This window comes from Citreicella sp. C3M06, from assembly GCF_018860705.1.
GTDB lineage: Bacteria > Pseudomonadota > Alphaproteobacteria > Rhodobacterales > Rhodobacteraceae > Salipiger.
Genome location: NZ_JAHKQA010000056.1, coordinates 1 through 113,373 on the forward strand (window position 1 = coordinate 1; position 113,373 = coordinate 113,373).

102 protein-coding genes, 1 other RNA gene and 2 pseudogenes (1 of these 105 only partly in view) are annotated in these 113,373 nt (G+C 65.6%); 53 read left to right on the forward strand and 52 right to left on the reverse strand.

All coding sequences use genetic code 11. The features are described 5' to 3' along the window. Positions 1–69 precede the first annotated feature (69 nt). The 5 genes and pseudogenes from KO516_RS12710 to KO516_RS24770 form a co-directional block, all read right to left on the reverse strand. Positions 70–153, reverse strand: a pseudogene (locus KO516_RS12710) (IS5/IS1182 family transposase); the annotation flags it as partial. Positions 154–220: 67 nt separating this feature from the next. After that, positions 221–910: a DUF2270 domain-containing protein gene (locus tag KO516_RS12715; protein WP_216004164.1), complete on the reverse strand. Its 690-nt coding sequence runs from the start codon at positions 908–910 to the stop codon at positions 221–223. Positions 911–1,100: 190 nt separating this feature from the next. After that, positions 1,101–2,048, reverse strand: coding sequence for a LysR family transcriptional regulator (locus KO516_RS12720; protein ID WP_216004165.1), 948 nt, complete (start codon positions 2,046–2,048; stop codon positions 1,101–1,103). Positions 2,049–2,118: 70 nt separating this feature from the next. Next, on the reverse strand, positions 2,119–6,900 hold the full coding sequence (locus tag KO516_RS12725; RefSeq protein ID WP_216004166.1) for a translocation/assembly module TamB domain-containing protein: 4,782 nt from the start codon (positions 6,898–6,900) through the stop codon (positions 2,119–2,121). After that, the gene (locus KO516_RS24770; RefSeq protein ID WP_371742083.1) at positions 6,897–8,723 is read right to left on the reverse strand and encodes an autotransporter assembly complex family protein; all 1,827 of its coding nucleotides are present in this window, start codon (positions 8,721–8,723) and stop codon (positions 6,897–6,899) included. Before KO516_RS24770 ends, KO516_RS12725 begins: the two co-directional genes overlap by 4 nt. A gap of 493 nt (positions 8,724–9,216) precedes the next feature. Between KO516_RS24770 and KO516_RS12735 the strand changes: the two genes are divergently transcribed. Then, positions 9,217–10,110 carry an NAD(P)-dependent oxidoreductase gene (locus KO516_RS12735; protein ID WP_216004167.1) on the forward strand — a complete coding sequence of 298 codons (894 nt, stop codon included), beginning with the start codon at positions 9,217–9,219 and terminating at the stop codon, positions 10,108–10,110. A gap of 1 nt (position 10,111) precedes the next feature. Here the strand turns inward: KO516_RS12735 and KO516_RS12740 are convergent, their stop codons facing one another. Beyond that, on the reverse strand, positions 10,112–11,860 hold the full coding sequence (locus tag KO516_RS12740; RefSeq protein ID WP_216004168.1) for a DNA polymerase III subunit gamma/tau: 1,749 nt from the start codon (positions 11,858–11,860) through the stop codon (positions 10,112–10,114). Between the two features lie 334 nt (positions 11,861–12,194). Between KO516_RS12740 and KO516_RS12745 the strand changes: the two genes are divergently transcribed. Together KO516_RS12745 and KO516_RS12750 are read left to right on the forward strand one after the other, a co-directional pair. Then, positions 12,195–12,707 (forward strand): protein-tyrosine phosphatase family protein, encoded by a 513-nt coding sequence (locus KO516_RS12745; protein WP_216004169.1) that lies wholly within the window; start codon positions 12,195–12,197, stop codon positions 12,705–12,707. A gap of 97 nt (positions 12,708–12,804) precedes the next feature. Continuing rightward, on the forward strand, positions 12,805–13,032 hold the full coding sequence (locus tag KO516_RS12750; protein WP_216004170.1) for a hypothetical protein: 228 nt from the start codon (positions 12,805–12,807) through the stop codon (positions 13,030–13,032). Positions 13,033–13,251: 219 nt separating this feature from the next. Here KO516_RS12750 and KO516_RS12755 read toward each other — a convergent pair whose 3' ends face one another. Further along, positions 13,252–14,580: an extracellular solute-binding protein gene (locus tag KO516_RS12755; RefSeq protein ID WP_216004171.1), complete on the reverse strand. Its 1,329-nt coding sequence runs from the start codon at positions 14,578–14,580 to the stop codon at positions 13,252–13,254. Positions 14,581–14,713: 133 nt separating this feature from the next. On the opposite strand from KO516_RS12755, the gene KO516_RS12760 reads away from it, so the two are divergent. Beyond that, positions 14,714–16,954, forward strand: coding sequence for an ATP-binding protein (locus tag KO516_RS12760; protein ID WP_216004172.1), 2,241 nt, complete (start codon positions 14,714–14,716; stop codon positions 16,952–16,954). A gap of 41 nt (positions 16,955–16,995) precedes the next feature. Here KO516_RS12760 and ffs read toward each other — a convergent pair. Both ffs and KO516_RS12770 read right to left on the reverse strand, forming a co-directional pair. After that, positions 16,996–17,094, reverse strand: an RNA gene (ffs, locus tag KO516_RS12765) — signal recognition particle sRNA small type. Positions 17,095–17,328: 234 nt separating this feature from the next. Then, positions 17,329–17,475, reverse strand: coding sequence for a hypothetical protein (locus KO516_RS12770; protein WP_216004173.1), 147 nt, complete (start codon positions 17,473–17,475; stop codon positions 17,329–17,331). 547 nt (positions 17,476–18,022) lie between these two features. Between KO516_RS12770 and nudC the strand changes: the two genes are divergently transcribed. Together nudC and KO516_RS12780 are read left to right on the forward strand one after the other, a co-directional pair. Further along, a complete protein-coding gene (gene nudC, locus KO516_RS12775) occupies positions 18,023–18,985 on the forward strand; it encodes an NAD(+) diphosphatase (protein WP_216004174.1) in 963 nt (320 codons plus the stop codon). A gap of 59 nt (positions 18,986–19,044) precedes the next feature. Beyond that, positions 19,045–19,521 (forward strand): SRPBCC family protein, encoded by a 477-nt coding sequence (locus KO516_RS12780; RefSeq protein ID WP_216004175.1) that lies wholly within the window; start codon positions 19,045–19,047, stop codon positions 19,519–19,521. Here KO516_RS12780 and KO516_RS12785 read toward each other — a convergent pair. From KO516_RS12785 to KO516_RS12835, 11 genes and pseudogenes are all read right to left on the reverse strand, one after another. After that, the gene (locus KO516_RS12785) at positions 19,505–20,140 is read right to left on the reverse strand and encodes an ATP-binding cassette domain-containing protein (RefSeq protein ID WP_216004176.1); all 636 of its coding nucleotides are present in this window, start codon (positions 20,138–20,140) and stop codon (positions 19,505–19,507) included. The genes KO516_RS12780 and KO516_RS12785 overlap by 17 nt on opposite strands. Further along, a complete protein-coding gene (locus KO516_RS12790; RefSeq protein ID WP_216004177.1) occupies positions 20,133–21,857 on the reverse strand; it encodes an ABC transporter permease subunit in 1,725 nt (574 codons plus the stop codon). Before KO516_RS12790 ends, KO516_RS12785 begins: the two co-directional genes overlap by 8 nt. After that, on the reverse strand, positions 21,803–23,005 hold the full coding sequence (locus KO516_RS12795; protein ID WP_216004178.1) for an ABC transporter substrate-binding protein: 1,203 nt from the start codon (positions 23,003–23,005) through the stop codon (positions 21,803–21,805). The genes KO516_RS12790 and KO516_RS12795 overlap by 55 nt, the downstream gene beginning before the upstream one ends. Before the next feature lie 505 nt (positions 23,006–23,510). Beyond that, positions 23,511–24,176, reverse strand: a complete 666-nt coding sequence (gph, locus tag KO516_RS12800; protein WP_216004179.1) for a phosphoglycolate phosphatase — start codon at positions 24,174–24,176, stop codon at positions 23,511–23,513. Between the two features lie 23 nt (positions 24,177–24,199). Further along, entirely contained in the window at positions 24,200–24,754 is a 555-nt protein-coding gene (locus KO516_RS12805) for a thioredoxin family protein (RefSeq protein ID WP_216004180.1), read from the reverse strand. A gap of 3 nt (positions 24,755–24,757) precedes the next feature. Further along, positions 24,758–25,459: a ribulose-phosphate 3-epimerase gene (rpe, locus tag KO516_RS12810; RefSeq protein ID WP_216004181.1), complete on the reverse strand. Its 702-nt coding sequence runs from the start codon at positions 25,457–25,459 to the stop codon at positions 24,758–24,760. 71 nt (positions 25,460–25,530) lie between these two features. Then, a pseudogene (locus tag KO516_RS24775) lies at positions 25,531–25,653 on the reverse strand (CbbX protein); the annotation flags it as partial. A gap of 264 nt (positions 25,654–25,917) precedes the next feature. After that, positions 25,918–27,231 (reverse strand): TRAP transporter large permease subunit, encoded by a 1,314-nt coding sequence (locus KO516_RS12820; protein ID WP_216004182.1) that lies wholly within the window; start codon positions 27,229–27,231, stop codon positions 25,918–25,920. 1 nt (position 27,232) lies between these two features. Next, positions 27,233–27,754, reverse strand: a complete 522-nt coding sequence (locus tag KO516_RS12825; RefSeq protein ID WP_216004183.1) for a TRAP transporter small permease — start codon at positions 27,752–27,754, stop codon at positions 27,233–27,235. 102 nt (positions 27,755–27,856) lie between these two features. Further along, entirely contained in the window at positions 27,857–28,828 is a 972-nt protein-coding gene (locus tag KO516_RS12830) for a TRAP transporter substrate-binding protein (RefSeq protein ID WP_216004184.1), read from the reverse strand. A gap of 45 nt (positions 28,829–28,873) precedes the next feature. After that, on the reverse strand, positions 28,874–30,115 hold the full coding sequence (locus KO516_RS12835) for an FAD-binding oxidoreductase (RefSeq protein ID WP_216004315.1): 1,242 nt from the start codon (positions 30,113–30,115) through the stop codon (positions 28,874–28,876). Positions 30,116–30,284: 169 nt separating this feature from the next. On the opposite strand from KO516_RS12835, the gene KO516_RS12840 reads away from it, so the two are divergent. After that, positions 30,285–30,977 (forward strand): fumarylacetoacetate hydrolase family protein, encoded by a 693-nt coding sequence (locus KO516_RS12840; RefSeq protein ID WP_216004185.1) that lies wholly within the window; start codon positions 30,285–30,287, stop codon positions 30,975–30,977. Continuing rightward, positions 30,974–31,447, forward strand: a complete 474-nt coding sequence (locus KO516_RS12845; protein WP_216004186.1) for a CYTH domain-containing protein — start codon at positions 30,974–30,976, stop codon at positions 31,445–31,447. Before KO516_RS12840 ends, KO516_RS12845 begins: the two co-directional genes overlap by 4 nt. Here the strand turns inward: KO516_RS12845 and KO516_RS12850 are convergent. After that, complete coding sequence (locus tag KO516_RS12850) at positions 31,444–34,836, reverse strand: calcium-binding protein (protein WP_216004187.1); 3,393 nt, start codon at positions 34,834–34,836, stop codon at positions 31,444–31,446. The genes KO516_RS12845 and KO516_RS12850 overlap by 4 nt on opposite strands. A gap of 307 nt (positions 34,837–35,143) precedes the next feature. Here KO516_RS12850 and KO516_RS12855 point away from each other — a divergent pair, with 307 nt between their 5' ends. The 3 genes from KO516_RS12855 to KO516_RS12865 are packed head-to-tail and all read left to right on the forward strand — an operon-like array spanning position 35,144 to position 36,810. After that, positions 35,144–36,427, forward strand: a complete 1,284-nt coding sequence (locus KO516_RS12855) for an FAD-binding oxidoreductase (RefSeq protein WP_216004188.1) — start codon at positions 35,144–35,146, stop codon at positions 36,425–36,427. 49 nt (positions 36,428–36,476) lie between these two features. Next, positions 36,477–36,674: a hypothetical protein gene (locus tag KO516_RS12860; protein ID WP_216004189.1), complete on the forward strand. Its 198-nt coding sequence runs from the start codon at positions 36,477–36,479 to the stop codon at positions 36,672–36,674. Continuing rightward, on the forward strand, positions 36,652–36,810 hold the full coding sequence (locus KO516_RS12865; RefSeq protein ID WP_216004190.1) for a hypothetical protein: 159 nt from the start codon (positions 36,652–36,654) through the stop codon (positions 36,808–36,810). The genes KO516_RS12860 and KO516_RS12865 overlap by 23 nt, the downstream gene beginning before the upstream one ends. On the opposite strand, the gene KO516_RS12870 is transcribed toward KO516_RS12865, so the two are convergent. Further along, entirely contained in the window at positions 36,785–37,321 is a 537-nt protein-coding gene (locus KO516_RS12870) for a cytochrome b (RefSeq protein WP_216004191.1), read from the reverse strand. The two genes, KO516_RS12865 and KO516_RS12870, sit on opposite strands and share 26 nt — an antisense overlap. A gap of 190 nt (positions 37,322–37,511) precedes the next feature. Between KO516_RS12870 and KO516_RS12875 the strand changes: the two genes are divergently transcribed. From KO516_RS12875 to KO516_RS12910, 8 genes are all read left to right on the forward strand, one after another. Then, a complete protein-coding gene (locus tag KO516_RS12875) occupies positions 37,512–38,162 on the forward strand; it encodes a CDP-alcohol phosphatidyltransferase family protein (RefSeq protein ID WP_252737584.1) in 651 nt (216 codons plus the stop codon). After that, positions 38,159–39,727, forward strand: coding sequence for an LTA synthase family protein (locus KO516_RS12880; protein ID WP_216004193.1), 1,569 nt, complete (start codon positions 38,159–38,161; stop codon positions 39,725–39,727). Before KO516_RS12875 ends, KO516_RS12880 begins: the two co-directional genes overlap by 4 nt. Beyond that, positions 39,724–40,620 carry a lysylphosphatidylglycerol synthase transmembrane domain-containing protein gene (locus KO516_RS12885; protein WP_216004194.1) on the forward strand — a complete coding sequence of 299 codons (897 nt, stop codon included), beginning with the start codon at positions 39,724–39,726 and terminating at the stop codon, positions 40,618–40,620. The genes KO516_RS12880 and KO516_RS12885 overlap by 4 nt, the downstream gene beginning before the upstream one ends. Beyond that, the gene (locus KO516_RS12890) at positions 40,617–41,594 is read left to right on the forward strand and encodes an ABC transporter substrate-binding protein (protein ID WP_216004195.1); all 978 of its coding nucleotides are present in this window, start codon (positions 40,617–40,619) and stop codon (positions 41,592–41,594) included. Before KO516_RS12885 ends, KO516_RS12890 begins: the two co-directional genes overlap by 4 nt. A gap of 2 nt (positions 41,595–41,596) precedes the next feature. Next, a complete protein-coding gene (locus KO516_RS12895; RefSeq protein ID WP_216004196.1) occupies positions 41,597–42,343 on the forward strand; it encodes an ABC transporter ATP-binding protein in 747 nt (248 codons plus the stop codon). Beyond that, entirely contained in the window at positions 42,340–43,866 is a 1,527-nt protein-coding gene (locus KO516_RS12900; RefSeq protein ID WP_216004197.1) for an ABC transporter permease, read from the forward strand. The genes KO516_RS12895 and KO516_RS12900 overlap by 4 nt, the downstream gene beginning before the upstream one ends. Then, positions 43,863–44,915: a glycosyltransferase family 4 protein gene (locus KO516_RS12905; RefSeq protein WP_216004198.1), complete on the forward strand. Its 1,053-nt coding sequence runs from the start codon at positions 43,863–43,865 to the stop codon at positions 44,913–44,915. The genes KO516_RS12900 and KO516_RS12905 overlap by 4 nt, the downstream gene beginning before the upstream one ends. A gap of 117 nt (positions 44,916–45,032) precedes the next feature. Next, positions 45,033–45,401, forward strand: coding sequence for a response regulator (locus KO516_RS12910; RefSeq protein WP_216004199.1), 369 nt, complete (start codon positions 45,033–45,035; stop codon positions 45,399–45,401). Position 45,402: 1 nt separating this feature from the next. On the opposite strand, the gene KO516_RS12915 is transcribed toward KO516_RS12910, so the two are convergent. The 5 genes from KO516_RS12915 to choX form a co-directional block, all read right to left on the reverse strand. Next, positions 45,403–45,696 carry a MarR family transcriptional regulator gene (locus tag KO516_RS12915; protein WP_216004200.1) on the reverse strand — a complete coding sequence of 98 codons (294 nt, stop codon included), beginning with the start codon at positions 45,694–45,696 and terminating at the stop codon, positions 45,403–45,405. Between the two features lie 337 nt (positions 45,697–46,033). Next, positions 46,034–47,809: a PQQ-dependent methanol/ethanol family dehydrogenase gene (locus tag KO516_RS12920; protein ID WP_216004201.1), complete on the reverse strand. Its 1,776-nt coding sequence runs from the start codon at positions 47,807–47,809 to the stop codon at positions 46,034–46,036. Positions 47,810–48,567: 758 nt separating this feature from the next. Continuing rightward, positions 48,568–49,599 carry a choline ABC transporter ATP-binding protein gene (gene choV, locus KO516_RS12925; RefSeq protein ID WP_216004202.1) on the reverse strand — a complete coding sequence of 344 codons (1,032 nt, stop codon included), beginning with the start codon at positions 49,597–49,599 and terminating at the stop codon, positions 48,568–48,570. Beyond that, entirely contained in the window at positions 49,596–50,432 is an 837-nt protein-coding gene (gene choW / locus KO516_RS12930; protein ID WP_216004203.1) for a choline ABC transporter permease subunit, read from the reverse strand. The genes choV and choW overlap by 4 nt, the downstream gene beginning before the upstream one ends. A gap of 112 nt (positions 50,433–50,544) precedes the next feature. Next, the gene (gene choX, locus KO516_RS12935; RefSeq protein WP_216004204.1) at positions 50,545–51,456 is read right to left on the reverse strand and encodes a choline ABC transporter substrate-binding protein; all 912 of its coding nucleotides are present in this window, start codon (positions 51,454–51,456) and stop codon (positions 50,545–50,547) included. A 103-nt stretch (positions 51,457–51,559) separates the two neighbouring features. On the opposite strand from choX, the gene betI reads away from it, so the two are divergent. The 7 genes from betI (at position 51,560) to KO516_RS12970 (ending at position 60,950) form a co-directional block, all read left to right on the forward strand. Then, positions 51,560–52,132 (forward strand): transcriptional regulator BetI, encoded by a 573-nt coding sequence (betI, locus tag KO516_RS12940; RefSeq protein WP_216004205.1) that lies wholly within the window; start codon positions 51,560–51,562, stop codon positions 52,130–52,132. After that, on the forward strand, positions 52,129–53,634 hold the full coding sequence (betC, locus tag KO516_RS12945; protein ID WP_216004206.1) for a choline-sulfatase: 1,506 nt from the start codon (positions 52,129–52,131) through the stop codon (positions 53,632–53,634). The genes betI and betC overlap by 4 nt, the downstream gene beginning before the upstream one ends. Positions 53,635–53,642: 8 nt before the next feature. After that, the gene (betB, locus tag KO516_RS12950) at positions 53,643–55,100 is read left to right on the forward strand and encodes a betaine-aldehyde dehydrogenase (RefSeq protein ID WP_216004207.1); all 1,458 of its coding nucleotides are present in this window, start codon (positions 53,643–53,645) and stop codon (positions 55,098–55,100) included. Further along, positions 55,100–56,758 (forward strand): choline dehydrogenase, encoded by a 1,659-nt coding sequence (gene betA, locus KO516_RS12955; RefSeq protein WP_216004208.1) that lies wholly within the window; start codon positions 55,100–55,102, stop codon positions 56,756–56,758. Before betB ends, betA begins: the two co-directional genes overlap by 1 nt. Before the next feature lie 64 nt (positions 56,759–56,822). Next, positions 56,823–59,162 (forward strand): cache domain-containing protein, encoded by a 2,340-nt coding sequence (locus KO516_RS12960; protein ID WP_216004209.1) that lies wholly within the window; start codon positions 56,823–56,825, stop codon positions 59,160–59,162. 83 nt (positions 59,163–59,245) lie between these two features. After that, on the forward strand, positions 59,246–59,875 hold the full coding sequence (locus tag KO516_RS12965; RefSeq protein WP_216004210.1) for a response regulator transcription factor: 630 nt from the start codon (positions 59,246–59,248) through the stop codon (positions 59,873–59,875). A gap of 97 nt (positions 59,876–59,972) precedes the next feature. Then, positions 59,973–60,950 (forward strand): glutathione S-transferase family protein, encoded by a 978-nt coding sequence (locus tag KO516_RS12970; protein ID WP_216004211.1) that lies wholly within the window; start codon positions 59,973–59,975, stop codon positions 60,948–60,950. Between the two features lies 1 nt (position 60,951). Here the strand turns inward: KO516_RS12970 and KO516_RS12975 are convergent, their stop codons facing one another. Then, complete coding sequence (locus KO516_RS12975; protein ID WP_216004212.1) at positions 60,952–61,317, reverse strand: response regulator; 366 nt, start codon at positions 61,315–61,317, stop codon at positions 60,952–60,954. Between the two features lie 178 nt (positions 61,318–61,495). On the opposite strand from KO516_RS12975, the gene KO516_RS12980 reads away from it, so the two are divergent. Both KO516_RS12980 and KO516_RS12985 read left to right on the forward strand, forming a co-directional pair. Then, positions 61,496–62,677, forward strand: a complete 1,182-nt coding sequence (locus tag KO516_RS12980) for a lytic murein transglycosylase (RefSeq protein WP_216004213.1) — start codon at positions 61,496–61,498, stop codon at positions 62,675–62,677. A gap of 39 nt (positions 62,678–62,716) precedes the next feature. Further along, complete coding sequence (locus KO516_RS12985) at positions 62,717–63,115, forward strand: hypothetical protein (RefSeq protein WP_216004214.1); 399 nt, start codon at positions 62,717–62,719, stop codon at positions 63,113–63,115. On the opposite strand, the gene ade is transcribed toward KO516_RS12985, so the two are convergent. The 5 genes from ade to clpS all read right to left on the reverse strand — a co-directional run bounded on the left by ade (position 63,116) and on the right by clpS (position 68,128). After that, positions 63,116–64,813 carry an adenine deaminase gene (ade, locus tag KO516_RS12990; protein WP_216004215.1) on the reverse strand — a complete coding sequence of 566 codons (1,698 nt, stop codon included), beginning with the start codon at positions 64,811–64,813 and terminating at the stop codon, positions 63,116–63,118. It abuts the gene before it with no gap. A 171-nt stretch (positions 64,814–64,984) separates the two neighbouring features. Next, a complete protein-coding gene (gene hemF / locus KO516_RS12995; RefSeq protein ID WP_216004216.1) occupies positions 64,985–65,875 on the reverse strand; it encodes an oxygen-dependent coproporphyrinogen oxidase in 891 nt (296 codons plus the stop codon). Between the two features lie 51 nt (positions 65,876–65,926). Next, entirely contained in the window at positions 65,927–66,721 is a 795-nt protein-coding gene (locus tag KO516_RS13000; RefSeq protein ID WP_216004217.1) for an SDR family NAD(P)-dependent oxidoreductase, read from the reverse strand. Between the two features lie 44 nt (positions 66,722–66,765). Beyond that, positions 66,766–67,743 carry a class I SAM-dependent methyltransferase gene (locus KO516_RS13005; protein ID WP_216004218.1) on the reverse strand — a complete coding sequence of 326 codons (978 nt, stop codon included), beginning with the start codon at positions 67,741–67,743 and terminating at the stop codon, positions 66,766–66,768. A 22-nt stretch (positions 67,744–67,765) separates the two neighbouring features. Beyond that, entirely contained in the window at positions 67,766–68,128 is a 363-nt protein-coding gene (gene clpS / locus KO516_RS13010) for an ATP-dependent Clp protease adapter ClpS (RefSeq protein ID WP_216004219.1), read from the reverse strand. A gap of 123 nt (positions 68,129–68,251) precedes the next feature. On the opposite strand from clpS, the gene KO516_RS13015 reads away from it, so the two are divergent. The 3 genes from KO516_RS13015 (at position 68,252) to KO516_RS13025 (ending at position 71,180) form a co-directional block, all read left to right on the forward strand. Beyond that, positions 68,252–68,959 (forward strand): HAD family hydrolase, encoded by a 708-nt coding sequence (locus KO516_RS13015; RefSeq protein ID WP_216004220.1) that lies wholly within the window; start codon positions 68,252–68,254, stop codon positions 68,957–68,959. Positions 68,960–69,255: 296 nt separating this feature from the next. Next, the gene (locus KO516_RS13020) at positions 69,256–70,689 is read left to right on the forward strand and encodes a D-alanyl-D-alanine carboxypeptidase family protein (RefSeq protein WP_371742084.1); all 1,434 of its coding nucleotides are present in this window, start codon (positions 69,256–69,258) and stop codon (positions 70,687–70,689) included. 146 nt (positions 70,690–70,835) lie between these two features. Beyond that, positions 70,836–71,180: a hypothetical protein gene (locus KO516_RS13025; protein ID WP_216004222.1), complete on the forward strand. Its 345-nt coding sequence runs from the start codon at positions 70,836–70,838 to the stop codon at positions 71,178–71,180. Between the two features lie 3 nt (positions 71,181–71,183). On the opposite strand, the gene KO516_RS13030 is transcribed toward KO516_RS13025, so the two are convergent. After that, positions 71,184–72,308, reverse strand: a complete 1,125-nt coding sequence (locus KO516_RS13030; protein ID WP_216004223.1) for an enolase C-terminal domain-like protein — start codon at positions 72,306–72,308, stop codon at positions 71,184–71,186. A gap of 4 nt (positions 72,309–72,312) precedes the next feature. Then, positions 72,313–74,007 carry a thiamine pyrophosphate-binding protein gene (locus KO516_RS13035; protein ID WP_216004224.1) on the reverse strand — a complete coding sequence of 565 codons (1,695 nt, stop codon included), beginning with the start codon at positions 74,005–74,007 and terminating at the stop codon, positions 72,313–72,315. A 66-nt stretch (positions 74,008–74,073) separates the two neighbouring features. Between KO516_RS13035 and KO516_RS13040 the strand changes: the two genes are divergently transcribed. After that, positions 74,074–74,745, forward strand: a complete 672-nt coding sequence (locus KO516_RS13040; protein WP_216004225.1) for a GntR family transcriptional regulator — start codon at positions 74,074–74,076, stop codon at positions 74,743–74,745. Between the two features lie 77 nt (positions 74,746–74,822). Continuing rightward, positions 74,823–75,158, forward strand: coding sequence for a carboxymuconolactone decarboxylase family protein (locus tag KO516_RS13045; protein WP_216004226.1), 336 nt, complete (start codon positions 74,823–74,825; stop codon positions 75,156–75,158). A gap of 99 nt (positions 75,159–75,257) precedes the next feature. On the opposite strand, the gene pheT is transcribed toward KO516_RS13045, so the two are convergent. Beyond that, positions 75,258–77,654: a phenylalanine--tRNA ligase subunit beta gene (gene pheT, locus KO516_RS13050; RefSeq protein ID WP_216004227.1), complete on the reverse strand. Its 2,397-nt coding sequence runs from the start codon at positions 77,652–77,654 to the stop codon at positions 75,258–75,260. Here pheT and KO516_RS13055 point away from each other — a divergent pair. Then, on the forward strand, positions 77,644–78,183 hold the full coding sequence (locus KO516_RS13055) for a hypothetical protein (RefSeq protein ID WP_216004228.1): 540 nt from the start codon (positions 77,644–77,646) through the stop codon (positions 78,181–78,183). The genes pheT and KO516_RS13055 overlap by 11 nt on opposite strands. Here KO516_RS13055 and KO516_RS13060 read toward each other — a convergent pair. The 3 genes from KO516_RS13060 to KO516_RS13070 form a co-directional block, all read right to left on the reverse strand. Beyond that, a complete protein-coding gene (locus KO516_RS13060) occupies positions 78,149–79,024 on the reverse strand; it encodes an MBL fold metallo-hydrolase (RefSeq protein WP_216004229.1) in 876 nt (291 codons plus the stop codon). The genes KO516_RS13055 and KO516_RS13060 overlap by 35 nt on opposite strands. Before the next feature lie 149 nt (positions 79,025–79,173). Beyond that, entirely contained in the window at positions 79,174–82,311 is a 3,138-nt protein-coding gene (locus tag KO516_RS13065; protein ID WP_216004230.1) for an efflux RND transporter permease subunit, read from the reverse strand. Between the two features lie 43 nt (positions 82,312–82,354). Next, positions 82,355–83,503, reverse strand: a complete 1,149-nt coding sequence (locus KO516_RS13070) for an efflux RND transporter periplasmic adaptor subunit (protein ID WP_216004231.1) — start codon at positions 83,501–83,503, stop codon at positions 82,355–82,357. A gap of 140 nt (positions 83,504–83,643) precedes the next feature. On the opposite strand from KO516_RS13070, the gene KO516_RS13075 reads away from it, so the two are divergent. The 3 genes from KO516_RS13075 (at position 83,644) to KO516_RS13085 (ending at position 86,174) form a co-directional block, all read left to right on the forward strand. Beyond that, positions 83,644–84,312, forward strand: coding sequence for a TetR/AcrR family transcriptional regulator (locus KO516_RS13075; protein WP_371742085.1), 669 nt, complete (start codon positions 83,644–83,646; stop codon positions 84,310–84,312). A 198-nt stretch (positions 84,313–84,510) separates the two neighbouring features. Continuing rightward, the gene (locus KO516_RS13080; RefSeq protein ID WP_216004233.1) at positions 84,511–85,419 is read left to right on the forward strand and encodes a sulfite exporter TauE/SafE family protein; all 909 of its coding nucleotides are present in this window, start codon (positions 84,511–84,513) and stop codon (positions 85,417–85,419) included. Next, positions 85,416–86,174, forward strand: coding sequence for a TIGR02186 family protein (locus KO516_RS13085; protein ID WP_216004234.1), 759 nt, complete (start codon positions 85,416–85,418; stop codon positions 86,172–86,174). The genes KO516_RS13080 and KO516_RS13085 overlap by 4 nt, the downstream gene beginning before the upstream one ends. A gap of 103 nt (positions 86,175–86,277) precedes the next feature. Here the strand turns inward: KO516_RS13085 and KO516_RS13090 are convergent, their stop codons facing one another. Then, a complete protein-coding gene (locus KO516_RS13090) occupies positions 86,278–86,781 on the reverse strand; it encodes a GNAT family N-acetyltransferase (RefSeq protein ID WP_216004235.1) in 504 nt (167 codons plus the stop codon). Positions 86,782–86,914: 133 nt separating this feature from the next. Between KO516_RS13090 and KO516_RS13095 the strand changes: the two genes are divergently transcribed. Beyond that, positions 86,915–87,358: a DUF2383 domain-containing protein gene (locus KO516_RS13095; protein ID WP_216004236.1), complete on the forward strand. Its 444-nt coding sequence runs from the start codon at positions 86,915–86,917 to the stop codon at positions 87,356–87,358. A 12-nt stretch (positions 87,359–87,370) separates the two neighbouring features. Here KO516_RS13095 and KO516_RS13100 read toward each other — a convergent pair whose 3' ends face one another. Beyond that, positions 87,371–88,072: a response regulator transcription factor gene (locus KO516_RS13100; protein ID WP_216004237.1), complete on the reverse strand. Its 702-nt coding sequence runs from the start codon at positions 88,070–88,072 to the stop codon at positions 87,371–87,373. Further along, on the reverse strand, positions 88,069–89,940 hold the full coding sequence (locus KO516_RS13105) for a PAS-domain containing protein (RefSeq protein ID WP_216004238.1): 1,872 nt from the start codon (positions 89,938–89,940) through the stop codon (positions 88,069–88,071). Before KO516_RS13105 ends, KO516_RS13100 begins: the two co-directional genes overlap by 4 nt. 287 nt (positions 89,941–90,227) lie before the next feature. Between KO516_RS13105 and KO516_RS13110 the strand changes: the two genes are divergently transcribed. The 9 genes from KO516_RS13110 (at position 90,228) to KO516_RS13150 (ending at position 99,682) form a co-directional block, all read left to right on the forward strand. Then, a complete protein-coding gene (locus tag KO516_RS13110) occupies positions 90,228–92,192 on the forward strand; it encodes an AMP-binding protein (protein WP_216004316.1) in 1,965 nt (654 codons plus the stop codon). A gap of 244 nt (positions 92,193–92,436) precedes the next feature. Further along, on the forward strand, positions 92,437–93,192 hold the full coding sequence (locus KO516_RS13115; RefSeq protein ID WP_216004317.1) for an ABC transporter ATP-binding protein: 756 nt from the start codon (positions 92,437–92,439) through the stop codon (positions 93,190–93,192). Between the two features lie 22 nt (positions 93,193–93,214). Next, the gene (locus KO516_RS13120; RefSeq protein ID WP_216004239.1) at positions 93,215–94,168 is read left to right on the forward strand and encodes a branched-chain amino acid ABC transporter permease; all 954 of its coding nucleotides are present in this window, start codon (positions 93,215–93,217) and stop codon (positions 94,166–94,168) included. A 73-nt stretch (positions 94,169–94,241) separates the two neighbouring features. Next, entirely contained in the window at positions 94,242–94,490 is a 249-nt protein-coding gene (locus tag KO516_RS13125; RefSeq protein WP_216004240.1) for a hypothetical protein, read from the forward strand. Between the two features lie 93 nt (positions 94,491–94,583). Further along, positions 94,584–95,660: a branched-chain amino acid ABC transporter permease gene (locus KO516_RS13130; RefSeq protein WP_216004241.1), complete on the forward strand. Its 1,077-nt coding sequence runs from the start codon at positions 94,584–94,586 to the stop codon at positions 95,658–95,660. 37 nt (positions 95,661–95,697) lie between these two features. Continuing rightward, a complete protein-coding gene (locus tag KO516_RS13135; RefSeq protein WP_252737585.1) occupies positions 95,698–96,993 on the forward strand; it encodes an ABC transporter substrate-binding protein in 1,296 nt (431 codons plus the stop codon). A 60-nt stretch (positions 96,994–97,053) separates the two neighbouring features. After that, positions 97,054–97,875: an ABC transporter ATP-binding protein gene (locus tag KO516_RS13140; protein ID WP_216004242.1), complete on the forward strand. Its 822-nt coding sequence runs from the start codon at positions 97,054–97,056 to the stop codon at positions 97,873–97,875. 9 nt (positions 97,876–97,884) lie between these two features. Next, a complete protein-coding gene (thpR, locus tag KO516_RS13145; protein ID WP_216004243.1) occupies positions 97,885–98,424 on the forward strand; it encodes an RNA 2',3'-cyclic phosphodiesterase in 540 nt (179 codons plus the stop codon). Positions 98,425–98,461: 37 nt separating this feature from the next. Next, complete coding sequence (locus tag KO516_RS13150; protein ID WP_216004244.1) at positions 98,462–99,682, forward strand: phenylacetate--CoA ligase family protein; 1,221 nt, start codon at positions 98,462–98,464, stop codon at positions 99,680–99,682. Here the strand turns inward: KO516_RS13150 and KO516_RS13155 are convergent. From KO516_RS13155 to KO516_RS13175, 5 genes are all read right to left on the reverse strand, one after another. Further along, a complete protein-coding gene (locus KO516_RS13155; protein ID WP_216004245.1) occupies positions 99,673–100,662 on the reverse strand; it encodes an acyltransferase family protein in 990 nt (329 codons plus the stop codon). The genes KO516_RS13150 and KO516_RS13155 overlap by 10 nt on opposite strands. A gap of 84 nt (positions 100,663–100,746) precedes the next feature. After that, the gene (gene arsC, locus KO516_RS13160) at positions 100,747–101,085 is read right to left on the reverse strand and encodes an arsenate reductase (glutaredoxin) (RefSeq protein ID WP_216004246.1); all 339 of its coding nucleotides are present in this window, start codon (positions 101,083–101,085) and stop codon (positions 100,747–100,749) included. Then, a complete protein-coding gene (locus KO516_RS13165) occupies positions 101,082–102,140 on the reverse strand; it encodes a quinone-dependent dihydroorotate dehydrogenase (RefSeq protein ID WP_216004247.1) in 1,059 nt (352 codons plus the stop codon). Before KO516_RS13165 ends, arsC begins: the two co-directional genes overlap by 4 nt. Next, entirely contained in the window at positions 102,137–102,475 is a 339-nt protein-coding gene (locus tag KO516_RS13170; protein WP_216004248.1) for a DUF952 domain-containing protein, read from the reverse strand. The genes KO516_RS13165 and KO516_RS13170 overlap by 4 nt, the downstream gene beginning before the upstream one ends. Positions 102,476–102,531: 56 nt before the next feature. Further along, positions 102,532–102,762: a hypothetical protein gene (locus KO516_RS13175; RefSeq protein ID WP_216004249.1), complete on the reverse strand. Its 231-nt coding sequence runs from the start codon at positions 102,760–102,762 to the stop codon at positions 102,532–102,534. A 110-nt stretch (positions 102,763–102,872) separates the two neighbouring features. Here KO516_RS13175 and KO516_RS13180 point away from each other — a divergent pair, with 110 nt between their 5' ends. The 4 genes from KO516_RS13180 to KO516_RS13195 all read left to right on the forward strand — a co-directional run bounded on the left by KO516_RS13180 (position 102,873) and on the right by KO516_RS13195 (position 106,554). Further along, complete coding sequence (locus KO516_RS13180) at positions 102,873–103,442, forward strand: TetR/AcrR family transcriptional regulator (protein ID WP_216004250.1); 570 nt, start codon at positions 102,873–102,875, stop codon at positions 103,440–103,442. A gap of 120 nt (positions 103,443–103,562) precedes the next feature. Further along, positions 103,563–105,122, forward strand: coding sequence for a bifunctional UDP-sugar hydrolase/5'-nucleotidase (locus tag KO516_RS13185; RefSeq protein ID WP_216004251.1), 1,560 nt, complete (start codon positions 103,563–103,565; stop codon positions 105,120–105,122). Between the two features lie 84 nt (positions 105,123–105,206). Next, positions 105,207–106,025: a 3-oxoadipate enol-lactonase gene (gene pcaD, locus KO516_RS13190; RefSeq protein ID WP_216004252.1), complete on the forward strand. Its 819-nt coding sequence runs from the start codon at positions 105,207–105,209 to the stop codon at positions 106,023–106,025. Positions 106,026–106,263: 238 nt separating this feature from the next. After that, a complete protein-coding gene (locus KO516_RS13195) occupies positions 106,264–106,554 on the forward strand; it encodes a metalloregulator ArsR/SmtB family transcription factor (RefSeq protein ID WP_216004319.1) in 291 nt (96 codons plus the stop codon). On the opposite strand, the gene KO516_RS13200 is transcribed toward KO516_RS13195, so the two are convergent. The 4 genes from KO516_RS13200 to KO516_RS13215 form a co-directional block, all read right to left on the reverse strand. Then, positions 106,555–108,435: an acyl-CoA synthetase gene (locus KO516_RS13200; RefSeq protein ID WP_216004253.1), complete on the reverse strand. Its 1,881-nt coding sequence runs from the start codon at positions 108,433–108,435 to the stop codon at positions 106,555–106,557. 129 nt (positions 108,436–108,564) lie between these two features. Beyond that, a complete protein-coding gene (locus KO516_RS13205) occupies positions 108,565–109,785 on the reverse strand; it encodes a bifunctional 2-polyprenyl-6-hydroxyphenol methylase/3-demethylubiquinol 3-O-methyltransferase UbiG (RefSeq protein WP_216004254.1) in 1,221 nt (406 codons plus the stop codon). Between the two features lie 59 nt (positions 109,786–109,844). Continuing rightward, positions 109,845–110,147, reverse strand: a complete 303-nt coding sequence (locus KO516_RS13210) for a DUF1992 domain-containing protein (protein ID WP_216004255.1) — start codon at positions 110,145–110,147, stop codon at positions 109,845–109,847. A gap of 253 nt (positions 110,148–110,400) precedes the next feature. Then, positions 110,401–110,829: a peptidylprolyl isomerase gene (locus KO516_RS13215; RefSeq protein ID WP_216004256.1), complete on the reverse strand. Its 429-nt coding sequence runs from the start codon at positions 110,827–110,829 to the stop codon at positions 110,401–110,403. A 162-nt stretch (positions 110,830–110,991) separates the two neighbouring features. On the opposite strand from KO516_RS13215, the gene KO516_RS13220 reads away from it, so the two are divergent. Further along, positions 110,992–111,663: a haloacid dehalogenase type II gene (locus tag KO516_RS13220; protein WP_216004257.1), complete on the forward strand. Its 672-nt coding sequence runs from the start codon at positions 110,992–110,994 to the stop codon at positions 111,661–111,663. Further along, positions 111,663–112,484 carry an alpha/beta fold hydrolase gene (locus KO516_RS13225; protein WP_216004258.1) on the forward strand — a complete coding sequence of 274 codons (822 nt, stop codon included), beginning with the start codon at positions 111,663–111,665 and terminating at the stop codon, positions 112,482–112,484. Before KO516_RS13220 ends, KO516_RS13225 begins: the two co-directional genes overlap by 1 nt. 144 nt (positions 112,485–112,628) lie before the next feature. On the opposite strand, the gene truB is transcribed toward KO516_RS13225, so the two are convergent. Continuing rightward, on the reverse strand, positions 112,629–113,373 hold the 3' portion of the coding sequence (truB, locus tag KO516_RS13230) for a tRNA pseudouridine(55) synthase TruB (RefSeq protein ID WP_216004259.1). The gene runs 170 nt beyond the window's last position; the window shows 745 of its 915 coding nt (coding positions 171–915); its start codon lies off the right edge, out of view; it ends in the stop codon at positions 112,629–112,631.

Genomic DNA, 113,373 nt, shown 5'->3' on the forward strand with positions numbered 1-113,373 from the left:
ATAATCCCGCTCAGAACCCGCCTGTCATCCCTCTCGGGAGATTTCTAGGCAATGCCCTGCCGGGCAGTGAACGCGAGGTTTGCCATGAGGCTTGGGGAAGAAATTGGCCAAGCATGCCATCTGCGCGTCGGTCAGCCAGTAGAGAGTGCCCATGTCACAGCTGCGTCTTCGAAGCCGACAATCATGCCGTCCGCACAAAATCAACGCATCCTGGCCTTAGTCAGCCCATGCTGCTGCCACTGTTCCGCTCTCCGCGCAATGCTCGTCCGCGGTCGTGAACATAGCTCCACAATGCTATCGCGACCAAACTGAAAATGTAAAGAAGACCCAAGGCGACCACGATTTCTCCGGATATTGGCCCGACAGATGCTCTTTCCATGACTTCCGAAACGGAAATCGCGGGTTCAGGATGCACAATGATTTTTCCCATATAGGCAAGCGCCTGGATCAATAATATCCAGAGATAGGTGTTCCTGACCCTGCGCCCTACCGAGATTATCAGGCTGACGTGGTATTTCGGCCGCCAGTAATCTTCTGCCAGTGTTTTCTGCCAGTTTTCTTCCAGATGCAAATCCCCGCCGTCCAGCATTGGGGCGTAGAAATGGGTCTCTATCCAGCGACAGCGTGCGCGCCAGACATTGAAAAAGCGATACCTGCGTGCTTCGACCATCAGAAAGAACAGAAGCAACACGCCGACGAGAACAAGTGGCAGTGCAGAGGCCGTGGGCGCTGCAAAGGTGATCGACAGGGCGATCCCCAACGTCACCACCGACCAATTTGTCGTGGTATCCAGACGCGTTCGCCAGATCGTCGAGCGGTAGACCTCGGCCCGGTAAAGGTGTGCCAATGCCCCGATTTCGGCGGCGTTAAGATCCTTGCGTTTCTTGTCGTCCGTATCCGGGCCCATCATGCATTCCTTGTCCGATCAGCTAGATTAGACACGGCGATGTTTTCCGGTCAACGACAGCGGCCGGAGCGTTCAGCTGTCCGCCCACTTCTTCAGGGGCCGTTCTGACGGGAAGGTCTTTGCTGCGGGTGAACAATATCCGCACAGCGGCCAGTCATGAGGCGCAGCCGGATCTAGCAGGGCAGGCAGTGCCTTACCGCACCCGTTTGGGGTCGAGGATCGGCGGCTCCATCCCCGGGATATAGCTGTTGGAGATCAGCGTCCGGCAATGGTCCATGAAGGTGCTGACCAGTCGCGTTGGTTCTTGGCGTGCGGCGCGCAGCAGCCCCAGCCGCATCGGCTTGTGATCTCCGGCGATGCGCAGGCGCCGCACCGCGCGCCCGTCCAGCGCCGTTGTCGATTTGGGGCGGATGTTGGCGATGGAATAGCCGAAGCGGTTCGCCACCATGGTCCGGATCACCTCTTGTTGCTGCAGCCGCCCGGCGATCTTTGGCGTCAGCCCCATGCGGGCGAACAGCGCAAGGAAGTAATCGCGCGAGATTGGCAGATCGAGCAGGATGAGGTTCTGTTCGGCCAGTTCCTGCAGCGTCACGGCGGTTTCCTGCGCCAGCGGATCGCTCTCGCCGACCAGCGCATAGGGCGGCAGCTCGGCCAGCGGGATGAAGTCGTAATCATCCGGAAGTTGCAGATCGTAGCTGAGCGCAACGTCCAGCTCGGCGCGATGCAGATCGTTCAGCAGCTTTTCATGGTCGGCCACCTGCGGCAGCACCCGCACGCCGGGATAATCGGTGGCAAAGCTGTGCGCCACCTCGGGCAGCACCATCGGTGCAAAGGTCACAAGGCAGCCCAGAGACAGCGTGCCGCGCACCATTTCGGTGGCCTCGGATGCGGTGTGATACAGCTTTTGCGCCTGATCCATCAGCTGTTTCGCTTCGATCAGCAAGTCGCGCCCGGTGCGGGTCAGCGACAGGCCCTGCGCGTGGCGGCGCAGGAACAGTTGCGCGCCCAGTTCGGTTTCCAGCTGCGAGATGGCGGTGGAAATCGACGGCTGCGAGATGTTGATGCGCTCGGCGGCAAGCGTGATCGACCCCGCCTCGGCAGTGGCAATGAAATACTCGATCTGTCTCAGGGTGTAGCGCATGACGTCTAGTTCCGCCTTTGCCGCGCCTTTGGCAAGAGCGGGCGGCCCACAACGGGCCGCCCGACTGAAATCAATAGTCTTTTTCGTAGTAGATGCCTACGCCGCTGTCACCGGCGGAGGTGACAGAGGCCTTGGCCTTGAGATTGCGCTTGAGCTGGATGTTCAGGTTCACCGCGGTCTCGCCCGAGCTTTTGACCTCGACATCGGTGTAGATCTGATCGGTGATATACTTGCCAAGGCTGAGCGCCGCGTTGCCATCGGAATCGGTGGTCACGTCCAGATCATCCAGCCCGAAACCCTTGCGCAGGTTGCCGACGATGCCATCGCCGCCCTTGCCCGCAAGCGTGTTGACCGCCGAGGCGATCTGCAAGGCCTGAAAGGCGCTCAACTCGCCGACGTTGCGCCCGAACAGCAGTAGCGCCAGCACTTCCTCCTCGGGCCGGGAGGGGCTGGAGGAAAAGCTGACCTCGGGCGAGGTCGCCTCGCCGCTGACCGCGATGGTGATCTCGGTGTCGTCGCGCTGGGTGGTCGCCTCGACGTCGAGGGACGGGATGAAATCGCCGGTCATGGTCAGCGTTGCCGTGTCGAGCGTCAGCCGTTGGCCAAGGATGTCCAGCCGTCCGCGGATCAGCTCGAAGCGGCCTTCGGGCACGATATCGGTGGTGGTCCCGCGCAGCACAAGTCTGCCGCCGAGCTCCGCATCCAGCCCGCGACCGCGGACAAAGATCTGCCCCGGTGCCCGGATCGTCAGGTTCAGCGGCAGCACGTAGCCGGCGCCGCCGCTGTCCTGACTGTCCTGATCCAGCAGCCCGGCGCGATCGCGGGTTGCGCGCACATCGGCGGGTTCGGCGATATGCGTGAGGGTGAAATCGCGGCTGCCCGGCCCAAGGCCGGTTTCCGGAATGCGGATTTCGGCCTCGTCGATCAGGATGTCTCCGCCGATCGACGGGCCGGTCAGCAAGGGCCCCTGCACGGTGACGGTGCCGCCCGCAGTGGCCTGATACAGCCTGCGGTCCTCGAGCAGCAGGTTCTGCAACTGCACTGCAAGATCCGCCTGATAGGGCGCTGTCAGCCCGATGGTGCCGGTGGTGCGAATGGTGCCGCGTGACGACAGGCTTGCGTCCAGCGCCAGATCGACCCGATTGCCACCAAGCTGCGCATCGAGGTTGAGCCCGTTCAGCGACAGGGCAGGGCCGGGAAGCACCATTTCCGCGCCGCGCACCGTCACGTTGCCCGACAGCGACGATACCGCCAGCGGGCCGTTCAGCGACAGGTTCAGCTGGGCCGTGCCGTTCAGCAGGTTCGGCTCGATGAAGGTATTGGCAAGGTTCAGCGGCGCAGCGCCGTCGATGTTCAGGTTCGCCGTGGCGAAATCGCGCGCAAGGTTGCCCGCGATGCGCGCCTGCGTGCCCCCCGGTGCGGTGATCTGCGCGTTGACGTTGTAAGGCCCCGAGCCGTCGGAGCTCAGCGTGCCCTGCGCCGTGGCGCGGCCCGGAAGCTGCGGCACGATGACGCCAAGATTGGCCAACGCAACGTTATAGGACAGTTCGCTGCCGCCCTGCGCATCGAGGCTGCCCGAAGCGCTGGCAGTGATCTGCCCGGTGCTGACGTCAAGCTGGCTGACGGTGATGGTGCCAGCCTCGTCGCGGCTGGCCTTGATCACCGCGCGGCCAGTGCCGCCGATCAGCGCGTCAGCGGTGGGGATGCCAAGCCCAAGCCCCTGCGTGGTCAGAGTACCATCGGCGCCAAATGCGCCGCTCGCCGGGGTAAAGCTGCCGGTGCCGTCAAAACTCAGCGATCCGCGCAGGTTCATCCCCACCAGAGGCGCGAGATCCGACAGGCTGTCTGCCCCCGCCGTGCCGTCAAAGCTGATCGTGCCGACGCCGCCATCGGCGGTCTTGGTCGCCGTGACGCTGCCTTGCGCCCGCGTCTGGCCGGGCCCGGCGGCGGTGAAATCAAGAAGGTAGGCATCGGCGCTTTCGGTCAGGGTGCCGGTGGCAGTGGCGCTGCCCGGCGTGCCGGGGGCGGCCAGCGACAGATCGGGCAGGGTCAGATCGAAGCTGGCGCGCGACGATCCGGTCGCGATGGTGCCCTCGGCGGTGAGCTGGATGCCCGGCCCGTCGACGCGGGCCGCGTTGATGACGATGCCGCTGTCATCGCGCAGCACATCCACGTTTGCCGTGGTGCGGCCCGCCAGCAGCCCGTCGATCTGCGCAATGCCGACCACAAGGTCTTGTGTCACCAAGTCGCCTTTGGCGTCAAAGAAGCCGTTGCTCAGCGTATAGCTGCCGGTGCCGTCAAAGCTCAGCCCGCCGCCAAGCGTGCGCCCGGCGATGTCCGAGAACGCAGCCAGTTGCCGCGCGTTGGCAGTGCCGTCAAAGGCAACGCGGGCGATGGAGCCATCCGCCGCCTTGTCTGCCGTGACGGTGCCGTCGATGCGGGTGTCTCCGGGTCCGGCGGCGGTCAGGTCGAGCGTATAGGTGCCGGCGTCTTCGACCAGCGTGCCTTGCGCCGTCAAGCTGCCCGACGCGCCCGGCGCGACCAGCGACAGATCGGGCAGTGCGATATCGAAACTGGCGCGGCTGTCGCCGGTCAGAAACGTGCCCGAGGCGTTGGCGGTGAGGCCGGGGCCATTGACGCGCCCGTCGTTGATCACGATGCCATCGGCGTTGCGGACAACATCGACCTGCGCGCGGGTGGTACCTTGCAGCAGACCGTCGAGCTGATCGATGCCGACCTTTAGGTCCTGCGTGACCAGCGCGCCCTTGGCATCGAAATAGCCGGTATCCAGCGTGTAACTGCCGGTGCCCTCGAAGTTCAGCGCTCCGGCCAGCTCGCGCTGCGCCAGCGCCGCAAAGGCCGACAGGTCGCTGGCGTTGAGTGTGCCGGTAAAGCCGCCGCCCGCGATGCTGCCGTCTGTTGCCTTAGCAGCGGTCAGCACGCCGTCCAGCGTCAGGCCACCGGGGCCGCGCGCCGTCAGATCCAGCGCATAGGCCGCTTCGCCCTCTTGAAGTGTGCCATTGGCGGTCAGCCCGCCGGTTGCGCCGGGCTGAATCAGCGACAGGTCGGGCAGGGCGATATCGAATTGCGCGGTGCTTTGCCCGGTGACAAGCCGCCCCGAAGCGTCCAGCGTGAGCGCCTGACCGTCGATCTTTGCTTCGCTGATCGACAGGCCGGATTCGTTGCGCGCCGCCGAGACATTGACGCTGACCTCGCCAGTCATCAGCCCGTCAAGCTGCGCAGTGCCGGTGATCAGGTCGGTTGTGGTGCCTTGCGCGCTCAGGGCGAACCGGCCCGAGACCGGCTCGTAATCGCCCTTGATCGCCAGATCGGCCGCGCCGCCCAAGCTGCGCCCGGCCAGCCCGGAAAACCGGTCCAGCCCGGCAACCCGCGCTTGCAGGTCGGGTGAAATGGTCGGGTCTTGCCCTTGCACGAGCCCGTCAAAGCCGATGGCACCGGCGATGTTCACGCCCGCGCCCGACAGGTCGATGTTCGACAGGGTCAGGGGCGATCCCTGTTGCCAAGCGACATCGAGAGTGCCGGTCAGTTCGCTGCCAGCGGCCTGCGCCAGCGAGGCATCGGTGAAGTCCAGCCCGGCAACGGTCATGTCCAGCGTGCCCGCAATCTGCGCCGGTTGGGTGTCGGGCGACAAGGTTCCGGTCACGTCGATACGCGCCTGCGCTATGGTCATGTCGGGGCGCGCGACGCCGCTTGCCAGCACGTTCAGCACCAGCCCGTCGCTTTGCGCGCGATCATAGCTCAGCGTCAGCGTTGCCTCGTTGAGCTGCGTGTCAGCCGAGGTGAAGGGCAGCGTCACCGGTTGCCCGTTCTCCGAGCCGATGCGCCCGGACAGGTCCAGAAGCTCTGGCCAGCCATCGGCGCCGATGCGGGCGCGCCCGTTCAGTGCCGCCTGCGCCGTGGTCAGCCGCAGCGTGCCAAGATCCAGCGCGCCCGTCGGTTCCATCGTGCCATTGGCCGCCAGCGCCTGCTGCTCGCCAAGAAAGGCGCGCTGCTCTTCGGGAAGGAAGGGGCGCAGATCGCCTGACAGGTCGGCGGCAAAGGCGCGCCCGCCATCATTGGTGCCTTGCAAGGTGACCTGTCCGCTCAGTCGGTCGATGCCGTCGGAGGCCAGCGCGATGTCGGCGTTGAAATCGTCGAGCGGGCCATTGCCTTCGATCTGAAGGTTCAACGCCGGTGCGCCCGGCAGGCCAAGCTTTGTCGCCAGCAGCCCGCCCGGCGCCTCGTCGAGCGTGACGTCGATGGTCAGCTCTTCGGTGGCGTTGGCATAGCTGCCGGAGAGCTGAAGGGCATCGGATTTCTCGTCGGTGCGTAGCAGGTTCAACTCGACGGTGCCGTCACCGTCGGCAAGCTGCGCCGAGCCGTCGATCCGCGCGCTCAGCGGCTCGCCGATCACCGGCGCGCCAAGTTCCAGCGAGGCAATGGCGAAGGTGCCGATGTTCACCGAGACCGGCAGATCGGGCAGGGAAAACGCGGTTCCCGAGGCTTCGGGCGCGGGGGCGGCGTTGCTTGCCGGAAGACGATCGAGCGCGAGGCGCTCTGCCGACAGCTCGTTGACCTCGACGCGCCCGCGCAGCAGCGCCGTGCGCGACCAGTCGAGCGTGGCGTTTTCCAGCGTCAGCCAGACGCCCTGATCGTCGGCGATGGTCATCCGCTCAAGCGTCGCCTGCGAGCTGAGCGCGCCGCGAAAGCCGCTGACGCTGACCGCCATGCCATCCGATGACAGCGCGTTTTCGATCAGACGTTCCAGAGCGGTGCCGCCGTCGTCATCCTGCGCGGCCGCGGGCAGTGACAGACAGAAGAGCAGCGGAAGAAGGAGAAGGAGCCGTTTCAAAATGCCTGACCTATGCCGATGTAAAGTTGCACACCGTTGCCGGTGTCGCCCGATGTCGGCCCGGCCACGTCGACGCGCAGCGGCCCGATGCCAGTTTTGTAGCGCAGCCCGAGGCCCGCGCCCGAATGCCAGTTGCCATCGCTGCCCGGAGCCGAATCGGCCCCGATGAAGCCCGCGTCGGCAAAGGCCACCACCTGAAAGCTTTCGCCGATGTCCTGACGCAATTCGCCGGACAGACCCAGAAAACTGCGCCCGCCGGTTTCGTCGCCATCGCCCAGATCGACGGTCAGAGACTGGTAGGGCTGGCCACGCACCGATCCGGCGCCGCCGGAGTAAAACAGGTATTCCGGCTGTGTATCTTCAAGCGGCGAAGCGAGGACCGAGCCCAGCTGCAACCGCCCTGCCAGCACGGTGCCCTTGTCGGCGCCAAAGCCGTAATAGCCGCGCATGTCGGAATACAGCCGCGCGCCGTCGCCCGCCCCGGTCAGGTTCACGAAAGGCGTCAGGTCGGTGTCGATGTACCAGCCTGATTTCGGATCGAGATCATTGTCGCGCTTGTCCCAGGTCAGCGTGGTTGGCAAAGTGAACAGCAGGAAGTCGCGGTAGCCCAGATCGTCGTCGACCTCGGAATAGCGCAGCCCGATGCCAAGCGAGCCGGACAGCTCGTCGCTGAAGCGCCGCGAGACGCCGGTGGACAGCTCGATGCTGTTGGACAGGTAGGTCGGCTCGTTCTCGGAGGAGAGGGCCAACTGGAAATAGGCGGTGGTGTCCGGATCCCAGACGGCCACGGCGGCGGGGACTTCAAGCCGCGCCGTCAGGCTGGCGTCGATCTGGTCGGTCTCGCCCGAAATGTCAGAGACCTCGGCATCGATGCGGAACTGTTCCGCCCCGCCAAGTGCGTTGCGGTGCAGCCAGTAGGTCTCCAGCGACAGCCCTTCGAGCGAGGAGACCTCGGCGCCAAAGCCAAGGCGGCGGGGTTTGGCATCGCTGACGCTCAGCAGCATGTCGAGCGATCCGTCGGCGTTGGGGGTTTCCGCCTCGCGTAGGGTGACGGTGCTGAAGGCGCCGGTCTCTGTCAGGCGGCGCACCGCATCGTCGACCTCGTCGGGGTCAAAGACCTCTCCGGTCGGGATGCCCGCGATGCGGCGGCGCGCTGCGCTGCGCACGCTGCTGTCGTTGACGTTCTGCAGCGCGCCGAAGGTCAGGCGCGGGCCGGGCGCCACGCCCATCGCCACGTCGAGCGTCGAATCGCGGTGATCGGCGGTGACGGATTCCTGCGCGATCTCGGCCTTGGCATGGCCGACCTGACGCCATGCCTCGATGCTGGCGTCGGCGGCGTCGCCCACCACGCTCGCCGCAGCGGTCTCGCCGCTGGCAAAGCCACCGGGAAGGGTGGTTTCCGGTGCCAGCGGGGCGATGTCGGCGCGGCCAAAGGTGAACTGGGGGCCTTGCCTGACCTCGACCCGAACGGTGCCAACCGTGTCGGGCGTTTCCAGCAGAGGAATGCCGGACGCCTCGCGCCCGTCAAGGGTGATGCTGATCACCCCGCCGTAATAGCCCGCGTCATACAGCGTTTCCGTCAGAATGCCGTAATCCGACAGGGCGGCGGCAAGGATATCCTGCCCGGACACCCTGTCTTCGCCTTCGGCAGCGGCAAGGGCCGAATAGGCCTTGATCTGTGATCGCAGGTTTTCGCTCATGCCGGGCGTGTCGAAATCAAGGTCGTCGAGCGCCGCGACCGGTCCCGAAACAAGCGCGAGGGTGAGGCCGAGAGCGGCGGTCTGGGGGATGCCCTTGCAGGCATGGCGGCGCCAGGAGGTCACTGTTAATCGTCCTTTATAGGGCCTGGAAGGCACGATGCGCCGGGCAGGGCGCAGGAGTAACCTAGGGCAGGGTTGTCGGGCTGACCAGCGTGTCGCAGGGATTCCACCAGAGCGGGGTTGAAGTGCTGCGCCAGCGTCGCATCCTCGTCACAGCATTACCGTGATCGTGCGGGGCTTGTCTGGCGCGGGCGCTGGGCCTATCCCGGTTGCGGGGCCTGTGGCCTTGCAAGACAGCGGCGACCGGGTTTGGAGACGACATGCGAAAGACGATCGTGATCGGCGGCGGCAAGTTTGCATTGGCGCCGTCTGCGGTGGCCGCTGGGCGGCATATTGAGGCGCAGTTCGGGCGCGGGGAGCGGCAAGGCTGCGGCCCTCGGCCCGCCTCTGTGCTTGACGGGCGGGCGGCGGATATCAGGCCGGGCCGCCAGACCGCGTGGCCCGCCGGGATGATTGCGCATCGGGCCTTGATGCGCTGCGAACAAAGAGAGCGTGCATGACCATTTACGTCACCGGAAGCTCGGGCGTTCTGGGGTTCGAAATCCTGTCGCATCTGCATGGCGCGGGTTTTGATGCGATGGGAGTCGCGCGGCGACCGCTGCCGCGCAGCGGGCGGGGGCTGCGGCAGATTTCGACCCCCGAAGTGCTGACCGCCGGCTGGATGCCGCGCCCGAGGGGCGAGACCATCGTGCATTGCGCCGGGCTGCCCAGCCCGCGGGTGCATTTCAACGATTTCGCCGAACTGTCGCGCCGCGAGATCGAACCGCAGCTGCGGTTCGCCGAAAAGCTGCTGGCCAAGGGTTGGCGGGGGCACATGGTCTACCTGTCCTCGGCCGGGGTGTACGGCGACACCGACCAGCTGCCGATCACCGAAGACGCGCCATTGGCGGCGAAAAGCTGGTACGCCCTGCAGAAGATGGCGGTGGAACAGGGGCTGTCGTTTCTGGCGCAGCGCTATGGCTTCCGGCTGACCATCCTGCGGGTGGCGAATGTCTATGGTGCCGAAACCGCGGGGCCGAGCTTTGGCGTGGTGACGATTCTGCTCGACGCGCTGCGCAGCGGCAAACCGTTCCGCCTGTTCGGCGGCGGCACGTCGCTGCGCGACTATATCCACGTGTCGGATTTCTGCGCGCTGGTCGAGCGCTGCTGCACGGTGCAGATTCCCGGGCCGGTCACGGTGCTGAACGTGGGCACCGGGGTTGGCACATCGCTGGCCGATCTGGCGGAACTGCTGCCGCGCGTGGCGGGCGGCAGCCTCGATCTGCACCACGAGCCGCAAGCGGGCGAGGTCGGCTCCAGCGTGCTCGACATTTCGCGCGCGCGGGCGCTGCTGCAATGGGCGCCGCGCGTGACGCTAGAAGACGGGCTGCGCCATATGGTGGGCGCTTAGGTCAGTCTTCCTCGAAGGGGTCCCATTCGTCTTCGACCTCGGGCAAGGCCTCGGCGACCGCCTCTTGCTGGATCGCCTCGGGGGTGCGCACTGCGAGGATTTCGGCTTCGGGGAACACTGCCAGCGCCGCCATCACCAGCGGGTGCGCGGCGGCCTTGGCCTTCAGCGCCAGCTCTTCGGCGTGGTCTTTTTCATAGACCGTCGGGGTGTCGCAGCCATTGACCAGCGTCACCGCCCAGCGGTTGCCTGTCCAGCGTTGCAGCGCGGCGCCAAGACGCTGGGACAGATCGGCGGGCGCACCGTCGGACGGGGTGAATTCGATCCGTCCGGGTTGGTAGGCGGCAAGACGCACATGCCGTTCGACCTGCGCCAACAGCAGCCCGTCGCGGTTGACGCGGATCAACTCGATCACATGCTCGAAACTGGGATAACGCGCCAGCGCCTGATCGGCGGCCAGCGCCCGCACGGCGTTGCCATGCTGCGCGACGGGGCCGGTGGGCGCGGCATGGGTCGGCATCGGCGCGCCCATTGCACTGGTCCCGGCGGGGGCCTGCGCATAGCCGCCCCCCGAGGGCGGCGGCGGGGGCGGGGTATCGGACAGCTTGCGGATCAGCTCTTCGGGAGAGGGCAGTTCCGAGACATGGGTCATGCGGATCACTGCCATCTCGGCGGCCATCATGGCGTTGGGGGCCTGCGCCACCTCGTCCAGCGCCTTGAGCAGCATCTGCCACATCCGCGTCAGCGCCCGCATGCCAAGGTTCGCCGCCAGCGCAAGGCCACGGGTGCGTTCATCGGGGCCGATGGTGGGGTCTTCGGCGGCGTCCGGCGTGATCTTGACCACCGAGATCCAATGGGTCAGCTCGGCCAGATCCCGCAGCACCGCCAGCGGATCGGCGCCATCGGCATATTGCTCGGACAGCTCTGTCAGTGCACCGGCGGCATCGCCGCGCATGATCTTTTCGAACAGGTCCATGACCCGGCCCCGGTCGGCAAGGCCGAGCATGGCGCGCACCTGATCCGCGCCGGTCTCGCCGGCGCCATGGCTGATCGCCTGATCCAGCAACGAGGTGGCATCGCGGGCCGAGCCTTCGGCGGCGCGGGTGATCAGCGCCAGCGCGTCATCGGTGATCTCGGCGGTTTCGCCATCGGCGATCCTGCGCAGCAGCGCGATCATCACCTCTGGTTCGATGCGGCGCAGATCGAAACGCTGGCAGCGCGACAGCACCGTCACCGGAACCTTGCGGATCTCGGTGGTGGCAAAGATGAATTTCACATGCGCGGGCGGCTCTTCGAGCGTCTTGAGCAGCGCGTTGAACGCGTTGGTCGTCAGCATGTGCACTTCGTCGATGATGTAGATCTTGTAGCGCGCACTGGCCGCTCGGTAATGCACGGAATCGATGATCTCGCGGATGTCGCCGACGCCAGTGTTGGAGGCGGCGTCCATCTCGATCACGTCGACATGGCGGCCTTCCATGATTGCCTTGCAATGCTCGCATTTTCCGCAGGGTTCGGTGGTCGGCCCGCCGGTGCCATCGGGGCCGATGCAGTTCATGCCCTTGGCGATGATGCGCGCCGTGGTGGTCTTGCCGGTGCCCCGGATGCCGGTCATGATGAAGGCCTGCGCGATGCGCCCGGCCTTGAAGGCGTTCTTGAGCGTGCGCACCATCGCGTCCTGCCCGACGAGATCGGCAAAAGTCTCGGGGCGGTACTTGCGGGCGAGAACCTGATACTTGGGCGATTGCTCGGACATCGGGGGCCTTTCGGGCATCTGGACCCGAACAAGGTATGCGCCGCGGGGCCAGAGGTAAACCGGCTGCCGCGCGAATCCGGCTGAACACTTCCGGCGGTCGCGTCTTGTGGCCGGGACGGATCATTCCGGCGTAACATTCGGGGCCGACGGGCCGGTTCCATTGCCCGCCCGACGGCTGGGCCTTTCCGAAGGGTGATCCTTTGCCGCGCGGCAGGGGTCGCAATCGCACGGCTTTCCCAACGGCAGCCTGGGCCCGCGCAAAAGCTGGTTCGCAAAGGGCTGCGAATCGGGCAGCATCGGCGCATGTGACCCCTTCAACGCCAAGAGCCTGTGAATGACGATTCTCCACGCGCTTCCGGTTGCCGGGGGCATCCTCGCAATTTCGGCGATCCCCGGCGCGGATGGTGATCTGGCCGGAGACCTGAGCCATCTGGCCGATTGGCGGCCTTCGGTGGTGATCTCTCTGGTGACCGTTGCCGAGTTCGAGGCGCTTGGCGCCGGGCGTCTTGCCAGTTTTGTCGCCGATCATGGCGCGCGCTGGGAGCATCTTCCGGTCGTGGATTTCGGCACGCCGGATGCTGCGTTCGAACGGCGCTGGGCGGTGCTGAGCCGGGCGATCCTGAAGGCTCTGGCAGGGGGCGGACGGGTGCTGGTGCATTGCCGGGGCGGGTGCGGTCGCTCGGGCATGCTCGCCTTGCGGCTGATGATCGAGGCAGGCGAGGCCCCCGATGACGCGCTGGCGCGGCTGCGCGCGGTACGGCCCTGCGCGGTCGAGACCGCGGCGCAGTTGCGCTGGGCGGTCTCTGTCCGCCGCGATGCCGCGCGGTTTCTGCGCCACGAAGATTGAGCGCCCGCGCAAAGCGATCCCTGCCGGACATCGGATCACCTTCAGGACAATGTCTCTTGCGAAAGCCAGTGTCGATAGGCGCGCGCCCAGCCTTAGGATGAAGCGGCGATGCGGCCTCGTATGCGGGTGGGTTGGCCTGCGCTGGATCGACAGGCAGCTTCTGGCCGGGCTGCATCCGGCCTTCACTCGGTGTCTGCGCCAGCGCGAAGAGCTTGAGCGGTCGACCCAAGATCACGGCACCTTCGCCAATGCGGCATCGCAGGATCTGACGGTGCCGTTTCGTGCCATCCGCAACACTGCGGGCTGGGTTGAAGAGGATCTTTAGGGCAGAGGTGATCAAGATATTTCTATTTATTCCATAGCGATGGGGTGTGGTTTCATCGGGGGTAAAGCCTGCTTAATACCTTGTTGGCCCATTCTCTCATCAGTGGCATCAAGGAGCGATCCATGCAGGTCTCTGCACGACCTTGTCGATAGGGTGCGAGATGCCGCCGGGGGCGATCTTCAAGACGGGCTCCATGCGCCGGCCGGCACCGTCGCAGGTTCAGACCTGCGGGTATGTGGCGCGCAAGGCGTGCCAGCGGGCGCGCTGTTGCTCTGGTGACACCCGTTCCGTGATGCTGTCCCACCGATCTGCCACGTTGCGCAATGCGGTTGCAGGGTCGACATGCCCTTCAAGGGTGCGCAGCAGCCACATGGTCAGGCTGTCCCAGTATTCCTGACGCCGCCCGATGTAGAGATCCGGGATCGGGCGCGCCATGGCCTTGCGATGCTCTTTCAGGAAGGACGCGCCGTAGACGTCGATGATGCGAGGATCATCGTAATGTTCAGGGCGGAACGGATCGAAATAGCCATCGACAGCGGCGACGGCGTCTGCCGACGGCCCTTTCGAGACGGCGAAGTCGCAGAACCCGTAGGCAAGGGCCGGCGCGTTGCAATGCCGGGCGACGACATAGCTCCAGCCCCAGTTGAAATAGGAGAGTGCGCCGGCTTCTCCCCCCGGCAAGGGGCCATTTGCGACGCGCCCGCGCATCTTCGCCCCGATCTGGTGCAACGCCTTCTGCGTGCCGCCCCAGCCGATATCGGCGTAGATATCGCCGCGGTCGTACCTCTTCCAGTTGTCGAACATGCCCAGCTCGGCCCCGGTCTGATGCTGACTGGCCGCAATCATCGCTTCCAGCGCGCCAACCCCCGCATCGTTTGCAACGTCGGCGCGACAGTCGTCATCGAAAGGCATTCCTCCACGCGCATGAAGTCGCGCCCACCATTCCCACGCCGCATAAGACGCGGTCCGGTACAGACAGCCGCCGAACCGCCCCTGTTCCGGGCGATGGAAGAACGCCATCTGACGGTCAAGCTCTTCCCAAGTCTGCGGAATCGCAAGCGGCGTTCCGGTGGTGTCCGCATAGTGCGCGCCGTGCTGGGGATCTTCGAGCATGTCGCGGTTGTAGAACATCAGATAGACGTCACCATCGGTCTGAAACCCCCACAGACGATCATCGAAGCGGTCTCCGATCCCGCCGGGAGACGAGATCCCCTGTTCGGCGGCAAAGTGATCCAAGGGCAGGATCGCGCCAGCCTCGGACAGGTCGGGGATGCCGAAGGTCGCCGGCAGCGCGACGTCTATCCCAAGATCCGGCAGCATTGCCTCGAGCATGAGGGTGGCATTGATATCGTCAAGATCCGACACGATCATCTCGACCTTGCAGCCATGGGCCGCCTCGAAATTGTCGATCACGGACCGGACATTGGCCTGCGAGCCGTCGGGCACCAGCACCCGTAGCGCCCGTCCGAGCCCCGCCGCCAGCCCCCCGAGCGGTGACGCCTGCGCCGGGGCAAACCCACCCGCCAGCGCGCCGGCGGTGAGTTGCATCACTTTGCGTCGATTGAACACCGCGCTCTCCCAATCGCCTTCAATTCGCAGGATGGGCGGGGAATCTTTAGATCGATTTAACAGCTTGCCCGATATTCCGGTCGCAACGGTTGCAAACGGAACGATCGACGAGATGCCCAGTCACACGCGACATTCCCTGCTCTGGAATCTGCGGATCCTGATGCTGGTTGTGCTTGCGGTGAGCCTGCTGTCCTTCTGGGCCAAGAGCCATTATCTCAGAAAAACCGAAGTGAGCGCACTGGAACTGTCGCTGAAGACCGACAGCATGATCTGGGTGGCGCGTCAGATGCCAGAGCTGGTGTCGGGCTACGCGACGTTGCGCGATCAGGTCGGCGTAGCTCCGAGCTTGGAAGCGCTTGACGCTTTGACGCTGCGGCTCGGAATCCTGCACAGACGGGCGACGATCCTGTCGATCCCGAACGCAGATGCGCTCGAAGAAATTATGACTGAAAACATAGTTTTACGGCGCGGGTATCTGGAAAAATCCGCGCAGCTTGCCCAAATGACCGACGCTGTATCCAGACGTCTTGAAACCATGACATGGCACCTGGAAACCCGCGAGGCGGATGTCGGCGGCATGCTGACCCGTCTGCGGGAAAACGGTGCCGACGACACGCTCCCGGGCGAGCGCGTTGATGAACTTCTGGCGATTTCGAAACTGATCACCTCGATCAGCAGCTTGCGGCGGCTTGTGGTGAATATCCCTCATCTCGGCCTCGAAGAGGCCTACACGACCAAGCTGCAACTGGTGCGCGAGGTCAGCACCATATCGAACGAGCTGACAAAGATACGCCCTTCGGCACGTCGCACGGCGTTGGTTGCGGATGTCATCGCCTTCAAGGAAACCATGATCGCGCAAGGCGGCGTCTTTCCCTTGATCAAGCAGATGACGCAGGCCCATAGCACCCATCTTGCCAGCGAGGCAAAGGCAACCGAACAACTCGACGCGCTTGTGGCGGTGACCGAAGACGGTACGCTGGGCGTTGTCGGCGAGCTTCAGGCCCTCGCGCTCGAGAACCGGTCGATGACGCAGGCCATGCGCCGGGTCGATTTCTTCATGACGATCTTTATCTGGGTGTTCGGCATCGCCATCTTCTGGCGTTTGATCGAGCGGAACCTGTTCCTGCGTCTTGAGCGGCTCATCTCGCGGCTTGGCGCCATGACACGGGGGGATTACAGCCGTCCGTCGCCCCCATCGGCGGCGGATGAGGTCGGGGTGCTGGAAACCGCCGTCGAGACCCTGCGTATCACGACGCGCGAACTTGCAATGACCCATGCCACGCTTGACACGATCCTGGAAAACGCGCCGAGCGGGATTGTGACCATGGATTCCGATGGGCTGATCACGAGGGTGAACAGGGTCATGGAAGACACGCTTGGGGTGCCGCGAGACAAGCTGCTGGGCCAGAACGCCGAGAAACTGCTGTCCACCATCACTTCGCCAGAGCAGCGCTTGATGCTGCCGGTGGCCATCGACGCGCCGCTGGTTCGTGATCTGGCGATCCGGCACGCCGATGGCCGGACGGTGCACACCGAAATTGTCGTCCGCCGCATCGAGGCCGAGGCCAAGAGCGGCGTCATTGCGGTGTGCCACGATGTGTCGGAGCGCAAGGAGGCCGAGACCCGCCTGCGCGCCGCTCACGCCGAACTGCAACGTTCGAACAAGGATCTAGATAGCTTCGCCTATGCGGCGTCGCACGATCTGAAGGCGCCGCTGCGGGCGATCGAGAACATTCTGGGATGGGTCGAAGAGGATCTGGAGGGCTATATCGCCGGGGAAACGGCCAGCAACTTCAAAATGATGCGCGGACGGATGGACCGGATGAAACGCCTTCTCGACGATCTTCTCGACTATTCGCGGATCGGCCGCGATGACATCGGGTCCGAGATTGTGCCCGGCGCCGAACTGGTCGCCGAGATCGTCGGCCTGTGTGACATCCCCCCCGGCTTCAAGGTCGAGACCAGCGATGGTCTGAAAGCGCTTCCGGTGCAGGTGATGCCGCTCAAGAACGTGCTGCTGAACCTTGTCTCGAATGCCGTCAAGCATCATGACCGCGCGCAAGGCAAGATCCGTATCTCGGCAGAGGAGCTCGGCGATCTGCTGCTGTTCGAGGTGGCGGATGACGGGCCGGGCATCCCGGCCGAGTTCCACGAAAGGGTGTTGAGAATGTTCGAAACGCTGAAACCGCGCGATCAGGTGGAAGGCAGCGGCATCGGGCTGGCCATGGTCAAGCGGCACGTCGAGCTGCGCGGCGGGCATCTCGAGATCCGCTCGGGGGCAGGGCGCGGCACAGCCTTCAGGTTCACATGGCCACGCGCCGGCGTGGTACATCCGAGGCGTCAGGCGGGCTGACCCGACGAACGTCAGGGTAAGGGGTCGAAAATCAGTGTGCTAGGTGAGAGGCTGGACAACGACCCAAGCGGGGCTCGTTACGGCTGCTTCCTTCCGGACCTGACCGGGTTGGCGAGGTGCCTGCCCGCGCCAACCTCTCAAGAGGTCATCTAAGGGCCGTGGGCGGGATTCGCAAGCCCTTCGTCCAAAGCGTCCCAAGGCGAAATACGATAAACCGGCAAGCCTTCGCCTTTCCAGCCCGCCTCGGCCTGCGTAAATCCATGCATCGTTGCGGCATGGCCACGCACAGCCGCGCCGTTTGCAACAGCAACGTGGTGCCGGGCAGCGGGATCAGATGCCGGTTGTGGTCTGCCTCGGGGGCTCTGGTGCCTTGTTCAACGCATGGCAGCGCGGGTGATGTCTCGTCCTTCGAACACGATGGTGTGGCGGCGACCGGGGGCGACGGTGGCGCTGCCAAAGATCGTCCCGGTGATCTGGTTTGCATCTGTGGTAAGCAGTTTGCCGTTGCTGTCGTATGTCATCGGACGCGGTCGGCCGATTTCGGAGCGGAGCCTGTCGATTGCGTCGATTTTTAGCTCGGGACACCGGGGGTGAGCAACGCCGCATCCTGCGCGCCGGGACCCATCAGATTGACGCTGCCCGCCGGGGGCTCAGGCCAGTCGTTCAGCGGCGGGCCGCGGGTCTACACCGCCCGCACTGTGTTGCCCCAGCAACTTCACGGATAGACATGCACCCATGATCCGCAGATGGGCCGACAACCTAGCGCGAAAGCGGAAAAGGGCCGAAGCGCATCAGCGCCACCCCGGCGCCGAACCCGGAAAAGATGGAGCGGCGGGTCAGGGTCTGTGGGGGACGCCGTGTCATCGACTGCTGCGTTTTCGAAATGACGGCTCTGGTGCGGGTCGCCGCATCTCATCCTCAGCCCAATAGATGACCCTGACCGGAACAGCCCGAGCGATCGCATGGCCAAACGTAAAATACTGTCGTGAACCCTATTTGCCTTGGGATTGCGCATCGTTGCAGAATGCTGTCAGGTCCCGCCTGACCAGAAATGGTGGGGGAAAGAGGATGAAAGACGCAGAAACGGTGACGTTCGGAGGATCGGGGCTGGACCGCGCGGCGGCGATTCGCCGGGATGTGCCAGCCCTGGCGGCGTATGCGCAGGATCCGGCCAGCCGCTGCATCGTGGTCTGGCGGGGCAAGATCCTTGTCGCCGGGGATGACGCGCGCGGCGTGGTGCGCCTGCCGATGGATCACCCGATGCTGGCGCAAACCTCTGGCCCGCAGATCTTTCTGGGCTTCGAGGGGGGCGCATTGTTCGCGCGCGACCTGTCGGGCTGGGAGCCGGACGCGGATGTGCCGCAGGTCTCGGGCTTTACCGACCAGAGCGAACAGCATCACCCGACCTGCACGCAGGGCGAGCGTTTTGCCGAGCCGCGCGCCATGCTGATGCAGCTGACGCCCCGCGACGCCGAGGTTGCCGCCACCGCCCGCGCGCTGTTTGCATGGCACGAGAGCCACGGCTTTTGCGCCCGCTGCGGCGCGGCCTCCGAGCCGGTGATGGCAGGCTGGCAGCGCACTTGCCCGGCCTGCGGCACACATCATTTCCCGCGCACCGATCCGGTGGTGATCATGTTGATCACGCGGGGCAATTCCTGCCTGCTCGGGCGGTCTCCGGGCTGGCCCGAGGCGATGTATTCCTGCCTTGCCGGCTTCATCGAGCCGGGAGAGACGGTGGAGGCCGCGGTGCGCCGCGAGACCTTCGAGGAAACCGGCATTCGCGTTGACGCCGTGCGCTATCTGGCCAGCCAGCCCTGGCCATTCCCGGCCTCGCTGATGATCGGCTGCCATGGCGTGGCCGAACCGGGCGAGATCACCATCGACCCTGACGAGATCGAGGCCGCCCGCTGGATCAGCCGCGAGGATCTTGCGCGTGCCTTTGCCGGCGAGGATCCGACGTTGTTTCCCGCCCGCAAGGGATCCATTGCGCATTTCCTGCTGCGCGGTTGGCTGGCGGACCGGCTTGACTGAGTGGACATCCGCGCCCCGTGCGGGCACTGCTATGAAGACTGGACAGCACGAGGACCGACATGGATTTCTCCACCCGCGAAGATATCGAGGCGCCGCTGGATCGCGTGTTTGCGCTTGCGTCGAATTTCGAACAGCTCGAACGGCAGGTGATGCGGCACGGGGTCGAGGTGACGCGACTGACGCCCGATGACGTCGCGCCGACCCCTAAGGGCGGGAAATCGTGGCTGGCGAGCTTTCGCTTTCGTGGCAAGGCCCGGTCGGCGCAGGTCGATCTGACTCGCTATGATCCGCCGAACACGATGGTCTACACCACCACAGCAGGCGGGCTGAGAACGCTGACGACGGTTGAGTTCGTCGCGCTGTCGCGCACGCGTACCCGGATCGGTATCAGCGTCGAGCTTCAGCCTCAGACGCTTTCGGCGCGGCTTCTGGTGCAGTCGCTGAAGCTGGCGCGCGGCACCATCGAGAAGCGTTTCAAGGTTGCGATTTCCAACTACGCCACCGAGATCGAAAAACGGTTCAAGCGTCAGGCCTGACCAGCGTCAGCACCGGGCCCTCAGCGGCGCGGGCATCCTCGCTGTCGTGGGTGACCAGCAAGACCGGCAGTTTCGCGGCGCGGGCTCGGGTGAACACCATGTCGCGCACTTGCGCCCGCAATTCGGTGTCGAGCCGCGAGAACGGCTCGTCCAGCAGCAGCGCGCGCGGCTGCGACAGCAGCACCCGCATCAGCGCCACGCGCGCCTTTTGCCCGCCCGACAGGGTGGCGGGGTCGCGATCCGAAAACCCGGGCAGCCCGATGCTGTCCAGCGCCTCGGCTACGCGCTGCTTGCGGTTGCCGCCGCGGGGCAGGCCAAAGGCAAGATTGCCGCCGACCGACAGATGCGGAAACAGCAGCGCGTCCTGAAACAGGATGCCGATGTGGCGGCGCTCCGGGGGCAGGGCGGTGATGTCAGCCCTGCCCAGCAGGATGCCCCCGTCGAGCGTGAAGCCTTTGGGCAGCATCCCGATGATTGCCGCAAGCAGCGTCGACTTGCCGATGCCCGACGGCCCCATGACCGAAAACACCTCGCCGGGCGCGATGGTTGCATCGATCCGCAGCATTTCGCGCCCGTTTTGCGCGATGCGAAGATGGTCCAGATGCAGAGTGTCAGCCATGTCGCATCTCCCGGCGATTGCGGAACACCAGCGCCGGGATCGCCAGCGCCAGAACAAAGGGCAGGAAGGCGGCGGCGGTCTGCGCCAGCGCGGTGACGCCGATCAGGCGGCGCTGGCCTCCGGCGGCGAGGGCGACCGCCTCGGTGGTCAGCGTCGGCACGCGGCCTGCGCCCAGCAACAGCGTTGGCAGGTATTGCCCGACCGACACGGCGCAGCCGACCGCCGTTGCCGTCAGCACCGGGCGCAGCAGCATCGGCAGGCGCACGCGCCAGAACACCCGCGCCGTCGAAGCGCCAAGCGCTCGCGCCACCGCCGCCTGCCTTGGGTCGAATCCGCGCCATGGGTCGGACAGCGACAAGAAGACATAGGGCAGCACAAACACCACATGCGCCGCGATCACCGCGCCCCGGGTGCCGTCGATGCCGCTGATCAGGGCGAGCACCTGCAAGCCGGGCAGAAAGGCGATCTGCGGGATGATCAGGGGCAGGTACAGCAGCGCCAGCGCGCGGGCGCCGGGAACAAGGCCGAACCGGCATTCCGCTTCGAGACTGGCCAGTGTCAGCGCCAGTGCGATGGCGGTGGCGGCGCCGGCGATCACGGCGGTTTCAGCGGCGGGGCCCAGCGGAGCATGTTGCCAACCCTGCGCGGTGAAACTGCTCGGCATCAGCGCCGGAAAGCCCCAGAACCCGGCCACCGACCACAGCGCCAGCAGCCCCAGCCCGGCAAACAGCGCCCCGGCGCCAAGCACCCCGGTGCCAAGCGCAATCGCGCGCGGCGCTGCGTCTCGGCGACCGCGACAGCCCGCCGTTAGCCAGCCCTGCGCCAGCCGCCGGGTGATGTTTTCGCCGAGCCGCCACAGCCCCAGCGCGCCAAGGGTCAGCGCCAGCAGCAGCAGCGCCCCGGCGGCGGCGCGCAGCCGCAGCGCCAGATCGGGGTCGCTCATCCAGCGCAGCACCTGCACCGCAAGCGTCGGCGGCGCGCCCGGCCCAAGGATCATCGCCACGTCGACGACGCTCATGGAATAGGCCAGCACGGCGTAGACCGGCAGGCGGATCTGCGGATAAAGCCGGGGCAGCACGGTTTTGGCCCAGCCCATCATCCGCCCGTAGCCCAACGTGCGCGCGGTGGCGAGCGCCTCGCCGGGGCGCAGCGCGGGCAGGGCGGCAAGGCTCATCAACAGCAGGAACGGCAGCTCCTTGAGCACCAGCCCGGCGATCAGCGCCAACCCGGCGTGATCCTGCAGGATCAGCACGTCGGGCGGGCGCTCCCAGCCTGCAAGGGGGGCGATCAGCCGGGAAATCCAGCCCGACGGGGCAATCAGGAAGGCAAGGCCAAAGGCCGCCGCGGCATGGGGCAGCGACAACAGCGGTGCCAGCGCCCGTTCCAGCCAGACGAAGGCCCGCGTGCCATGCCATGCGGCGCAGATCGCAAAGCACAGCGCCAGCGCCAGCAGCGTCGAGACAAGGCCCGTCCACAGGCTCAGCCCGGCGGCGCGGGGCAAACCGGGCCAGGCCAGCAGGTCCGAGACCGGGCCAAACCCCGGCTGATGCGCGCCAAGCGCTGGCATCACGCCGATGGCGGGCAGCAGCGTGCCCGCAAGCCCTGCAGCGACAGGGCCGAGCAGCATCACGAGGGTCAGCGACGGGGCAGCGCGCAGCAGGCTCACCGGGTGGTGCCGTAACGCGCTGTCCAGTCCCGTTCGAGAGCAACCGTCCATGAGCTGTGCGGCTCGGGCAGCGGGGTGCCAAGCTGTTGCGAAGACAGCGTTTCGGGGCCGACACTGGCCGCCTTGAACGGTTCGCGCTGGGCGGGGCTCAGCCGCTCGAGGTCCAGCACGGTGCCAAGGCCCCAGACGGCGGGGTCGGCCATGCGGGCCTGCGCCTCGGGCGAGAGCAGGATGTCGGCAACCACCATCGCCCCGGCCTTGGCGTTGGCATTGAACGGAATCGCGACAAAGCTGGCATTGCCAAGCGTGCCGCCGTCGTGGATGTGGCTGCGCACGGTTGGTGGCAATTGCCCGGCCGCAATGGCGTTGGCGGCGGCGTTGGGATTGAAATCGAAGCCGATGTCGATCTCGTTGTCGGCCATCAGCTGCACCATGCGCGCCGCGTTCTGCGGATAGGCGCGCCCCTGCCGCCACAGCAGCGGCGTCAGCGCGTCGAGATAGGCCCAGAGCGGCGCGGTGACGGCATCGTAATCGGCTTCAGACACAGGGCGTTGCAGCGCCTCGGGATCGCTGCCCAGCTCGATCAGCGCCTGTTTCAGAAAGGTCGGCCCAAGGAAATCGGGCGGCTGCGGAAAGGTAAAGCGCCCCGGATTCTGCTCGGCCCAGTCCAGCAGCGCCTGCATGGAGCGTGGCGGCTCGGGCAGGCGGGCGCTGTCGTGAAAGAACACCAGCTGCGCAAGGCCCCACGGGCTTTCCATGCCCTCGGTGGGCACGGTGAAATCTGCGCTCAGCGCCGGGTTCCGCGGATCGGTGAGCGCCCGGTTCGGCAGCGCCTCGGCCCACGGGCCGAACAACAGGCCCTGCTCTTTCATCGCGGCAAAGTTCGCGCCGTTCAGCCAGATCAGGTCGATGCCGCCGTCCGTGGTCTTCCCGGCGCTCTTTTCGGCAAGCACGCGGCTGACCGCCTCGGAGGTGTCCGACAGCTTGACATGTTCCAGCGTCACGCCCTCTGCGGCGGCCTGCGTCGCGATCCAGTCGATCAGCCCGTTCACGGCCTCCGAGCCGCCCCATGCGTTCCAATAGACGGTCTCGCCCTGCGCCTCGGCCTTTACTGCGGGCCAGTCCGTCGGGTCCGGGTCGGCGGCGGCGGGCAGGGCAGTCAGGGCGGCAAGCGCAATGGCAAGGGTCCGTTTGTACATCTTGGGGTCTTCCTGTGCTTGCAGTCTGGCGGTTATGGCAAGGGCGTGGCGCAATGGTCAACAGGCAGGGCGGGCCTGCGCGGGGACACATTTTGGTTATACGAACCAAGTGAGCAGAATGTTTCATGTGAGACGGTCGATACGTCCCTGGTGCCTGTGTTCGCGTTTCGGCCCCAGCGCAGGGCCTGCGCCGCTTTGGCGCCCGTCGCGCCCACCGGGTCGCTGGCAGGCGGCAAAATTTGCTGTGTCAGGCGGGCAGGGGGCAGGTACAACGCTCTGCGCGGGTGGCCGGGTCGCGACTGCCATGGCCGAAAACACTGTTCAGGCAATGACGCGCGCATCTACGCCCGGGAAGGAGCGCGATCTTTATACTGCAAGGGTCTTGATCTGTTGGCCGGTTGCGCGGCGTGACGCGCGGCAACCTGTCGAAGGCCGCGTTGGCGGCCATGCGCCTCGTGGGCCAAGGCCAGCGCGGCGTTGTCACCGATGATCCGCGCCCGCAGCGTCAGGCCGAGACCTCGGCGAAATGGCGGTGCACGATCTCGGGCAGTCGATCCCAGTGATCAAAGGCATAGGCGGGTGGCAGCTCTGCCAGCGCGGTCTTGCGATAGCCCTCGGTGTACAGCGCGATGGGCATCGCTGCCGCCTGCGCCGTCTCGGCATCCACTTCGCTGTCACCGACATAGAGCGCGCAATCCGCCCCAAGCGCCCGCAGCACATGGGTCAGCGGTGCCGGGTCTGGCTTGCGCTGCGGCAGGGTGTCGCCGCTTGCGACCTGCACGAAATAGCGATCCAGCCCGAAATGGCGCAGCGCGATGCGGGTCGGCGCCTCGGGCTTGTTGGTGCACAGCCCCATAGTGTAGCCCATCGCTTCGAGCCGTGCCAGCGCATCAATCACGCCGGGATAGAGCACGGTGTTCTTCGGCTCGCCCTCGTAATGCTGCATGAACCTTGCCAGCAGGCGGGCATGTTCGCTTGCATCATCGCCAAGGCCCACCGCCTCCATCACCCGCGAAATCAGCACGCCCGCGCCCTTGCCGATGAACCCGCGCAGCTGCCCGAAGCTGATTTCGGGCAGGCCTTCCTCTGTCAGCACCCGGTTGGTGGCAATGTGCAGATCTGGCGCGCTGTCGATCAGCGTGCCGTCAAGGTCGAAGATCACGGCTTTCATGTCGGTCCTTTCCGGGGCAGGAGTCAGCCCGCCTTCCACTTGATCGAACAGCCCATCGCCGGAAACTGTTCCCGAGGCCCGTGCCCGGTCTCGGCCACCTGTTTCATCGCCTCGTACAGCTCGCGTCGGGGCTCTGCGAGGCCTGCCTGAGGCTGCGGCCCCTCCAGTCGGCCCCGGTATTGCAACCCTCCCGAGGCGTCGAAGCCGAAGAAATCCGGTGTGCAGGCGGCCCCGTAGGCGCGCGCCACGCCTTGGCTTTCGTCAAAGAGATAGGGGAAGGCAAAGCCGCGCTCGGTGGCCAAGGCCTTCATCTGCGCAAACCCGTCCTGCGGATATGCCTCGGCATCATTGGCGCTGATCGCCACCACGCCGATGCCAAGCGCCGTCAGCTCTGCCGCATCGCGGATGATCCGGTCCAGCGCCTTCAGCACATAGGGGCAGTGGTTGCAGATAAACATCACCAGCGTGCCCTTCGGCCCGGCGATGTCCTCATAGCGATACCTCCGCCCGTCGACCCCCGGCAAGGCAAAGCCGGGGGCTTTCCAGCCAAATTTGCAGACGGGCGGAGCGCCGACCATGGCTCAGGCCGCCTGCGTCCGCCCGCCCTCGGCGGCGGCACGGATGGCGCGGATATTGGCGCCGTAGACGTCGGGGGTATCGACAGAGCCGCCCTTGAACACCGCCGAGCCCGCAACCAGAACATCCGCCCCGGCCGCCACTACCAGCGGTGCGGTCTCGGGGGTCACGCCGCCGTCGATCTGGATGTGGATTTCGCGATCACCGATCATCTGGCGCACCTTGCGGGTCTTCTCGACGCCCGAATGGATGAACTTCTGCCCGCCGAAACCGGGGTTCACCGTCATGATCAGCACCATGTCGCACAGATCGAGAATATCCGCGCAAGCCTCGGCCGGGGTGCCGGGGTTGAGCACGACGCCCGCCTTGATTCCCTGCGCCTTGATCGCCTGAAGCGTGCGGTGAATATGCGGCCCGGCCTCGATATGGGCGGTGATCATGTCGGCGCCCGCCTCGGCATAGGCTTCGATATATTGATCCACCGGCGAGATCATCAGATGCACATCCATGAAGGTCTTCACATGCGGGCGGAAGGCTTTGACGGCGGGCGGGCCAAAGGTCAGGTTCGGCACGAAATGCCCGTCCATGACATCGACATGCACCCAATCGGCGCCCTGCGCCTCGATGGCGCGGATCTCGGCGCCGAAATTGGCAAAATCGGCGGACAGGATCGACGGGGCGATCTTGATCGAACGGTCAAAGCTCATGCGCTGGTCTCCTTGGTCGCGCGATCCACGTCCCGCTTTCGGGCAAAGACGCGGCTGGGGCGGATGCCCGCCTAGGTGATGGTGCCGAGCGCGGCCGGTGACCCGGTCGCAATCTCGATCAGCCGGTTGGCCTGCCGCAAACGCGCCCGGTCAGGCGCGTTGCGAACCCAGCGCGCATCGGCAGGATGCGGCTGCGCACGGCGATATACCCGCTCTTCGCACGGCTGCCACCCTCGTCAAAGGGATATTTCTGCGCATCCAGCACGATCCGGGCAATCCGTCCGGGCCCCGGGGATCGGTGTGATCGGAAACTGCGATGTGCTGCGCAAGCCGGGCTGGGGGGATATCCTTGCGCCACTGGTTCCTGCGGCTTGCGGGGGATGCGCCGCTGGCCGGGGCACAGCAGATGGTTCGCAGGCGCCCCGGGGTGCCGCGTTCGGCCCCCCGAGGCATGGCGTTCAGCCGCCGGGGCCCTTGCGGATGTTGTCGGGCAGCCATGTGGCAAGTTCGGGGAAGAAGATCAGCACGAACACCATCACCACCATGATCAGGAACATCGGGATCGCCGCGCGCGCGATGAAGTTCATCTCGTGCCCGGTCATGCCCTGTAGCACAAAAAGGTTGAACCCGATGGGGGGGGTGATCTGCGCCATCTCGACCACCACGACGATGAAGATGCCGAACCAGATCAGGTCGATGCCCTGCGCGCGGATCATCGGTTCGACCACCGCCATGGTCAGCACGACCGAGCTGATGCCATCAAGGAAACAGCCCAGCACGATGTAGAACACCAGCAGCGCCATGATCAGCTGGAACCGCGACAGATCCCAGCTGGCGATCAGGTCGGCCAGCCCGCGCGGAATGCCGGTAAAGCCCATCGACAGCGACAGGAACGACGCCCCCGCAAGGATCAGCGCGATCATCGCACTGGTGCGCACCGCGCCCATCAGGCTTTCGCTGAAGGTGCCCCAGCTCAGCGAGCCCTGCGCCGCCGCAAGCATCAGCGAGCCGATCACGCCAAAGGCAGCGGCCTCGGTCGCGGTGGCGATGCCAAGGTACATCGAGCCGATCACCACGATGATCAGGCAGATCACCGGGATCAGGAAGCGCGAGTTCTTCAGCTTGTCGAGCAGGGTCATGTGCGGCTCGGGGATCGGGTCGAAATCCTTGGCGACGAACGACATGATCGCCACATAGCCCATGAACATCAGCGCCAGCACGAGGCCGGGCAGAACGCCCGCCATGAACAGCTTGGTGACGCTTTCGTTGATGGTCACGCCATAGACGATCAGCGTCAGCGACGGCGGGATCATCAGCCCCAGCGTCGCCGCCCCGGCAAGGGTGCCGATCACCATGTGTTCGGGATAGTTGCGCTTGCGCAGTTCGGGGATCGACATCTTGCCGACCGTGGTCAGCGTGGCCGCCGACGAGCCAGACACCGCCGCGAACACCGTGCAGCCGACGATGTTGGTATGGACAAGGCCACCCGGCAGGCGCGCCATCCATGGCGAGAGCCCCTTGAACATGTCTTCGGACAGGCGGGTTCGGTACAATATCTCGCCCATCCAGATGAACAGGGGCAGGGCGGTCAGCGTCCAGCTGGACGACGACGCCCAGACCTTGGTGATCATGGCATCGCCAGCGGGGCGCGCGGTGAACAATTCCATGCCCACATAGGCCACGCCCATCAGCGCAAGGCCGACCCAGACGCCAGAGCCAAGCAGCAGGAACAGGACAAACAGAAAGAGCGCGATCGGGATCAGCTGTTCCACGTCATTCTCCCTGACTCTGGTCGACAAGATCGGTGACGATGCCGTGCGATCCGGTAAAGATCAGCCGGATCAGGTGATCCCAGAAGGCGATGGCCAGCAGCACGCAGCCAATCGACATCGACAGTTGCGGAATCCATGTCGGGGTGGCGTCCAGCCCCTGCGACAGCTCGTTCCAGCGCCACGAGATATGGTTGCCGCGAATGGCATACCACGCGAACCACGTGGCGATGGCGGTGCCGATGCCAAAACAGAACACCTCGCCCCACCAGCGGTGCCGCCCAAGCGCGCTCAGCAGCAGCGAGACGCGGATATGCGCACCATGGTTCAGCGCATAGGCAAAGGCGAAAAACGATGCCGCCGCCATGCAGTACCCGGCATAGTCGGTTGCGCCGGGAAAGACGTGGCCGGTCCAGCGCGCCAGCATTTGCAGCACGATGATCGCGAGGATCGCTATCAAAAAGAACGATGCGATGATTCCGCCGATCAGGTAGAGCGTGTCGAGCACGCGGCGAAGAGGTCTCATGAGGTCTTTCCGGGTATGACAAGGCTTTCCGGCAGCGCAGAGGGTGTGCCGGGATCTGGCGGATCAAAGGGAAAGGGCGGGCCCGAAGACCCGCCCGCCGACTTATTCGCCCTTGTAGGCGTCGATGATCGCCTTGCCCTCATCGCCCGCTTTGGCGAGCCATTCCTCGGTCATCACCGCGCCCATTTCCTTGAGCTGGCCCATCAGGTGATCGGAGGCGCGCTCGACGGTCATGCCGTTTTTCTTCAGCTCGTTGAGGGTGAAGGCAGTATAGGCTTCGGATTTGGCAAGCCCGTCGGCGGCGGCGGTTGCCCCGCACTCGGTGATCACCGCCTGCGTCGCCTCGTCGAGATCGTTCCACGCATCGAGGTTCACGAAGATCGCGTTGCGCGGCAGCCACGCGTCGACCTCGTAGAAATGCGACAGGTGTTCCCAGACCTTGCGGTCATAGCCCGTCGCGCCGGACGAGATAAAGGATTCCGCCACGCCGGTCGCCAGCGCCTGGCTCAGCTCGGCCGCTTCGACCTGCACCGGCAGCGCGCCGGTCAGCTCGGCCATCTTGGCGGTGGCAGCGGAATAAGAGCGGAACTTGACGCCCTTCATGCCCTCGATGTCGGTCAGCTCCTTGTTCATGTACAGGCCCTGCGGCGGCCACGGAACCGAGTAGACATAATGCAGATTGTCTTCGGCCAGCGCGTCGGCGACATAGGGTTCGGCGATCGACCAAAGCATTTCGTGCTCGTCGAAGGAGGACACGAGGAAGGGGATCGAATCCACGCCATAGAGCGGGTTCTCGTTTTCATGCGCCGACATCAGGCGCTCGCCGATCATCGCCTGACCGGTCATCACCGCGCGCTTGATCTCGGCGCCGCCAAACAGCGAACCCGAGGGATGGGTGACGATTTCCAGCGCGCCATCGGTGCCCGTGGTCACGCAGGAGGCGAATTCCGTGCCGACTTCGGAATGGAAGTTGCTGGCGGCATAGGCCATCGGCATGTCCCATTTTTCGGCATGGGCAGCAGCCCCGATGCCGACAAGGGCGGTGGCGGTCAAAAGCGTGTTCATCAATTTCATACTGTCGTTCCCTGTTGTACGTATTCTAACGTTTTTTATATTCGTTCAGTGAAACCGATCGGGGGCGTAGGGCGCAAGGCTGATGTTGGGGGTGTTGCCCGAGATCAGCTGAGAAAGCAGGCGTCCGGTCTTTGGGCCGCCCGTCAAACCGACATGGTCGTGGCCAAAGCCCATATAGGCCCCCTTCACCACTGGCGATTCCCCGATCACCGGCAGGGAATCGGCCATCGACGGGCGATGCCCCATCCATTCCACCTCTTTCTTCCAGCTCAGCCCCGGAATCGCGGCGCGGATCTGTTTGCGCAGCAGATCGAAGGGCGCGCGCGAGGGCGGGGCGTCGAGCCCGCCGAACTCGACGATGCCGGCAAGGCGCAGGCGCCCCTCCATCGGGGTGGCGACGAACTTGCCGCTGGCGATCATCACCGGCGCGCGCGGCATCACCGAGGGCCCGTACAGTTCCAGATGATAGCCGCGTTCGGATTCCAGCGGCGGGTTCACACCCAGCTTTCGCGCCAGATCGGTCGACCAGACGCCGGTGGTCAGCACAGCTGCGTCGCAGGCGATGGTTTCGCCGCCGACGCGCAGGCCGCTCACAGCGCCGTTTGCACGCACAACATCCGTCACCTCGCCGAGGATCTGCCGCCCGCCCATCGCCACCACATGTTTCGCCAGAGCCTTGACGTATTGGCCGGGGTCGGAAATGCGCCCATGCCCGCCAAACACCGCCGCGCATCCCAGGTCGGGCGCGAAGATCGGATCGTAGTCCTTCCACGCCGCCCCTTCCAGAACCTCCCAGCTGAAGCCGTTCTCGCGGCGCACGTCAAAGCCGAAGGCGCTGGCGTCGTAATGGGCGCGGTCGTTGTAGACATAGATGTAATCCGCCGGGTGCAGCCAAGTCTCGGCCCCGGTGCCAGCCGACAGGGCAAGGTGGTCATTGTAGCTGTCGCCGATGATATTGGTCGCCGCCGCCGCCCGCCTGCGCACCGCCGGGGCATTGGCATGGCGCAAGTATTTCACCAGCCACGGGGCGAGCCTGGGCAGATAGCGCCATTTCAGGAACAGGGGCTGGTTCGGGTCCAGCAGCATCCGCGGCGCCTGTGACAGCAGCCCCGGCGCCGGCACGGGCACCACCGAACAGGATGCCAGCACGCCGCCATTGCCATGGCTGGTGCCCTCGCCGGGGCCGGCCCGGTCGATCAGGATCACCTTGTGCCCGTCGCGCTGCAGCCAGATCGCCGTCGAAACCCCGACGATGCCCGCGCCGATCACTGCCACTGTCTTTGTCATCGCCTCACCCCAGTCTTCGGGCTTGATCCGCCCTTTTGCCGGATCAAGCGCCCGTTGACCGGCGCTGTCAATTGCATGCAAGCGGTGTCTGCGTGTCGGGGCTGGTCATGGCCCGGTTTGTCAGCATATGCAGGAGGCCTCAGGCAGTCTCGTCAAGAAAGGAGGCCACATGGCCTTTGTCATCCCCCCGATGGACCCCGCTTCGGTCGCCGTTTCTGGCGGCGCGCTGCGCCTTCCGGTGCGTCGGATCTTTTGCGTGGGGCGTAATTACGCCGACCACGCCCGCGAAATGGGCAATGATCCCGACCGCGAGCCGCCGTTCTTCTTCACCAAGCCGGCAGATGCCGTGGTGCCCGGGGTCGCGACCATTCCCTATCCGCCGCAAACGGAGAACCTGCACTACGAGGCCGAACTGGTGGTGGTGATCGGCAAGGGCGGCGCGAATATTCCGGCGGATCAGGCCATGAGCCATGTCTGGGGCTTTGCCGTGGGCAACGATCTGACCCGGCGCGACATGCAAAGCGAGGCCAAGGCGATGCGGCGGCCGTGGGATCTGTCGAAAGGCTTCGATAATTCGGCAGTGATCGGCCCGGTGCGCCCAGTGTCGGAAACCGGCCCGATGCGCCGGGGCGAAATCACCGCAAGGGTGAACGGCGAGCTGCGCCAGAAGGGCGATCTGTCCGAGATGATCTGGCCGGTGGAAGACGTCATCGCCTTCCTGTCGCAAAGCGTGACGCTGGCGCCGGGCGATCTGGTGATGACCGGCACGCCTGCCGGGGTCGGCAGCTTTGGCAAGGGCGATGTCTGCACCGTGTTCATCGAGGGGCTGGGCGAGATCTCGACCACGATCGCGCCCGAGTGAGCCAGCCTGCGGTCGAGATCGAACGCAAGTTCCTCGTCGCCATGCTGCCGGATCTGACGGGCGTCCAGTCCGACCGGATCCGGCAGGGCTATCTCACCCAGCCGCAGGACAGCGTGCAGGTGCGGCTGCGCGCCAAGGGGGCGCGGCATTTCCTCACGGTCAAGGGGCCGGGGCTGATGGTGCGCTCCGAGCATGAGACCGAGATCCCCGAAGAGGCCTTTGCCGCGCTCTGGCCCGCGACCGAGGGGCGGCGGCTGTGCAAGACCCGCTGGACGGGGCATCTGCCCTGCGGCGCGCGCTATGAGCTGGATCTGTTCGACGACCGGCCCTTGCGGCTGGTCGAGGTGGAATTCGACAGCGAGGCGGCGGCGCGCCGCTTTGCCCCGCCAGACTGGTTCGGGGCCGAGGTGACGGGCGATCCGGCCTATGCCAATTCGACGCTTGCGACCCGTGGCCCGGTTCCGGGCTAGAGAAACAGCAGGTCGCTGCCAAGGATCTGATCGAAGGTGAGGCCCATCAACAGCACCGACCCGCTGCCCCAGTTCAGCCGCAGCCCGTCGTCGATGGCCTGAAAGGTCAGTCCGTCGAAGCTGTCAGGGTCGAAATCGAATTCCAGCTTGTCGGTTCCCGGCGTGAAATCGGTCAGCCGGTCGCGCCCCGAGTCCAGATCGAAGACAAACACATCCGCGCCGCCGCCGCCGGTCAGAAGATCTCCGCCCGCGCCGCCGATCAGGCGGTCCTGCCAGTCGCCGCCGAGCAAGACATCGTTGCCGCTGCCGCCCAGCAGAGTGTCCGCGCCCGCGCCGCCGGCAAGGGTATCGACCCCGTCGCCACCCTCGATCAGATCGTCGCCGATGTTGCCCTGAAGGCGGTCGTTGCCGCCCCCCCCGAGCAGGGTGTCATTGCCCGCGCCGCCATAGACCTGATCGGCCCCGGCGCCGCCACCCTGCGCGTTGTCCTCGAACAGGTCGGCGCCGTTGCCCAGCAGCACGATATCCGGGCCGTTGCCGCCGCGCACCGTGTCGTTACCGGCCCCGGCGCGGATGGTGTCGCAATGACTGCCGCCTTCGATCACGTCGGCGCCATCGCCGCCGTCAAGCAGATCGGCGCCGCCTCCGCCCTGCAGCAGATCGTCGCCCGCCTCGCCCGCCAGCGTGTCGCCATAGGTGCCGCCGTGCAGGATGTCGTTGCCAGCGCCTCCGGTCAGGCTGTCGGAATGCGCCCCCCCCTCAAGCACATCGTTGCCGTCCTGCCCAAGCAGGGTGTCGGCCCCAAGCCCGCCGCGCAGGGTATCGTTGCCGATGCCACCATCCAGCCGGTCATCGCCCGCCGCCCCTTCGAGGAGATCGTCGCCGCCGCTGCCGAAGCCGCTGTCATTGCCCTCGCCGCCCAGTAGCCTGTCATCGCCAGCGCCGCCGATTTGCCGGTCATGCCCGGCGCCCGCGTACAGCAGATCGTCGCCAGCGCCGCCAAGCAGGGTGTCGTTGCCATTGCCGCCGATCAGCGTATCGGCCCCGTCGCCGCCATCCAGATAATCCAGCCCGCCGCCGCCATCGAGCCGGTCGTTCCATCCCTCGCCCAGCAACGTATCGTCGCCGTTGTCGCCGACCAGCGTGTCGGCCCCAAGCCCGCCCGAAAGCCAATCGTTCCCGTCCCAGCCATAAAGCCGGTCGTCGCCCTGCCAGCCATCGAGGCGATCATCGTCGATGCCCCCCTGCAGGGTGTCGTCGCCGTTGCCGCCCAGCAGGGTGTCGTCGCCCGCGCCGCCTTGCAACAGATCGTCGCCAGCCTGACCTTCAAGCCGGTCGTCGCCCAGCCCGCCGCTCAGCGCGTCATTGCCATCGGCGCCGAACAGCGTGTCGATCCCGGCCCCGGCGTCAAGCGTATCGTCCCCGGCGCGGCCCTCCAGCAGGTTGTTGCCGGAATTTCCGTAAATCCTGTTGTTCAGGCTGTTGCCCGCCGCAAACACATCTTCGCTGCCGGTCAGGGTCAGCGCGACGCTGGTTTCATTCCAGTCGGCAAGATCAAAGGTCCAGCCCCGGCTGACCGACCAAGGCAGGGTGACCGGTTCGGTCATCCGGCTTGCAACGCTTTCTTCGATGCCGTCGCGGTCGACATAGCTGTAGATGACGCTGATCCGCTGGTTCAGGCTTGACGTGCCAAGCCGGTAGGTCAGGCCGGTCGCCCCGGCGACGGGCTGGCCGTCGATGCACCATTGCACCGACCCGGCCACGATGCCCTCGGCGTCGCTGATCCCGCTCAGGTCGACGCTCAGCAGCGCGCCTTCGACGCGGTTGCCGGTGATCACCGGTTGGCCAACTGGGCGCGCATTGTCGAAGATGGTCACCGGCACGCGCGCAAAGCTGGTCGCATCGGCAAAGGTGATGCCGGTTAAGGTGATCTCGACCCACGCGGTCTCGTCGGGTTCAAGTGCAAGGTCCGGCAGCGCCGCGATGTCGATGTCGTGTGATTGCTGTGTCAGCCCGCTGGCCGGGGCAATGGCGCCGCTGCCGGAGGCCGCGATGAAATCGCCGGTCGAGGCGCTGCCGGTGACCAGTTGCCAGTTCCAGCTGAAGGGCGCCTCCGAGATCTGTCGAAAGCTCAGGGTCATGCTGTCGGATTGCCCTTCGACCATCCGCAGCCCGTTGTCGCTTAGCGTGGCATAGGGATCGCTCGGGCGCAGGGTGCCGCCGGTGACGGCGATCTCGGTATTGATCCCCAATGCGGCGAGCGCGTCGCGATCGTAGCTCTGGGTGTTGCCGGCCAGATCGCTCACCCGCACCTGCGCGATGCGATAGGTGCCGGGGGCGTTCTGGGTCGATAGCGTGAAGGTCTGGCCGCTGGCATTGTCATCCCAGCTGTCGGTCACCCCGTAAAGCCCGAGCAAGGCGTGGCGCGCCACCCCGGTATCCTCGCCGCCGATTTCATAGCTCAGCGGGGTTTCAAGCACCACGCTGACCCCCGCCACGCCAGAGGCATTGTCGCTGGCACGGGCCCCGATCCACAGGTTGGCCGCGCCGTCGGTCAGATCGATGCTGGCGGGAACGTTCAGCGCCAGCAGGTCCGGCGCGGTGGTGTCGGGGGGCTCTGCAACCACGGTGAAGCCGGTGGCAAAGCCCAGCGTCGCCAGCTCGTCCGGGGTATAGGTCCGACTGTTGCCCGCCGCGTCGCGCACATCGATCCGGGTGATGTCATAGCGGCCGGGGGTGTTCAGCTCTGACAGCGAAAGCACCTCGCCCGAGGCCCCGTCGGCCCAGCTGTCGGTGTCCCCGGCGAGCACGGCGATGCTGAAACTGTCGGGCTCTGCGCCATAGAGCAGGCTGCGCGAGAAGGACACCATCACCTGTTCCACCCCGGAGCCGCTGTCGGAGGCGGTGGCTGACAGGGTCAGCGGCGCCGCCCCTGACGAGACGTCGACGCGGCTGGTCAGGCTGAAGCCGGTCAGGGTCGGTGCGGTGGTGTCGGCGACGGTGCCCGACACCACGAGCGAGGTGTTGATCCCCATCGCGGCCAGCGTTTGGGTGTCGTAAACTGCGCTGTTGCCCGCAAGATCCTGCACGGTGACGCGCTGCACCTCGTAGACGCCGGGGGTGTTGGTCGGATCGATGCCAAAGCTCTCGGTGGCGCTGCCGTCGGACCAGCTGTCGCTGCTGCCGAACAGCCCGATCAGGCTGTAGCTGTCGTACCAGCCGGGAAGGCTGGCAAAGCTGTAGGACAGCAAGGCATCGAAGGTCACCACAACCTGCGCGATGCCCGACGCATCATCGCTGGCGCTGGCCGACAGGATCAGCTGATCGCCGCTTTCGACGCGCTGTGGCAGGGTGAAGGCGGTCAGTTCGGGCGCGATGTAGTCAGGCATTGACCCTTCGGCTGGCTGGGACGTGAAGGGCCGCACTGGCACGCCGCGCCATCCCCGGACAAAACGCCGAGGGCGGGCAGACCGCTGGGCAAAGAGCTCCTTCTGGATATCAGGACCTTAGCCGCCGGGGGGTTCTGGCCCGGTTAAGGATTCCCCGAAAATTGTCCGGGAAATCGAATTTTCCGCTCGCATTCCGAGCACAGTCTCCGGCTTGTCCGCGCCCTGCCAGAGCGGCGCTTGACAGCCCGCGCGCAGGCTTTGCATGGTCCGGCACGGGTGGCCGGATTCACCCGGTCAGGAGCTTGCGATGACGCTGTCCGCCGATCTTTGGGATCGTTCCCTGTGGTATGCCACGGCGCAGGAACCCGCGCCGGAAACGGACGCGCCAGCCGATGCGCGGGTGCTGGTGGTGGGCGGCGGTTTTACCGGGTTGTCTTGCGCGCTGCATCTGGCCGAGCGCGGCGTTGCGGTGACGGTGATCGAAGCGCGCGAGATCGGCTTTGGCGCCTCGGGGCGCAACGGCGGGCAGGTGATTCCGGGGCTCAAGATCGACCCGTCCGACATGCGCGCCCGCTGGGGCGGAAAGGTGGGCGGGCGGCTTGCGGAGTTTGCCGGCGGCGTTGCGGATCAGGTATTCGGGCTGATCGAGCGGCACGGCATCGCCTGTGCGCCAACCCGTGCGGGCTGGATTCAGGGCGCGCATTCGGCGATGCAGCTGCGCGCCGTTCACGCCCGCGCCCGCGAATGGCAGGCCGAGGGCGCGCCGGTGGCATTGCTTGACGCCGCGCAGATGGCCGAGGCGACCGGGGCGGTCGGCTACGCCGGGGGCTGGCGCGATGAGCGCGCGGGGATGCTCAACCCGCTCTCCTATGCGCGCGGCCTTGCCCGTGCTGCGCGGGAGGCGGGGGCAACCATCGTCACCGGTTCGCCGGTGACCGGGGTGGTGCGCGTCGGCGCTGGCTGGCGGATCGATCTTGGCGGGCAAAGCCTGCGCGGCGAAACCGTGGTGCTGGCGACCAACGCTTATGACAGCACGCTGAGGCCGCAGCTGGCGCGCTCGGTGCTGCCGGTGCAGTCCTGCGTGATCGCCACCGAGCCGCTGCCGCACGAGATCGCCGCCAGCATCCTGCCGCAGGATGCCTGCGCGTCAGAGGTGCGCAAGATCGCCGTCTACTATCGCAAGACCCCGGACGGGCGCCTTGCCTTTGGCGGGCGCGGCGCAACCGGGGCCGCGCATTCGCAACCGCTTCAGGCGGGGCTAGAGGCGCAGATGCACCGCATGTTCCCGCAGCTGGACGGGGTGCGCATCGACAAGGCGTGGTCGGGGCATCTGGCGCTCAGCAGGGATCACCTGCCGCATATCCACCAGATCGAACCGGGGCTGTGGGCGGCGCTTGCTTACAACGGGCGCGGGGTGGCCATGGCGACCGGCATCGGCGCGGCGCTGGCGGCGCGGCTGGCCGAGGGCACGCCGCTGCCACTGCCCGAAACCCCGCTGCGCCCGATCACGTGGCACGCGCTGCGCCGCCCGGCGATGGAGCTTGGCATCCGCTATTACCTCGCCAAAGACCGGCTGGGCCTGTCATCCTGACCGGCGGCACGGGCGTTCGCCAAGGCCGTATCCGCGCCATGGTGCGGATATGGAGCGCCTGGCCATCGCCAGCTGGAACCTGCACCGGGGCCGGGGCCGCGACGGGCAGGTCGATCCCGGCCGGATACACGCCGCGCTCGAGACCGGCTTGTTGCCGCACCGCCCCTACATCGTCGCCTTGCAGGAGGCGGATGATGAAAGCCCCCGGCAGGCGGGGGTTCTGGATGCGCCGCCTGAACGGCCATGAATGGGACGCGCACAGCCACGGCTTTCAGGGCAATGTGCTGCTGCTGTCGCCGGGGGTGCGGATCGCCCATGCGCAGGCGCTGGATCTGCCGGTACTGGCGCGGCTTGCGTTCAGACCGGGGGCCACATCCGGCTGAAAATGCCGTCCTTCTTGATCAGACCGTGCAGCGCCGCTGCGCCGACATGGGCGCCGATCAGCAGCACCAGCACGATCCACGCGGTGCCGTGAAACGCTTGCGCGGTCTTGGCCAGCGCCTCGTTCTTGTCGATCAGCCCGCCCAGCAGCGGATCCCACAGCTCGATCGGATATCCGCCAGCCATGACCCGCGTGATGCCCGACAGCGCCATGGCAATCAGCGTCGCGTAAAGCAGCGCATGCACCGTTCCGGCGGCCAGCGCCTGCGGTCGCGGCAGGCTGGCGGGCAGCGGCGGCGCGGGCATCAACACCCGCAGCGCAAGGCGCAGCAAGACCATCAGCAGGATCACCGGGCCGATATTCTTGTGATAAAAGAACAGCGTGTTCTGAATGGCGCGGGGCAGGCCCTCTTGCACCATCACCAGACCGGCGGGGATCGTGGTAAAGACCAGCAGCACCGTCAGCCAATGCAACAGGCGTTGGGGCGCGCGGTAGCGGGTTGTGCTGGTCATGGCGTCTCCTGCCGCTGTTTGGGTGACCTTACGGCAGGAATGCGCATCGGTAAATGGCGTGGCGCTTGACAGGGTGACGCGCCGCCGCATCTGATACCCCATGCATTCCGCCGAGCCTCCCCCGCGCAGATCCGTCGTAACCGCCCTCTGGCGCGGCCCGGCGGGCGCGTTTGCTGGGGCTGCATTGGCGATGGCGCTGGGCGTCGCGCTGGTGGCGGGATTGATCGCCGACGGGCGGGCTGCAGCGCTGCCGGTGCTTGGCTTTGTGCTGGCGGCCTGCGGCGCATGGGCCGCCTTTGCGCAGGGCTGGACGGCAACGCGGCTCGGTCCGGGCAACGCGGTGACCATCGCGCGGCTGGCGCTGGTGTCGCTGCTGCTTGCGCCGCTGGTCTCGCCCGGTCTGACGACGGGCGCATCGGGCTGGGCATTGTTCGCGCTGGCGCTGGGCTGCCTTGCGCTGGATGGGCTCGACGGGGCGCTGGCCCGGCGCAGCGGGCTTGCCGGGCCGTGGGGCGCACGGTTTGACATGGAGGTCGATTCGGCCTTCGGCCTGATCCTTGCGGCGGTGGCGTGGCGCAGCGGCGCGGCAGGGCCGTGGGTGCTGTTGCTGGGATCGATGCGGTATGTTTTCCTGCTGGCGATGCTGGTCTGGCCATGGCTCGGCGCGCCTCTGCCCGAACGATTGCGCCGCAAGGTCATCTGCGTGGTGCAGATTGCAGCGCTGGCGCTGCTGCTGATGCCGATCGCCAGCGCATGGACCTCGGCGGCGGCGCTGATCGCGCTTGGCCTGCTGGCGGGATCCTTTGCGGCAGACATCCTCTGGCTGGCGCGGCGCAGATGATCAGGCTGCTTGCAGCGGCGCTGCTGCTCGATCTTGTGCTGATCCAGCCGAACCATCCGGGGGCGTTGACCCTTGGGGCGCTGACCCTGATGCCGCTGGAATTGCCGGTGCTGCTGGGCGGGGCGCTGGTGCTTGGTGGCAGGGCGCGAGGGTTCGCGGTGGTGGCGGCGGCGGCGCTGAGTGCGATCGTGGCGCTGAAGCTGGCGGATTTGGCGGCGTTCACCGCCTTTGGGCGCGGCTTTGACCCGGTGACCGATCTTGCGCTGGTCGAGGCGGGGCTGAACCTGTTGGCCGGCAGTATCGGCGGGCTGGGCGCGACGCTTGCGGCTGTGCTGGCGCTGGTGCTTCTGGCGCTGCTTGGCGCTGCGATCTGCCTTGCGTTGCTGACATGGGCGCGGCTGCGCCTGCCCGCGCCGGCAAGGCTGGCCGCCGGGGCGGTGGCGCTGGTCTTTGCCGCGCTGTGCTTCGCCGAAACCCGGACTGCGTTGAACGGCTGGCAGGGCTGGAACCCGCCCGCCGACGCCTTCACCGCGCGCTACACCGCTGAAAAGCTGCGCAACACGGCGCGCTCTCGCGTGGCGCTGACGGCGTTCGAGGCGCAGGCCGCCGATGACCCATGGGCCGACCGCCCCGATGCCCTTGCGGGTCTGAAGGGCCGCGACGTGACGGTGATCTTCGTGGAAAGCTATGGGCGCGCCGCCTTTGACAACCCGCAGTATGCCGCGCGCCACCTTGGCACCCTGATCGATGGCACCGAGGCGCTGACGGCAGCCGGGCTTGGCATCCGTTCGGGCTGGCTGACCTCTCCGGTGCAGGGCGGACAAAGTTGGCTGGCGCATGCGACGATTGCCACCGGGCTGCACATCGGCGATCAGCGGCGCTATGGCGCGGTGCTCGCCAGCGGGCGGCTGACGCTGTATGACATCGCCGCGCGCGCAGGCTATCGCACCCGCGCCATTGCGCCCGCCATCGTGATGCCTTGGCCCGAGGGGCCGGACTTCGGCTTTGCCGAGGTGCTGGCGGCCAAGGATCTGGGCTATGCGGGCAAGCCATTCAACTGGGTGACCATGCCTGACCAGTACACGCTGGCGGTGGCCGACCGGCTGGCGGGGCAGGGCCCGCTGATGACCGAGATCGCGCTGATTTCCAGCCACGCGCCCTGGACACCGGTGGCCGAGCGGTTGCCGTGGGACAGGATCGGCGATGGGCAGGCCTTCGATGCCATGGCCACGGCGGGGCCGAGCCCGTCCGAGGTCTGGGCCGACCGCGACCGGGTGCGCGATCATTTTGGCCGGTCGCTGGACTATTCGGTGGGCACGGTGCTGTCTTGGGCGGCGCTGCCGCGCGCCATGCCGCCGCTGCTGGTGGTGCTGGGCGATCACCAGCCCGCCAGTTTCGTGGCGCAGGCCGGGGGCGCGGATGTGCCGGTGCACCTGATCGGCCCGCCCGAGGCCTTGGCGCTGTTCGACGGCTGGGGCTGGAGCGACGGGCCAGTGCCCGACACGGCGCTGCCGCCTTGGCCAATGAGCGCCTTTCGCGACAGGTTTCTGGAGGCGGTGCAATGAGGCTGCTGCGCATCGCCCTGCCGCTGGCGTTGATCGCGCTGTGCCTGTGGCTGGGCGATGCGCGCGGCGTTGCGGCGCGGCTGGCGGGGGTGTCGCTGGCTTGGCTGGGGCTGGCGGCGGCGCTGCTGGCCGGGGTCACCGCCTTGTCGGCGCTGCGCTGGCGGATGACGGCGGCGGCGCTAGGGCTGAACATGCCCGCCGGCAGCGCCCTGCGCGATTGTTTCATGGCGCAATTCGTCAACCTGACCCTGCCCGGCGGCGTGCTGGGCGATGTTGCGCGCGCGCAGCGCTCGCGCCGGGGCGTTGGGCTGAAGATAGCGGCGCAGGCGGTGGTGATCGAGCGCGCCTCGGGGCAGGTCGGCATGGGGGCGTTGCTGGCGCTGGGGCTGGCGCTGTCGCCGCGTGTCTTGCCGGGGCTTGCATGGGGGCTGGCAGCGGCGCTCGGGGCGTTGGCTGCGGGGCTGGTCATCTGGGGCCTGCGCGGGCGCGGCAGCTGGGCACGGGCGATCCGCGCCGCGCTGCTGGGGCGGCTGGCGGCGCAGGCGGCGCTGTCGCTGAGCATCGCGGCGCTGACCATCCTTGGCTTTGCCTCCGCCGTGCGCGCCACCGGCAGCGCGCTCCCCGCCGCCGACGCGCTGCTGATCGTGCCGCTGATCCTGACGGCGATGCTGCTGCCCGCCTCGATCGGGGGCTGGGGCTGGCGCGAAGGCGCGGCCTCGGCGCTGTTTCCGCTGGCGGGGCTGGCCTCGGGGGCGGGGTTGGCCGCCAGCATTGCCTTTGGCCTCGCTGCGCTGATCGCCGCCTTGCCCGGCGCGTTCTTCGTTTTGCGTCCCGGCGTTGCCGCCCCCGAAAATCGCCTTAGACTGTTTCACAAGCCCAAGGAGCCGACATGACCCTGATCCGCCCTTCCCGCCGCGAGGCGCTTGCCCTTGGCGCTGCCGCGCTGCTGACGCCGCGCCTTGCCCGCGCTGCCACCCCGGTGACCCTGCAGCTGTCATGGCTGCATTCGGTGCAATTCGGCGGCAGTTACATCGCGCAAAGCGCCGGCTACTGGTCAAACGCCGGTCTTGACGTGTCGCTGCTGCCCGGTGGCCCCAACGCCCCGGTCGAGCCGCCCGTGGTTGCGGGCACCGCGCTGGTCGGCATTTCCGCCGCCGATTACACCGCCGCCGCGGTGAATCAGGGGGCGCCGTTTCGCATCATCGGCGTGGCGATGCAAAAGAACCCCTTTGCCATCGCCTCGCTGCCGGGCAACCCGGTCAACACGCCCGCCGATCTGGTCGGCAAGCGTCTGGGCATGGCGCTGGCCAACATGCCGGTGCTCGAGGCGCTCTGTGCGCTCAACGACATCGACGTGGCAGGCATCGAGGTGGTGCCAACGCAATACGACGCCGCGCCGCTGGTGCAGGGGCAGGTCGATTGCCTGCTGTGCTGGGCCACGGATCTGCCCGTTGCGATGACGATGCAGGGCCTTGATCCGGTGACCATGCTGTTGGCCGATCACGGCTACGCGGTGCATTCGCAAACCTATATCGCCACCGAAGCCAGCCTGAAGGATCGCCGCCCCGAACTGGTGGCGCTGATGAAAGGCGAAACCATGGGCTGGACCGATTACGAGGCCGGTCCCGAGGCAGCGGCGGATCTGACGGTGCAGATGTATCCGGATGCGGGGCTTGATATCGAAACGCAGAAGATGCAGGCGCTGCGGCAGGTGCCGCTGATGTTCTCGGATCTGACCCGCGCGCAGGGCTTTGGCTGGTTCACCGACGAAACGGTGGCGGCCAATGTCGACACGCTGGCGCTGCTTGGCAAGCCGGTCAGCGCCGATCTGTGGGATCGTTCGATCCTCGAAGAGGTGCACGGGTAAGGATGACGGCAGACCTGCGCCTGAGCGGCGTCAGCAAGAGCTTTGGCAGCGGCCCCGGCGCGGTGCAGGCGGTCGCCCCCTGCGATCTGACCATCGCGGCGGGCAGCACGGTTGCGCTGGTCGGCCCGTCGGGCTGCGGCAAGTCGACCTTGCTGCGCATGGTCGCGGGGCTGGAGCCTGTCTCGGCGGGGCAAATCCTGTTCGGCGACGAGACGCCCGATGCGCTGCGCCGCCGCGCCGGGCTGGCGATGGCGTTTCAGGATGCCGGGCTGCTGCCGTGGCGCAGTTTGCGCGGCAATGTCGCGCTGGGGCGGCGGCTGGCGCGGCGGCCACGCGATGCCGCCGCCGATGCCGCGCTGATCCAGACGGTTGGCCTTGCGGGGTTCGAAAACCGCCGCCCGGCAGAGCTGTCGGGTGGTATGCGCCAGCGCGCGGCGATTGCGCGAGCCTTGGCGGGCATGCCAGAGCTGCTGCTGCTCGACGAGCCTTTTGCCGCGGTCGACGAGCTGACCCGCGAGCGGCTCGGCACCGAATTGGCCCCTCTGTGGGAGGCGCGCGGCACCACGACCCTGCTGGTCACCCATTCGGTCACCGAGGCGGTGCGCCTGTGCAGCCGGGTCATCGTGTTCAGCGCGCGCCCGGCGCGGGTGGTGGCCGACATCGCGGTGCCCGCTCATGTGGGGACAGGCAGTGTCGGGGCGGGCAAGTCCGAGGCGGTGCGCGCGGCGCTGCGCGGTGCGATGGCATGATCATACGGCTGGCGAGTGTCGTGGCGCTGCTGCTGGCGTGGCAGTTGGGCGCGCAGGCCAGCGCCGGGCGCTTTGTCATCGCCGCGCCGTCGCAGATCGCGCTTTATGTCATGGAACACGCCGGGCTGCTCTGGCGCGCCACCGGCGTCACCGGCTGGGCGGCGCTACAGGGGTTTGTCTGGGGCAATCTTGCCGGGGTGCTGCTGGCGCTGCTGTCGGTGCTGGTGCCGCGCAGCGAACGCGGGTCGCTGACGCTGGCGCTGCTGCTGGCATGTCTGCCGCTGGTGGCGACGGGGCCTATTTTGCGCGTGCTGTATGGGCCGGGGCAGGGGCCGCAGATCACACTGGCGGCGCTGGCGGTGGTCTACACCACCTTTTTGCCGGTGCTGGTGGGGCTGCGCGCGCTGCCGCAAGGCTGGGCCGACCTGATCCGCAGTTATGGCCGCGGGCCGTTGGCACTGCTGGCGCTGGTGCGTCTGCCCGCCGCGCTGCCCTACCTGATCGCCGGGTTGCAGATCGCGGCGCCTGCCGCGTTCCTTGGCGCGATGGTGGGCGAATTCACCGGCGCCGAGCGCGGCCTTGGGGTGTTGACCGTGCGTGCGCTGCGGGCGCTGGACCTGCCCGCCACATGGACCATCGCAGCGCTGGCTGCGGCGCTGTCGCTGGCGGCGTTCGCGGGTATCGGCGCGCTGGGGCGCAGGCTGGATCTTGCCCCGCCGGAAATCCTGCTGGCCCGGCCCGCCCCCCGAAGCGGCGGGCTGGGCGAAGCGGGGGCGGCGCTGCTTGTGGCGCTGCTGCTGTGGCACATCGCGATGGAGGCGTTCGATCTGCCGCGGTTTTTCGCCAAGCGTCCGGGGGATGTGTGGGATTACCTTGTCGCCGCGCCGGGAGCCGAGGCGCACCGGGCAAAGCTCGGGGCTGCGCTTGGCCAGACACTGGCGGTGGCGCTGCCGGGCTATCTTGCCGGGCTGGCGCTGGGGGCGGTGCTGGCGGCGGGGCTGGTGCTTGCGCCGGGGCTGGCGGCGCTGGTGATGCCGCTGTCGGTGGCGCTGCGGGCGATCCCGATCATCGCCACCGCACCGCTGATCGTCTGGGCGCTGGGGCGCGATGTGGCGGGCCCGGTGACCGTGGTGGCGGTGATGATCTTTTTTCCCACGCTGATCGCCTGTCTGCACGGCGCAGCGCGCACCCCGCGCGCAGTGCTCGACCTGTTCGACAGTTATGATGCGGGCGCGTGGCGCAAACTGCTGCTGGCGCAGCTTCCGGCGATGTTGCCGGCGCTGTTCGCTTCGGCGCGCATGGCGGTACCGGCGGCGATCCTTGCGGTCACCACCGCCGAATGGCTGGCCACCGGGCGCGGCATCGGGGCGCTGATGGCCACCGTGGCCTCGACCTCGGATTACGGCATGCTGTGGAGCGCCGTTGCCGTGATCGGACTGGCAGCGCTGGCCACCCATGCCGTTATCGCCGCGCTGGAACGCGCCGTGCTGTCACGCACCAACCCCGAGCAACTGGCCCGATGACCCCTTGCACCTTTGCCATCCCCGGAGACCACACCCGCCGCACCGGCGGCTTTATCTATGAACGCCGCCTGCTTGAAGAGCTGCGCGCCAGTGGCCGCGCCGTGCGGCATCTGCGCCTGCCCGATGGCGGAGCCTCCCCTGATGATGCCACCCGCGCCGCATGGCGCGCGGCGCTGGAAACGCTGGAACCGGATGCGCCGCTGATCCTCGACGGGCTGGTGTTCGGCGCGATGCGCAGCGAGGATCTGGAGCGGATCAGGCCGCCGGTGGTGGCGATGCTGCACCATCCGATGGGGCTGGAACACGGGTTGCCCGCGTCGCTGGCCCGCGCGCTGCTGGTGCAGGAAAGCGCCAACCTGCGCCATGTCGCCCATGTGGTGGTGACCAGCGCCCACACAGCGCAAAGCTATGTGGCGATGGGGGCCGACCCAAGGCGGATCACCGTGGCGCTGCCGGGCTTTGATGCCGCGCGCGGCGGAACGCGGCGCGATGCCGGGCCACGCATCCTGTCGGTGGGTCTGCTGGCGCAGCGCAAGGGCCACGATGTGCTGATCGAGGCGCTGCGCCGCATCGCTGATCTTGACTGGAGCGCGCAGATCGTCGGCAAGACCCATGATCCCGCCATCGCCGAGGCCCTTGCCGCGCAGATCGCGCGCAGCGGGCTGGGCGCACGCGTCACCCTGAGCGGAGAGCTGGACGATGCGGCGTTGGCCGAGGCGTTCGGCACGGCGCGGCTCTTTGCCCTTGCAACGCGGTACGAAGGCTACGGCATGGCGCTGGCCGAGGCGCTGTGCCACGGCCTGCCGATCGTCAGCTGCGCGGCGGGCGCGGTGCCCGACACCGTCGGCGCGGCCGCTTTGCTGGCCCCTCCGGACGACACCGAGGCGTTTGCGCGCCACCTGCGCGATGTCCTGAGCGACGCGGCGCTGCGCGGAATGCTGGAAGCCGCATCCCGCGCCCGCGGCGCGGCGCTGCCACGCTGGCGTGACACTGCGGCGGTGATGTCGGGGGTGCTCGACCAGCTTTCGGCGCTGCGCGATCCGCCATGAGCGGTTTGACACAGGGGCTGTCTATCTTGGGAAACCCGCGCCGTGGCCCCTGATTTCAGCCGCGAAACGTGCTAGCTATCCGCCGACGCCGGTTTGCGGCGTGTCACGGAGGCCTGCATGAGCGACCCGGTAAAGCTGCTTGTCGTCGAAGACGATCCCGTGCTGCGCGACATCATGGGAGACGCCTGCGCCGCGCTTGGATACCCGGCGGCGCTGGCCGCAACGCCAGTGGACGCAATCGGCGTGCTTGCACAACACGACAGCATCCGTCTGGCGCTGGTCGATGTGGTACTGCCCGGCGGCATTTCGGGCTTTGCACTGGCACAGCAGCTGCGCGACGCGCGACCGGAGCTGGAGGTGCTGTTGCTGTCGGGCTACGGCAAGACGTTGACCCTTCCGCCGGGGTTCACGGGCCGCGTCCTTGCCAAACCGCTGCCGCTGGAGCAGTTGCGGGCCGTGCTGTCAGAACATCTCGGCGCGGCCTGATTCAGGCCGGGCGCGGCAGGTCGGTGATCCGGTAGGCATCGCCATCGGTGTTTTCCAGATAGCCCAATTCGGTCAGCCGGGTCAGGGCCTCGGCGAACTCAACATTGCAAATCCCGGCGACGCGGTCAGCATCCTGAACGCGGTCTGGCGTGATCGCCATCCTGTCCGGGGCCGTGACCGCGTGAAAGGCATAAAGAACATCACGTTCGGAATGGCTCAGCTTTTCAAGGCCGAGATCCCTTTCGATCTGCCACAAGGCAGCGCGAATCTTGGCAAGACCGGACAAAGCGCTCATGTGATCGGTCCGATGGCTGAGGGGCTGTGCAGAAGATAGCAAATCTTCGCTGCGCCAGCAAGGATCAGGCCCCGGGCGGGGCCCGCCGCAGCCGCATCATTCGTCTACATCCGACCATCATCAGACCGGCCCGCGCTTGCCACTGCAGGCAATCCCGGCCCAAGAGACAGCGCCATGCTGCCGGCCCATCGCAGGGCGCCGCAAGGGCGAACCGGCATCCGCGTTCAGGATGATATGGACAGGGTGGCGCTCTTCGGGCGGGGGCGGGTGCCCTGCCGAAAAGAGGCAAACGCCACCCCGGATGGGGGCGGCGCCTGTTATCTGCGATGGGGCCGGGTCAGTTGGCCGCCAGTTGCCTTGGCAGCTTGAATGTCCAGACCATGCCGCCCTGATTGAGGTAATTGACCTTTTTGGCCACCTCGCCGCCCCAGAGCGGAACCGCGCCGCCCCAGCCGGACACCACCGAGACATATTGCTCGCCGTCCATGTCCCACGTCACAGGCTGGCCGACGATGCCCGAGCCGGTCTGGAACGACCACAGCTCTTCGCCGGTCTCGTCATCGAGCGCGATGAACTTGCCCTCGGGGGTGCCAAAGAACACAAGGCCGCCTGCGGTGGTCATCACGCCGCCCCAGAGCGGGGCCTCGTTCTTGTATTCCCATTTCCATTCGCCGGTGGCAGGGTCGATCGCCTTGAGGCTGCCGATGTGATCCTCGTACATCGGCTTGATGGTAAAGCCCGACCCAAGGTAAGCGGCGCCCTTCTTGTAGGTGACCGGCTCGTTCCAGATGTCCATGCCCCATTCGTTCGAGGGTACGTAGAACAGCCCGGTGTTCTGGCTGTAGGCCATTGGCATCCAGTTCTTGCCACCAAGGAATCCTGGAGCCGAGAACACGACCTGCCCCTTGCCACCGTCGGCCGCCGCCGAAGGGTCGCCGGGCCGGTTGTCTTCGTTGAAGATCGGGCGACCGTCATCGCCGATGCCCGAAGCCCATGTGATGTCCTTGACGAAGGGATAGGCGTCGATGAACGCGCCGTCCTCGCGGTTGAGCACGTAGAAAAAGCCGTTGCGGTCGGCGGTGGCGTAGCGTTTGTTGCCCTCGGCATCCTCGTAGGCGACAACCTCGTTGACGCCATCGTAGTCCCAGCCCTCGCGCGGGGTGGTCTGGAAATGCCACTTGATCTCGCCGGTCTTGGGGTCAAGGCCAACGCGGCTGGCGGCATAGAGATTGTCGCCGGTGTTGCCTTCGGTGGGGGTGCCCGCGCCGCGCAGATGGCTGTTCCACGGGGCCGGGTTGCCCGCGCCGAACACCAGCGTGTCGGTATCGGCATCATACGAGCCGCCCAGCCATGTCGCGCCGCCGCCGGTCTTCCACATATCGCCCGGCCATGTCGCGTTCAGCGTGCCGGTCATGGTCGATTCCTCGCCATTGAGCGTGCCCATGTGGCCTTCGATCATCGGGCGGGTCCAGACCAGATCGCCGGTTTCGGCGTTGCGGGCCTGCACCTCGCCGACGATGCCGAATTCACCGCCGGAATTGCCGGTGATAACCATGCCATCGACGATCAGCGGCGCGGCGGTGTAGGAATAGCCCGCCTTGTAATCGGCGATCTTGTCGCGCCACACCACGTCGCCGGTCATGCGATCCAGCGCCACGAGCCGCGCATCGAGCGTGCCGAAAATCACCAGATCGCCATAGATCGCGGCGCCCCGGTTGATCACGTCGCAGCAGGGCAGGATGCCTTCGGGCAGGCGGGCATCGTATTGCCAGAGCTCGGCGCCCGTCATCACGTCAATCGCGTAGAGCCGCGAATACGAGCCGGTGACATACATCACGCCGTCATAGATGATCGGCTGCGCTTCCTGTCCGCGCTGCTTTTCGCCGCCCATGGAAAACGCCCAGGCCGGGATCAGATTCTGGACGTTGTCCTTGTTGAGCGTGTCGAGCGGGCTGTAGCGTTGCAGGTGGCGGCCCATGCCATTGGTCACGACCTGATCGGTCATGGTCTGGTCGTTGGCGATGTCCTCTTCGCTGACGCCTGCCGTGGCGGGGTCGGGGGCCATCCCCACGGCGAGCAGGCTTGCGCTCACTGCCAGAATGAATCTGTTCATATCGTCCTCCCTTCAAGACGGTTCCGGAATCGTCGGGCGACCGCAACGGGCCGCATCCTCCTCCGGGGCAACCATCCCCGGCTGTGCGCCCAAGATGAATTGCACCAAGGTCGTAAGGTCGCGGTCCGGGTGCCCGATGGCGGCGGTGTCCTGCGGGTGGAACAAGGCCGTGCAGGCGAGGATCAGGCGCCGGAAGATGCGCTTCCCGCTGCCGGGGTGGGGCCTCGCGGCGGCGGGCAGGGCGCCGTCGCGGTCTTGCATCCCGGAGCGTCGAGCGTTCGGCGGCGAGATTATTCCAGTGGCCGCCCGCCCGGCGGAGCAGTCGCCATCGGAACAGGGCCCAGCAGCGCGCGACAGCGCGGCCTGTGGTGGTGGGCCATAAGAAGGGCTGTGGAATCAACGCCATGGCAGCGCCACAGGATCGTTCCGATCCGTGCCTGTCCGGCGTCGCTCCCGAGGGAGGCACCGACCGTCGCGCCGGATTGAACGGCATGGCCGTTCAACGCGAAGATGTGGGGCCTGAACTTGCACGGTTTCTCGCGCCGGGGGTACCGAGAGGCTGCGATCACGTGGGCCGTTGCGCAACGCGCCGCGGGCCGGGGAGGGGCAGGGCGCGAGCCGGTATTGCACCTTGGTCTAGGGCGGATTTTGGCGGCAACGATCAGGCACGGGGATCGAAACCTTTGCGGAGACGATCGTAAAAGGCCGGAAATGAAACGGCCCGCGCAGGGCGGGCCGTTTCAGGCGATGGCGGCGGCTCAGGCGTCGACTGGCACCTTGTTCAGGCCGCGCAACACGTCGTCCTTGCTGATCTGGCCGATCAGGATGCCGTTTTCGATCACGCCCACCGGGGCGTTGTGGCCGATCAGTGCCTCGAAGCCCTCGCAAAGCAGGCTGTCGGCCTCAAGCGTCACCGACGGGGTGCCGTTGACCGGCTGCATCAGATCGCGCGGGCGCAGCACGCCCAGCGGGTTCATGTGCTGGACGAATTCGGCCACATAGGCGTTGCAGGGATCGCGGAAGATGTCCTGCGGCGCGCCGGTCTGCACGATGCGCCCGCCTTCCATGATCGAGATATGGTTGCCCAGCTTGAACGCCTCGTCGAGATCGTGGCTGACGAAGACGATGGTGCGGCGCAGGCGCTGCTGAAGCTCGAGCAGCTCGTCCTGAAGCTTGGTGCGGATCAGCGGATCGAGCGCCGAGAACGGCTCGTCCATCAACAGGATCGGCGCTGCGGTGGCAAAGGCGCGGGCAAGGCCGACGCGCTGTTGCATTCCGCCCGACAGCTGGCTGACCTTGCGATCGCCCCAGTCGCCAAGGCCGACCAGATCCAGCTGGGCGTCGATGCGCTCGCGCATCTCGGCCTTGTTCATGCCCGCCAGTTCCAGCCCCAGCCCGACGTTTTCGCGCACGCTGCGCCATGGCAGCAGGCCGAATTGCTGGAACACCATGGTGACGTTGTGCATCCGGATGCGGCGCAAGGTGGCGGGATCGGCATGGGTGACATCGACCATGCTCTGACCGTCATTGACATGCACCGCGCCGCGCGCCACCGGGTTCAGCCCGTTGATGGCGCGCAGCAAGGTTGATTTCCCGGACCCCGACAGCCCCATCAGCACGGCAATCTCGCCCTGCCTGATGGTCAGCGAGCAATCATGCACCCCGAGGACCTGACCGGTCTTTTCCTGAATTGGGCCGCGATCCTCGCCCGCATCCATCAGCGGCAGCGCCGATTTCGGCTTGTCTCCGAACACGATGGAGACGTTGTCGATCTTGACGGCGGTGCTCATTTGCGGCCTCCGATGTTGAGAATGCGGTCGAGCATGATCGCCACCACGACGATGACGAAGCCGGATTCAAAGCCAAGCGCGGTGTTGACCGAATTGAGCGCCCGCACCACCGGCACGCCCAGCCCGTCTGCGCCGACCAGCGCCGCGACAACCACCATCGACAGCGACAGCATGATGGTCTGGTTCAGCCCCGCCATGATCTGCGGCAGGGCATAGGGCAGTTCGACCTTCCACAGCGTCTGTGACGGCGTCGCGCCAAAGGCGCGCGCCGCTTCCAGCAGACCGGCGGGCGTCGAGGAAACCCCAAGATGCGTCAGCCGGATCGGCGCGGGCAGCACGAAGATCACCGTTGCGATCAGGCCGGGCACCATGCCGATGCCAAAGAACACGATTGCCGGAATGAGATAGACGAACGTCGGCAGCGTCTGCATCAGGTCGAGCACCGGGCGCAGATAGGCGTAAAGCTTTGGCCGGTGCGCGGTGGCGATGCCGATGGGCACGCCGATGGCCATGCAGACAACGCAGGCCGAGAGCACCAGCGTCAGGCTTTCGGTGGTTTCCTCCCAGTAATCCTGATTGAGGATGAACAGGAATCCCAGCGCCACGAACAGTGCCACCTTCCAGCTGCGATGCAGTGCCCATGTCAGCGCGACGATGATCGCGATGACCAGCAGTTCAGGCGGTTCCTGCAGCACGAAGAGGATCGCGTCGATCAGCGTTTCCATGATCGCCGACATTGCGTCGAGCACGATCTTTCCATGGTCCCGGATGAAGTCGAAGACGGCACTTGCCGCCTTGCCCACCGGGATCTTGTGATCCGTCAGCCAGTCCAATTGTCGCGGTCCCTCTGGTCTTGCGGCCCTCTTGCGGGGCTTTTTGTTTGATAGGGCGGTGCGCCGCCCGTCAGAAAATCCCCCGCCGAAAGGGGTTCGGCGGGGGCGGGTATCAGAACCCGAATTCGGCTTTCACCGCGGCGGTGCCGTCTTCGCCGCCCAGCGTGCTCACGCCATCGACCCACGCAAGAACCGCCTCGGGGTTGGCCTTGATCCAGTCGAGCGTGGCATCCTCGGGGTCGGCGCCGTCATCGAGGATCTGCCCCATGATGAGGTTCTCCATGGGCAGCGAAAAATCCATCTGGCCGAACAGCTTGCCGAGGTTCGGGCATTCCGCCGCATAGCCCTTGCGGGTCACGGTGTTGACCACGCCTTCACCGCCGAAGAAATCTTCGCCGCCGGGCAGGTACTTGAGGTCGAAGTTGGCATTCATCGGATGCGGTTCCCAGCCAAGGAACACGACGAAATCACCATCGTCCACAAGGCGGCGCGCCTGCGCGAGCATCCCCTGTTCCGAGCTTTCGACCACTTCGAACTCCCCGAGGCCGAACGTGTTCTCTTCGATCAGAGACACAAGGTAGGCGTTGCCTTCATTGCCCGGCTCGATGCCGTAGATCTTGCCATCCAGTTCGTCTTCGAACTTGGCGATGTCGGCATAGCTTTGCAGCCCCGCGTCCCATGCCGCCTGCGTGGTGGCGAGGGTGTATTTGGTGCCTTCGAGGTTGGTGTTGATCGATTCGATCTCGCCGCTGTCGAGGTAGGGGGCGATGGAGCTGTTCTGCGCCGGCATCCAGTTGCCGAGGAACACGTCGACATCATCGCTTTCGAGCGAGGCAAAAGTCACCGGCACCGACAGCACCTTGACGTTGACGTCATAGCCAAGCGCCTCGATCACGTGCTTTGCGGCGGCGGTGGTGGTGGTGATGTCGGTCCAGCCCACATCGGACATGGTGACGGTGTCGCAATCGGCAAAGGCGGCGGTGCTGCTGAGCGCGAGGGCGGAAACGGTGGATACGAGTTTCATGTAGTCTCCCTGGTTCGAGGTCTGCATTTTTTGATTGACCAATCAATCAACTCACGGCTACCCCAATAATGCAACCTTTTTCTTGCAGCTCCGGGGGCTCTTCATGTCGGCACAACCCATGCGTAAGCAGCAGCTCGTCGAAGCGGCGATCGAGGAAATCGGCTCCACGGGGACCCTGAACGTCACGGTCGGAAAGATCGCCAAACGGGCGGGCGTTTCCGCCGCGCTGGCCTTTCATTACTTCGGCGACAAGGACACGCTGTTCCTTGCCGCGATGCGTCATGTTCTGGCGATCTACGGTGCAGAGGTGCGCGGCGCGCTGGTGGCGTCGGACGGGCCGCACGAGCGGCTTGCCGCGATCATCCGCGCCAACTTCAGCCCGACGAACTTTCGCGGCGAAGTCATTGCGGCATGGTTGAATTTCTACGTTCTTGCGCAGCAATCGACAGAGGCGCGCCGGCTGCTGTCGGTCTATCATCGGCGGCTGCAATCGAACCTTGTCTACAGCTTGCGCCCCCTTGCCGGAGACGCCGCGCCCGAGATCGCGACCCGGCTTGGCGGGCTGATCGACGGCATCTACCTGCGCTTCGCGGTGAACCCGTCCGACACGACCGGCAAGAGCGCCGCCGCTCAGGTGCTCACCACCCTCGATCACGAACTGCGGGCCCTCAAATGACGCAACCGAACATCCTCATCATCATGGTCGATCAACTCAACGGGACGTTGTTTCCCGATGGGCCGGCCGACTGGCTGCACGCGCCGAATCTGAAGCGACTCGCCGCGCGATCGGTGCGATTCCCCAATTGTTATACCGCAAGTCCGCTCTGCGCGCCGGGCCGGGCGTCATTCATGTCGGGGCAGTTGCCCTCGGTGACGGGGGTCTATGACAACGCCGCCGAATTCCCGTCGGACCTGCCGACCTATGCCCATCACCTGCGCCGCGCGGGCTATTACACCTGCCTGTCGGGCAAGATGCATTTTGTCGGCCCCGACCAGATGCACGGCTTCGAGGATCGTCTGACCACCGATATCTATCCCGCAGATTTCGGCTGGACCCCGGATTACCGCAAGCCGGGAGAGCGCATCGACTGGTGGTATCACAACATGGGCTCGGTCACCGGGGCCGGGGTCGCCGAGATTTCCAACCAGATGGAATATGACGACGAGGTCGGCAATTGCGCCAAGGCAAAGCTGTACGATCTGGCGCGCGGCAAGGACGATCGCCCGTGGTGCCTGACCGTCAGCTTCACCCATCCGCATGACCCCTATGTGGCGCGGCGCAAGTTCTGGGACATGTACGAGGATTGCGCGCATCTGCTGCCCGAGGTCCCGGCGATGGCCTATGACGATCACGACCCGCATTCGCAGCGCATCTTTGATGCCAACGACTGGCGCGCCTTCGACATCACCGAAGACAACATCAAGCGCTCGCGCCGGGCCTATTTCGCCAACATCTCGTATCTTGATGAGAAGGTTGGCGAGATGCTGGATATCCTTGAAAGCACCCGGCAAGAGGCGGCGATCCTGTTCGTGTCGGATCACGGCGACATGCTGGGAGAGCGTGGGTTGTGGTTCAAGATGAACTTCTTCGAAGGCTCGGCGCGGGTGCCGATGATGATCTCTGCGCCCGGGCTGGAGCCGGGGCTGAACCTGACGCCTGTGTCCAATATCGACGTCTGCCCGACGCTGTGCGATCTGGCTGGCATCGACATGGCCGAGGTCATGCCATGGACCGCCGGAGAACCGCTGATCCCGGTCGCCAAGGGCGCTGCGCGCGGCATGGTGGCGATGGAATACGCCGCCGAGGCGTCTTATGCGCCGCTCGTCGCGCTGCGGGACGGCAAGTACAAATACACCCGCTGTGCGCTCGACCCTGAACAGCTGTTCGATCTGGACGCCGATCCGCACGAGCTGGTGAACCTTGTCGGCCAGTCCGCCCATGCCGAGCCGCTGGAGCGGCTGCGCGCCGCCGCTGATGCCCGCTGGGATCTGGGCCGCTTTGACGAAGACGTCCGCAAGAGTCAGGCCAAGCGCTGGGTGGTCTACGAGGCCCTGCGCAACGGCGACTATTACCCGTGGGATTACCAGCCCCTGCAGAAAGCCTCGGAGCGTTTCATGCGCAACCACATGGATCTGAACATGGTCGAGGATAACGCGCGCTTTCCGCGCGGCGAATGATTGGAAATATGATGTACGACCCGCAACCGACCGCCAGCCATTATGTCAACGGTGCCTATCTGGAAGACACGTCCGGCACCCCGATCCCGGTGATCTACCCCGCCACCGGCGAGGTGATCGCCACTGTCTACGCCGCCACCCCGGCGGTGATCGACGCCGCGCTTGCCGCCGCCGAGGCGGCGCAAAAGCTCTGGGCCAAGGTCAGCCCGCGCGAACGTGGCCGCGTGCTGACCCGCGCCGCGCAGATCATGCGCGAGCGCAATCATGACCTGTCGGTGCTGGAAACCCGCGACACCGGCAAGCCGTTGCAGGAAACACTGGTGGCCGATGCCACCAGCGGCGCCGACGCCTTGGAATATTTCGGTGGCATCGCGGCGGGGTTGACCGGCGAACACATCCCGCTGGGCGAGGATTGGGTCTATACCATCCGCGAGGCGCTGGGCGTGTGCGTCGGCATCGGCGCGTGGAACTACCCGACGCAGATCGCCTGCTGGAAGGGCGCGCCCGCGCTGGCCTGCGGCAATGCCATGGTGTTCAAACCCTCGGAAACCACGCCGCTTTGCGCGCTCAAGATCGCCGAGATCCTGACCGAGGCGGGCGCGCCTGCCGGCCTGTTCAACGTGGTGCAGGGCATGGGCGAGGTTGGCTCTGCGCTGGTCACCGACCCGCGCGTCGCCAAGGTATCGCTCACCGGATCGGTGCCGACCGGGCGCAAGGTTTACGCTGCGGCGGCAGAGCAGATGAAGCATGTCACCATGGAACTGGGCGGCAAGTCGCCACTGGTGATCTTTGACGATGCCGATCTGGACAACGCCGTGAGCGGGGCGATCAACGGCAACTTCTATTCCTCGGGGCAGGTCTGTTCCAACGGCACGCGGGTGTTTGTGCAAAAGGGCATCAAGGAGGCGTTCCTTGCCCGGTTGGCAGAACGTCTGAAAAACGCCGTGATCGGCGATCCGCTGGACGAGGCGACCAGCTTTGGCCCGATGGTCAGCGAACGGCAGATGCAGATCGTGCAGGGCTACATCAACAAGGGCCGCGCCGAGGGCGCGCGGCTGATCAGCGGCGGCGGGCGCGTCGAGCGTGACGGGTTCTTCCTTGAACCGACGGTGTTTGCCGATGTCACCGACGACATGACCATTGCCCGCGAAGAAATCTTTGGCCCGGTCATGGCGGTGCTGGATTTCGACACCGAGGCCGAGGCCATCGCCCGCGCCAATGCCACCGAATTCGGCCTGTCCGCCGGGGTGTTCACGCGCGATCTGTCGCGCGCCCACCGCGTGATCGGCCAGCTGCGCGCTGGCAGCTGTTTCATCAACTCCTACAACGATGCGCCGGTCGAGGCCCCGTTCGGCGGCGTCAAGGCGTCGGGCGTCGGGCGCGAAAACAGCAAGGCGGCGCTGGATCACTGGAGCCAGCTCAAATCCGTCTATGTCCGTATGGGCGATGTCGAGGCAGCGTTCTGATGCAAGCAGAGTATGTCATCGTCGGCGCTGGCTCTGCGGGCTGCGCCATGGCCTACCGTCTTGCCGAGGCGGGCAAGAAGGTGCTGGTCATCGAACATGGCGGCTCTGACGCGGGGCCGTTCATTCAAATGCCGGGGGCGCTCAGCTACCCGATGAACATGAAGCGCTACGACTGGGGCTACCAGACCGAGCCAGAACCGCATCTGGGCGGGCGCCGCCTTGTGACGCCGCGCGGCAAGGTGATTGGCGGTTCGTCCTCGATCAACGGCATGATCTATGTGCGCGGCCATGCGCGCGATTTCGACCATTGGCGCGATCAGGGCGCCGATGGCTGGGGCTATGCCGATGTGCTGCCCTATTACCAGCGCATGGAAAACTGGCATGACGGCGGCCATGGCGGCGACGCGGCATGGCGCGGCACCGATGGCCCGCTGCATGTCACGCGCGGCCCGCGTCTTAACCCGCTGACGCAAGCCTTTGTCGAAGCGGGCCGTCAAGCGGGCTATCCCGTCACCGGCGATTACAATGGCCAGCAGCAAGAGGGCTTTGGCCCCTTCGACATGACCGTCTGGAAGGGCGAGCGCTTTTCGGCGGCCAAGGCCTATCTGCGCCCGGCGCTGAAACGCGAAAACTGCGATCTGATCCGTGCCTTTGCCCGCCGCGTCATCATCGAAGATGGCCGGGCTGTCGGCGTCGAGGTCGAGCGCGGCGGCAAGATCGAGGTGATCCGGGCAGAGGCCGAGGTGATCCTTGCCGCCTCGTCGCTCAACTCGCCCAAGCTGCTGCTGCTCTCGGGCATCGGGCCGGGGGCTGAACTTGCGCAGCATGGCATCGACGTGGTGGCTGACCGCGCGGGGGTGGGCAAGAACCTTCAGGACCATCTGGAACTGTACATCCAGGCGGCGGCGAGCCAGCCGGTGAGCCTGTACAAATACTGGAACCTGCCGGGCAAAGCCTATGTTGGGGCGCGTTGGCTGCTCAATCGATCTGGCCCCGGCGCGTCGAACCAGTTCGAAAGCGCCGCGTTCATCCGCAGCCGGGCGGGGGTGGATTACCCCGACATCCAGTACCATTTCCTGCCCATCGCGGTGCGCTATGACGGTCAGGCGTCAGCCGAAGGCCATGGCTTTCAGGCCCATACCGGGCCAATGCGCAGCCCGTCGCGCGGCGAAGTCACATTGCGCAGCAGCGATCCGGTCGACGCCCCGAAGATTCAGTTCAACTACATGAGCCACGAACAGGACTGGGCGGATTTCCGGCGCTGCATCCGCCTCACGCGCGAGATCTTCGGGCAGCAGGCGTTCGCGCCCTATTACCGCAAAGAGATCCAGCCGGGCATCGATGCGCAATCCGATGACGAGCTTAACGCCTTCATCAAGGACCACGTGGAATCGGCCTACCACCCCTGCGGCACCGCCCGAATGGGCCGCAAGGATGATCCGACGGCGGTGGTCGATCCCGAATGCCGGGTGATCGGTGTCGACGGGCTGCGCCTTGCCGACAGTTCGATCTTTCCGCGCATCACCAACGGCAATCTCAACGCGCCGTCGATCATGACGGGGGAAAAGGCGGCGGATCACATCCTTGGCCGCGCGCCGCTGGCGCCCGACAACCGTGCCCCGTGGATCCACCCGAACTGGGAAACAGCGCAAAGATGAACTTCGGGGCTGATTTCCCGTGAAGGATGCAGCTATAACCGCCCTCGGACAGACGGGGGCGGTCATGCGCACATCACTCGGGGCTTTGTTGGTCATCGGACTTGCGGGCTTGCAATTCATCGCGGTGCTGGCGGTGGTGTTCTCATCCTACGTCACCTCGGAACGGGCGCTGCTGGATCACGCGCGCGAGCTGCTGAGCGATGTCGGCACCAACACCATCGCCCATTCGCGCGGCTTTGTGGCCCCGGCGCAGAGCGCGGCAGAACTGTCGGCGCGGCTGGCGCGCGACCGGGTCATCGCCTCGGACGTGCCCGAGCTGATGGAGCAACTGTTCTTTCAGCAGCTGCAACTCGCCCCGCAATTCGCCGGGGTTTATTACGGCAGCGAAGAGGGCGATTTTGTCTATGTCATGCGCTCGAAAGGCTCGGGGCCGTTCCGTACCAAGATCATCCGCCACCAAGGCGGCGTGCGCACCACCGAGCTGATCTGGCGCGACGACAAATTCAATGTGATCGCACGGTGGATGGACCCCGATGATGTCTACGAGCCGCGCCAGCGCCCTTGGTACATTCGCGCCAAGGACCAGATGACCACGATCTGGACCGATCCCTATATCTTTTTCTCGTCACAGCAACCGGGGATCACGCTGGCCTCGCCGGTGATCGACCGGCAGGAAACCGGGCTGGAGGGGGTGCGCGGCATCGTCGGCGTCGATATCGAGATCAGCGACATTTCCGATTTTCTCGCCAATCTGCGCATCGGCAGCACCGGGCGGGCGCTGATCATCCACGCCAATGGCGACGTCATCGCGCACCCCGATAAATCGCTGCTCAAGGAGCAGACCGCTGACGGCACGCTGCATTTTGTCGACATTGCCCATATCGACGATCCCATCGCGCGGGCCGCCTTTGCCCAGCTGGAGGCTGACGGGCAGGTCCCGGTCGAGCAAGAGACGCTGTCGCAGTTCAATTATAACGGCGAAACCTATGTCTCGGTGGTGATGCCGCCGATGAGCGACAAGCTGCCCTGGACCATCGCCGCCTACGCGCCGGAAAGCGATTTCACCGCCGCCATCAAGCAGAACCGCCTGACGAACATCTGGATCGCGGGGGCGGTGGCGGTGCTGACCGCCATCGCCGGGCTGGCGCTGGCGAATTACATCCACAAGCCGGTGCGCGCCTTTGCCGTGCGCTCGGCGCTGGTGGCGCAGGGCGAGCTTGACCCGTCCGATCCGCTGCCCGCCACCTACGAAGAGCTCGAGAAGGCCAACGAGACGCTGATGCAGCAGATCGCCGCCCGCCGCGAGACCGAAATGGAATACGGCAGCACCTTCGCGCTATCGTCGCGGGGGATGGCGCAGATCGACGCGCAGACCGGGCGCTTCTTGCGGGTCAACGAAAAGTTCTCTGAAATCACCGGCTATTCCGCCACGGAACTGTCGCAGATGCCCTTCACGCTTCTGGGCCACCCCAAGGATCCGCCGGTGCTGCTGTTCGACAATGACCAGCGTGGTACTCCGCGTGAGGTCAATCATGAGATGCGGTGCCTGCGCCGCGACGGCGAGGCTTTCTGGGCGCTGGTCAACGCCATTCTGATCTTCAATCAGGAAGGCAAACCCCTGCACATCGTTCTAACGATGGATGACATCACCTCGGCCAAGCAGACCGAAGAGCAACTTGCCGAGCTGTCCAAGGATCTGTCGAACCTCGCGCGGGACAACACCATGGGGCAGGTGGCGGCGGGGCTGGCGCATGAGCTGAACCAGCCGCTGACCGCCATTGCGCAGAACGCCGACAGCGCGCTGTTTGCGGCGCAGCAGATGGGCGGGGCCGGGCACGGGCTGCACGAGACGCTGGACGAGATCGCGGAACAGGCCCTGCGCGCCGGCGAGATCATCCGGGCGCTGCGTGCCTTCATTCGCCGCGACGAAGGCTGTCGCAGCGATTTCGACCTGTCCGAACTGGTGAGCCAGACCCAGCGGCTGCTCAGCGCTGAATCGCGGGCGGCGGGCGTGTCGGTGATCGCCGATCTCGGGGCGCTGCCGGCGGTGCATGCCAACCGTCTTCAGATTGCGCAGGTTCTGGTGAACCTGATGCGCAACGCGATCGAGGCGGTGGCCGAAGGCGACGACCTTGACCGGCGGGTGATTGTCGAGGCGAAGGTTGACGGCAACGAGGTCCACGTCTGTGTGTCCGACACCGGGCCGGGTGTGGCCGAGGGCATTACGCTGTTCGCCGAGTTCGAGACGACCAAGGCGGCGGGCATGGGGCTTGGCCTGTCGATCTGCCGGTCGATCTGCCTCGCCAACGGCGGGCGGCTGTGGCACCAGCCGCGAGAGCCCCATGGCGCGATGTTCTGTTTTACATTGCAGGTCGGTGGGATGGAGGCCACTCAGGCGGCCTGACAAAAACACAGTTTTTTGAGTGACATGGCCCCTGCTTGCTGTGTAGGCTCAAGCCGTGGGGACACAACGCGATATTTGATCTTATGACAGACGGGACGCCAGCGGTCTTCATCGTGGATGATGACCAAGACATTCGCACGTCACTGACCCGGGCGCTTGGGCAGCGTGGTTTCGAGGTCAGTGCCTACGCCTCGGCACAGGCGTTTCTCGACGCTTACGATGGCGAAACGGCTGCCTGCCTCGTGCTCGATTACGGCATGCCGGGGATGAACGGGCTCGAGCTTCAGGCGCGGCTGAACGCCAATGGTAGCCCGCTTGCGGTGATCTTCATCACCGGCCACGGCGGCGTGCCGGAATCCGTGCAGGCGATGCGCGCAGGCGCGGTGGATTTCCTTGAAAAACCGTTCCGGCAGTCGACCTTGGTCGAGCGGATCAAGGCGGCGCAGCAGATCGCTGCGGACAAGCAGGCGGCGCTTGTCCGCCGGCGCGATCTTGCTACGCGGTTCGGGCGACTTACCGCGCGCGAGGAAGAGATCGTCGAGCGTATGGTCGCCAATCCGGCCGAAGTGTCGAGCAAGGAAATCGGCAATGCGCTGGGCATCAGCCCGCGCACCGTCGACCATCATCGCGCCCGCATTCTGGAAAAACTTGAAATCCGCTCGCTGGTCGAACTGGTCGATCTTGTCTCAAAGCTGAAAGCTCCGGCCGGCTAGTCGGCGCTGTGCACCTGCGCGGGGGTGCTGCGCGCCTCGCCGGAATTGCCCCATGGCGCAAATCGCCTAGCTTTCGTGCAAAGATATGGAGCACGATATGGGTTACCTCAAGGACGGCCAGTGGCAGGACCGCTGGGATTACACCAGCAAGGACGGCAGCTTCGAGCGCTGGACCACGGAGTTCCGCGACTGGATCACGCCGGATGGCAGCGCTGGCCCGGACGGCGCCAAGGGCTATCCCGCCGAGGCCGGGCGCTATCATCTTTATGTCAGCTATGCCTGCCCATGGGCGCACCGCACGCTGATCTTCCGCGCGCTGAAGGGGCTTGAAGACCTGATCGACGTCAGCGTCGTGCACCCCGAGATGCTGTCGAACGGCTGGAGCTTTGGCAGCGATTTTCCCGGCGCGACCGGGGATCGGCTGCACGGGCTGACACATCTGCGCGACGTCTATCTCAAGGTGAATCCCAGAATGTCGGGCCGCGTCACGGTGCCGGTGCTGTGGGATCGCGCCAGCGAGACCATTGTGTCGAACGAAAGCGCCGAGATCATCCGCATGTTCAATTCGGCCTTTGACGGGCTGACCGGAAACATCGACGATTACTGGCCTGAAGACCTGCGCGGCGATATCGAAACCATCAACGCCCGTGTCTACGACACGGTGAACAACGGCGTCTACAAGGCCGGGTTCGCCACCACGCAAAAGGCCTATGACGCGGCGGTCGGTCCGCTGTTCGACTCGCTCGACTGGCTCGAAGACATCCTGTCGCGGCAACGCTACCTTGCCGGCGGGCGCATCACCGAGGCGGACTGGCGATTGTTCACCACGCTGATCCGGTTCGACAAGATCTACGAGTGCCATTTCAAGTGCAACAAGGCGCGGATCGTCGATTATCCCAACCTGTGGGCCTATACCCGCGAGCTGTATCAATGGCCCGGCGTGGCAAAGACCGTGGCGTTCGACCACATCTGCCGCCACTATTACCACAGCCATGACATGATCAATCCGTACCGCATCGTGCCGGTCGGCCCGAAGCTTGATCTTGCGGCCCCGCATGGGCGCGAAGCGCTTTAGGTCAGGCCGGCACCCTGCCGTAATGCTCGACCATGGCTGCAAGGTCCGACGGCGCTGTGGCGATCGGCAGGAAGGCGCAGGCATTGGCGCAATGCCGGAAGATCGAGCCATCGGAAAAGAACGAGGTGTTGGTGACAAAGATCACCCGCGCCTCGGGGCGCCGGTAGCTGGCGAAATCCGCAACCGCCAAGGCGCTGCCCTCTTCCAGAACGAGGTCGAGCACGATCACCTGTGGATTGAGTTCCAGCAGAAGCTCGGTCGCGCTATCCTGCGAATGGGCAATGTGCACCTCGCCGCCAAGCCGTTCCAAGTGCAGCCGCCATAGTGTTGACAGTTCCTTGCTGCTTTCCACGATCAGTATACGCACTGTCACCGCCTCCGCCACCCGTCGAACTGCATTGGAACAGTTTTCGACCTTAGTTCTAAACAAATCTTTAACGCCCGTCGAGATCGCAGGACCAAACCAAGAACGTAGGCGGTCTCCCGCTTGTTGCGCTTCGGGGGATGCTTGCTAGTGTGGCCGAAGGTTTTTGGACGAGGGCGACATGCGGGCTGTGCACTTCTCGATTGGACTGTCGCTGCTGAGCGCGACCATGGCGCCGGCGCAGCAGGCCCCGTGCGGCGGGGATTTTTCGGCCTTTGTCGGCCAGTTGGCGCAGGATGGCGTGGCGCGCGGCCATGATCCCGCCACGGTTCAGCGGTTTCTGTCAGATGTGCGCCAAGACCCCGCGGTGCTGCAACGCGACCGCGGGCAGGGCATCTTTCAGACGCCCTTCATCGAATTTTCGCGCAAGTTGATCAGCCAGGACCGGCTTGACCGGGGCCGCAGGCTGGCCCAGCAATATGACGGCGTCTTTTCTCAGATCGAGCGCAACTATGGCATCGCGCGCGGCGTGCTTCTGGCATTCTGGGCGTTCGAGACCGATTTCGGCGCCTTTCAGGGCGATTTCAACACGTTGAACGCGCTGGTCACGCTGGCCCATGATTGCCGCCGCCCCGAGATTTTCCGCCCGCAGATCTTTGCCGCGCTCGAGCTGTACGAGCAGGGCGCTTTCGATCCGGCCACCACAACCGGGGCCTGGGCCGGAGAAATCGGGCAGGTTCAGATGCTGCCGCGCGACATTCTGGAAAACGGCGTCGATGGCGATGGCGACGGGCAGGTGCGGCTCAAGACCTCGGCGCCCGATGCGTTGATGTCGGGGGCAAAGATGCTGGCGGGGCTGGGCTGGCGTCATGGCGAGCCATGGCTCGAAGAGGTGGAGCTGCCAGAGGGCATGGATTGGGCGCTGAGCGGGCTGGAAACCACGCGCACCGTGGCGGAGTGGGAACGGCTCGGGGTGCGGGCCCGCGATGGGGCGCTGGATGACGGGCGGCTCGAAGCGTCGATCCTGCTGCCGCAGGGCAAGGGCGGGCCAAGCTTTATCGCCTACCCGAACTTCCGCGTCTATTTTGAATGGAATCAAAGCTTTACCTATGTCATGACCGCCGCCTATTTCGCCACGCGGCTCGAAGGCGCCCCGGTGTATGAGGCTGGAACCCCTGCGCCCGGCCTGTCTGGCGAGCAGATGCAGGCGCTGCAACGGGCCTTGCAGGCACGCGGCTACGATGTCGGGGAGATTGACGGCATCCTCGGCGCGGGAACCCGCGCAGCGGTGCGTGACGTGCAGGCGCGGCTGGGGCTGGCCGCTGACGGCTGGCCAACGCAGGAGCTGCTGAACCGACTCTGAGGGCGGGGAACATGCGCGCCGCTTCGCGGTTGTCCCCGCATGATACGCGATTTCGTTCTTCCAGCGGCGCTTTTGTCGCTTGCCCAGCTGACCTTTTGCCACGGCGCGCAAAAGGCGGGCGAGCCTGCGGCCAACGTCATCCCCGCCGAGATGCGCGGCCGCTGGGGCATCACCCGCGCCGATTGTGATGTGACGCAGGGGGATAACAGCGGGGCAATGCTGGTGTCGTCCGAAATGCTGGGCTTTCCCGAGTTCCGCGCAAGGCTGGCGACCATCGACGAAGCCACCCCGCAGCGGTTCTCTGCCAGCTATACGGTCACCGGCGCGGGTGAGCGTGCCATGACCCTGAGCCTGTCAAGCGATGGCCAGACCCTGACCCGCATCGAGACCGATCCCGATGCGGAGTCGGTTTCGAGCCGATACCGGCGGTGCGACTGATCAGCCGGGAATGATCTCGAATTTCAGCACATCGACCATGCCGCGATCGGTGATCTTCAGCGACGGGATCACCGGCAGGGCAAGGAACGCGAGCTGAAGGAACGGCTCTTCGAGCGTCACACCAAGGCTGCGGGCGGCGGCACGCAGGTCGACCAGCCGGTCGCGCACCGCCTCGAACGGCTCAAGGCTCATCAGCCCGGCCACCGGCAGCGCCAGTTCCGCCAGCACCGCGCCATCCTTGACCACGACGAACCCGCCTTCGATCTGTGACAGCCGGTTGGCGGCCACCGCCATGTCGGCATAGTCGATGCCGACGCAGGCGATGTTGTGGTGATCGTGACAGACGGTCGAGGCGATGGCCCCCGCCTTCAGGCCGAAGCCCTTGACGAAACCGGTCGCGACATTGCCGTTCTTGCCATGGCGCTCTGCGACCGCGATGCGGACCAGATCGCGCGCCGGATCGGGGCGCTTGTCGCCATCGACGATGGCGATCGTCTCATGCAGGTGATCGGTGAGAATCTGGCCTTCGCGGATGCCGATCACATCGGTCTCTTCGCGGTTGCCGCCGGCGCGGAACTGTTCGGCGCGCAGCGGCGGGGCCTTGACCGATTGGCGCCCAACCGGGGCCACGGTTTCCCGGCCCGCAAAGGCAGCCTCGTCCACCACGCGCCCCGCCGCCAGCACAAGCTGCGCATGGCAGGTTTCAAGACTGTCCACCGCCACGATATCGGCGCGCTTGCCGGGCGCGATGATGCCGCGATCCTTCAGGCCAAAGGCTTCGGCGGCCGACAGGGTCGCGGCGCGATAGGCGGCCAGCGGCGGCGTTCCCAGCGCGATCATCGTGCGGATCATGTAATCGAGATGCCCGTGCTCGCCGATGTCCAGCGGATTGCGGTCATCGGTGCACAGGCACATATAGGGTGAGGTCCGCTCGGTCAGCAGCGGTTGCAGCGCGTGCATGTCCTTGGACACAGACCCTTCGCGGATCAGCACCCGCATCCCCTTACGCAGCTTTTCAAGCGCCTCTTCGGCGCTGGTCGCCTCGTGTTCGGTGCGGATTCCGGCGGCGATATAGGCGTTGAGATCACGCCCCGATAGCAGCGGGCAATGGCCGTCGATATGGCCACCCTCGAACAGCGCCAGCTTTTCCATCGCCTGAGGATCGCGAAAGATCACGCCGGGGTAATTCATGAATTCCGCCAGCCCGATGCCCGAGGGGTGGCCCATCAGTGGCTTCAGATCCGCCGCCAGAAGCTCGGCCCCGGCGGTTTCCATATGGGTCGAGGGCACGCAGGAGGACAGCTGCACGCGGATATCCATCAGCGTGTGACGGCTGGCCTGCTGGAAATAGCGGATGCCGGCGGCGCCGATCACGTTGGCGATCTCGTGCGGGTCGCAAATGGCGGTGGTGATGCCGCGCGGCGTCACGCAGCGATCGAATTCAAACGGGGTGACCAGACTGCTTTCGATGTGCAGATGCGTGTCGATGAAGCCGGGCACGAGGGTCAGGCCGCTGACGTCGATCACCTGCGTGGCGTCGTAATGGTCGAGCGTGCCGACGATAGTATCACCGCAAATCGCAACATCGCCGTCCAGCAACTCTCCGGTGACAAGGTCAAGCAGCTTGCCGCCGCGCAAGACGATATCCGCGGGGGCGTCGCCGCGCCCTTGGGCAATCCGTTTTTCCAGCTCCGCCATGATGTGTCTCCTGTCGTTTGCGCGATCTAAACACAGCCTCGGGGCAGGCGCGAGGGGGTGCCGGTGCGAGCTTGAAGCGATTTGACGACGCCGGGACGAGAGGCCAGCCGCCAGCCGCGCAGCGCCACACGCTGGCGGCGATGCGGTCACATGAGGCGGGGCTGCTCTAACTCAGGCCCATTTCGCCAGTGGCGGCAGGCTCATCAGAACCGCGTCAGGGTCGTGCCCGGTGGCCAGCCCGAATTTGGTGCCCCGGTCGTAGACGAGGTTGTATTCGGCATAGAGCCCGCGATGGACCAGCTGCGCGTCCTTGTCCGCCTCGGTAAACGCCTGCGTGCGGCGGGTTTCAACGAGGGGAACATAGGCGGGCAGAAACGCGCGCCCGATGTCCTGGGTCAGGGCGAAATCGGTCTCCCAATCGCCGGTGTTGCGGTCGTCCATGAACACCCCGCCAACCCCGCGCGCCCGCTTGCGGTGCGGGATGTAGAAATACTCATCCGCCCAAGCCTTCAGCGCCGGATACAGATCCGCGCCATGCGGATCGAGATGGGCCTTTTGCGTCGCGTGAAAATGCGCCGTGTCGGCGTCATACTCAAGGCAGGGGTTCAGATCAGAGCCGCCGCCGAACCACCATGCGTTCGGGGTCCAGAACATGCGCGTGTTCATGTGAACCGCGGGCACATGCGGGTTGCGCATATGGGCGACAAGGGAAATGCCGCTGGCCCAGAACCGCGGATCGCTTTCGATTCCGGGCACGCCGCGCGCTGCCATGGATTTCTGAGCGGCGCTGCCGAGCGTGCCATAGACCGTGGACACGTTGACACCGACCTTTTCGAACACTCGCCCGCCGCGCATCACGCTCATCAGCCCGCCGCCCGCGTCGGAGCCGTCATCGGCGCTGCGCACCGTCGGGGTCACGTCAAAGCGGCCGGGCGGCAGATCTGCGAAGGGCCCATCGGCGTGGCTGTCTTCGAGCCCTTCGAAGGCGGTGACGATGTCGTCACGCAGCCTGCGAAACCAGCCCGAGGCACGGGCCTTTCGCTCGGTGAAATCGTCGGTCATGGCGCGGCTCCCTTTTTGGCCGGTGATAGCGCCGCACCGGGCGCGAGGCAATCAATGCGCGGGGGCAGACACCGGATCGAGCAGGGTGCGCCCGCCATCCACGGTCAGGATCTGCCCGGTCATGAAGCCAGAGCCGTCGGAGGCCAGAAACTGCACCGCTTCGGCCAGCGCGCCGGGCGCCGCGATGCGGCCCAGCGGCGTGTGGGCCTCGATCTCGCGGCGATAGTCGGGGTGCGCCTTCAGCCGGTCCTTGAGGCTGGCCGACATCACCGAGCCGACGCCCAGCCCGTTGACCCGGATGCGATGCGGTGCCAGTTCCACCGCCAGCGAGCGGGTCATCTGGTCAAGCGCGGCGCAGCTGATCGAATAGGCCATCAGCTGCTTTTGCGTCCGGCAGGCCGCGATCGAGGACAGGTTGACGATGGTCCCGACCTCGCGGTCGTCGCTGCCTTCGCCCTGCTTGATCATGCGCTTTGCAACGATCTGGCTGAGCCGCAGCGCCGGGGTCAGATTCTGGCCCAGCAGGGTCTCGACCGAGGTATCGTCAAGGTCGAGCGGGTCGTTGGGCAGCATCTGGCGCGCGCCGTTCACCAGAATATCGACGCGGTCGAAGGCGTCGAGCGTGGCAGAGAGCAGGTTTGCCAGCGTCAGCTTTTCGCGCAGGTCGCCGGCAAAATAGACCATGTTCTCGGTCTCTTGGCCGCATTCCTTGGCGAGGCGGCTTTCATCCATGTCGGCGAACATCACGTTCGCGCCCTTGTTGGCGAAATGCCGGGCGATGGCGAGGCCGATGCCGTTTGCGGCACCGGTGACGATGGCGGTCTTGCCTTCGATCGAATAGCTCATGGGGCGGTCCTGACTAGGGTGTGCAGCGAAAAGGTTAACGCTGCTCAGGCCTTCGGGCGATAGCCATGAAGGATCTTGAAGCGCGCATCGCCCGCGATTTCTTCGGAATGCCTGAAATCTGCCTCGAGCTGAGGCTCGTAGGGCAGGTGGCGGTTGGCCACCAGCCACAGGCTGCCCGAGGGTTTCAGAATCCGACGGGCGGCGGTGATGAAGGCACGGCCAAGCGCGGGGTCGGGTTTGCGGCCAATGTGGAAGGGCGGGTTCATCACCACGGCGTCAAGCCGCGCGGGCGCTTTCCAGTCCAACGCATCGGCCCAGTGAAACTGGGCACGCGGGTCGCTGACATTGCGTCGGGCGCAATCCAGCGCGCTGTGGTCGGCTTCGACAAGATGCAGCGTGGTGACGCTGTCGCGCGACAGGATGCCGGCAGCTAGGCCGCCCCAGCCGGCACCAAGATCCGCCACCTGCGCGCCAAGCTTGGCAGGCAGGACAGACAGCAGCAGCTCTGAACCCGGATCGGGCGCCTCAGCGGAAAACACGCCGGGCGCGGTCCACATGCCGTTGCCGTTCTGCACCGGGCCATGCGCCCAGTCGGCAAAGGCGTCGCTGCTGTTGAACCAGAAGCACTTGCCATGCGCCTTCGACACCTGCCCGGCGATCGGGCTGCGCGCCTTGATCGCCTTGAGCAGCGGTTCGATCCCGTCAGTCTTTGGCCCGTCGACAACAATCATGCCGGAGGGCACGGCGGCGCAGGCTTCGGCAATGCGCTGTTCGGTCAGCTCGCGGGCGCGGGCGGGATAGACCACGGCGGCGGCAAATTCCCCCTCGGGGGCCAGCGCGACCGCCACGCCGCGCCGCGCCCATGCGGCGTGATCGGGGGCAAAGCGCTGCACCACGGTGCAGCGGGTCAACGGCAACGCGGATGCGTCAAGCTCTCCGGGCGCGCCCAGAAGCAGGATACGGCCGTCTTCGGGCAGGGTCATCCCTGCCTCGGCGGCGAAGCTAAGTCTGTCGGCTGTCATGCAAGGGCTGGACGGTGCCAGCCTACTCCTTTTCCATGGTGCATTGCAGCGGGTGCTGGTGCCGCCGCGCAAAATCCATCACTTGGCCCACTTTGGTTTCGGCGATCTCGTGGCTGAAAACGCCGACAACGGCGACGCCCTTCTTGTGCACGGTCAGCATGATCTCGAAAGCCTCTGCATGGGTCATGCCGAAGAACCGTTCGAGCACATGCACCACGAATTCCATCGGGGTGTAATCGTCATTCAGCAACAAAACCTTGTACAGCGGCGGGCGCTTGGTCTTCGGCTTGGTCTGCACCACGATATCGGAATCGCTGTTGCCCCCATCGTCATCGAAGGGCGTGTTGGCAAGGCGGAAGGGGCTCTCCGTGATGGTGTGGGGCATCTCGGTCACTCGGCTCGCGATCAGGCGCGCCAGACCATCTGGCGCTTTGCGGTGTTGGGGTCGAAGCGCTTATATATAGCGATGCGCCCCTGAGGGAAAGAGCGCAACAAGGAGTGTCTTCATATGGCCACAAATTTGCAAACAATTGGTTTCGACGCGGATGACACGCTTTGGCACAACGAGCGCTTCTTCAAGCTGACGCAGGAGCATTTCGCCGAGCTGCTCAAGGATCATGCCGACACCACCGATCTTGACGCACGGCTACTGGCGGCAGAGCGACGCAACATCGGGCATTACGGCTTTGGGGTGAAGGGCTTTGTGCTGTCGATGATCGAGACCGCCATCGAGGTGACCGAAGGGCGGGTGCCCGGCACGGTGATTTCCCAGATCATGCTGGCGGGGCAGGACATGCTGGCCCACCCGATCGAGCTGCTGCCCCATGTCGAAGAGACGATCGAGGCGCTTGCCCCCGCGCATCATCTCGTGCTGATCACCAAGGGCGATCTGCTGCATCAGGAGCGCAAGCTGGCGCAATCGGGGCTGGGCAACTGGTTCGACGCGGTGCAGATCGTGTCGGACAAGACCCCGGACACCTATGCCCGCATCTTCGCGGATACCCCCGGCGGGCCGGAGGGGGCGATGATGGTCGGCAATTCGATGAAATCCGACGTCCTGCCGGCGATCGAGGTCGGCGCATGGGGCGTCCATGTCCCGCATGAGCTGGTGTGGGGGCTGGAACTGGCCGAGGCGCCGGACCATGCACGCTTTGTCGATCTGCCCGATCTGGGCGGCTTGCCGGGGCTTGTTTCACGGATTCGCGAGGGTGGCTAAAGGTGATTTGAGCAGCGTGCCTTAATCTCGCCACAATCGCTTTTCTGGGGGAAGGGGCGCCGAAACTCCCCATATATAGCGATGCAATTGACGTAAAAACCGACCCGGATCAAATGATTGCAGGCTTTCTTTAAAGCAATCTCCGTGCTACGCTCACAGACAATCAAAACAGACTGTTCACCGGGATCAACCCGGGAACCCGAGGCAGAAAAGAGGCAGATACCGTGACGGGACGGCACAGGCATTCGCCGGGCCGAGCAGGCCTTCATTTGTTCATGCTCATCTGGTGCTTGGCGATGGCACCAGCGCTTGCATTCGCAGCACCCTATGCGGGCTATGTGATGGATGCGCGCACCGGTGAAACACTTCACAGCGAAAACGCGGATACGCCGTTACACCCGGCGTCTCTGACCAAGATGATGACCCTGTACATCACCTTCGAGGCGGTGCAGCACGGCGAAATCACCATGGACGATTACGTCACGGTGTCGCGCAATGCCGCGGCGGAACCGCCCTCGAAGCTAGGGCTGCGGCAGGGGCAGAAGATCAAGCTGCGCTATCTGGTGCGGGCAGCGGCGATCAAGTCGGCGAATGACGCGGCGACCGCGATCGGCGAACATATCGCGGGTTCGGAAGATGCCTTTGCGGCGCGGATGACCCGGACGGCGCGGGCGCTTGGCATGTCCAAGACCACTTTCAAGAACGCCCATGGCCTGACCCTTGCCGGGCACCTGTCGACGGCGCATGATATGGCGATCCTCGGGCGGCACATGGTCTATGACTATCCGCAGTATTACAACCTGTTCTCGCGCATCTCGGAAGACGCGGGCATCCGTCAGGTGTCCAACACCAACCGGCGTTTCCTTGCCTCTTACAAGGGGGCCGATGGCATCAAGACCGGCTACACCAATGCGGCGGGCTTCAACCTCGTGGCCTCGGCGCAGCGCGGCGATACGCGGATTATCACCGTGGTCTTTGGCGGGCGCTCCACCGCGTCGCGCAATGCACGGGTGGTCGAGCTTCTGGATTACGGTTTCAGCAAGGCCAAGAAACGCGTGGCGCTGAACAAGCCGGCCTTGCCGCCCTACATGGGCAACAAGAACCTTGGAAACGTCTTCATCGCCGAAAGCGCCAACCCCGATCCCGAGGGTGCGCGCGGCAAGACCATCCGCGTCGTGGCCGCCGCGCCGACCCGCTCGCTGCGTCCGCAATCGCGCGCCGGTGCCAAGGGCGCCGATGTTGCGCCGCTGGTCGCCTCGGTTGAAGGCGATATCGAAACGGTGCTGGCTGCGGTTCAATCCGCCCAGCCGGTGGTGGCGCAGATCGTCGCGACCGATGTGGCCCCCGAGGCCTCGGCCAAGCCGGTCCGCCGCCCTGCGGATCTGACAGGTGTGCAGCTTGCCAGCGTCGGCGGTGGCGCGGGCGCGGTTGTCAGCGATGCGGCCTCGACGCCCGAGCAGGAGGTGGTCACGCGGCTGTCCACCTCTGGCGGGCATCACTGGGGCATCAACGTCGGGCGCTACGGCAACAAGTACGAGGCCGAGAAGGTGCTGCTGAAGACCTCGTTGATGGAAAGCTCTACGCTGGACGGCTCGCTGCGCAAGGTCGTGGGGCGCGGGGGCGGCTATGATGCCAACTTCGTCGGCATGACGCGCGAAATGGCCGACCTTGCCTGTCGCCGTCTTCAGGCGCGTCAGGTGACCTGCTTCATGATGGGGCCAAGTTCCTGACCTGATTGCCGCGGACCGGGAGAAGCAGACATCCCGGCCGTATCCTCCAGAGACCTGAATGCCCCCGGTTCTCTCTCCGGGGGCTTTTTCCTTTTTGGGAACCCGGTGGGCGGGCCGGGGGTTGATCGGGCAAAAGGAGATTGCCCATGTCGATTCACCTGCCCAACCGCAATGCGCTTCCCAGCTTTCCCGGAAATCGTGCGCCGTCGCGGCGCGAGCGGCTGGCGCCGCTGGCCTATGCTGGCGGGCTGCTGGCCATCGGCGCGGCGCTGCTGGTCGCCAAGCCGCGCATCGGCAATGTGCCTGCCTCGATGCTGTCGAAAGATGCACCAAAGGGCAGCCGCTGGCGCAGGGCGGCGCAGGTGGGGCGCGACGGGGCGAGCACCTTTGCGCCGACCAACGTCACCGATTCCATCGGCCGCTCGCTGATGATCGGCGGCGCGGCACTGGTGATCGCGCGCCTGCTCGACGAGGCCGTCGGCAAGCGCTGAGAGCTATCCCAGCGCCGGTTCCTGCCGGTATTTGTCGAGCATGGCCGGGTCGACACTGACCCCGAGGCCCGGCCCCGTGGGCACATGTACGCGCCCGGCATGCACGGGGAACGGATCTGTCAGGATGTCTTCGACGGCGTAATAGCGCGACATGTAGAATTCGCAGTCCAGACGCAATTCCGGCAGCGCCGCCATCAGATGCGCGCCCGCCGCATGGGCCAGCCCGGTTTCGAACATGCAGCCACCATAGACCTCGATCCCCGCCGCGCGGGCAACAGCCCCGACCTCGAGCGCGCGGCGGATGCCCCCGGCTTTGTAGACCTTGAGCGAGTAGATATCCGCCATGCGGATCTGTACGCCATACAGCGCCTCGCGCAGGCCGAACACCGACTCGTCGGCCATGATCGGCGTGTCGATGATATGGGTGATATGCGCCAGCGCCTCGCGTTCGTGCATCTTGACGGGCTGCTCGACAAAGGTCGGGTGAAACGCTTCAAGATCGCGGATATGGCGCACCGCATCAAACGCGGTCAGACCCTGATTGTAATCGATGCGCAGGTCGGCCTCGAACCCGTAGGTCTCGCGCAGTTTTTCCAGCCGCATCAGGTCGAAATCATGGCCGCGAAACCCGGTCTTGATCTTGAAGATCCGCACGCCGTCGGCCCACATTTCGGCGACGTCTTCCAGATCCTTGCCGAAATCCGGGTTGGCGACGGAAAAGCTAAGCCCCATGCTCTCGCGCATCCGGCCGCCCACCAGTTCCGACACCGACAGGCCACAGATCTTGCCGGCAAGATCCAGCAGCGCCATTTCCAGCGCCGCCTTGGCCTCGGGGTGGCCGACGATGGCGGACTCGGCGGTTTTCATCAGCGGTTCGACCTGTACCGGGTCGGCGCCGATGATATGCGGGCGAAGATAGACATGCAGCGCGGCGACGGCGGCCTCGGCGGTGCCGGTAAAGGCGGGCCATGTCGCGGCCTCGCCCCAGCCGGTCAGGCCGGTGTCGGTGGTCAGCTGCAGAATGACGGTATGAATGCCCGCCACATCGCCGATGCCATGCGAATGCACCGCCTTGCCGGGGATCAGAATGCGGTGAACCCGCAGGCTGGTGATCTTGTGATCGCTCATTGGGTCATCCCATCCAGCGCCGCACAGGGGCGGCGGCCTCTTCCAGCGGCTGGCAGCGCACATCCACCAGCGTCGGGCCGTCAAAGGCCAGCGCCTCGGCCAGCGTGGCATCCAGCTGCGCCGGCTCGCTCACCGAATAGCTCTTGATGCCGAACCCCGCCGCCACCATCGCCTGATCGGTGCGGTTGAAGTCGACGTTGTAGTAGCGTTTATCGCAATCGTCGCGCTGGCTGGCTTTGATCCAGCCGAAGGACGCATTGGACAGCACGATATATGTTACCGGTGCGCCGGTGCGCGCCACGGTTTCCAGCTCGCCGCAGGCAAAGGCAAAGCTGCCATCGCCCATCAGGCCGACAACCTTGCTATCAGGCCTGCCGAACCACGCCCCAAGCGCGGCGCTCAGCGCATAGCCAAGCGCCCCATGCGCCCGGTTGGTGATGAACCGCCGCCCCGGCAGGGTCAGCTTTCCATACGCGCTCCAGTACGGGCAGGAGGTGCCGGGGTCTGACACCACGGTCGCCGTTTCGGGCAGCAGGGTGTTGAGCGCGTCGATGACCATTTCGGGGCGGATCTGATCGCCGCTGCGCTGTGCCAACGTATCGAAGCGGGCGAATTTGCGCGCCTTGATGTCGGCGATCCGCGCCGCGCCGCCAAACTGCGGCAGGCTGCGGCCCTGTAGCGCGGCATTCATCGCGCTCAGCGCCAGTTGCAGGTCGGCGACCACGCCCACCTCGGTCGGGTAATTCGCCCCGATTACCATGGGATCGCTGTCGATATGCACGATGCGCTGGCCGGGCTTGGGCTGTTCCCAGCGCGCGGTGGTGGTGGACCCGGCGCGGCAGCCCATGAAGATCACCAGATCGGCGCTTTCCATCATTTCCCATGTCTCGTCGGTGCCGCCGTTCGATCCCACAACCCCAAGGCAGAGCGGGTGCGTGTCGGCCAGCGCGCCTTGCCCCGAGATCGAGGTGGCAACCGCCAGATCCAAAGCTTCGACAAACTGGGCGAGCTCCCCCATCGCGCCCGCGATGACCACGCCGCCGCCGCAGACCACCAGCGGGGCTTTGGCGCTGAGGATCGCCTCAACCGCCGCCTCGGCCGCGCCGGGCGCGGGGGCGGCGCGCTGCGCGGGGTAGCTGGCAAGCGCGGGATCGGCCCAGATGTCTTCGGGCGGGACGGCATCGTACTGGATGTCATAGGGCAAGCCTAGATGGGCCGAGCCGGGCCGCCCCGTGGTCATGGCGCGAAACGCGGCGCGGACCATGCGCGGGATGTGATCGGCGCGAGAGATCACCGTGTTCCACTTGGTCAAAGGGCGCATCAGCGCCTCCTGATCGACCTGGGTCAGGGGGTATTTGCCGTAGCTCGCCACGGAAATATCGGTGGTGATCGACAGCACCGCGTAAGAGGATTCATTCGCCTCGATCAGCCCCGGCAGGATATAGGTCGCGCCGCCGCCCGATGGCCCTTCGCACACGCCGACGCGCCCGGTCACGCGGCTATAGCCATCGGCCATGTAGCAGGCCGAGCGCTCATCGCGGGTCAGCACATGGGTGATGCCGTGATCGAGCTGTAGCATGGCGTCGTAGAACGGCAGCGTGGTGTCGCCGCACAGGCCGAAGATATGCGTCACGCCCTGCGCTTCAAGCTGGCGCACCATCGCTTCGGCGCCGTTCATCCCATTCACGCGCTCGCCCATCTCTGACCCCTTTCTGATGTGTATCACAATCTGTATACAGCTCTTAATGCAGTTGGGAAGTCGTCAATGACCGAGAAAAGCAGTGCCAGCCGGGTTCACGCGCAACTGCGCGACATGGCGATCCGGTTTGCCTTCAAACCCGGCGAGCGGATCAATGAATCGGCGCTGACCCGCGCGCTGGACGTGTCGCGCACGCCGCTGCGCGAGGCGCTGAACCGCTTGGTGGCCGAGGGGTTCCTGACGCTGCGCCCCGGGCAGGGGTTCTTTTGCCGCGCGCTTGATCCGCAGCAGGTCGCCGAGCTGTACCAGCTGCGCACCGCGTTGGAGGTCGAGGCGCTGCGGCTTGGGCTTCAGGCCGAGGATGCGGCTTTGACGGCACTTGGCGCGCATCTGGATGCATCGGAAGCCAGCTATGCCGCCTGCACCGACGTCGCCGAGCTGGTGCGCATGGACGAGGCGTTTCATCTTGCGCTGGCCGGGCTTGCGGGCAATGGCGAGCTGTTGCGGATGCTGACCAACGTCAATGAGCGCATCCGTTATGTCCGCATGGTCAACCTGCGCCAGCTGCGCAGCGGCGCGGGCGAGGATCTGAGCGCGCATCGCCGCATCACCGAAGCGGTTCTGCGCCGCGATGCCGGTGCTGCCGAAGCGGCCCTGCGCGGCCATATCGAACGCCGCGCCGAAGAGACGCGCGCGCTGGTGCGGCTGGCCTATTCTCAGCTTTATGTGCCCGACTGACGGCGCGGTGTGATCCTGATCAAGGCCCGGCGGCGCCCCGGCGTACATCTTCGGTAAATTGCATATGGAGGCCGAAGATGAGTTACAAAGCCAGCCTTGGCGATCTGAAACCGCAGGTCAAACGCTTCAACGCCGCGATTGGCGAGACCGCCAAGGGTTTTGGCGCGATCGCTGCCAGCCTGCGCGGCGACGGGGCGCTGAGCCACAAGCAAAAGGAATTCGTCGCGCTCGGCATCGCCGTGGCCATCCGCTGCGAGCCCTGCATCCTGTTTCACACCGAAGCGCTGATCCGCATGGGCGCAACGCGCGAAGAGGTGGCCGAGGTGCTTGCTGTCGCGGTGGAAATGGGCGGCGGGCCGGGGGTCATGTACGGGTCAAAGGCTCTGGCCGCCTATGACGAACTGTCCGCCTGAAAGGCGCAGCCTGACATCCTAAATTGACGGGTGCAGCCCGAGACGACAAAAGGCCCGGCGCAGGGCAGCGCCGGGCCGTTTTCCATGACTTTACAAGGATCAGCCGCGCAGCGTGCCGCCGGTGGCCTTTTGGACCTTGGCGACAATCTTGGCAGCGACCGCCTCGATGTCCTTTTCGGTGAGCGTCGCACCGCTGGGCTGAAGCCGCACGGTGATCGCCAGCGACTTCTGTCCCTCGCCAAGGCTGCCGCCGATGAATTCGTCGAACACCCGAACCTCGGAAATCAGTGCCTTGTCGGCGCCAGTCGCCGCGTTGACCAGATCCAGCGCGGCCACGTCTGCGCCGACGACAAAGGCAAAGTCGCGCTCGACCGCCTGCAGATCGTTCGACACCAGCGCCGGGCGCGCGGCCCCCGTGGCGCGTGGCAGGGGGATGTCCTGCGGGTAGAGCACGAAGCCGACCGCCGGGCCCTTGACGCCCATCTCGGAGAGCACCTTGGGGTGGATCTCGCCAAACACGCCAAGCACCTTTTTCGGCCCGAGGCACAGCTTGCCATGACGGCCCGGATGCCACCAGCTTTCGGCCCCGCGCAGGATCTGCATCTTGGCGGGGGCACCGATGGCGGCCAGAACCGCCTCGGCATCGGCCTTGGCATCGTAGACGTCGACCGGGCGCGAGGCCCCGTGCACATCCTTTGGCCCGGTGCGCCCAACCAGCAGGCCACAGACCTGAAGATGCTGTTCGCCCGGCTCGGCGCCATGGAAGGCCGCGCCGCATTCGAACAATGCCAGATCGTTGAAACCGCGCGCCTGATTGCGGGCCGCCGCCTGCAGCAAGCCGGGCAGCAGCTGCGGGCGCATATGCGACAGGTCGGCCGAGATCGGGTTGGCCAGCTTCATGGTGTCATCGTCGCCGCCGAACAGCGCCGCCGAGGCCTTGTCGACAAAGCTGTAGGTGACGCATTCGTTGTAGCCCAGCTCTGCCGTGGTGCGCCGCGCGATCTGTTCGCGCTTTTGCATCGGCGACAGGATCGGTGCGGGCACGCCCGGCAGCGGGCGGCGCAGCGGCTGGCCCTGCAGTTTGGTCAGCGAGGCGATGCGGGCGACCTCCTCGACCAGATCCGCTTCGCCCATGACGTCGGGGCGCCAGCTTGGCACCGAGGCCATGTCGCCGCTCAGGGTAAAGCCAAGCGCTGTCAGCGTGGCGCGCTGGGTCTCGGCCGCGATCTCCATCCCGACGAGCGAGACAACGCGATCGGTATCGAGCTTGTAGGCGCGGGCCACATCGGGCTCGGCGCCAGCCTTGACCACGTCCGAGGCCTCGCCCCCGGCAATGTCGAGGATCATCTGCGTGGCCGCCTCGATGCCAGCGCTTGCCGACGCCGGGTCGATGCCGCGCTCGAACCGGTAGCGGGCGTCGGAATTGATCTTCAGAGCGCGGCCCGTGTAGGCGGTGCGGATGGTGTCGAAATACGCCGCCTCGAGGAACACCTCGGTGGTCTCGTCAGAGACGCCGGTCGGCTCGCCCCCCATCACGCCGCCAAGGCTTTGCACGCCATTGTCGTCGGAAATCGCGATCATGCCGCTGGCCAGCGTATAGCTGCGCTCATCCAGCGCCGCGAGCGTCTCGCCGCCCGTGGCTGCGTGGATGCGCAGACCGCCACTCAGCTTTCCGGCGTCAAACACATGCAAGGGGCGGTTGCGATCAAAGGTGAAGAAGTTGGTCACATCGACAAGGAAGCTGATCGGGCGCAGTCCGATGGCCTTGAGCCGCTGTTGCAGCCACTCGGGCGAGGGGCCGTTCTTCACGCCCTTGATCAGGCGACCGTAGAACACCGGGCAACCCTCCTGCGCGCTGTCCTCGATGGTCACCGAAACAGGGCAGGGGAAGGCACCGGGCACCGTGACCTCGGGGATGGCTTTCAGCGTGCCAAGACCACGCGCCGCAAGATCGCGGGCGATGCCATGCACCCCAAGCGCATCAGGGCGGTTGGGGGTGATGGCGATCTCGATCACCGGGTCGACCTTGGCCGGGTCATTCTGCGCCAGCCAGTCGGCAAAGCTCTGGCCGACCTCGCCCGAGGGCAATTCGATGATGCCGTCGTGTTCTTCGGACAGCTCCATCTCGCGTTCGGAACACATCATGCCGTGGCTTTCGATGCCGCGGATCTTGCCGATCTGGATGGTGGTGTCGATGCCGGGCACATAAGTGCCGGGGCTGGCCACAACCACGGTGATCCCCGCCCGCGCGTTGGGCGCACCGCAGATGATCTGGGTTTCTCCGGTGTCCGTCAGCACCTTACACAGGTTCAGCTTGTCGGCGTCGGGGTGTTTCTCGGCGGCGATCACCTTGCCGATCTTGAAGGCGGACAGCGTCTCGGCGGGGTTTTCCACCCCTTCGACCTCAAGGCCAAGGTCGGTCAGGGCCTCGGTGATCTCATCGACCGAGGCCGTGGTGTCGAGGTGCTCTTTCAGCCAGGAAAGCGTGAATTTCATCGCGGTGCCGCCGGGAGTTGTGATCGGTATCGGCAGGGCCTTACCGCATCGAAGGGCAAGGGGAAAGGGGCGCGGCGCCATGCAGCTTTGCCATTGCGCGATTTCCGTCTGTGCTATGGGCGCGCCATCCGGGGGCGATACGCCGGACATGAGCTGCCAGACCGGCCTTGGCGCTCTGCTGATGCAGAGCCGCAAGCGCGCCAACACAGCAACCGGGCGCTGGCCCTGCGCGGCACAAGGACAGGCATTGGCGACGGTGTATCCTGAACGGATCCGCAACCCGCCGCTGCTGATCCGGATCTGCCTGTCCCGTTTTGTGCCTTGGGTGGCGCGCGACGCCAACGCCGCTCTGATAGATGCCGCTCACCTCGCTGGCTTGCTGGCAATCGTCGGGCGATCACAGGGGACCGACGCGATGCCCCTGGCTTCATCTTGCCAGAAAAACTCCCGCCGGAGGCATCCTGCCCAGGCAACTCGCGCAACCGCCGGACGGTTCACCGAGGTTCGAAATACCCCAGCGGAATCTTGAGATAGCTGCGCCCGTTGTCCTCGGCGGGTGGCATCCGCCCGCCACGGGTATTGATCTGCAGCGCTGCCAGCATTAGCTTGGGTAAGGGCAGGGTGGCGTCACGTTCGTCGCGGATCTTGCAATATTCATCCTCCGAGGGCGCGTCCTTAAGATGAATGTTCGACGCCTTGTGCTCGGCCACCGTGGCCCAGCAGGCGGCAGCTCGGCCATCCGGCGCATAATCATGGCCGACGTACAGCCGGGTGTCATCGGGCAGCGACAGGATGCGCATCAGCGTCGCGTATAGCTCCGCCGACGATCCGCCGGGGAAATCGGCCCGCGAGGTGCCGCTGTCGGGCATCATGAAGGTATCATGCACAAAGGCCGCATCGCCAGCGACATAGCTGACAGAGGCCAGCGTATGGCCGGGCGAAAACATCACGGTGACGGGGATTTCGCCGACCATGAAACACTCGCCGTCGGCCCAGAGCCGGTCCCATGCCGCACCGTCGGTGGGAAAATCCTCGCCGAAATTGTAGATGCCTTTCCAGAGCCTCTGCACCCCGGTCACCATCTCGCCGATGGCCTGCGGTGCGCCCAGCTTGTCCTTCAGCCAATGCGCTGCCGTCAGATGGTCGGCATGGGGGTGGGTGTCGAGAATCCAGACGATCTCGATGCCGGTGTCCGCGATATAGGACAGGATGCGTTGCGCATTTCCGGTCAGAATGGCGGCGGCCTGCGGGTCGAAATCCAGCACCGGATCGACGATCGCGCCTTTCATCGTGGCTGGATCGTGAAAGACATATTGCCAGCTGCCGGTGGTCTCGTCCCAGAAGCTTTTCACGATGGGGCTTTGGGTCATGTCGATCCTCTTCTGTCCGCGGTGAGCGTGTGAAACAACGCCCTTGAGCGGAACATGTTCCTGAAATCGCATCTGTCCACGCCCCCCCGGCAAAACGAAAAACGCCGCCCCGGGGTGGGGCGGCGTCTGTGTCTGACCGGCCGAAACGATCACTCGGCGGGGGTGGCCGCGGCCTTGGCGTGTTCGCGCACCTGCTTGCGGGCAAAGATCCGGTAGACCACCACGAAGAACAGCGGCACAAAGATCACCCCCAGCACGGTGCCGGTGATGGTGCCGCCCAGCACCGCCGAGCCGACCGCCGTGCGCCCGCCCGCACCCGCGCCGGTCGAGATCGCCAGCGGCACCACGCCCAGCGTGAAGGCCAGCGAGGTCATGATGATCGGGCGGAAGCGTTGCTTGGCGGCTTCCTTGGTCGCGGTATAGAGGTCTTCACCGGCCTCGAACCGCTCTCGGGCGAATTCGACGATCAGGATGGCGTTCTTGCCGGTCAGGCCGATGACCGTGAGCAGGCCGACTTGAAAGAACACGCCGTTCTCAAAGCCGAACCAATAGGCCGCGCCCATGGTGCCCAGCACGCCGATCGGCATTGCCAGCATCACCGAGAACGGAATGGTCCAGCTTTCGTACAGCGCCGCGAGGCACAGGAAGATCGCCGCCAGCGACAGCGCATAGAGCAGCGGTGCCTGACCGCCCGAGGTGCGCTCTTCGAGCGACAGGCCGGTCCAGGCGATCTGGTAGCCGGGGGGCAGCTGGCTGACCAGTCGCTCCATTTCCGCCATCGCCTCGCCGGTGGTGACGCCGGGCACCGGCGAGCCCTGAATCTGCATCGACGGAATGCCGTTGTAGCGGGTCAGGCCCTGCGGGCCGTAGGTCCAGCTTTCGGTGGTGAAATTGGCAAAGGGCACCAGCTCGCCGCTGGAATTGCGCACCCGCCATTTTTGCAGATCAGAGGGCGTGGCGCGGCTGTCGGGCGCGCCCTGCACATAGACCCGCTTGATCCGGCCATTGTCATTGAAATCGTTCACGTATTGCCCGGCCCATGCGATGGACAGCACATTGCCGACATTGGTCGGGGACACGCCCACCGCTCCGGCGGCGCGCCAGTCGATGTCCAGGTTGAACTGCGCCGCATCTTCCAGCCCAGAGGGGCGCGCCGATGCGATCAGTGGGCTTTGCGCGGCCATGCCCAGCAGCTGGTTGCGTGCTTCGAGCAATTGCTCATGGGTCTGCCCGCCCGGCGCCTGCAGGTAGAAATCAAAGCCCGACACGTTGCCAAGTTCGATCACCGAGGGCGGCACGATGGGAAACACCATCGCATCCTGAATGCCCATAAAGGCCGGGAAGGCACGGCCCGCCACGGCCTGCGCGGACTGGGCGGGGCTGGGCCGTTCGGCCCAGTCCTTGAGCCGCACGAAGGCAAGGCCCATGTTCTGACCCTGACCGGCGAAGGAAAAGCCGACGACGCCGAACACCGATTCGACATTGTCGGATTCATTCTCGAGGAAATGCGTCTTGACCTGATCCACCACGTCGAACGTGCGCTCGGCGGTGGCGCCGGTCGGTGCCTGAACGATCGTCATCAGGATGCCCTGATCCTCGGCTGGCAGAAAGCCCGAGGGCGTGTTGTCGAACAGCCAGACCATGCCGCCCGCAAGTGCCGCATAGACGATCAGCATCCGGAACGGGCGCTTGATGATGTAGCCGATAGTGCCGCCATAGCCGTTGGTGGTCTTTTCAAAGCCCTTGTTGAACAGCCCGAACACGCCGCGCTTGGCGTGATGCGCATCTTTTGATTTCAGCAGCGTGGCACAGAGCGCGGGCGTCAGCGTCAGCGCCACCAGAACCGACAGCCCCATCGCCGAAACGATGGTGATCGAGAACTGTTTGTAGATCACCCCTGTCGAGCCGGGAAAGAACGCCATCGGCACGAACACCGCCGACAACACCAGCGCGATGCCGATCAGCGCGCCGGTGATCTGGCCCATGCTCTTGCGGGTCGCCTCGCGCGGGTTCAGGCCCTCTTCTTCCATGATGCGTTCGACGTTTTCCACCACCACGATGGCGTCATCGACCAGCAGGCCGATGGCCAGAACCATGGCCAGCATGGTCAGCGTGTTGATGGTAAAGCCCGCCGCCGCAAGAATGCCGAAGGTGCCAAGGATGACCACGGGCACCGCCAGCGTGGGGATCAGCGTGGCGCGCAGGTTCTGCAGGAACAGCAGCATCACGAAGAACACCAGAACGATGGCTTCCAGCAGGGTCTTTTGCACCTCGTGGATCGAGATTTCGATGAACGGTGTGGTGTCGTAGGGGATGACATAGCGCACGCCGTCGGGGAAAAACTGCGCGTAGTCCTCGAGTTTTTCTTTCACCCGCTCCGAAGTGTCGAGCGCGTTGGCCCCCGACGCCAGTTGCAGCGCCATGCCCGATGCAGGCTGGCCGTTGTAATAGGCGAGGGTGGCGTAGCTTTCGGCGCCGATCTCGACTTCTGCCACGTCATTGAGCAGCACGAGCCCGCCATCGGTTTCCGAGCGCAGCACGATGTTGCGGAAATCCTCGGGGGTCGACAGCAGCGATTGCGCGGTGATCGTGGCGTTGAGCTGCTGGCCTGCGGGGGCGGGCAATGTGCCGAATGAGCCCGCCGAGATCTGCGCGTTCTGCGCCGAGACGGCGCTGACCACATCCGAGGGGGTCATCTCGAAGGCCGACAGCTTGGACGGGTCGAGCCAGATTCGCATGGCGTATTGCGCGCCAAAGACCCGCGTGCCGCCAACGCCTTCGATGCGGCTGAATTCATCCACGAGGTTCGAGTTGAGGTAATCCGACAGGTCGGCCTGTTCGAGGCTACCGTCTTCGGAAATCAGGCCGATCACCATGAAGAACGAGGAAGACGCCTTTGCGACAGTCACGCCCTGTCGCTGCACCTCTTCGGGCAGCAGCGCGGTGGCCTGACTGAGCTTGTTTTGCACCTGCACCTGCGCCACGTCCGGATCGGTGCCGGATTCGAAGGTCAGCGTGATGCTGGCGGAGCCTGCCGAGGTCGAGGACGACGACATGTAGCGCATCCCGTCAAGGCCCGTCATCTGCTGCTCGATGATCTGGGTGACGGTGTTGGCGACAGTCTCGGCCGAGGCGCCGGGATAAGAGGCGTCGACGCGCACCGAGGGCGGTGCGATCTGCGGATATTGCGCGATGGGCAGGGTCAGGATCGACAAGACCCCGATACCCATGATCAGGATCGAGATCACCCAGGCAAACACCGGACGATCAATGAAAAAACGGGCCATGATTGTCTCCTGGCGGGGCGCGGGCGCCCTTGTATTCCGGTGGTTACTGCGAAACGGGGGCGTCGGTGCTGCGTTCTGTCGGTGCGACGGTCATGCCGGGCGAGACCTTCTGAAGCCCGGCAACGATGACGCGGTCACCGGCGGCAAGGCCTTCGGTCACCACCCACATCGCACCGCGGTCGCGCTGAACGATCAGCTCGCGGGTTTCGACGGCGTTGTCGGCATTGACGACCATCGCCATCGGGCGGCCACGGCGGTCGCGGGTGACGCCCTCTTGCGGGACCATCACCGCGCCATCAACCTGACCTTGCGGCATTTCGACCTGCACATACATGCCGGGCAGCAGGAACTGATTGGGGTTGGGGAATTCCAGCCGCAGCACGACAACGCCGGTCTGCTCGTTCACATGCGGCTCGGCGGCGGCAAGGCGGCCGGTGTGCTCGTAGCTGGTGCCATCGGCGAGGGTCAGGCTGACCAATGCGTCATCCGAGGCATCCTGCCCCGAGCGGCGCCAGCGCAGCAGCTCTGCCGCCGATTGCGTCACATCGACATAAACCGGGTCGAGCTGGCGGATGGTGGTCAGCGCCGTGGTCTGCCCGGCGGTGACGAGCGCCCCCTGCGAGACCTCGGACAGGCCCGCTACCCCGGTCAGCGGCGCACGGATCGTGGCGCGATCAAGGTCGATGTTCGCGGCCAGCAGGTTGGCCTCGGCCACCTTGACGGCTGCTTCGGCCACATCGCGGGCGGCGAGCGCGTCGTCAAAGGTCTGCTGGCTGGTGACGTTGCGATCGCGCAGCTCTTGCTGGCGCTTCGATTCGCGTTCTGCCGAACGCAGCGTGGCCTCGGCCTGCGCCAGCGATGCCTCGGCGGCGGCTTTCGAGGCGCCGTAGCTGGCGGAATCAAGCTGATAGAGCGCATCGCCCTGCTGCACGGCGGCGCCTTCCTTGAACAGGCGCTCGGTGATGATACCGCTGACCTGCGGGCGCACCTCGGCCACGCCAGAGGCCGCGACCCGGCCCGGCAGGGTCGTGGTCAGCGTGACGTCTTCGGCGGCCAGCGTCACCACGGTGACCGGCTGCGGCGGGCGCTCGCCGCCCTGTTGCTGGGCGGTTGCGGGCAGGGCTGTCGCGGCCAGCGCAAGGCCCGCCACGGCGAGCAGGCGGCGCAGATTGCACGGTGCATTGATGTGCATGTCGTCACTCCGGTAAGGCAAAGGGCCGCAGCGCGTGCGGTTGGCTCTTGAAGTGCGATATGGAAACCGGCAAGTTTTGTAAAGCGCGCAAGCTTGGAACCGACCGGTTTTCCCCTGCGTTTGAGCACAGGAGGTGTGCAGTGCCGGAAGACAAGGCAGTTGAGAATGAATGTCGGCCCCGTCGCGGGCGCCCGGTACAGATCGATGCGCCAACACGTGAGGCCATGGTGCTGGATGCCGTGGGCGAGTTGCTGGGCCAGTGCCGCCTCGAAGATATCAGCATGGCGGCCATTGCCCGCAAGGCGGGGATGTCCAAACGCACGCTTTACACGCTGTTCGGCAGCCGCGAGGAATTGCTGGGCGCGACCTTTGCCCGGATCGGGCGCACGATCTTTCGCCCGCTCGCCCCCCAAGACCACGCGCTCCCGCTAAGCGAGCGGCTGCGCAAGCTGCTGACCGTCAATGCCATGCCGCAGTTCGAACAGGCGCCGCTGGAACTGCTGCGCGCGGTGGTGGCCGAAGCGCCGCTGTTCCCCGGTATTGCCGAGCAGTTCGACAGCGAGGGGCGCGGCTCTGTCATCACCTACATCACCGCCGAGCTGATCGTTGCGGTGGATAACAAAGAGATCGTGCTGCATGGCATGGAGCCGGGGCAGGCGGCCGAGCTGTTGTGTGACATGGTGATGGGCAATGCGCTGCATCACCTGCTGACACCCGGCGCAGAGCGCGCCAACGACCTCTACGAGGAAAAACGCCAACGCCGCGACCGCGCGGTCGAGATTTTCCTCAACGGCATGCGGCCGCGTTGAGCCATGCGCCGATGCCATGGGGCGATTCCCCGGCATGGCAGTTGCGGCATGCGGATCTGGGCGCTTTGGCCAATGCAATCGCCGCAAGCGGCGTTTGGCGCCCCGTCCCCGTTAGCGCCCGAAGTTTTTTACCGCTGCGACGGCATCCGTGGCCGGCCTATCTTGCCAATTCCCGCTTGTGATCGCAAAGTCCGGGCCATGCAGATTTACCTCCCCATCGCCGAGGTCTCGGTCAATATCTTCCTGCTGTTCGGGCTGGGGGGACTCGTGGGCATCCTGTCGGGCATGTTCGGAGTGGGCGGGGGATTTCTGATCACGCCTTTCCTGTTCTTCATGGGCATCCCGCCCGCCGTCGCGGTGGCCACCGGGTCGAATCAGATCGTTGCCAGTTCGGTGTCGGGAGTGCTGGCGCATCTCAAGCGGCGCACGGTCGATCTGCGCATGGGCACGGTGCTGCTGGTGGGCGGCATCATCGGGGCGGCGCTTGGGGTGTGGCTGTTCAACCTGCTCAAGGGAATGGGGCAGGTCGATCTGCTGGTACGGCTCTGCTACGTGGTGTTTCTGGGCATCATCGGCGGGCTGATGTTCATCGAAAGCCTGCGGGCGCTGCGCCGCTCGAAACGCGGCGCTGCGCCCAAGCGCAAGCATCACGTCTGGGTGCACGGCCTGCCGTTCAAGATGCGGTTCCGCACCTCGGGCCTGTATATCTCCGCGATTCCCCCGGCGCTGGTCGGGCTGTCGGTCGGGGTGCTGTCGGCGATCATGGGCGTGGGCGGCGGGTTCATCATGGTGCCCGCGATGATCTATCTGCTGGGCATGCCGACCAAGGTGGTCATCGGCACCTCGCTGTTCCAGATCATCTTTGTCACGGCCTTCACCACCATGGCCCATGCCATCACCTCGCAGACGGTGGATATCCTGCTGGCGCTGGTGCTGCTGATCGGCGGCGTCATCGGCGCACAGATCGGCACCGCGCTTGGCACAAAGCTGAAAGCCGAACAGCTGCGCATCGCGCTGGCCAGCCTTGTGCTGCTGGTCTGTTTCAAGCTGGCGCTCGATCTGTTCCTGACCCCGGCCGATCTGTACGAACTGGGGGCAGGGGAATGATCCGCGCGCTTGCTCTTTTGCTGCTGCTGGCGCTGCCGGCCAGCGCCGAAGAGGTGGTCATGGGGCTGAGCCGCGACAGCGTCGCGATCACCACCGATTTCGACGGCTCCGAAGTATTGATCTTTGGTGCCGTCAAGCGCCAGACCGAGATCCTCACCGACCCGCCGCTTCAGGTCATCGTCACCGTTTCAGGCCCGGTGACCCCCGTCACCGTCTGGCGCAAGGAGCGGCGGCTTGGCATCTGGGTCAATGCCGACGCGGTCGAGATCGACGCCGCGCCCTCGTTCTACGCGGTGGCCAGCTCTGCCCCTTGGGATCAGTCGATCTCCGAGGTCGAGGATCTGCGCCACAAGGTCTCGGTCGAGCGCGCCATCCGCTCGGTCGGCGCGCCGATGGGCATCACCGACAGCCAGAGCTTTACCGACGGGCTGATCCGGATGCGGACCAATGACGGGCTGTTCGAAACCTTCTACGATTCGGTGGAATTCCGCGAGGCGACGCTGTTCGACGTGGCGATCCGCATGCCCGCCACCATCGTCGAGGGCACCTACACCATCCGCGTCCTGCTCACCCGCTCTGGCAAGGTCCTGTCTCAGCACGCGTCAAGCATCGAGGTCCGCAAGGTCGGGCTGGAACGATGGCTCTTCAACCTGTCGCGCCAGCAGCCGGCGCTTTACGGGCTTTTGTCGATCGTGATCGCCATCGCTGCGGGCTGGGGCGCCTCGGCGGCGTTCCGGGCGCTGAGATCGTCGTAATACGCCGGGCTGAACCCTCCGCAGCGCCTGTACCCGGTGTTTCCCGGTTCAGCCCCGCTGGCAAGACACCGATCTGCCCCGCGATGCCCAGGGGCCAGGCGGATCAGGACAGGCGATAAGCGTAGACGTTGTTGCGGTAGGCCTGTTCCTTGATGCGGAACTGGGTCTCGCCGACCTGCTGGAATCCTTGTGCAAGATAGAAACCGATGGCGGGCGTGTTTTCCGAATTGGTAGCAAGCCAAACCGTTTCGGCATCCCCAAGCCGTTCAAAGGCAGCCCTCAGCAGGGCGCGCCCGATGCCCTTGCCGTGGTGGCGCGGCTGAACGTACAGCGTTGCGATCTCCAGATCGCCGCAGCCCTCGACCGGGGCGGGGCTGTTGCGCGACAGGCGCAGGACACCGTCGATGCCTTCGACGTTTTCAGACACGAGGATCATCTGCTCCGGGTTCGCGATCAGCGCGAGGGTCTTGTCCGGCGTGAAGGTCTGTAGCGCATAATCGGCAAAAAAGGCGCTGACGCCACGCTTGATATAGGTGCCGATCCAGACCTCGATCGACAGAGCGGCGATGCTTGACGCATCAGAGGAAAGGGCGCTACGCACAGGCATTGCAACAAGCTGCCAGCTTTCTCGTCAAAGGGGAATATCGGGGGCAAGATTTCGTAACGGCAAGCGCGAGCAGATCACGGAACCCGATCCATGTCTGATACGTTCGGCCCCGTAAGCCGCAAGGAATATCCCGATGACTGACGTGACGCCAATCACCGCAAGCAAGGACCAGCTTTCGGTTCTTCAGAATCTCTTGTCGCGCAGCGCCGATTGCCGCGCCTGGTACGAGCAGATGGCCGACAAGGCCGAACCCGATTTCCGCTTTATCGCCCTGAAATTTCGCGGCCTGCATGTCGCGCACTGTGATCGCATCGCATCGATCATCACCGCCATGGGGGGCGATCCCGATGGCTCCGAAGGGCTGAGTGCCGCGCTGCACCGCACGGCTGTCTCGGTGCGCGCGCTTTTCGAAGAGATTGACGGGGACATGATGAGCGGCATCGAAGACGCCGAAGCGCAGGTGCTGGGCGATTTCGACGCGGCGCTCAGCTGTCTGCCGCCCTCGCCCTATCGCGACGAGCTGTGCCAAATGAAGGGCGAGCTGGTCAAACTGCTGGCCGATGAGGATGCGGCCTGACCCCAGCCTGACCTAGCCCCAGTCGACATCCCCCAGAAAGAGATAGCCCGCGCCATAGATCGTCTTGATCAGGCGCGGGTTTTTCGGGTCTTCGCGCAGCTTGGTGCGCAACCGCGAGATCCGCACATCCATCGCCCGATCAAAGCTTTCTCCTGCCGCGCCGCCCAGCGTTTCCTGCATCTGGGCGCGGGTGATCAGCCGCTTGGGCGCTTCGAGGAACATGCGCAGCACCTCGCCTTCGGCATGGCTAAAGGGCGTTTCGGCGCCGTTCGCGTCTTCCAGAGCGTAGCGGTCGAAATGCGCTGTCCAGCCGGCAAACCGGGCGGTCTCGCCGCGCTGCGCCTCGCGCCTTGGGGTGCGCAGGCGGGCGCGGATGCGGGCCACGACCTCGGAGGGATCGAACGGCTTGATGATGTAATCGTCGGCCCCCAGTTCCAGCCCGGTCACCCGGTCCTGTACCTGTGCGCGCCCCGATATGATGATCACCACCGCCCCCTGTTCCAGCGCCAGCCGGTGCACGAGGCTCAGCCCGTCGCGGTCGGGCAGGCCCAGATCGACAAGGCAGACGTCGGGCTGGCTGCGCTTCAGCGCCGCCTCGAAGTCGCTGGCGCGGGCAAAGGCGCTGGTGCGGAAGCCCGCCTCGGCCAGCGCTTCGACCAGCATGGCGCGGATCGCCGGTTCGTCGTCGAGGATCGAGACAAGGGGCGCGCTCATGCACTCTCCGGGGTCAGGAAGGCGGCCAGCGCCTCGGGGGAAAAGGGTTTGCGCAGCACCGGGCCCTGCGCTTGCGCGCGCCGGTACAGCGGGTCGCTGCCGGGCAGGGCGGTCATCAGCCGCACCGGCAGATGCGGCAGTCGCGCGGGCAGATCGGTGCCGGGGGCCTCGCCTTCAAGCGTGATATCTGACAGCACCAGATCCACCGGCAGCCCGCCCGCCAGCGCGCAGGCCTCATCAACCGAGCAGGCCTCGGCCACCGCATAGCCCAGCCCGGTCAGCATGTCGCGCAGCTGGGCGCGCAGGTCGGTCGAATCCTCGACCAGCAGCACGAGGTCGGAGCGGGCCTGCGCCGCCGCCTTGCGCAGCGGCAGCCGCAATGTCACCCGCGCGCCCCGTGCGTCATTGGCAAGGCGCACATCGCCGCCCGCCAGTTTCGCCATGTCATAGACCATCGCCAACCCAAGCCCCGATCCGTCGCTGCCCTTGGTGGTGAAGAACGGGTCAAGCCCATGCGCCAGCGCCTGCGGGCTGAAACCGGGGCCGGTGTCGGTGACCACCAGTTCCAGCCATGTATCGCCAACGGCGCGGAAGACCACGTCGATGCGGCCCTGCGCACCGCAGGCATCTGCGGCGTTGAGCACGAGGTTCAGCGCCGCATCCTGCAGCATCCCGGCGTCGAGCTGATAGCAGCCCTCCGCCTCGGCCCGCACCTCGAGCCGCAGCGATCCGGGCAGCGAGGGCCGCGCCAGCGTGGCCAGATCGCTTAGAAACCCGCCAAGCGACACCGGCCCCGGTCGCCATGCCCGGTGCGAGGTGATGTCGGCAATGCGGTTCAGCAGGTCTCCGCCGCGCCGGGCGGCCTGAAGCGTGCCGGTGACCAGCGGTGCCGCGTCGGGCGGCACCATGCGCCGCAGCTTCGATTGCATCCCAAGGATGATGGTCAGCAGATTCGAGAAATCATGCGCAAGGCCGGAAATCAGCTGCGCCGCCATTTCGCGCCGCCGTGTCTGTTGCAGCGCGGCGCGGGCCTGCGTTTCCTCGGTCACGTCATGGGACAGGATATAGACCCCCGGTTCGACCGGGTCGGGGGTGAACACCGCGCGGATGCGCCGCTGTGAGCCATCATCGGTGAATTCAAAGATGCTCTGCTCGCCGTTCAGCGCCCGGTCCAGATGCGGCGCGACCTTGGCATGCGCCGGCCCCAGCGCTTCGGAAATATGCAGCCCGGCAATCTCCGAGGGCCGCCCCGGCATCACCGACGACAGCCGCCGGTTGGAAAACGTATAGACCCCGCGCGCATCGACGCGGGCGATATGGGCGGGCATCATTTCGGTGGTCAGGCGGGTGCGGGCCTCGATCTCGCGCAGCTCGCGCTGGGCTTCTTCCAGCGCGGCATTGGTTGCGGCCAGCTGGCGGTTGGTGGCCGACAATTCCTCGGACCGGCGCAGCACCTCTTCGGAGAGCAGTTCCGAGCGGGTGCGCAACAGCGCTTCGTGGCGTTTGACGCTGGTGATGTCGGTATAGACCGTCACCCAGCCGCCCTGCGGCAGCGGCGCGCCCTCGACGCTGATGGTGCGGCCATTGGCACGGGTGCGTTCCATGTAATGCGCCTCGAAGGCGCGGGCCTGCTCGACGCGGGCGGCGACAAAGGCATCAACGTCATCGACCTGTCCGTATTCGCCGCAATCCACGAGGTGGCGGATGGTGTCGTCGAACCGCGCGCCTTCGGTATAGAGCGCCTGCGGCAGGTCGAACATTTCGGCAAAGCGGCGGTTGCTGACTGCCAGCCGCAGATCGCTGTCATAGATCGACAGCGCCTGCTGGATCAGGTTCAGCCCCGCCTGTGTAAACCCTTGTTTGTGCATCGCCCCCCCCTCCGGGCGTGACGCTAGCACCGGGGGGCGGCGAGGGCTAGCGGGCGTGCAGGCGATCAAGGGCCGCAAGCCTTTGCGCCCGGCTTGGCGGGGGTGGCGCGCGTTGCCATCGGGTCGGGGGAGCATCTGTTACAATTCGTTAGAATCCCGCAAAGATGACGTAAAGATTGACCGCCAGCCTGTCCTTGATCCTAATGGGATCGGAATCGCGCTGCCCTTCGGGGCAACCGGGGAAGAGGAGCCCCGGGCGATCAAGGGAGGAATGAGACTTGGCGTATATGTCCGAGGGCGCAGAGGGTCTGCGCTCGATTCCGCAGCTGTTGCAGCGCAATGTGTCGCTCTATGGCGACCGGCCTGCGTGGCGGGAAAAGGAATACGGGATCTGGCAAAGCTGGAACTGGGCCGAAGGGGAGCAGGAGATCGAGGCCTTTGCGCTGGGGCTTTTGAACCTCGGGCTGGCGCGGGGCGATCATGTCGCGGTGATCGGGCGCAACCGCCCGACGCTGTATTGGGCGATGGTCGCAGCCCAGATGTGCGGCGCAGTGCCGGTGCCGCTGTATCAGGACGCCGTTGCCGAAGAGATGGAATACGTGCTGTCGCATTGCGGCGCGCGCTTTGTCATCGCCGCCGATCAGGAACAGGTCGACAAGGTCATCGAGATTCAGGACGACCTGCACCAGTTCGAACACATGATCTATGTCGATCCGCGCGGCATGCGGAAATACGATCACCGGCAGCTGCATGAATACGGGCACATTCAGGCGCAGGGGCGGGCGGCCCGTGACGAGCTGATCGGCGAGCTGGACGCGCGGCGCGGGGCGCTGGGGTATGATGACACTTGCGTGATGCTCTATACCTCGGGGACGACGGGCAAGCCCAAGGGCGTGGTGCTGTCGAACCGCAACATCATCGAGACCGCCAAGGCATCGTCGGAATTCGACCACCTTGGCCCGGGCGAGGAAGTGCTGGCATGGCTGCCGATGGCCTGGGTCGGGGATTTCATCTTTTCCATCGGGCAGGCGTTCTGGACGGGGTTCTGCGTCAACTGCCCCGAAAGCCCCGAGACCATGCTGACCGACCTGCGCGAGATCGCGCCGTCGTATTATTTCGCGCCGCCACGGGTGTTCGAAACCCAGCTGACGTCGATCATGATCCGGATGGAGGATGCGGGCGCGCTCAAGAAGCGGATGTTCGATCATTTCATGGCGCTGGCCCGACGCGTGGGGCCGAAGATCCTTGATGGCGCACAGGTGGGCGCGCTGGACCGGCTGCATTATGCGCTGGGCGCGGCGCTGGTCTATGGGCCGCTGAAAAACGCGCTGGGGTTTTCGCGCGTCCGGGTGGGCTATACCGCTGGCGAGGCGATCGGCCCCGAGATCTTTGATTTCTACCGGGCGCTGGGGATCAACCTCAAACAGCTTTACGGGCAGACCGAAGCCTCGGTGTTCATCACCCAGCAGCCCGACAACGAGGTGCGCCCCGACACCGTCGGCGTGCCATCCCCCGGTGTGGAAATCCGCATCGCCGAGAACGGCGAGGTGTTCTACCGCTCGCCCGGCGTGTTCGTGGAATATTACAAGAACGCCGAAAGCACCGCCGACACCAAGGATGCCGATGGCTGGGTTGCCACCGGCGATGCCGGGTTCTTCGAGGAAGGCACCGGGCATTTGCGCATCATCGACCGGGCCAAGGACGTGGGCAAGATGGCCGATGGCGCGCTGTTCGCGCCCAAATACGTCGAGAACAAGCTGAAGTTCTTTCCCAATATCCTTGAGGTGGTGGTGTTCGGCGCCGATCGCGACCGCTGCGCCGCCTTCATCAACATCGACCTGACCGCAGTGGGCAACTGGGCCGAGCGCAACAATATCGCCTATGCGTCTTATCAGGAGCTGGCCGGCCATCCCAAGGTGCTGGAAACCATCCGGGGCCATGTCGAAGAGGTCAACGCCAGCGTCGCCGAAGACCCGATGCTGTCGGGCTGCCAGATCCACCGCTTTGTGGTGCTGCACAAGGAGCTGGATGCGGATGACGGCGAGCTGACGCGCACCCGCAAGGTGCGGCGCAAGATCATCGCCGAGAAATTCCACGATCTGGTGGCGGCTTTGTACGACGGCTCAGACAGCGTCTACACCGAGACCGAAGTCACCTACGAGGACGGGCGCAAGGGCAAGATCAAGGCGACGCTGACGCTGATGGACGCAAAGGTGGTGCCGGTGGCGCCACCCGCGATGGCAGCACAATGATGGGCGGGCGCTCTTCCTGCGCAAATCGCGGGGCGTCGCCTGTTCGCACCTCAAACCGTCCCCCGGACGGTTTGCCGCCCATGGCGGGCCGGGGCGAACCCCACCATCGCGCGGGCCGAATCTGGCGGGGATGGATGTCATGATGGACGGCACGACAAGCATTTACCGGAACGACGAAAAGGAGGGGGCCGTGTCCGATACGGGATACATCACCGCCGACGGGCGGCAGATCGGCGGCACCCTGATGGAGCTGCGCAACATCACGCTGAAATTCGGCGGGGTGGTGGCGATCAAGGATATTTCCTTCGACATCCGCGAGGGCGAGATCCGGGCCATTATCGGCCCGAACGGCGCGGGGAAATCCTCGATGCTGAACATCATCAGCGGCTTTTACACCCCGTCCGAAGGGGCGCTTTGGTACAAGGGGGCTGAGCGCCCCCCGATGAAACCCTACGAGGTGGCGCGCATGGGCATCGCGCGCACCTTTCAGAACATCGCGCTGTTCGAGGGCATGTCGGTGCTCGACAACATCATGACCGGGCGGCTGACGCATATGAAGGCGGGGATCGCCCGTCAGGCGCTGTGGTGGGGCAAGGCCCGCGATGAAGAGATCGCCAACCGCGAGGTCGTGGAAAAGGTCATCGATTTCCTTGAGATTCAGGCGATCCGCAAGACGCCGGTCGGGCGTCTGCCTTACGGGCTGAAAAAGCGCGTCGAACTGGCGCGGGCGCTGGCGGCCGAACCGTCGATGCTGTTGCTCGACGAGCCGATGGCGGGGATGAACGTCGAGGAGAAAGAGGACATGAGCCGCTTCATCCTTGATGTGAATGACGAATTCGGCACCACCATCGTCTTGATCGAACATGACATGGGGGTGGTGATGGATCTGTCCGACCGCGTCGTCGTGATGGATTACGGCAAAAAGATCGGCGATGGCGCGCCCGACGAGGTGCGCGCCAATCAGGCCGTGATCGACGCCTATCTTGGCGTGGCGCATTGACCGGTGCCTTGAGGAGAACAACATGCTGAAAGATATCTTCATCACGCCCTTCGTCGATATGGTCGAGGCGCCGGATTTCCTGTTGCAGGTGCTGTGGGAAGGGCTGGTGTCTGGCATTCTCTATGCGCTGATCGCGCTGGGGTTCGTGCTGATCTTCCGCTCGTCGCGGATTTTCAACTTTGCGCAGGGCATCATGGTGGTGTTTGCCGCGCTGACGCTGGTGGGTCTGCATGCGATGGGCATTCCGGCGTGGATCTGCGTGATCCTGACGCTGGGGGTGATGTTTGTGCTGGCGCTCAGCATCGAACGGGTGGTGCTGCGGCCCCTCGTCGGGCAGCCCGACATCATCCTGTTCATGGCGACCATCGGCATCACGCTGTTCCTGATCGGTCTCGGTGAGATCATCTTTGGCGGCGAAAACAAGGTGATGATCACCGAAGAACTGGGCATCCCGACCGGCAGCCTTGTGCTGGAACCGTGGGGCGGGCTGCTGATCCTTGAACAAAAGGACATCACCGCCGTGATCGTGGCGGGGCTGCTGGTTGTCGCCTTGTTGGCTTTCCTGACCAAGACGCGGATGGGGCGGGCGATCCGGGCGCTGGGCGACGATCATCAGGCGGCGCTGTCGGTTGGTATCTCGCTGCAACAGATCTGGGTGCTGGTGTGGTTCATCGCGGGCATCATCGCGCTGGTCACCGGCATTGCATGGGGCGCGCGGGCCGGGGTCAGCTTTGCGCTGGAGGTCATCGCCTACAAGGCGCTGCCGGTGCTGATGCTGGGCGGGCTGGAAAGCATCACCGGCGCCATCATCGGCGGGTTGATGATCGGGATGCTGGAAAAGCTGTTCGAGATTTACTGGGGCCAGCCCTTGCTGGGTGGCAACACCGAGACGTGGTTCGCCTTTGTGCTGGCGCTGATCGTGCTGCTGTTCCGCCCGCAGGGGCTGTTCGGGGAACGCATCATCGAAAGGGTCTAGCGCTGCCCGCGTGGCAGGAAACGGGATGCAAAGGCCGCAAGAGGAGCCGGCCTTTCAGGAGGAGACGTCGGGAATGGCAAAACTGATCGCAACCCTGAACGTGGTGGCCTGGGCAGGGTTCTGGGCCTTCGGATACCTAGCGCTGAGCGCCGGGCACACGGGCGGGCAGGTGGCGTTGGCGGTGGTGCTGGCGGCGCTGGGCGGAGGGCTTGGGCTCTGGGCCTGGCTCTGGCTGGTGAAGCACTCCGAGGCGACGGGATACGCCCCGGCGCCCCGGCGCGATTACCCGGACGAGGAATTCACGCTGCCGACCGGCCACTGACGCCGACGGCCAGACAGGACACAGCGGCGGCCCGGTACGGGGCCGCGCTCGGGCAGTGCGGCCCGTTGAGGCGCACAAAAGGGAGAAAAACGGATGCTCTATCGCACCGCAGGACAGTTCAAGACCAGCTATCAGGCCGATCAGGCACTGTTTCCGGTGCGCCAGGATGCGGTGTTGCTGGGGCTTATCCTGATCTTTGCATGGCTCGTCGCGCCGCTTCTGGCCAGCGAATTCGCCTTTCAGACGTTGCTGATCCCGATCCTGATCTATTCGCTGGCGGCGCTGGGGCTGAACCTGCTGACGGGCTTTGCCGGGCAGCTGTCGCTGGGCACCGCCGCCTTCATGGGGGTCGGGGCCTATGCCTGCTACAAGATGGTGACGCTGATGCCGTGGCTGAACCCGGTGGTGGCGATCCTGATGTCCGGGGCATTCAGCGCCGGGGTGGGGGTGGCGTTTGGCATTCCGTCCTTGCGGATCAAGGGGTTCTACCTTGCGATCGCAACGCTGGCGGCGCAGTTCTTCTTGGTCTGGCTGTTCGAGAAATGGGGTTGGCTCTACAATTACAACGCCTCAGGCGCCATTCAGGTGCCGAACCTGACCATGTTCGGCGTTTATGTAGCCGGGCCGCAGGCCAGCTCGATGGTGCAATATTACGTGGTGCTGGGAGTGGTGACGCTGCTGACGCTGGTTTGCATCAACCTGACGCGCGGCACGCTGGGGCGGACGTGGAAGGCCACCCGCGACATGGACATCGCCGCCGAGCTGATCGGCATCAACCTGATGCGCTCCAAGCTGACCGCCTTTGCCGTGTCATCCTATGTGGTGGGCGTTGCCGGGGCGCTGTTCGTGTTCATGTGGCGCGGGGCGGCAGAGCCGAACCTGTTCGATATCCCGCTGAGCTTTCGCATCCTGTTCATCGCCATCATCGGAGGGCTGGGATCGATCATGGGCAATTACCTTGGTGCGATCCTGATCGTGGGGCTGCCGGTGGTGCTGGGCACCGTGCCCGAGGCGCTGGGCATTCCGATCAGCTCGGCCATGGTCGAACATCTGAACGTGATGATCGTCGGCGCGCTTATCGTGTTCTTCCTGATCATCGAACCGCATGGGCTGGCACGCCTGTGGGCGCTGATCCGGGAAAAGCTGATCATCTGGCCCTTTCCGCACTAGGGCCGGCCATTTCATCGATACAAGGGAGGAGACTTTGATGATGACTTTTACAGGACGGATCGCCGCTGCCGCGGCGCTGGCAACCCTGATGGGCACCACCGCGATGGCCGAGGGGCTTGCGACGCCCAACCTTGCCTATCGCACCGGACCCTTTGCCGCCACCGGCATTCCGCTGATGAACGGGCAGGCCGATTATATGAGCATGCTCAACGCCCGCGATGGCGGCATCGGCGGCATGATGGTCGATTTCAGCGAATGCGAAACCGGCTATTCCACCGAAAAGGGCGCGGAATGCTATGAAAAGACCAAAGGCTCCGCGCTGGTGACGCAGCCGTGGTCGACCGGCATCACGCTTCAGGTGCTGCCCAAGACCAACATCGACAAGATCCCGATCCTTGCCCCCGGCTACGGCTTTTCGCCGATGGGCGACGGCAAGGTGTTTCAATGGGCGTTCAACACGCCGCTGTCTTATTGGGACGGGGCGTCGATCATCCTGAAATATCTTCAGGACATGGGCGATCTGTCGGGCAAGAAGGTGGCGTTCCTGCACCTCGATCACCCGTTCGGCAAGGAGCCGCTGCCCTATCTTGAAATGAAGGCCGAAAGCCTCGGCTTCGAGCTTCTGCCGATTCCGGTCGGCCTCAAGGAAATGCAGAACCAGTCGGCGCAATGGCTTCAGATCCGCCGCGAGCGGCCCGATTATGTCATCATGTGGGGCTGGGGCGCGATGAACGCCGGGGCGATCACCGAGGCGGTCAAGACCAAGTTTCCGATGGACAACATGCTGGGCGTCTGGTGGGCCGGGCATGACGCCGACCTCAAGCTGGTGGGCGAGGACGGCAAGGGCTACAAATCGGTCAGCTGGTCGTTTCCCAACATGGACGCGCCGGTCATGGCCGATATCAAGAGCCTCGTGATCGATGCGGGCAAATCGCAGACCACCCCCGAAGAGATGGAGGGCGTGTTCTATTCGCGCGGCCTGATCATCTCGGCGATCCTGGCCGAGGGCATCACCGTGGCGCAGGAACATGCGGGCACGGCGGACATCACGCCATCCGATCTGCGCTGGGGGCTGGAAAACCTCAACTTCACCGAGGCGCGCATCGACGAGCTTGGTCTGACCGGCATGGTGCCGCCGTTCTCGACATCCTGTTCCAACCACACCGGGCATTCGGGCGGCTGGATGCTGGAATGGGACGGCGCGAAATTCGTCAAGGCCTCGGATCTGATCATGCCCGACAGCGAGGCGATTTCCGAACTCGAAACCGCCAAGGCGCAGGAATACGCCGAGGAAAACGCCCCCTGGCCGGTGAACGAAGATTGCCAGATGTGATCTGGCCTTCGGCGGCGCGGCGACGCGCCGCCGGATCATGCGGATTGGGAGACATAGACCATGCTGGACGCCGGGCGCAGCGAGACGCTTCTCGAGATCAACAACATCGAGGTGATCTACAACCACGTCATCCTTGTGCTGAAGGGGGTGTCGCTGTCGGTGCCCAAGGGCGGCATCACCGCGCTTCTGGGCGGCAATGGCGCGGGCAAGACCACGACGCTCAAGGCGATTTCCAACCTGCTGCATTCCGAACGCGGCGAGGTCACCAAGGGCTCGATCATCTATCGCGGGGAGCGGGTGCAGGATCTCGACCCGGCGGCGCTGGTGCGCAAGGGGGTCATTCAGGTGATGGAGGGGCGGCATTGCTTTGGCCATCTTACGGTCGAGGAAAACCTGCTGACCGGCGCTTTCACCCGCCGCGATGGCAAGGCCGCCGTCGCGCGCGATCTGGAAATGGTCTATGAGTATTTCCCGCGCCTGCGCGAGCGGCGCAAATCGCAGGCGGGCTATACCTCGGGCGGTGAGCAACAGATGTGCGCCATCGGGCGGGCGCTAATGTCGCGCCCCGAAACCGTGCTGCTGGATGAGCCGTCGATGGGCCTTGCGCCGCAGCTGGTCGAGCAGATCTTCGAGATCGTCAAGGCGGTGAACGAGGGCGAGGGTGTGTCTTTCCTGCTGGCCGAGCAGAACACCAACGTTGCCCTGCGTTATGCCCATTACGGCTATATTCTGGAAAACGGTCGGGTGGTGATGGACGGCCCCGCCGCCGACCTGCGCGAGAACCCGGACGTCAAGGAATTCTACCTCGGCATGTCGGACGAGGGGCGCAAATCTTTCCGCGATGTGCGCAGCTATCGACGCCGCAAGCGTTGGCTGGCATGACGGGGGGCGATGCGATGCTTTCTTGCCCTTCCCGTGCCGGATGCGCTGATCCCGCCCCTGCTGGCGGTGCAAGAGGCGATTCCCGTGGGCCGCGCCGTTCCCGAGGAAAACCTGCACCTGACCTTGGCCTTTCTCGACGAGCAGCCGGAGTATGCGCTGGCCGAGCTGGACGCGGCGCTTGCCCCGGTGCTGCCGGGCTGCACGTTGGCGCTCGACGGGCTGGTCAGCTTTGGAGGGCGTCGGGTCAAGCTGCTGGCGGCGGGCGTGGTGCCCGAGCTGGGGCTGGTGGCGTTGCGCGCGACCGCTCTGACGGCGGTGCGCGCGGCGGGCATCGAATTGCCGCGCGAGCGCTTTCGCCCGCATATCACGCTGATCCGTTTTGGCGCGGGTCTGCGCGAGTCCGACCGGGCGCGGCTCGAGGCGGGCGTGGCGCAGGTGGCGGGGCTGCGCTCTGCACCGGAACCCGTTTGCGCGCTGCGGCTTGTCGGATCGGTGCTGACCCCCGGCGGAGCAATTTACGAGACATTGGCGGAGTGGCCCTTGGGTTGAGCCTTTCCCGCCGGACAGGCAGCGGAAGGACGCGAGGATGACCAGCTATTACGACGATCTGGAAACGCGCAGCGCCGATGCGCGCGCCGCGGGGCTGGCCTCAAGCCTGCCGCAGCAGATCGCCCATGCGCAGGGCCTGCCGGGCTATGCCGCTGCTCTGGACGGCATCGATGCAAGCGCGGTGTGCGACCTTGCAAGCTTGGCAACCCTGCCGGTGCTGCGCAAATCGGCACTGACGTCGGCGCAATCGGGGGATGCGCCTTTTGGTGGCTATGCCGCGAAACCGGCGCATGGCTTTGCGCATGTGTTCCAGTCGCCGGGCCCGATCTACGAGCCGGGCGGCGGCGGGCATGACTGGTGGCGGCTGGGGCGGTTTCTGCATGCCTGTGGCATCGGGCAGGGCGACATCGTGCAGAACTGCTTTGGCTACCACCTGACGCCGGCGGGGATGATCTTTGAAAACGGCGCGCGGGCGGTGGGGGCCAGCGTGCTGCCCGCCGGCACCGGGCAGACCGAATTGCAGGCGCGCGCCGCGCATGATGTTGCGGTCACCGCCTATGCGGGCACCCCCGATTACCTCAAGCTGATCGTCGAAAAGGCTGAGGCGCTGGGATTGTCGCTGAAGATCGCCAAGGCGGCGGTGTCGGGTGGGGCGCTGTTTCCCAGCCTGCGCGGCTGGTACGCGGATCGGGGCATCGCCTGCCGCCAGTGTTATGCCACCGCCGATCTGGGGATGATCGCCTATGAAAGCCCGGCGATGGAGGGCATGATCGTCGACGAACAGGTCATCGTCGAGATCGTCACCCCCGGCACTGGCGATCCCGTCGCCCCCGGCGAGGTGGGCGAGGTGGTGGTCACCACGCTCAACCCCGATTACCCGCTGATCCGCTTCGCCACTGGCGATCTGAGCGCGGTCCTGCCGGGCGAATCCTCCTGCGGGCGCACCAATCTGCGCATCAAGGGCTGGATGGGCCGCGCCGATCAGACCGCCAAGATCAAAGGCATGTTCGTGCGCCCCGAGCAGGTCGCCGCGCTTGTCGCCCGACACGCCGAGATCGACCGGGCGCGCGTGATCGCCAGCCGCGATGGCGAGATGGACGTGATGACGGTGCGGATCGAAACCGCTTCGGACGATCCCGCGCCCTATGCGGCAAGCATTGCCGAGCTTCTCAAGCTCAAGGGCATCGTCGAGCTGGTGAAGCCGGGCGCACTGCCACGCGATGGGGTGGTGATCGAAGATACGCGGGTCTACGACTGAGCTGCGGCGCGGCGGCCAAGGGGGAACTCTCCAAGCAGCGCCGCCCGCAGGCGCGGCAGCCGCGCCAGTCCGCGCATCAGCAGGATAGACAGCAGCCCGGTCAGCGCCAGAAGCGCAAGGCCGGGCGCACCCTGCGGCACGCTCGCCAGCTTGCCGGTCAGGATTGCGCCTGCGGCGATGATCAGCGCCGGGTGAAACAGGTAGATCCCCAGCGCCTCGTCGCGCCCCCAGCGCGCCAACGCTCCGGGCACGCGCCAATTCGTGGCCAGCCCGGTCAGGAACAGACCGATCGTCAGAACCGCTGTGCCGATGCTCCATTGCACGATCATCCACGACCCGCCAAGCGCCCGGACCACCGCCATTTCGCCCAGCAGCAGCGTGATGCCCACACCCAGCACCGCAAGCGCCGGGCGCAGGCGCGGCGTTTCTACCCGGTGCAGCGCCGCGCCCGCCAGCAGGCAGGGCAGGCCAAGGAACTGGCGCACCGTCGCATTGGTCAATTCCGAACCATGCTCGAATGCCAGCATGGCGCTCGTCGCTGCAAAGCCCAGGGCAATTACCAGCCCCAGCCCTTGCGCCAGAACCACATGATCGCGCCGCCCCAGCGCCTCGATCAGCATTGCCGACATCAGCAGGCCGTTGAGATACCACAGGTGATACCATGTCCCGAAAAACAGCGCCTGCCCGGCACCCATCAGCTCGCCATAGCGCCAAAGGCCGATTGGCAGATAAAGCAGGTTGGCCAGCGCCGTCAGCAGCACGAGGCGCAGCAGACGCTGGCGGCTGAACCGGGGCAGGGCTTCGCCGGGGCGGGTCAGGTAATAGCCTGTCAGCAGGAAGAAAAACGGCACGCACCAGCGCAGCAGGCCGCGCAGCGCCGCGACAAGATCCGCCGGGAATTCGGGATAGTGCGGGATATGCAGCGCGATGATGCCAAGCGCGGCAATCCCTCTGAGGGCGTCGATCCGGTCGTTGCGCATGGGGCGTCCTTGCAGGGCGTCTGCGGCAAGGCTAACCGCGCTCTCGGGCATGGATATGGCGCGCCGGTGGCGAATTATGCCGCGTCAGCCGAGCAGGTCGAGCACCTTTTCCGGCGGGCGGCCGATCACCGCACGGCCCTTTGCGAACAGCACCGGGCGTTCGATCAGCTTCGGCTCTTCGGCCATCGCCTGAAGCAGCGTCGCATCATCCGCGCCGCGCAGGCCGCGCTGCGCAAAGGCGGCTTCCTTGACCCGCATCATGTCGATCACCGGCACGCCAAGCGCGACCTGTGCCGCCCGCAGCTCTGCCAGCGAGGGCGGCTCTTCAAGGTATCTGCGCAGCTCGGGCGTCACGCCATTGGCCTCAAGCAGCGCCAGCGCCTCGCGCGATTTCGAACAGCGGGGGTTGTGCCAGAGGATCACAGCCAGTCCTTCCGTCCGCTGCCCACCGCCTCGGCCACCGAGGCAAAGCCATCGCGCGCCAGCAGCGCGTCAAGCTCGCGCAGGATGCGAGGCACCAGCGACAGCCCCTCGTAGACCAGCGCAGAATAAAGCTGCACCGCAGACGCCCCGGCGCGAATCTTGGTATAGGCATCGGCCCCGGACGCCACGCCGCCGACGCCGATCAGCGGCACCGCGCCGCCGGTCAGATCTGACAGCCGCGCCAGCACCCGTGTCGAGCGTTCGAACAGCGGCGCGCCCGACATCCCGCCTGCCTCGGCCTTGTGAGCCGATGCCAGCCCGTCGCGCGACAGCGTGGTATTGGTGGCGATCACCCCTGCCACGCCCGAGGCCAGCGCCACCTCGGCCACGTCTTCAAGCCCTTGCGTATCAAGATCGGGGGCGATCTTGACGAAGACCGGCAGCGTCAGCCCGGCCTCGGCGCGCGCGGCCATGACGCCAGCCAGCAGCGCGCTCAGCGCCGCCTTGCCTTGCAGGTCGCGCAGCTTTTCGGTGTTGGGAGAGCTGACGTTGACCGTGGCGAAATCCAGATGCGCGCCGCAGCGGGTCAGCACGCGGGCGAAATCCTCGGCACGGTCGTCGCTGTCCTTGTTGGCGCCAAGGTTCAGCCCCAGCACCATGCCCTTGGGACGCGCCGCCAGCCGGGGCAGCGCATCGTCCATGCCACGGTTGTTGAAGCCAAAACGGTTGATCACCGCGCGATCCTCGGTCAGGCGGAACAGGCGCGGCTTGGGATTGCCGGGCTGGGCGCGGGGCGTGAGCGCGCCGACCTCGACAAAGCCAAAGCCCGCGCGCGACAACGGCGCCAGCGCCTCGGCATTCTTGTCAAAGCCCGCGGCAAGGCCAAGCGGATTGGCCAGCGTCATTCCCGCCACGGTGCAGCGCAGCCGGTCCGAGCCATAGCTTTCGGGCAACGGTGCCAACCCCGATGACAGCGCCCTGAGCGCCAGCCCATGGGCGGTTTCGGGGTCGATGCGGTGCATCAGCGCAAGGCCCGCGCGTTCGATCAGGCTCATGTCATGTCATCCGGGAACATGTGTCCGCCCAGACCCAGCGGCAGCGGGCGCGACCAGCGCACATCGGCCAGCCGCATCGGGGCGTAGAGATGCGGGAACAGCGCGCCGCCGCGCGATGGCTCCCAGCGCAGCGCCTCGCCAAGCGTCTCGGTCTCGAAGGCCAGCACATACAGCCCGTCGACGCCCTCGAAATGCTTGGAGACGGTCTCTCGGACCTGCTCCAGCGTCGAGAAATGCACGTAGCCGTCGGCCACGTCGATCGGCGCACCGGCGGTTTCGCCCGTGGCCTGAAGGTCGGCCCATTCGCCGCTCCGGAGTATCTTGTAGATCAACATGGCCATGCAATGCAGGGGAACGTCGCGCCGGTCAATCCCCGGCGTGGCACGCCGCCTTACAGAAGGTGGCCAAGGTGGCGATGGATGCGCGGAATGATCACCCAGACCATCATCACCACGATGATCGGCACCACCACAAGGTTGCGCTGCCAGATCGCCCAATCAAGCGTGAGGGGCGCCAGTAGATACAGCAGCGCCGTCACCAGCGGGTAGACGCCCAGAAAGGCAAAGAGCGCAAGGCGCGGGCGAGACGGCAGTTTCGGCGCGGAGGAAGAATGCGTGGTCATGAGGGATGCCTTATAAGAACGGAACGTATCGTTCTGATAATCGCTGGCCACCCGTCCTGTAAAGCGCTAAAGCGATGCAGGCAGCGACGCAGACAGGCAGGGGCGGTGAAATGAGCGAAAGACGGGCCTCTATTGGCGCAAGGCGCAACCCGGACACCGAAGCGGCGGTGCTGGATGCGGCCACCGCGCTGCTGGAGGAAAAGGGCATCGCCGGCGTGACGATGGAGGCGGTGGCCCGCCGCGCCCGCGCCGGCAAGGCGACCCTGTATCGCTGGTGGCCGACGCGCGGTGCGCTGCTTCTGGCGGTCTACAAGCGGCAGAAACAGATCACCGCCTATCCTGATACCGGCAGCCTTGAAGGCGACGCGGCGGCGCTACTCGATACGCTCTTTGCCCATTGGGCGCGGCCCGAGGGGGCGGTGTTCCGCCATATCATCGCGGCGGCGCAGGGCGATGACGAGGTGCGCGAGGCGCTCGAGATCTACCGTCAGGACCGGCTGGACAGCTTGGGCACGATCTTTGCCCGGGCCCGCGCAAGGGGCGAAGTGTCGGGCGCGGTGCCAGAGCGTGACATGGCGCGTGCGCTGATGGCGATGGCGTGGCTGCATTTGCTGACCGACCAGCTGGATGCCGACACCGGCGCGATGGCGCGCGCGCTGGTGCGCGGCTGGACCCGGTGAGCTGCCACGAAACGGACAATGGCGCGGCTTCGCGTTACGTCAGGTGAAGCCGCGCTTTGACAGCGCTGCCCTGTCGTTGCAACACTTCGCCCACATACCGCCATGAGAGAGGGTTTCCCGATGTCGTTCCGTCTTTTGTCCACGGCTGCGGCGCTGGCGCTGAGCGCCGGCAGCGCCAGCGCCGATTACGCGCTGACCATTCTGCATACCAATGATTTCCATGCGCGTTTCGAGCCGATCTCGAAATACGACTCGACCTGCGGCGAGGAAGACAACGCGGCGGGGGAGTGCTTTGGCGGTTCGGCCCGCCTGATGACGGCGCTGAATGACGCCAAGGCCAAGCTCGACAATTACATCCTTGTGGATGGCGGCGACCAGTTTCAGGGCACGCTGTTCTACACCTATTACAAGGGCAAGCTTGCCGCCGAAATGATGAACAAGATGGGCTATGACGCGATGACCGTGGGCAACCACGAATTCGACGACGGCCCCGAGGTGCTGCGCGGCTTTGTCGATTCGGTCGATTTCCCGGTGCTGATGTCGAACGCCGACATCTCGGGCGAGCCGCTGATCGCCGATGCCATCCAGAAATCCACCATCATCGAGAAGAATGGCGAAAAGATCGGCCTGATCGGCCTGACGCCGCAGGACACTCATGAACTGGCCTCGCCGGGGCCGAACATCACCTTCACCGATCCGTCCGAGGCGGTGCAGGCAGAGGTCGACAAGCTGACCGAGGCAGGGGTCAACAAGATCGTCGTGCTGTCGCATTCGGGCTACAACACCGATATCACGGTGGCCAGGAACACCACCGGCGTCGATGTCATCGTGGGCGGGCACAGCAACACCCTGCTGGGCGACATGGACGGCGCCGAGGGCCCGTACCCCACCATGGTGAACAACACCGCAATCGTGTCGGCCTATGCCTATGGCAAGTTCCTTGGGGAGCTGAACGTGACCTTCGACGACGCTGGCGAGATCATCGAGGCCTCTGGCCAGCCGCTGATCATGGACGCGGGCGTGTCCGAGGATGCCCCCGTCAAGGCGCGCATCGCCGAGGCCGCCGCGCCGCTGGAAGAGATCCGCAGCAAGGTGGTCGCGCAAACCGCCGAAGAGATCGTCGGCGCCCGCGACATGTGCCGCGCCGAGGAATGCCCGATGGGCAACCTCGTGGCCGATGCGATGCTCGATCGGGTCAAGGATCAGGGCATCGAGATCGCGCTGGAGAACGGCGGCGGTCTGCGCGCGTCGATCGACGCGGGCGAGGTCACCATGGGCGAAGTGCTGACGGTGCTGCCGTTCCAGAACACGCTGTCGACCTTTCAGGTCACTGGCGCGACGATGATCGAAGCGCTTGAAAACGGCGTCAGCCAGATCGAAGACGGCGGTGGGCGCTTCCCGCAGGTGGCGGGCATCACCTTTACCGTCGATCCGTCGGCAGAGCCCGGCAGCCGGATTTCCGAGGTGATGGTCGGCGGCGCCCCGATCGACGCAGAAAAGCTGTATGGCGTCGTGTCGAACAATTATGTCCGCAACGGCGGCGATGGCTACAAGATGTTCATCGACGCGCAGAACGCTTATGACTTCGGCCCGGATCTGGCCGATGTGACGGCGGAATTCCTCGCGGCCAACGCGCCTTACACGCCCTATGTCGACGGGCGGATCACCATCAAGGAATGATCCTGCCACGATGACCACACAGGGCGCGCCTTGCCATGGGCGCGCCCTTCGCGTTTTGTGCCGCCACCCGACACAGGAGAGCCCATGCTGATCGCAGACCTTGGCGACATCCGCCTGCACTACCGCCTTGATGGCCCCGAAGACGGCGCGCCGCTGGTGTTTGCCAATGCGCTGGGAACCGACCTGCGGATCTGGGACGGGGTGCTGGCGGCGCTGCCCGATGGGTTGCGGGTGCTGCGCTACGATATGCGCGGCCATGGCCTCAGCGATGCGCCGGACGGGCCCTATTCCATGGGCAATCTGGTGCGCGACGTCGAGCGGCTGATGGAGCATGTCGGCATGACGGATGCGGTGTTCGTCGGGCTGTCGATCGGCGGGATGGTGGCGCAGGGGCTGGCGGCAAAGCGGCTGGATCTGGTGCGCGCGCTGGTGCTTTCGCATACCGCGTGCAAGATCGGCACGCGGGCGATCTGGGAGGATCGCATCGCCGCTGTCGAGGCGAGGGGCCTTGCCGCGATCTCGGGCGGCACGCTCGAAAAATGGCTGGCCCCGGCGTATCGGGCAGCGCCGGACGCGCTGGCGATCCGCCACATGTTCGAGCGGACCCCGCTGCAGGGATACATCGGCTGCTGCCACGCGATTTCGGGAACCGATTTCATGACGCCGACCTCCGGGCTGCGCTGCGCCGCGCTTGGCATCGCGGCCTCCAAAGACGGCTCGACCCCGCCCGACCTTGTGCGCGAGACCATCGGGCTGATCCCCGGCGCGCAGTTTCACCTGATGCGCGGGGCAGGGCATCTGGCCTGCGTGGAAAAGCCCGCTGATTACGCGGCCATTCTTGGGGCGTTTCTGTCTGCGCAAGGCCATGGCGTGCCCCCGGTCAGCGATCAGCTTGGTATGTAGGACCCTTCGCCGGGCCAAGCCCGGGGTGGTTTTCGGGATAATGTCGCGGCAGCGCGATCAACCAGCAGAGCTCTTTACGGGAACCAAAGCGCTTTGCCTTAGGTTGTGCAGGTGATATGCGCTTTTAATATGCGTATAGGTTGCATGTTATTGTTCCAGCCTGACATCGTACATTATCAGGACCCGCCAGAAGGTTTCCCCCGTGCCCGACTCGACCGTCATTGCCCCGCCCGAACAGATGGCTGCTAACGCCCATGGCGCCACTAGCTTTCTCAAGACGCTCGCTCATGAGGGGCGACTGATGATCCTGTGCCATCTGGTCACCGGCGAGAAATCGGTGGGCGCGCTCGAAGAGCTGCTCGGCACCCGTCAGGCGGCGGTGAGCCAGATGCTGGCCCGACTGCGCGAAGAAGAGCTGGTCAGCACACGGCGCGAGGGCAAGACCATTTTCTACAGTCTTGCCAACGAGGATACCGCCCGGGTCATCGGGTTGCTTCACGAGATCTTCTGCGAAGGAACCGAGCGCTGATCAGGCCTTGGCCCATTCCCAGGGGCGGGTAAAGGCGCCGAGGCATTGGCCCACGGCGCCTTCCTCTGCGTCATTGCGGGCGATGCGGGCGACAAGGCCGCGATGCTTGTCGTCGACCACGTCGATGACGCGGGCGGGCAGCCCCGCCGCGATCAGCGCATCGTCATAGACCCGTGCAATGGCCAGCATACGCAGCGCGGGCTTGAAGATCTTGCCAACGGCGGTCTTCGGCAATTCCGGCAGGATCGCAAGGTGCTTGGGCACCGCCGCGCGTTCATGGATATGCACGCGGGCGTGGGCCAGCAGCGCTTCCGGCGTCACATCGGCCCCCTCGCACAGTTCGACAAAGGCGCAGGGCAATTCCCCGGCGTGGCTGTCCGGTTGGCCGATGGCCCCGGCAAAGGCGACGGCGGGGTGGGCCAGAAGCGCTTCTTCGATCTCGGCGGGGTCGATGTTGTGCCCGCCGCGGATGATCAGATCCTTGGCGCGGCCGGTGATCCACAGATAGCCGTCCTCATCCAGCCGGCCCAGATCGCCGGTGCGCAGGTAGATGCCCTGATGGAACAGCTCGCGGTTGCGGTCTTCCTCGGTATAGGTGCTGCCCGGATAGATGCCGGGGCTGGCGACGCAGATCTCACCGATCTCTCCGAGGGGGCATTCATCGCTACCCTCCGGCCCTTGCTGGACGATCTTCACATGGGTGTAGGGGAAGGGGATGCCAACGGAGCCGACCTTCTTTTCACCTTCGGGCGGGTTCACCGACACGAGGCAGGTGGCCTCGGTTAGCCCGTAGCCTTCGCAGATGGTGATGCCGCAGGTCGCCTCGAATCGCTTGAACAGTTCCAGCGGCATCGGGGCCGAGCCCGAGAACGCCATCCTGACCGTCGAGAGATCGGCATTCACCGGGCGCTGCATCAGCGCCGAAACCGCCGTGGGCACGGTGATGACAAAGCTGATCTTCCAGCGCTCGCACAGTTTCCAGAAATTGTCGAACACGCCATCGCCGCGATAGCCCGCCGGAGTCGGCAGCACCACATGCGCGCCCGAACACAGCGCCGCCATCAAGATCACGTGGACAGCAAAGACATGGAACAGCGGCAGCGGGCAGATGATGTTGTCTTTTTCGGAAAACAGCAGCTGGTGGCCCAGCCATCCGTTGTAGAGCATTCCCGAATACTGGTGCCGCGCCACCTTGGGCATGCCCGTCGTGCCGCCGGTATGGAAATAGGCGGCGACCCGGTCTTGCTGGCGGTCTTCGAAGGTCGGCGTGGCGGGTTGTTGCGCCATCTCCTTGCGAAAGCATTTGACATCGGCATGCGAGGGCCCGCGCCGGGGGCGCAAAAACGGCACGATCCAGCGTTTCGGCGCTGTCAGGTAGCGATTGAGATCGACCTCGAGAACGGTGCCCACACGGGGCGCATGGCGGCAGGCCTCGGCAACCTTTTGCGCCACATCGGTCTTGGGGAAGGGCTTGAGCGTCACCACGACCCGCGCGTCGGATTCGCGCAGGATGGCCGCGATCTGCTCGGGTTCCAGCAGGGGGTTGATCGGCAGCACGATCCCCGCCACCGCGCCGCCCAGCAGCGCGGCGACCGCCTCGGTGCAGTTGGGCAGCACATAGGCGATCACGTCGGTTTCGCTGATGCGCAGGCTGCGAAACAGGTTGGCGGCGCGGGTGGTCTGGCTGTGCAGTTCGGCCCAGCTGAGCGTTTCGGCGGGATCCTTGGGGCCAGAGAGCAGCTGAAAGCTGATCGCCGGGCGGTCCGGGAACGCCTGTGCAGTGCGTTCAAGCTGGCTGTAGAGGGTCGGCGGCAGGTTGCGCGCCTCCCACGGTTTGTCGGCCTCGATGGCATCGCGGTCGGCGATTGACGCGAAACGCATGGGTCTCCCTCCCTGTCTTGCCCCGGCGGGGCCTCTCTCCTCAAGGGCAGTGTGAAAAGGATCGCCCGCCCGCGCAAGACTCTGCGACGTAACGACAAGCGCCTTGAAACGCAACGTTTCGCGCGGCGATTAGATCCCCTTGATCGTCCGCCCGGTCTGCCGGAGAAGACCAGAGTAGTGCAACAGCCCCCATGGCGCGAGCCCGTCGTGCAGTTGCGCCCAGACCTTGCCAAGCGCCAGCGGGTCGAGCTTTGCCGCGCTGCCGATTTCGGCAAGGCTGCGCCGCCCGTCGATGGCGGCAAGCGCCGAGGCCGCCTCGCGCGGGAGATGCAATTCGGTCTTGAGCTGGCCCAGTTGCAGGGGCAGGGGGCGGCGTTGCGCCACGGCCTTGGCCAGCGCCTGCCGCTTGACGCCGCGCAGATGCGGCACCAGCGCCCGGTTCGATGGTTTGGCGATGGTGTCGGGTGCATCGCTGGGCACCGCGTAGGCGACATGCATGCGGATGGTGCCGCGCAGCTTTTCCGCCACCGCCATCTGCCGCGCCTTGTCCATGCCTTCGGGCACCGGGGCGAGGCGGGCAAGATCATACATCGCGGGGGCGGTGAAATCCGCCAGCCGCCAGCCGGTGTCCTTCAGCGTTTCAAGCAGTTCGGCCACGCTGTAGGCCCTGTCCTGCCCGTGCAGCAGCAGATCGTAAAAGCCCGCATCGCTGGCGTGGTGATCGCCAAGGTTGCGGTTGGCGACAAAGGGGTGGCCTTCGGGCAGTTCGGCGACGATGCGTTTCGCCTGCGCGAGCCGCTGTTCGGGCGGCAACCCGTCGAACAACGCGCTGAACGCGTCCTGCAACGGGTAGACGCCCGAGCGGCCATAGGGCGCATAGACCATGAAGCCCATGCCGCCGCCCGGTGCCAGCGCCTCGCGCAGCGCGGCAAAGCCGGCGTGCGGGTCGGGCAGGTGGTGCAAGACGCCGCAGCAATCGATGTAATCGAACGGGCCGTACTGCGCGGCCTCCAGCAGGCTGCCGGTGTGAAAGGTTATGGTCGTCAGCCCGCGCCGCGCCGCCCGCGCTTCGGCCACGGCACGCGAGGCGGTAGACAGGTCGATATAGGTGATCTCGGCCTTGGCCCCGGCCATGTCGAGCAGCGTCGCCAGCTGGATCAGCCCGTCGCCGGTGCCGCCCCCCGCAACCAGCACCCGCAGCGGCGCCGACCAGTCGCGCGCGCCTTGCCACAGGAAGTGATCCATCTCGAACGGGTGCGACGGCGAGCCGGTGATCAGCCGCAGATCCTCGTCCGCCGGGTCGCGTTCTGGATAGGGGTAGGTTTCGTATTGCTGCTTGACCGTGACCATTGCGGGTGCCTCCTGCTCGGCCCGGACAGTGGCACGCGCGGGGCGGCGGGGACAAGACGTCAGGGGCGCTTGCGGGCGATCTCGAAGCGGGCGTCAAGCAGGGCGATGTCTTGCATCAGGCGCTTGCGTTCGCTCCGGTCGGCGGTCTCGAGCAGTTCGGCGCGCAGCCGCGACAATTCGCGGTGGATCGCCACCGCCTCGGGCACCGCGCCATTGTCTTTCAGGATGCGGTTCAGCACCGCGTTCTCGGGGTCATCGCAGGGCGGCAGCGGCTTGCCCGCGCCGGGCAGGTTGTCAAAGGCGCCGTCGCGCTCTGCCGCCGTGATGCGGGCGTTGATCAGGTCGATCAGAGGGTGATCCATCAGCCGTCCCTTTCCGTAAGCGCCGCGATGAGGTTGCGCATGGCGTCAAGAAAGCCAAGGCGGGGCGGCGTGGTCAAGCCTTTCAGGGAGTTCTGGCAGGGGTCTGCACGCTGCAGGGGCGGTGTGATGCCAGATGCGGGCGCGGCCCACTGGGCGCCAAGAGGGCGCAGCTTGCAGAAATCTGCGCCGAGGCGCCGAACATCCGGCGCTTGGCAAGTGGCTCGGGCGGCGCGGGGCCGCCCGAGCCCGAAGATCAGGCGATCTCGACCAGCTCGATGGCAAAGGTCAGATCCTTGCCGGCAAGCGGGTGATTGGCGTCAAGCGTCACCTCTGTTTCGGTCACTTCGGCGACGGTCACGTTCATGGTCTGGCCGTTCGGCGTCTGGACCTGAAGCTGCGTGCCAAGGTCGAGCGGGATGTCATCGGGGATTTCTTGGCGCGGCACGGCCTGACGACCCTCGGCGTGGACCGGGCCATAGGCTTCTTCCGGGGCGATCTCGACGGTTTTCTTGTCGCCGACGGTCATGCCGGGGATGGCCTTGTCGAGTCCGGGGATGATCTGACCCGAGCCGACCACGAATTCAAGCGGATCGCGGCCCGCGCTGGAATCGAATGTGGTGCCGTCGTTCAGCGTGCCGGTGTAGTGGATGCGGACGGTATCGCCGGTCTTGACCTGCGTCATGGATGCTCCGTTCATGTCTGGGAATTGCGTGAATGGATGAGGCCGCAAATGCGGGTGCTCATATTTCTCGGCAATAAGATAGTCCCGCAGGGCGCAAATTGCAAACGGGGGCCTTTCCTGTCCCCGCGCAGCGTGCAAGGCTCGCCCGCAACGGAGGCTATCATGACCATTACAACCTGTGTTTTCGACGCGTATGGCACGCTGTTCGACGTTTCCGCCGCCGCCCGCCGCGCGGCGCAGGAGGATGCGGCGCTGGGGCGCTGCTGGCAGACGCTGTCCGAAGACTGGCGGCGCAAGCAGCTGGAATACAGCTGGCTGCGGGCGATCACCGGCGACCATGTGGATTTCACCAAGGTCACCGGCGATGCGCTTGACTGGGCGATGGAGCGGCAGGGCCTGACCGACAAAGGCTTGCGCGGGCGGCTGATGGCGCTTTACCAAGTGCTTGATGCCTATGAAGAGGTGCCCGCGATGCTGGCGGCGCTGAAGGCCAAGGGGCTGGGCACGGCGATCCTGTCGAACGGCTCGCCCGAGATGCTGGCGGCGGCGGTGGACAGCGCCGGTATCGGCGCGCAGCTGGACGCGGTGCTGTCGGTCGAAGAGGTTGGTATCTTCAAGCCCGCCCGCGAAGTCTATGACCTTGTCGGCGCGCGCATGGGCTGCACGCCAGAGCAGGTGCTGTTCGTGTCGTCCAACGGTTGGGATGCGTCGGGGGCCTCGGGCTATGGCTTTCACACCGCATGGGTCAATCGCGGCAATCTGCCGATGGATCGGCTGTCTGCCCGCCCGCGCCACGTTCTGACCGACCTGACCACGATCCCGGAGCTTTGTTGATGCCGCGTTTCACCACCTCGGACGGGTTGTCGCTGTATTATACCGACGAAGGCGAGGGGTTGCCGCTGCTCTGCCTTGCCGGGCTGACCCGCGACGGGCGCGATTTCGACTACGTTGCGTCGCATCTTGGCGGGGTGCGGCTGATCCGGCTCGATTACCGGGGGCGGGGCCAATCCGATTGGGGCGATCCCGCTGGCTACAACATTCCGGTCGAAGGCCGTGATGCGGTCGAATTGCTCGATCATCTTGGGATCGAGCGCGCGGCGGTTCTGGGCACCTCGCGCGGCGGGCTGATCGCCATGGTGTTGGCCGCCACGGTCAAGGACCGCCTGCTGGGCGTGGCGCTGAACGACATCGGCCCCGAGATCGCCGATACCGGGCTGGAGGTGATCAAGGGCTATCTGGGGCGCAATCCGCCGTGGAAGACCTTGGATGAGGCGGTCGAGAAACGCGCCGCCGCGATGACGGCCTTTGAAGGCGTGCCGCAAAGCCGCTGGCGCGAAGAGGCCGAGAAGTTCTACCGCGAAACCCCCGACGGGCTGGTGATTACCTATGATCCCAAGCTGCGCGATGCGGTTCTGGGAGACGGTGCCCAGCCGGCGGCGGATCTGTGGCCGCTGTTCGATGCGCTGGCGGGGATACCGCTGTGCGCGATCCGGGGGGCCAATTCCGACCTGTTGTCGGCGGCAACTTTTGCCGAAATGCAGGCGCGTCGTCCGGATATGATTGCCGTCAACGTGCCGGGGCGCGGCCATGTGCCGTTTCTGGACGAGGCTCAATCGCGGGATGCGCTGCGCCGCTGGCTGAAGATGATGGGCTGAGAGGGGCGTTTGACCTTGGTGGCGCAGGATCTTCAGGGGTTCCCCGAGAAGGGAGTGTGACGCCGGTAGGCTCAGAGAGCCGAGTCTGGCATGCAAGACCGGTGGGCGCCCAGACGCCTTGCTAAGGAAGTCTGGGCGCCGGGATCAGGCGTTGGATTGCGGAACGAAGACGCGGGTCGGGTGCAGCTCTCCGGCCTTGTAGACGCCGACCGCGACGGCGCGCCCTTCGAACGAGGCCCAAGCCTCGTCGCCGTATTCCACATCGCCCGGGATCACCATGCCGGGGTTGCCATTGCGCAGCCGCGCGGCGCCCTCGGGGGTGCATTTCAGTTCTGGCAGATCGACCAGACCGACCTCGAGCGGCAGCAGCCGGGCATCCAGTTCGGGGGTCTTGGCCAGCGCATCGACCTGCTCGAGCGAGAGTCCGTCGGCGGCGTCGAACGGCCCTGACCACACCCGGCGCAACCGCAGGACATGGCCATGACAGCCCAGCGTTTCGCCCAGATCGCGGGCGATGGAGCGCACGTAGCCACCTTTGCCGCAGACCATCTCGAGTTCGACATGATCGGCGTCGGGGCGCGAGACCATCGTCAGCTCTTCGACCCAGAGAGGGCGGGCGGCGATCTCCATGGTTTCGCCGTCGCGAGCGCGCTTGTAGGCACGCTCGCCGTCGATCTTGACCGCCGAGAATTGCGGCGGCACCTGCAGGATGTCGCCAACAAAGCCGTGCAGCGCTTCCTTGATGGCGGCATCATCGGGGCGGATATCGCTTTGGGCCTGCAACTCGCCTTCGGCATCATCGGTGTTGGTGCGCTGGCCGAGGCGCACGATGAAGCGGTAGGCCTTCAGCGCGTCGGTGATATAGGGAACGGTCTTGGTCGCCTCGCCA

Excerpts from the sequence above, each read along its gene's own strand:
- KO516_RS12780 (WP_216004175.1), top strand. The coding sequence starts at position 19,045 with ATGGATTTCTCCACCCGCGAAGATATCGAGGCGCCGCTGGATCGCGTG.
- KO516_RS13120 (WP_216004239.1), top strand. The coding sequence starts at position 93,215 with ATGCTGAAAGATATCTTCATCACGCCCTTCGTCGATATGGTCGAGGCG.
- KO516_RS13100 (WP_216004237.1), bottom strand. The coding sequence starts at position 88,072 with ATGAGCGCGCCCCTTGTCTCGATCCTCGACGACGAACCGGCGATCCGC.
- KO516_RS13115 (WP_216004317.1), top strand. The coding sequence starts at position 92,437 with ATGGAGCTGCGCAACATCACGCTGAAATTCGGCGGGGTGGTGGCGATC.
- KO516_RS12770 (WP_216004173.1), bottom strand. The coding sequence starts at position 17,475 with ATGACATACGACAGCAACGGCAAACTGCTTACCACAGATGCAAACCAG.
- KO516_RS13175 (WP_216004249.1), bottom strand. The coding sequence starts at position 102,762 with ATGACCACGCATTCTTCCTCCGCGCCGAAACTGCCGTCTCGCCCGCGC.
- KO516_RS13210 (WP_216004255.1), bottom strand. The coding sequence starts at position 110,147 with ATGGATCACCCTCTGATCGACCTGATCAACGCCCGCATCACGGCGGCA.
- KO516_RS12735 (WP_216004167.1), top strand. The coding sequence starts at position 9,217 with ATGACCATTTACGTCACCGGAAGCTCGGGCGTTCTGGGGTTCGAAATC.
- KO516_RS12985 (WP_216004214.1), top strand. The coding sequence starts at position 62,717 with ATGATACGCGATTTCGTTCTTCCAGCGGCGCTTTTGTCGCTTGCCCAG.
- KO516_RS12795 (WP_216004178.1), bottom strand. The coding sequence starts at position 23,005 with ATGTACAAACGGACCCTTGCCATTGCGCTTGCCGCCCTGACTGCCCTG.
- KO516_RS12905 (WP_216004198.1), top strand. The coding sequence starts at position 43,863 with ATGACCCCTTGCACCTTTGCCATCCCCGGAGACCACACCCGCCGCACC.
- choV (WP_216004202.1), bottom strand. The coding sequence starts at position 49,599 with ATGAGCACCGCCGTCAAGATCGACAACGTCTCCATCGTGTTCGGAGAC.
- KO516_RS13030 (WP_216004223.1), bottom strand. The coding sequence starts at position 72,308 with ATGAGCGATCACAAGATCACCAGCCTGCGGGTTCACCGCATTCTGATC.
- KO516_RS12870 (WP_216004191.1), bottom strand. The coding sequence starts at position 37,321 with ATGACCAGCACAACCCGCTACCGCGCGCCCCAACGCCTGTTGCATTGG.
- KO516_RS13205 (WP_216004254.1), bottom strand. The coding sequence starts at position 109,785 with ATGGTCACGGTCAAGCAGCAATACGAAACCTACCCCTATCCAGAACGC.
- KO516_RS12885 (WP_216004194.1), top strand. The coding sequence starts at position 39,724 with ATGAGGCTGCTGCGCATCGCCCTGCCGCTGGCGTTGATCGCGCTGTGC.
- rpe (WP_216004181.1), bottom strand. The coding sequence starts at position 25,459 with ATGAGCTTTGACCGTTCGATCAAGATCGCCCCGTCGATCCTGTCCGCC.
- KO516_RS13215 (WP_216004256.1), bottom strand. The coding sequence starts at position 110,829 with ATGACGCAGGTCAAGACCGGCGATACCGTCCGCATCCACTACACCGGC.
- KO516_RS12960 (WP_216004209.1), top strand. The coding sequence starts at position 56,823 with ATGCGCACATCACTCGGGGCTTTGTTGGTCATCGGACTTGCGGGCTTG.
- KO516_RS12760 (WP_216004172.1), top strand. The coding sequence starts at position 14,714 with ATGCCCAGTCACACGCGACATTCCCTGCTCTGGAATCTGCGGATCCTG.
- KO516_RS13070 (WP_216004231.1), bottom strand. The coding sequence starts at position 83,503 with ATGCACATCAATGCACCGTGCAATCTGCGCCGCCTGCTCGCCGTGGCG.
- pcaD (WP_216004252.1), top strand. The coding sequence starts at position 105,207 with ATGCTGATCGCAGACCTTGGCGACATCCGCCTGCACTACCGCCTTGAT.
- KO516_RS12965 (WP_216004210.1), top strand. The coding sequence starts at position 59,246 with ATGACAGACGGGACGCCAGCGGTCTTCATCGTGGATGATGACCAAGAC.
- KO516_RS12900 (WP_216004197.1), top strand. The coding sequence starts at position 42,340 with ATGATCATACGGCTGGCGAGTGTCGTGGCGCTGCTGCTGGCGTGGCAG.
- gph (WP_216004179.1), bottom strand. The coding sequence starts at position 24,176 with ATGAAAGCCGTGATCTTCGACCTTGACGGCACGCTGATCGACAGCGCG.
- KO516_RS12720 (WP_216004165.1), bottom strand. The coding sequence starts at position 2,048 with ATGCGCTACACCCTGAGACAGATCGAGTATTTCATTGCCACTGCCGAG.
- KO516_RS12750 (WP_216004170.1), top strand. The coding sequence starts at position 12,805 with ATGAAGCGGCGATGCGGCCTCGTATGCGGGTGGGTTGGCCTGCGCTGG.
- KO516_RS13180 (WP_216004250.1), top strand. The coding sequence starts at position 102,873 with ATGAGCGAAAGACGGGCCTCTATTGGCGCAAGGCGCAACCCGGACACC.
- KO516_RS12825 (WP_216004183.1), bottom strand. The coding sequence starts at position 27,754 with ATGAGACCTCTTCGCCGCGTGCTCGACACGCTCTACCTGATCGGCGGA.
- KO516_RS13105 (WP_216004238.1), bottom strand. The coding sequence starts at position 89,940 with ATGCACAAACAAGGGTTTACACAGGCGGGGCTGAACCTGATCCAGCAG.
- KO516_RS13085 (WP_216004234.1), top strand. The coding sequence starts at position 85,416 with ATGATCCGCGCGCTTGCTCTTTTGCTGCTGCTGGCGCTGCCGGCCAGC.
- KO516_RS12805 (WP_216004180.1), bottom strand. The coding sequence starts at position 24,754 with ATGGTCGGCGCTCCGCCCGTCTGCAAATTTGGCTGGAAAGCCCCCGGC.
- KO516_RS13225 (WP_216004258.1), top strand. The coding sequence starts at position 111,663 with ATGCCGCGTTTCACCACCTCGGACGGGTTGTCGCTGTATTATACCGAC.
- KO516_RS13015 (WP_216004220.1), top strand. The coding sequence starts at position 68,252 with ATGGCCACAAATTTGCAAACAATTGGTTTCGACGCGGATGACACGCTT.
- KO516_RS13130 (WP_216004241.1), top strand. The coding sequence starts at position 94,584 with ATGCTCTATCGCACCGCAGGACAGTTCAAGACCAGCTATCAGGCCGAT.
- KO516_RS13155 (WP_216004245.1), bottom strand. The coding sequence starts at position 100,662 with ATGCGCAACGACCGGATCGACGCCCTCAGAGGGATTGCCGCGCTTGGC.
- KO516_RS12915 (WP_216004200.1), bottom strand. The coding sequence starts at position 45,696 with ATGAGCGCTTTGTCCGGTCTTGCCAAGATTCGCGCTGCCTTGTGGCAG.
- KO516_RS13185 (WP_216004251.1), top strand. The coding sequence starts at position 103,563 with ATGTCGTTCCGTCTTTTGTCCACGGCTGCGGCGCTGGCGCTGAGCGCC.
- KO516_RS13035 (WP_216004224.1), bottom strand. The coding sequence starts at position 74,007 with ATGGGCGAGCGCGTGAATGGGATGAACGGCGCCGAAGCGATGGTGCGC.
- KO516_RS13005 (WP_216004218.1), bottom strand. The coding sequence starts at position 67,743 with ATGACAGCCGACAGACTTAGCTTCGCCGCCGAGGCAGGGATGACCCTG.
- KO516_RS12970 (WP_216004211.1), top strand. The coding sequence starts at position 59,973 with ATGGGTTACCTCAAGGACGGCCAGTGGCAGGACCGCTGGGATTACACC.
- choX (WP_216004204.1), bottom strand. The coding sequence starts at position 51,456 with ATGAAACTCGTATCCACCGTTTCCGCCCTCGCGCTCAGCAGCACCGCC.
- KO516_RS12980 (WP_216004213.1), top strand. The coding sequence starts at position 61,496 with ATGCGGGCTGTGCACTTCTCGATTGGACTGTCGCTGCTGAGCGCGACC.
- KO516_RS12860 (WP_216004189.1), top strand. The coding sequence starts at position 36,477 with ATGGAGCGCCTGGCCATCGCCAGCTGGAACCTGCACCGGGGCCGGGGC.
- KO516_RS12890 (WP_216004195.1), top strand. The coding sequence starts at position 40,617 with ATGACCCTGATCCGCCCTTCCCGCCGCGAGGCGCTTGCCCTTGGCGCT.
- KO516_RS13095 (WP_216004236.1), top strand. The coding sequence starts at position 86,915 with ATGACTGACGTGACGCCAATCACCGCAAGCAAGGACCAGCTTTCGGTT.
- KO516_RS13195 (WP_216004319.1), top strand. The coding sequence starts at position 106,264 with ATGGCTGCTAACGCCCATGGCGCCACTAGCTTTCTCAAGACGCTCGCT.
- KO516_RS13220 (WP_216004257.1), top strand. The coding sequence starts at position 110,992 with ATGACCATTACAACCTGTGTTTTCGACGCGTATGGCACGCTGTTCGAC.
- KO516_RS13060 (WP_216004229.1), bottom strand. The coding sequence starts at position 79,024 with ATGACCCAAAGCCCCATCGTGAAAAGCTTCTGGGACGAGACCACCGGC.
- KO516_RS13125 (WP_216004240.1), top strand. The coding sequence starts at position 94,242 with ATGGCAAAACTGATCGCAACCCTGAACGTGGTGGCCTGGGCAGGGTTC.
- KO516_RS12740 (WP_216004168.1), bottom strand. The coding sequence starts at position 11,860 with ATGTCCGAGCAATCGCCCAAGTATCAGGTTCTCGCCCGCAAGTACCGC.
- KO516_RS13020 (WP_371742084.1), top strand. The coding sequence starts at position 69,256 with ATGGCACCAGCGCTTGCATTCGCAGCACCCTATGCGGGCTATGTGATG.
- KO516_RS13040 (WP_216004225.1), top strand. The coding sequence starts at position 74,074 with ATGACCGAGAAAAGCAGTGCCAGCCGGGTTCACGCGCAACTGCGCGAC.
- pheT (WP_216004227.1), bottom strand. The coding sequence starts at position 77,654 with ATGAAATTCACGCTTTCCTGGCTGAAAGAGCACCTCGACACCACGGCC.
- KO516_RS13135 (WP_252737585.1), top strand. The coding sequence starts at position 95,698 with ATGATGACTTTTACAGGACGGATCGCCGCTGCCGCGGCGCTGGCAACC.
- KO516_RS12875 (WP_252737584.1), top strand. The coding sequence starts at position 37,512 with ATGGCGCTGGGCGTCGCGCTGGTGGCGGGATTGATCGCCGACGGGCGG.
- betA (WP_216004208.1), top strand. The coding sequence starts at position 55,100 with ATGCAAGCAGAGTATGTCATCGTCGGCGCTGGCTCTGCGGGCTGCGCC.
- hemF (WP_216004216.1), bottom strand. The coding sequence starts at position 65,875 with ATGACCGACGATTTCACCGAGCGAAAGGCCCGTGCCTCGGGCTGGTTT.
- KO516_RS12920 (WP_216004201.1), bottom strand. The coding sequence starts at position 47,809 with ATGAACAGATTCATTCTGGCAGTGAGCGCAAGCCTGCTCGCCGTGGGG.
- KO516_RS12755 (WP_216004171.1), bottom strand. The coding sequence starts at position 14,580 with ATGCAACTCACCGCCGGCGCGCTGGCGGGTGGGTTTGCCCCGGCGCAG.
- KO516_RS12715 (WP_216004164.1), bottom strand. The coding sequence starts at position 910 with ATGATGGGCCCGGATACGGACGACAAGAAACGCAAGGATCTTAACGCC.
- KO516_RS13110 (WP_216004316.1), top strand. The coding sequence starts at position 90,228 with ATGTCCGAGGGCGCAGAGGGTCTGCGCTCGATTCCGCAGCTGTTGCAG.
- KO516_RS13065 (WP_216004230.1), bottom strand. The coding sequence starts at position 82,311 with ATGGCCCGTTTTTTCATTGATCGTCCGGTGTTTGCCTGGGTGATCTCG.
- betB (WP_216004207.1), top strand. The coding sequence starts at position 53,643 with ATGATGTACGACCCGCAACCGACCGCCAGCCATTATGTCAACGGTGCC.
- clpS (WP_216004219.1), bottom strand. The coding sequence starts at position 68,128 with ATGCCCCACACCATCACGGAGAGCCCCTTCCGCCTTGCCAACACGCCC.
- KO516_RS13045 (WP_216004226.1), top strand. The coding sequence starts at position 74,823 with ATGAGTTACAAAGCCAGCCTTGGCGATCTGAAACCGCAGGTCAAACGC.
- KO516_RS13025 (WP_216004222.1), top strand. The coding sequence starts at position 70,836 with ATGTCGATTCACCTGCCCAACCGCAATGCGCTTCCCAGCTTTCCCGGA.
- KO516_RS12850 (WP_216004187.1), bottom strand. The coding sequence starts at position 34,836 with ATGCCTGACTACATCGCGCCCGAACTGACCGCCTTCACCCTGCCACAG.
- KO516_RS12745 (WP_216004169.1), top strand. The coding sequence starts at position 12,195 with ATGACGATTCTCCACGCGCTTCCGGTTGCCGGGGGCATCCTCGCAATT.
- ade (WP_216004215.1), bottom strand. The coding sequence starts at position 64,813 with ATGGCGGAGCTGGAAAAACGGATTGCCCAAGGGCGCGGCGACGCCCCC.
- thpR (WP_216004243.1), top strand. The coding sequence starts at position 97,885 with ATGCGATGCTTTCTTGCCCTTCCCGTGCCGGATGCGCTGATCCCGCCC.
- KO516_RS13170 (WP_216004248.1), bottom strand. The coding sequence starts at position 102,475 with ATGTTGATCTACAAGATACTCCGGAGCGGCGAATGGGCCGACCTTCAG.
- betI (WP_216004205.1), top strand. The coding sequence starts at position 51,560 with ATGTCGGCACAACCCATGCGTAAGCAGCAGCTCGTCGAAGCGGCGATC.
- KO516_RS13000 (WP_216004217.1), bottom strand. The coding sequence starts at position 66,721 with ATGAGCTATTCGATCGAAGGCAAGACCGCCATCGTCACCGGTGCCGCA.
- KO516_RS12790 (WP_216004177.1), bottom strand. The coding sequence starts at position 21,857 with ATGGACGGTTGCTCTCGAACGGGACTGGACAGCGCGTTACGGCACCAC.
- nudC (WP_216004174.1), top strand. The coding sequence starts at position 18,023 with ATGAAAGACGCAGAAACGGTGACGTTCGGAGGATCGGGGCTGGACCGC.
- KO516_RS13080 (WP_216004233.1), top strand. The coding sequence starts at position 84,511 with ATGCAGATTTACCTCCCCATCGCCGAGGTCTCGGTCAATATCTTCCTG.
- KO516_RS12895 (WP_216004196.1), top strand. The coding sequence starts at position 41,597 with ATGACGGCAGACCTGCGCCTGAGCGGCGTCAGCAAGAGCTTTGGCAGC.
- KO516_RS12840 (WP_216004185.1), top strand. The coding sequence starts at position 30,285 with ATGGCCTTTGTCATCCCCCCGATGGACCCCGCTTCGGTCGCCGTTTCT.
- KO516_RS13200 (WP_216004253.1), bottom strand. The coding sequence starts at position 108,435 with ATGCGTTTCGCGTCAATCGCCGACCGCGATGCCATCGAGGCCGACAAA.
- KO516_RS13165 (WP_216004247.1), bottom strand. The coding sequence starts at position 102,140 with ATGAGCCTGATCGAACGCGCGGGCCTTGCGCTGATGCACCGCATCGAC.
- KO516_RS12865 (WP_216004190.1), top strand. The coding sequence starts at position 36,652 with ATGCGCCGCCTGAACGGCCATGAATGGGACGCGCACAGCCACGGCTTT.
- KO516_RS12855 (WP_216004188.1), top strand. The coding sequence starts at position 35,144 with ATGACGCTGTCCGCCGATCTTTGGGATCGTTCCCTGTGGTATGCCACG.
- KO516_RS13150 (WP_216004244.1), top strand. The coding sequence starts at position 98,462 with ATGACCAGCTATTACGACGATCTGGAAACGCGCAGCGCCGATGCGCGC.
- KO516_RS13140 (WP_216004242.1), top strand. The coding sequence starts at position 97,054 with ATGCTGGACGCCGGGCGCAGCGAGACGCTTCTCGAGATCAACAACATC.
- KO516_RS12785 (WP_216004176.1), bottom strand. The coding sequence starts at position 20,140 with ATGGCTGACACTCTGCATCTGGACCATCTTCGCATCGCGCAAAACGGG.
- betC (WP_216004206.1), top strand. The coding sequence starts at position 52,129 with ATGACGCAACCGAACATCCTCATCATCATGGTCGATCAACTCAACGGG.
- KO516_RS12910 (WP_216004199.1), top strand. The coding sequence starts at position 45,033 with ATGAGCGACCCGGTAAAGCTGCTTGTCGTCGAAGACGATCCCGTGCTG.
- KO516_RS12830 (WP_216004184.1), bottom strand. The coding sequence starts at position 28,828 with ATGAAATTGATGAACACGCTTTTGACCGCCACCGCCCTTGTCGGCATC.
- KO516_RS12880 (WP_216004193.1), top strand. The coding sequence starts at position 38,159 with ATGATCAGGCTGCTTGCAGCGGCGCTGCTGCTCGATCTTGTGCTGATC.
- KO516_RS12835 (WP_216004315.1), bottom strand. The coding sequence starts at position 30,115 with ATGACAAAGACAGTGGCAGTGATCGGCGCGGGCATCGTCGGGGTTTCG.
- KO516_RS13090 (WP_216004235.1), bottom strand. The coding sequence starts at position 86,781 with ATGCCTGTGCGTAGCGCCCTTTCCTCTGATGCGTCAAGCATCGCCGCT.